The organism is Zavarzinia marina (assembly GCF_021568905.1).
In the GTDB taxonomy this organism is placed as follows: Bacteria; Pseudomonadota; Alphaproteobacteria; order Zavarziniales; family Zavarziniaceae; genus Zavarzinia; species Zavarzinia marina.
Window position 1 is genome coordinate 848,126 of the sequence record NZ_JAKGSB010000001.1, and the last position, 111,803, is coordinate 959,928.

The 111,803-nt window shown below is 67.0% G+C and carries 109 protein-coding genes, 4 tRNA genes and 1 riboswitch (2 of these 114 running past the window's edge); of the genes, 67 read left to right on the plus strand and 46 right to left on the minus strand.

Translation table 11 applies throughout. From position 1 onward, the window contains the following. The 22 genes from nifD to modA all read left to right on the plus strand — a co-directional run. A protein-coding gene (gene nifD, locus L2U69_RS04020; RefSeq protein ID WP_236105268.1) for a nitrogenase molybdenum-iron protein alpha chain crosses the window boundary here: on the plus strand, positions 1-461 show its 3' end. The gene continues 1,012 nt to the left of window position 1, outside the view; 461 of the gene's 1,473 nt are visible here — the last part of the coding sequence; the start codon falls outside the window, past its left edge; the stop codon is at positions 459-461. A 61-nt stretch (positions 462-522) separates the two neighbouring features. After that, complete coding sequence (nifK, locus tag L2U69_RS04025) at positions 523-2,061, plus strand: nitrogenase molybdenum-iron protein subunit beta (protein ID WP_236105269.1); 1,539 nt, start codon at positions 523-525, stop codon at positions 2,059-2,061. 114 nt (positions 2,062-2,175) lie between these two features. After that, positions 2,176-3,609 carry a nitrogenase iron-molybdenum cofactor biosynthesis protein NifE gene (nifE, locus tag L2U69_RS04030; protein ID WP_236105270.1) on the plus strand — a complete coding sequence of 478 codons (1,434 nt, stop codon included), beginning with the start codon at positions 2,176-2,178 and terminating at the stop codon, positions 3,607-3,609. An 11-nt stretch (positions 3,610-3,620) separates the two neighbouring features. Beyond that, positions 3,621-5,006 (plus strand): nitrogenase iron-molybdenum cofactor biosynthesis protein NifN, encoded by a 1,386-nt coding sequence (gene nifN, locus L2U69_RS04035; RefSeq protein WP_236105271.1) that lies wholly within the window; start codon positions 3,621-3,623, stop codon positions 5,004-5,006. Next, positions 4,984-5,463, plus strand: coding sequence for a nitrogen fixation protein NifX (nifX, locus tag L2U69_RS04040; protein ID WP_236105272.1), 480 nt, complete (start codon positions 4,984-4,986; stop codon positions 5,461-5,463). The genes nifN and nifX overlap by 23 nt, the downstream gene beginning before the upstream one ends. Before the next feature lie 2 nt (positions 5,464-5,465). After that, positions 5,466-5,930, plus strand: a complete 465-nt coding sequence (locus L2U69_RS04045; protein WP_236105273.1) for a NifX-associated nitrogen fixation protein — start codon at positions 5,466-5,468, stop codon at positions 5,928-5,930. Positions 5,931-5,941: 11 nt separating this feature from the next. Further along, a complete protein-coding gene (locus L2U69_RS04050; protein ID WP_236105274.1) occupies positions 5,942-6,142 on the plus strand; it encodes a CCE_0567 family metalloprotein in 201 nt (66 codons plus the stop codon). A gap of 13 nt (positions 6,143-6,155) precedes the next feature. Continuing rightward, positions 6,156-6,431, plus strand: a complete 276-nt coding sequence (gene fdxB, locus L2U69_RS04055) for a ferredoxin III, nif-specific (protein WP_236105275.1) — start codon at positions 6,156-6,158, stop codon at positions 6,429-6,431. A gap of 12 nt (positions 6,432-6,443) precedes the next feature. Then, positions 6,444-7,070 carry a nitrogen fixation protein NifQ gene (locus L2U69_RS04060; protein ID WP_236105276.1) on the plus strand — a complete coding sequence of 209 codons (627 nt, stop codon included), beginning with the start codon at positions 6,444-6,446 and terminating at the stop codon, positions 7,068-7,070. Between the two features lie 392 nt (positions 7,071-7,462). Beyond that, the gene (locus L2U69_RS04065; protein ID WP_236105277.1) at positions 7,463-7,783 is read left to right on the plus strand and encodes a HesB/IscA family protein; all 321 of its coding nucleotides are present in this window, start codon (positions 7,463-7,465) and stop codon (positions 7,781-7,783) included. Between the two features lie 14 nt (positions 7,784-7,797). Beyond that, a complete protein-coding gene (nifU, locus tag L2U69_RS04070) occupies positions 7,798-8,724 on the plus strand; it encodes a Fe-S cluster assembly protein NifU (RefSeq protein ID WP_236105278.1) in 927 nt (308 codons plus the stop codon). A 25-nt stretch (positions 8,725-8,749) separates the two neighbouring features. After that, positions 8,750-9,961 (plus strand): cysteine desulfurase NifS, encoded by a 1,212-nt coding sequence (gene nifS / locus L2U69_RS04075; RefSeq protein WP_236105279.1) that lies wholly within the window; start codon positions 8,750-8,752, stop codon positions 9,959-9,961. Between the two features lie 36 nt (positions 9,962-9,997). Then, positions 9,998-11,155 carry a homocitrate synthase gene (gene nifV / locus L2U69_RS04080; RefSeq protein WP_236105280.1) on the plus strand — a complete coding sequence of 386 codons (1,158 nt, stop codon included), beginning with the start codon at positions 9,998-10,000 and terminating at the stop codon, positions 11,153-11,155. Continuing rightward, positions 11,155-11,880, plus strand: coding sequence for a serine O-acetyltransferase (gene cysE / locus L2U69_RS04085; RefSeq protein WP_236105281.1), 726 nt, complete (start codon positions 11,155-11,157; stop codon positions 11,878-11,880). Before nifV ends, cysE begins: the two co-directional genes overlap by 1 nt. Continuing rightward, entirely contained in the window at positions 11,877-12,203 is a 327-nt protein-coding gene (nifW, locus tag L2U69_RS04090) for a nitrogenase stabilizing/protective protein NifW (protein ID WP_236105282.1), read from the plus strand. Before cysE ends, nifW begins: the two co-directional genes overlap by 4 nt. 118 nt (positions 12,204-12,321) lie before the next feature. Then, the gene (locus tag L2U69_RS04095; RefSeq protein ID WP_236105283.1) at positions 12,322-13,176 is read left to right on the plus strand and encodes an electron transfer flavoprotein subunit beta/FixA family protein; all 855 of its coding nucleotides are present in this window, start codon (positions 12,322-12,324) and stop codon (positions 13,174-13,176) included. A 13-nt stretch (positions 13,177-13,189) separates the two neighbouring features. After that, positions 13,190-14,290, plus strand: coding sequence for an electron transfer flavoprotein subunit alpha/FixB family protein (locus tag L2U69_RS04100; protein WP_236105284.1), 1,101 nt, complete (start codon positions 13,190-13,192; stop codon positions 14,288-14,290). A gap of 11 nt (positions 14,291-14,301) precedes the next feature. Continuing rightward, a complete protein-coding gene (locus L2U69_RS04105) occupies positions 14,302-15,609 on the plus strand; it encodes an FAD-dependent oxidoreductase (RefSeq protein WP_236105285.1) in 1,308 nt (435 codons plus the stop codon). Further along, complete coding sequence (locus L2U69_RS04110) at positions 15,606-15,896, plus strand: ferredoxin family protein (protein ID WP_236105286.1); 291 nt, start codon at positions 15,606-15,608, stop codon at positions 15,894-15,896. Before L2U69_RS04105 ends, L2U69_RS04110 begins: the two co-directional genes overlap by 4 nt. Positions 15,897-15,901: 5 nt before the next feature. Then, complete coding sequence (gene modD, locus L2U69_RS04115) at positions 15,902-16,798, plus strand: ModD protein (RefSeq protein WP_236105287.1); 897 nt, start codon at positions 15,902-15,904, stop codon at positions 16,796-16,798. Next, positions 16,779-17,204, plus strand: coding sequence for a TOBE domain-containing protein (locus L2U69_RS04120; RefSeq protein WP_236105288.1), 426 nt, complete (start codon positions 16,779-16,781; stop codon positions 17,202-17,204). The genes modD and L2U69_RS04120 overlap by 20 nt, the downstream gene beginning before the upstream one ends. Before the next feature lie 45 nt (positions 17,205-17,249). Beyond that, positions 17,250-18,056, plus strand: a complete 807-nt coding sequence (modA, locus tag L2U69_RS04125; protein WP_236105289.1) for a molybdate ABC transporter substrate-binding protein — start codon at positions 17,250-17,252, stop codon at positions 18,054-18,056. A 17-nt stretch (positions 18,057-18,073) separates the two neighbouring features. Here modA and L2U69_RS04130 read toward each other — a convergent pair. Both L2U69_RS04130 and L2U69_RS04135 read right to left on the minus strand, forming a co-directional pair. Then, a tRNA-Ile gene (locus L2U69_RS04130) sits at positions 18,074-18,149 on the minus strand. Positions 18,150-18,240: 91 nt separating this feature from the next. Then, a complete protein-coding gene (locus tag L2U69_RS04135) occupies positions 18,241-18,858 on the minus strand; it encodes a carbonic anhydrase (protein WP_236105290.1) in 618 nt (205 codons plus the stop codon). Between L2U69_RS04135 and L2U69_RS04140 the strand changes: the two genes are divergently transcribed. Continuing rightward, positions 18,814-22,374 carry a type ISP restriction/modification enzyme gene (locus tag L2U69_RS04140; RefSeq protein WP_236105291.1) on the plus strand — a complete coding sequence of 1,187 codons (3,561 nt, stop codon included), beginning with the start codon at positions 18,814-18,816 and terminating at the stop codon, positions 22,372-22,374. The genes L2U69_RS04135 and L2U69_RS04140 overlap by 45 nt on opposite strands. 66 nt (positions 22,375-22,440) lie before the next feature. Next, the gene (locus L2U69_RS04145) at positions 22,441-22,716 is read left to right on the plus strand and encodes a hypothetical protein (protein ID WP_236105292.1); all 276 of its coding nucleotides are present in this window, start codon (positions 22,441-22,443) and stop codon (positions 22,714-22,716) included. Between the two features lie 18 nt (positions 22,717-22,734). Here the strand turns inward: L2U69_RS04145 and rpoD are convergent, their stop codons facing one another. Then, positions 22,735-24,702, minus strand: coding sequence for an RNA polymerase sigma factor RpoD (gene rpoD / locus L2U69_RS04150; RefSeq protein WP_236105293.1), 1,968 nt, complete (start codon positions 24,700-24,702; stop codon positions 22,735-22,737). A gap of 67 nt (positions 24,703-24,769) precedes the next feature. Further along, positions 24,770-26,644: a DNA primase gene (gene dnaG, locus L2U69_RS04155; RefSeq protein WP_236105294.1), complete on the minus strand. Its 1,875-nt coding sequence runs from the start codon at positions 26,642-26,644 to the stop codon at positions 24,770-24,772. 175 nt (positions 26,645-26,819) lie between these two features. Between dnaG and L2U69_RS04160 the strand changes: the two genes are divergently transcribed. Then, entirely contained in the window at positions 26,820-27,626 is an 807-nt protein-coding gene (locus tag L2U69_RS04160) for a GDSL-type esterase/lipase family protein (RefSeq protein ID WP_236105295.1), read from the plus strand. On the opposite strand, the gene L2U69_RS04165 is transcribed toward L2U69_RS04160, so the two are convergent. From L2U69_RS04165 to L2U69_RS04190, 6 genes are all read right to left on the minus strand, one after another. Further along, a complete protein-coding gene (locus L2U69_RS04165; protein WP_236105296.1) occupies positions 27,623-28,729 on the minus strand; it encodes an alginate O-acetyltransferase AlgX-related protein in 1,107 nt (368 codons plus the stop codon). The two genes, L2U69_RS04160 and L2U69_RS04165, sit on opposite strands and share 4 nt — an antisense overlap. A 15-nt stretch (positions 28,730-28,744) precedes the next feature. Continuing rightward, on the minus strand, positions 28,745-30,145 hold the full coding sequence (locus L2U69_RS04170) for an MBOAT family O-acyltransferase (protein WP_236105297.1): 1,401 nt from the start codon (positions 30,143-30,145) through the stop codon (positions 28,745-28,747). A 43-nt stretch (positions 30,146-30,188) separates the two neighbouring features. After that, on the minus strand, positions 30,189-30,863 hold the full coding sequence (locus L2U69_RS04175) for an alginate O-acetyltransferase AlgF (protein ID WP_236105298.1): 675 nt from the start codon (positions 30,861-30,863) through the stop codon (positions 30,189-30,191). After that, complete coding sequence (locus L2U69_RS04180) at positions 30,857-31,552, minus strand: SGNH/GDSL hydrolase family protein (RefSeq protein WP_236105299.1); 696 nt, start codon at positions 31,550-31,552, stop codon at positions 30,857-30,859. The genes L2U69_RS04175 and L2U69_RS04180 overlap by 7 nt, the downstream gene beginning before the upstream one ends. Positions 31,553-31,573: 21 nt before the next feature. Next, on the minus strand, positions 31,574-34,138 hold the full coding sequence (locus L2U69_RS04185) for a tetratricopeptide repeat protein (protein ID WP_236105300.1): 2,565 nt from the start codon (positions 34,136-34,138) through the stop codon (positions 31,574-31,576). 209 nt (positions 34,139-34,347) lie between these two features. Next, positions 34,348-34,803, minus strand: coding sequence for a GatB/YqeY domain-containing protein (locus tag L2U69_RS04190; RefSeq protein ID WP_236105301.1), 456 nt, complete (start codon positions 34,801-34,803; stop codon positions 34,348-34,350). A gap of 178 nt (positions 34,804-34,981) precedes the next feature. Between L2U69_RS04190 and carA the strand changes: the two genes are divergently transcribed. From carA to greA, 3 genes are all read left to right on the plus strand, one after another. Then, the gene (carA, locus tag L2U69_RS04195; protein ID WP_236105302.1) at positions 34,982-36,202 is read left to right on the plus strand and encodes a glutamine-hydrolyzing carbamoyl-phosphate synthase small subunit; all 1,221 of its coding nucleotides are present in this window, start codon (positions 34,982-34,984) and stop codon (positions 36,200-36,202) included. Further along, the gene (gene carB, locus L2U69_RS04200; RefSeq protein ID WP_236105303.1) at positions 36,195-39,422 is read left to right on the plus strand and encodes a carbamoyl-phosphate synthase large subunit; all 3,228 of its coding nucleotides are present in this window, start codon (positions 36,195-36,197) and stop codon (positions 39,420-39,422) included. The genes carA and carB overlap by 8 nt, the downstream gene beginning before the upstream one ends. Before the next feature lie 99 nt (positions 39,423-39,521). Continuing rightward, entirely contained in the window at positions 39,522-39,995 is a 474-nt protein-coding gene (greA, locus tag L2U69_RS04205; RefSeq protein ID WP_236105304.1) for a transcription elongation factor GreA, read from the plus strand. A gap of 172 nt (positions 39,996-40,167) precedes the next feature. Here greA and L2U69_RS04210 read toward each other — a convergent pair whose 3' ends face one another. Both L2U69_RS04210 and L2U69_RS04215 read right to left on the minus strand, forming a co-directional pair. Continuing rightward, complete coding sequence (locus L2U69_RS04210) at positions 40,168-42,348, minus strand: phosphocholine-specific phospholipase C (protein WP_236105305.1); 2,181 nt, start codon at positions 42,346-42,348, stop codon at positions 40,168-40,170. A 484-nt stretch (positions 42,349-42,832) separates the two neighbouring features. Then, positions 42,833-43,708 (minus strand): branched-chain amino acid aminotransferase, encoded by an 876-nt coding sequence (locus L2U69_RS04215; protein WP_236105306.1) that lies wholly within the window; start codon positions 43,706-43,708, stop codon positions 42,833-42,835. Positions 43,709-43,880: 172 nt separating this feature from the next. On the opposite strand from L2U69_RS04215, the gene L2U69_RS04220 reads away from it, so the two are divergent. Genes L2U69_RS04220 through L2U69_RS04235 form a run of 4 tightly spaced genes read left to right on the plus strand, consistent with a single transcriptional unit; the run spans position 43,881 to position 47,161 of the window. Then, entirely contained in the window at positions 43,881-44,381 is a 501-nt protein-coding gene (locus L2U69_RS04220) for a MarR family winged helix-turn-helix transcriptional regulator (RefSeq protein WP_236105307.1), read from the plus strand. A gap of 14 nt (positions 44,382-44,395) precedes the next feature. Beyond that, positions 44,396-45,091: a response regulator gene (locus tag L2U69_RS04225; protein WP_236105782.1), complete on the plus strand. Its 696-nt coding sequence runs from the start codon at positions 44,396-44,398 to the stop codon at positions 45,089-45,091. Then, a complete protein-coding gene (locus tag L2U69_RS04230) occupies positions 45,079-46,440 on the plus strand; it encodes an ATP-binding protein (protein WP_236105308.1) in 1,362 nt (453 codons plus the stop codon). The genes L2U69_RS04225 and L2U69_RS04230 overlap by 13 nt, the downstream gene beginning before the upstream one ends. Before the next feature lie 4 nt (positions 46,441-46,444). Further along, entirely contained in the window at positions 46,445-47,161 is a 717-nt protein-coding gene (locus tag L2U69_RS04235) for a hypothetical protein (protein WP_236105309.1), read from the plus strand. 11 nt (positions 47,162-47,172) lie between these two features. Here the strand turns inward: L2U69_RS04235 and L2U69_RS04240 are convergent, their stop codons facing one another. The 6 genes from L2U69_RS04240 to L2U69_RS04265 form a co-directional block, all read right to left on the minus strand. Continuing rightward, positions 47,173-47,535, minus strand: a complete 363-nt coding sequence (locus L2U69_RS04240; protein WP_236105310.1) for a tRNA-binding protein — start codon at positions 47,533-47,535, stop codon at positions 47,173-47,175. A gap of 110 nt (positions 47,536-47,645) precedes the next feature. Beyond that, positions 47,646-48,077: a phasin family protein gene (locus tag L2U69_RS04245; RefSeq protein WP_236105311.1), complete on the minus strand. Its 432-nt coding sequence runs from the start codon at positions 48,075-48,077 to the stop codon at positions 47,646-47,648. Between the two features lie 107 nt (positions 48,078-48,184). Continuing rightward, positions 48,185-48,631: a phasin family protein gene (locus tag L2U69_RS04250; protein ID WP_236105312.1), complete on the minus strand. Its 447-nt coding sequence runs from the start codon at positions 48,629-48,631 to the stop codon at positions 48,185-48,187. Positions 48,632-48,692: 61 nt separating this feature from the next. Further along, the gene (locus tag L2U69_RS04255) at positions 48,693-49,355 is read right to left on the minus strand and encodes a TetR family transcriptional regulator (protein WP_236105313.1); all 663 of its coding nucleotides are present in this window, start codon (positions 49,353-49,355) and stop codon (positions 48,693-48,695) included. Between the two features lie 82 nt (positions 49,356-49,437). Further along, complete coding sequence (proC, locus tag L2U69_RS04260; RefSeq protein ID WP_236105314.1) at positions 49,438-50,262, minus strand: pyrroline-5-carboxylate reductase; 825 nt, start codon at positions 50,260-50,262, stop codon at positions 49,438-49,440. Between the two features lie 44 nt (positions 50,263-50,306). Further along, on the minus strand, positions 50,307-50,804 hold the full coding sequence (locus L2U69_RS04265; RefSeq protein ID WP_236105315.1) for a type III secretion system chaperone family protein: 498 nt from the start codon (positions 50,802-50,804) through the stop codon (positions 50,307-50,309). A gap of 379 nt (positions 50,805-51,183) precedes the next feature. Here L2U69_RS04265 and L2U69_RS04270 point away from each other — a divergent pair. From L2U69_RS04270 to L2U69_RS04280, 3 genes are all read left to right on the plus strand, one after another. After that, a tRNA-Gln gene (locus L2U69_RS04270) sits at positions 51,184-51,258 on the plus strand. Between the two features lie 172 nt (positions 51,259-51,430). Further along, complete coding sequence (locus L2U69_RS04275) at positions 51,431-52,195, plus strand: hypothetical protein (protein WP_236105316.1); 765 nt, start codon at positions 51,431-51,433, stop codon at positions 52,193-52,195. Positions 52,196-52,239: 44 nt separating this feature from the next. Continuing rightward, complete coding sequence (locus L2U69_RS04280; RefSeq protein ID WP_236105317.1) at positions 52,240-53,004, plus strand: sulfotransferase domain-containing protein; 765 nt, start codon at positions 52,240-52,242, stop codon at positions 53,002-53,004. Between the two features lie 297 nt (positions 53,005-53,301). On the opposite strand, the gene L2U69_RS04285 is transcribed toward L2U69_RS04280, so the two are convergent. Both L2U69_RS04285 and L2U69_RS04290 read right to left on the minus strand, forming a co-directional pair. After that, positions 53,302-53,967, minus strand: coding sequence for a gamma-glutamylcyclotransferase (locus L2U69_RS04285; RefSeq protein ID WP_236105318.1), 666 nt, complete (start codon positions 53,965-53,967; stop codon positions 53,302-53,304). Positions 53,968-53,976: 9 nt separating this feature from the next. Beyond that, positions 53,977-54,237, minus strand: coding sequence for an accessory factor UbiK family protein (locus L2U69_RS04290; protein WP_236105319.1), 261 nt, complete (start codon positions 54,235-54,237; stop codon positions 53,977-53,979). Positions 54,238-54,369: 132 nt separating this feature from the next. On the opposite strand from L2U69_RS04290, the gene lgt reads away from it, so the two are divergent. The 11 genes from lgt (at position 54,370) to L2U69_RS04345 (ending at position 67,627) form a co-directional block, all read left to right on the plus strand. Continuing rightward, positions 54,370-55,209: a prolipoprotein diacylglyceryl transferase gene (gene lgt / locus L2U69_RS04295; protein WP_329605362.1), complete on the plus strand. Its 840-nt coding sequence runs from the start codon at positions 54,370-54,372 to the stop codon at positions 55,207-55,209. Then, complete coding sequence (locus tag L2U69_RS04300; RefSeq protein WP_236105320.1) at positions 55,209-56,297, plus strand: class I SAM-dependent methyltransferase; 1,089 nt, start codon at positions 55,209-55,211, stop codon at positions 56,295-56,297. The genes lgt and L2U69_RS04300 overlap by 1 nt, the downstream gene beginning before the upstream one ends. 10 nt (positions 56,298-56,307) lie before the next feature. After that, the gene (gene pgeF, locus L2U69_RS04305) at positions 56,308-57,075 is read left to right on the plus strand and encodes a peptidoglycan editing factor PgeF (RefSeq protein WP_236105321.1); all 768 of its coding nucleotides are present in this window, start codon (positions 56,308-56,310) and stop codon (positions 57,073-57,075) included. 114 nt (positions 57,076-57,189) lie between these two features. After that, entirely contained in the window at positions 57,190-58,080 is an 891-nt protein-coding gene (locus L2U69_RS04310) for a hypothetical protein (protein ID WP_236105322.1), read from the plus strand. A 201-nt stretch (positions 58,081-58,281) separates the two neighbouring features. Further along, positions 58,282-59,217, plus strand: coding sequence for a ribose-phosphate pyrophosphokinase (locus L2U69_RS04315; RefSeq protein WP_236105323.1), 936 nt, complete (start codon positions 58,282-58,284; stop codon positions 59,215-59,217). 139 nt (positions 59,218-59,356) lie between these two features. Continuing rightward, a complete protein-coding gene (locus L2U69_RS04320; RefSeq protein ID WP_236105324.1) occupies positions 59,357-59,563 on the plus strand; it encodes a DUF1127 domain-containing protein in 207 nt (68 codons plus the stop codon). Between the two features lie 47 nt (positions 59,564-59,610). Beyond that, positions 59,611-60,705, plus strand: coding sequence for a glutamine synthetase beta-grasp domain-containing protein (locus L2U69_RS04325; protein WP_236105325.1), 1,095 nt, complete (start codon positions 59,611-59,613; stop codon positions 60,703-60,705). Positions 60,706-60,854: 149 nt separating this feature from the next. Further along, positions 60,855-61,475, plus strand: a complete 621-nt coding sequence (locus L2U69_RS04330) for a 50S ribosomal protein L25/general stress protein Ctc (protein ID WP_236105326.1) — start codon at positions 60,855-60,857, stop codon at positions 61,473-61,475. Between the two features lie 64 nt (positions 61,476-61,539). After that, on the plus strand, positions 61,540-62,157 hold the full coding sequence (pth, locus tag L2U69_RS04335) for an aminoacyl-tRNA hydrolase (RefSeq protein WP_236105327.1): 618 nt from the start codon (positions 61,540-61,542) through the stop codon (positions 62,155-62,157). Positions 62,158-62,159: 2 nt separating this feature from the next. Next, positions 62,160-63,260, plus strand: coding sequence for a redox-regulated ATPase YchF (ychF, locus tag L2U69_RS04340; RefSeq protein WP_236105328.1), 1,101 nt, complete (start codon positions 62,160-62,162; stop codon positions 63,258-63,260). A gap of 152 nt (positions 63,261-63,412) precedes the next feature. Further along, the gene (locus L2U69_RS04345) at positions 63,413-67,627 is read left to right on the plus strand and encodes a hypothetical protein (protein ID WP_236105329.1); all 4,215 of its coding nucleotides are present in this window, start codon (positions 63,413-63,415) and stop codon (positions 67,625-67,627) included. A 49-nt stretch (positions 67,628-67,676) separates the two neighbouring features. Here L2U69_RS04345 and L2U69_RS04350 read toward each other — a convergent pair whose 3' ends face one another. Next, on the minus strand, positions 67,677-68,786 hold the full coding sequence (locus L2U69_RS04350) for a ferritin-like domain-containing protein (RefSeq protein ID WP_236105330.1): 1,110 nt from the start codon (positions 68,784-68,786) through the stop codon (positions 67,677-67,679). A gap of 76 nt (positions 68,787-68,862) precedes the next feature. Next, the gene (locus L2U69_RS04355) at positions 68,863-70,257 is read right to left on the minus strand and encodes a hypothetical protein (RefSeq protein ID WP_236105331.1); all 1,395 of its coding nucleotides are present in this window, start codon (positions 70,255-70,257) and stop codon (positions 68,863-68,865) included. Positions 70,258-70,413: 156 nt separating this feature from the next. On the opposite strand from L2U69_RS04355, the gene L2U69_RS04360 reads away from it, so the two are divergent. Then, entirely contained in the window at positions 70,414-72,141 is a 1,728-nt protein-coding gene (locus L2U69_RS04360) for a cation:proton antiporter domain-containing protein (RefSeq protein ID WP_236105332.1), read from the plus strand. A 45-nt stretch (positions 72,142-72,186) separates the two neighbouring features. On the opposite strand, the gene L2U69_RS04365 is transcribed toward L2U69_RS04360, so the two are convergent. The 8 genes from L2U69_RS04365 to L2U69_RS04405 all read right to left on the minus strand — a co-directional run bounded on the left by L2U69_RS04365 (position 72,187) and on the right by L2U69_RS04405 (position 80,502). Next, complete coding sequence (locus tag L2U69_RS04365) at positions 72,187-72,948, minus strand: MBL fold metallo-hydrolase (RefSeq protein ID WP_236105333.1); 762 nt, start codon at positions 72,946-72,948, stop codon at positions 72,187-72,189. A 5-nt stretch (positions 72,949-72,953) separates the two neighbouring features. Next, positions 72,954-73,751: a TatD family hydrolase gene (locus L2U69_RS04370; protein WP_236105334.1), complete on the minus strand. Its 798-nt coding sequence runs from the start codon at positions 73,749-73,751 to the stop codon at positions 72,954-72,956. 11 nt (positions 73,752-73,762) lie between these two features. Beyond that, positions 73,763-75,310 carry a methionine--tRNA ligase gene (metG, locus tag L2U69_RS04375; RefSeq protein ID WP_236105335.1) on the minus strand — a complete coding sequence of 516 codons (1,548 nt, stop codon included), beginning with the start codon at positions 75,308-75,310 and terminating at the stop codon, positions 73,763-73,765. A 31-nt stretch (positions 75,311-75,341) separates the two neighbouring features. After that, positions 75,342-76,472, minus strand: coding sequence for a DNA polymerase III subunit delta' (locus L2U69_RS04380; RefSeq protein ID WP_236105336.1), 1,131 nt, complete (start codon positions 76,470-76,472; stop codon positions 75,342-75,344). A 4-nt stretch (positions 76,473-76,476) separates the two neighbouring features. After that, positions 76,477-77,112 carry a dTMP kinase gene (gene tmk, locus L2U69_RS04385; RefSeq protein WP_236105337.1) on the minus strand — a complete coding sequence of 212 codons (636 nt, stop codon included), beginning with the start codon at positions 77,110-77,112 and terminating at the stop codon, positions 76,477-76,479. Between the two features lie 30 nt (positions 77,113-77,142). Continuing rightward, positions 77,143-78,297: a D-alanyl-D-alanine carboxypeptidase family protein gene (locus L2U69_RS04390; RefSeq protein WP_236105338.1), complete on the minus strand. Its 1,155-nt coding sequence runs from the start codon at positions 78,295-78,297 to the stop codon at positions 77,143-77,145. 56 nt (positions 78,298-78,353) lie between these two features. Continuing rightward, on the minus strand, positions 78,354-79,283 hold the full coding sequence (locus tag L2U69_RS19225; protein ID WP_329605363.1) for a septal ring lytic transglycosylase RlpA family protein: 930 nt from the start codon (positions 79,281-79,283) through the stop codon (positions 78,354-78,356). A 133-nt stretch (positions 79,284-79,416) separates the two neighbouring features. Continuing rightward, positions 79,417-80,502 (minus strand): lytic murein transglycosylase, encoded by a 1,086-nt coding sequence (locus L2U69_RS04405; RefSeq protein WP_236105339.1) that lies wholly within the window; start codon positions 80,500-80,502, stop codon positions 79,417-79,419. A gap of 65 nt (positions 80,503-80,567) precedes the next feature. Here L2U69_RS04405 and L2U69_RS04410 point away from each other — a divergent pair, with 65 nt between their 5' ends. After that, positions 80,568-81,890 carry an MmgE/PrpD family protein gene (locus L2U69_RS04410; protein WP_236105340.1) on the plus strand — a complete coding sequence of 441 codons (1,323 nt, stop codon included), beginning with the start codon at positions 80,568-80,570 and terminating at the stop codon, positions 81,888-81,890. A gap of 61 nt (positions 81,891-81,951) precedes the next feature. Beyond that, positions 81,952-82,041, plus strand: a tRNA-Ser gene (locus L2U69_RS04415). A 53-nt stretch (positions 82,042-82,094) separates the two neighbouring features. On the opposite strand, the gene L2U69_RS04420 is transcribed toward L2U69_RS04415, so the two are convergent. The 6 genes from L2U69_RS04420 to L2U69_RS04445 all read right to left on the minus strand — a co-directional run bounded on the left by L2U69_RS04420 (position 82,095) and on the right by L2U69_RS04445 (position 85,153). Then, positions 82,095-82,934 carry a hypothetical protein gene (locus tag L2U69_RS04420; RefSeq protein ID WP_236105341.1) on the minus strand — a complete coding sequence of 280 codons (840 nt, stop codon included), beginning with the start codon at positions 82,932-82,934 and terminating at the stop codon, positions 82,095-82,097. A gap of 109 nt (positions 82,935-83,043) precedes the next feature. Further along, a complete protein-coding gene (locus L2U69_RS04425; protein WP_236105342.1) occupies positions 83,044-83,238 on the minus strand; it encodes a hypothetical protein in 195 nt (64 codons plus the stop codon). A 22-nt stretch (positions 83,239-83,260) separates the two neighbouring features. Continuing rightward, the gene (locus L2U69_RS04430; RefSeq protein WP_236105343.1) at positions 83,261-83,431 is read right to left on the minus strand and encodes a hypothetical protein; all 171 of its coding nucleotides are present in this window, start codon (positions 83,429-83,431) and stop codon (positions 83,261-83,263) included. Next, the gene (locus L2U69_RS04435; protein ID WP_236105344.1) at positions 83,431-83,829 is read right to left on the minus strand and encodes a hypothetical protein; all 399 of its coding nucleotides are present in this window, start codon (positions 83,827-83,829) and stop codon (positions 83,431-83,433) included. The genes L2U69_RS04430 and L2U69_RS04435 overlap by 1 nt, the downstream gene beginning before the upstream one ends. After that, entirely contained in the window at positions 83,826-84,077 is a 252-nt protein-coding gene (locus tag L2U69_RS04440) for a hypothetical protein (protein ID WP_236105345.1), read from the minus strand. Before L2U69_RS04440 ends, L2U69_RS04435 begins: the two co-directional genes overlap by 4 nt. A 650-nt stretch (positions 84,078-84,727) precedes the next feature. Beyond that, positions 84,728-85,153, minus strand: a complete 426-nt coding sequence (locus tag L2U69_RS04445) for a helix-turn-helix domain-containing protein (protein WP_236105346.1) — start codon at positions 85,151-85,153, stop codon at positions 84,728-84,730. A 98-nt stretch (positions 85,154-85,251) separates the two neighbouring features. Here L2U69_RS04445 and L2U69_RS04450 point away from each other — a divergent pair, with 98 nt between their 5' ends. After that, complete coding sequence (locus L2U69_RS04450; RefSeq protein ID WP_236105347.1) at positions 85,252-85,686, plus strand: MAPEG family protein; 435 nt, start codon at positions 85,252-85,254, stop codon at positions 85,684-85,686. 21 nt (positions 85,687-85,707) lie between these two features. Next, positions 85,708-85,887 (plus strand): hypothetical protein, encoded by a 180-nt coding sequence (locus L2U69_RS04455; RefSeq protein ID WP_236105348.1) that lies wholly within the window; start codon positions 85,708-85,710, stop codon positions 85,885-85,887. 70 nt (positions 85,888-85,957) lie between these two features. Here the strand turns inward: L2U69_RS04455 and katG are convergent, their stop codons facing one another. Continuing rightward, the gene (gene katG, locus L2U69_RS04460; RefSeq protein WP_236105786.1) at positions 85,958-88,132 is read right to left on the minus strand and encodes a catalase/peroxidase HPI; all 2,175 of its coding nucleotides are present in this window, start codon (positions 88,130-88,132) and stop codon (positions 85,958-85,960) included. Between the two features lie 201 nt (positions 88,133-88,333). On the opposite strand from katG, the gene L2U69_RS04465 reads away from it, so the two are divergent. From L2U69_RS04465 to L2U69_RS04480, 4 genes are all read left to right on the plus strand, one after another. Next, a complete protein-coding gene (locus L2U69_RS04465) occupies positions 88,334-89,227 on the plus strand; it encodes a hydrogen peroxide-inducible genes activator (RefSeq protein WP_236105349.1) in 894 nt (297 codons plus the stop codon). A gap of 202 nt (positions 89,228-89,429) precedes the next feature. After that, positions 89,430-91,073, plus strand: coding sequence for a tetrathionate reductase family octaheme c-type cytochrome (locus tag L2U69_RS04470; protein WP_236105350.1), 1,644 nt, complete (start codon positions 89,430-89,432; stop codon positions 91,071-91,073). Next, a complete protein-coding gene (locus L2U69_RS04475; protein ID WP_236105351.1) occupies positions 91,066-91,719 on the plus strand; it encodes a cytochrome b/b6 domain-containing protein in 654 nt (217 codons plus the stop codon). The genes L2U69_RS04470 and L2U69_RS04475 overlap by 8 nt, the downstream gene beginning before the upstream one ends. Positions 91,720-91,797: 78 nt before the next feature. Next, positions 91,798-92,922: an alpha/beta fold hydrolase gene (locus L2U69_RS04480; protein WP_236105352.1), complete on the plus strand. Its 1,125-nt coding sequence runs from the start codon at positions 91,798-91,800 to the stop codon at positions 92,920-92,922. A gap of 90 nt (positions 92,923-93,012) precedes the next feature. Here L2U69_RS04480 and L2U69_RS04485 read toward each other — a convergent pair whose 3' ends face one another. After that, positions 93,013-94,410 (minus strand): MFS transporter, encoded by a 1,398-nt coding sequence (locus tag L2U69_RS04485; protein WP_236105353.1) that lies wholly within the window; start codon positions 94,408-94,410, stop codon positions 93,013-93,015. Between the two features lie 133 nt (positions 94,411-94,543). Here L2U69_RS04485 and L2U69_RS04490 point away from each other — a divergent pair, with 133 nt between their 5' ends. The 6 genes from L2U69_RS04490 (at position 94,544) to L2U69_RS04515 (ending at position 98,144) form a co-directional block, all read left to right on the plus strand. Then, positions 94,544-95,446, plus strand: a complete 903-nt coding sequence (locus L2U69_RS04490; RefSeq protein ID WP_236105354.1) for a LysR family transcriptional regulator — start codon at positions 94,544-94,546, stop codon at positions 95,444-95,446. A 68-nt stretch (positions 95,447-95,514) separates the two neighbouring features. Further along, a riboswitch (SAM-I-IV-variant riboswitch) is annotated at positions 95,515-95,621 on the plus strand. Between the two features lie 39 nt (positions 95,622-95,660). Then, complete coding sequence (locus tag L2U69_RS04495) at positions 95,661-96,584, plus strand: homoserine O-succinyltransferase (protein ID WP_236105355.1); 924 nt, start codon at positions 95,661-95,663, stop codon at positions 96,582-96,584. Next, positions 96,581-97,012 carry an NUDIX hydrolase gene (locus L2U69_RS04500; RefSeq protein ID WP_236105356.1) on the plus strand — a complete coding sequence of 144 codons (432 nt, stop codon included), beginning with the start codon at positions 96,581-96,583 and terminating at the stop codon, positions 97,010-97,012. The genes L2U69_RS04495 and L2U69_RS04500 overlap by 4 nt, the downstream gene beginning before the upstream one ends. Before the next feature lie 295 nt (positions 97,013-97,307). Next, entirely contained in the window at positions 97,308-97,634 is a 327-nt protein-coding gene (locus L2U69_RS04505; protein ID WP_236105357.1) for a hypothetical protein, read from the plus strand. Positions 97,635-97,639: 5 nt separating this feature from the next. Continuing rightward, positions 97,640-97,942: a hypothetical protein gene (locus L2U69_RS04510; RefSeq protein ID WP_236105358.1), complete on the plus strand. Its 303-nt coding sequence runs from the start codon at positions 97,640-97,642 to the stop codon at positions 97,940-97,942. A 25-nt stretch (positions 97,943-97,967) separates the two neighbouring features. Continuing rightward, complete coding sequence (locus L2U69_RS04515) at positions 97,968-98,144, plus strand: DUF1328 domain-containing protein (RefSeq protein ID WP_236105359.1); 177 nt, start codon at positions 97,968-97,970, stop codon at positions 98,142-98,144. Between the two features lie 69 nt (positions 98,145-98,213). Here L2U69_RS04515 and L2U69_RS04520 read toward each other — a convergent pair whose 3' ends face one another. Continuing rightward, entirely contained in the window at positions 98,214-98,603 is a 390-nt protein-coding gene (locus L2U69_RS04520; RefSeq protein WP_236105360.1) for a nuclear transport factor 2 family protein, read from the minus strand. Positions 98,604-98,745: 142 nt separating this feature from the next. Here L2U69_RS04520 and L2U69_RS04525 point away from each other — a divergent pair, with 142 nt between their 5' ends. Continuing rightward, on the plus strand, positions 98,746-99,438 hold the full coding sequence (locus L2U69_RS04525) for a DUF1826 domain-containing protein (protein WP_236105361.1): 693 nt from the start codon (positions 98,746-98,748) through the stop codon (positions 99,436-99,438). A gap of 288 nt (positions 99,439-99,726) precedes the next feature. Next, positions 99,727-100,719 (plus strand): glutathione S-transferase family protein, encoded by a 993-nt coding sequence (locus L2U69_RS04530; protein ID WP_236105789.1) that lies wholly within the window; start codon positions 99,727-99,729, stop codon positions 100,717-100,719. Here L2U69_RS04530 and L2U69_RS04535 read toward each other — a convergent pair. The 6 genes from L2U69_RS04535 to gyrA form a co-directional block, all read right to left on the minus strand. Beyond that, positions 100,720-100,795, minus strand: a tRNA-Lys gene (locus L2U69_RS04535). 67 nt (positions 100,796-100,862) lie between these two features. Further along, entirely contained in the window at positions 100,863-101,990 is a 1,128-nt protein-coding gene (gene tgt, locus L2U69_RS04540; RefSeq protein WP_236105362.1) for a tRNA guanosine(34) transglycosylase Tgt, read from the minus strand. Then, positions 101,987-103,030, minus strand: a complete 1,044-nt coding sequence (gene queA / locus L2U69_RS04545) for a tRNA preQ1(34) S-adenosylmethionine ribosyltransferase-isomerase QueA (RefSeq protein ID WP_236105363.1) — start codon at positions 103,028-103,030, stop codon at positions 101,987-101,989. The genes tgt and queA overlap by 4 nt, the downstream gene beginning before the upstream one ends. A gap of 73 nt (positions 103,031-103,103) precedes the next feature. Next, on the minus strand, positions 103,104-103,601 hold the full coding sequence (locus L2U69_RS04550; protein WP_236105364.1) for a peptidylprolyl isomerase: 498 nt from the start codon (positions 103,599-103,601) through the stop codon (positions 103,104-103,106). Between the two features lie 82 nt (positions 103,602-103,683). Further along, a complete protein-coding gene (gene coaD, locus L2U69_RS04555; RefSeq protein WP_236105365.1) occupies positions 103,684-104,196 on the minus strand; it encodes a pantetheine-phosphate adenylyltransferase in 513 nt (170 codons plus the stop codon). Then, positions 104,193-106,994 (minus strand): DNA gyrase subunit A, encoded by a 2,802-nt coding sequence (gene gyrA, locus L2U69_RS04560; RefSeq protein WP_268967270.1) that lies wholly within the window; start codon positions 106,992-106,994, stop codon positions 104,193-104,195. The genes coaD and gyrA overlap by 4 nt, the downstream gene beginning before the upstream one ends. 357 nt (positions 106,995-107,351) lie before the next feature. Here gyrA and L2U69_RS04565 point away from each other — a divergent pair, with 357 nt between their 5' ends. The 4 genes from L2U69_RS04565 (at position 107,352) to L2U69_RS04580 (ending at position 110,594) form a co-directional block, all read left to right on the plus strand. After that, entirely contained in the window at positions 107,352-107,984 is a 633-nt protein-coding gene (locus L2U69_RS04565; RefSeq protein WP_236105366.1) for a MarC family protein, read from the plus strand. A gap of 112 nt (positions 107,985-108,096) precedes the next feature. Continuing rightward, positions 108,097-108,915, plus strand: coding sequence for a metal-dependent hydrolase (locus tag L2U69_RS04570; protein WP_236105367.1), 819 nt, complete (start codon positions 108,097-108,099; stop codon positions 108,913-108,915). A gap of 96 nt (positions 108,916-109,011) precedes the next feature. Further along, positions 109,012-109,926, plus strand: coding sequence for a DUF2167 domain-containing protein (locus L2U69_RS04575; protein ID WP_236105368.1), 915 nt, complete (start codon positions 109,012-109,014; stop codon positions 109,924-109,926). Beyond that, on the plus strand, positions 109,923-110,594 hold the full coding sequence (locus tag L2U69_RS04580) for a PrsW family glutamic-type intramembrane protease (RefSeq protein WP_236105369.1): 672 nt from the start codon (positions 109,923-109,925) through the stop codon (positions 110,592-110,594). The genes L2U69_RS04575 and L2U69_RS04580 overlap by 4 nt, the downstream gene beginning before the upstream one ends. A 15-nt stretch (positions 110,595-110,609) precedes the next feature. Here the strand turns inward: L2U69_RS04580 and ggpS are convergent, their stop codons facing one another. After that, positions 110,610-111,803, minus strand: the 3' portion of a protein-coding gene (gene ggpS, locus L2U69_RS04585) for a glucosylglycerol-phosphate synthase (RefSeq protein ID WP_236105370.1). It continues 324 nt past the right edge of the window; the window shows 1,194 of its 1,518 coding nt (coding positions 325-1,518); the start codon falls outside the window, past its right edge; its stop codon occupies positions 110,610-110,612.

Sequence of the window (111,803 nt, forward strand, 5' to 3'; positions counted from 1 at the left end):
ACCAGCCCCTGGTCGATGCCGTGATCGCCAAATACCGCCCGCGCCTCGAAGGCAAGTCGGTGATGCTCTATGTCGGCGGGCTGCGCCCCCGTCACGTCATCACCGCCTATGAGGACCTGGGCATGGAGATCGCCGGCACGGGCTACGAATTCGCCCATGGCGACGACTACAAGCGCACCGGCCACTATGTGAAGAACGGCACGCTGATCTACGACGACGTCACCGGCTACGAGCTCGAGAAGTTCATCGAGAACATCCGCCCCGATCTCGTCGGCTCCGGCATCAAGGAGAAATACCCGGTGCAGAAGATGGGCATCCCGTTCCGTCAGATGCACTCCTGGGATTACTCGGGCCCGTATCACGGCTACGACGGCTTCGCCATCTTCGCCCGCGACATGGACCTCGCCATCAACAACCCGGTCTGGGGCCTGTTCAAGGCACCCTGGACCAAGGCCGCCTGAACCGGACGCGTGGGGCGGCCCAGCGCCGCCCCGCCCCCTCGAGACGACAAGGATAGGAACCATGCCCCAGTCCGCTGATAAGGTGCTCGACCACGCACCGCTGTTCCGCGAACCCGAATATCGGGAAATGCTCGCGAAGAAGAAGGCCCTGTTCGAGGACATGCCGGCGGACGACGTCGTGCAGAAGACTTCGGACTGGACCAAGTCCTGGGACTACCGCGAAAAGAACTTCGCCCGCACCTCGCTGTCGGTGAACCCGGCCAAGGCGTGCCAGCCCTTGGGCGCCGTCTTCGTCGCCGCCGGCTTCGAGAAGACCATGAGCTTCGTCCATGGTTCCCAGGGCTGCGTCGCCTATTACCGCTCGCACCTGTCGCGTCACTTCAAGGAGCCGTGCTCGGCCGTCTCCTCGTCGATGACCGAGGACGCGGCGGTGTTCGGCGGTTTGAACAACATGATCGACGGTCTGGCGAATACCTATTCGCTCTATGATCCGAAGATGATCGCGGTCTCGACCACCTGCATGGCGGAAGTGATCGGCGACGACCTGCACGCCTTCATCCAGAACGCCAAGGCCAAGGGTTCCGTGCCCGAGGATTTCGACGTTCCCTTCGCCCACACCCCCGCCTTCGTCGGCAGCCATGTCACCGGCTACGACAATATGCTGAAGGGCATTCTGGAGCATTTCTGGAAGGGCGCGGAACGCGAGGCCAATGGCTCGATCAACATCGTTCCGGGTTTCGACGGCTTCGCGGTCGGCAACAACCGCGAACTGAAGCGCATGCTGGACCTGATGGGTGTCGAATACAACATCCTGTCCGACGTCGCCGACCAGTTCGATACGCCCTCCGACGGCGAATACCGCATGTATGACGGCGGCACCACGCTCGCGGCCGCCAAGGCGGCGGTCAATGCCAAGGCGACCCTGTCGCTGCAGGAATATTGCAGCCTGAAGTCGCTGGAATATGCCGAGAGCTTCGGCCAGGAGACGGCCGCATTCCATTACCCGATGGGTATCGCGGCGACCGACGAATTCCTGATGAAGGTCTCGGAGATCACGGGCAAGGAGATCCCGGACGAGCTGACCCGCGAGCGCGGCCGCCTGATCGACGCCATGGCCGACAGCCAGGCCTATCTGCACGGCAAGAGCTATGCGATCTATGGCGATCCCGACTTCGTCTACGCCATGGCCCGCTTCATCCTGGAGACCGGCGGCGAGCCGAAGCACTGCCTGGCGACCAACGGCAACAAGGCCTGGGAAGCCCAGATGGCGGATCTCTTCGCCTCCAGCCCTTACGGCGCCGGCTGCAAGGCCTGGGCCGGCAAGGATCTGTGGCACCTGCGCTCGCTGATGGCGACGGAGCCGGTCGATCTGATGGTCGGCAGTTCCTACGCCAAATATCTGGAGCGCGACCTCAATGTGCCGCTGATCCGCCTGACCTTCCCGATCTTCGATCGCCACCACCACCACCGCTTCCCGGTGATCGGTTATCAGGGCGGTCTGCGGGTCCTGGTCACGCTCTTGGACAAGATCTTCGACACGCTCGACAGCGAGACCATCGAGCCCGGGGTCACCGACTACTCCTACGACCTCACGCGCTGATGTCTGCAATGCGTCGTCCCGGCGAAGGCCGGGACCTCGCGATGACGAGGGCGGGGCCGGATCCCACGAGATCCCGGCCTTCGCCTGGATGACGGATCAGGTGGGAGAACGGCAATGAGCGACGCATTGAAGGCCAAGATCGCCGACGTCTTCGACGAACCGGGCTGCGACAAGAACAAGGCCAAGGACGAGAAGGCGAAGAAGAAGGGGTGCTCCAAGCCGCTGACCCCGGGTGCTGCCGCCGGCGGCTGCGCCTTCGACGGCGCCAAGATCGCGCTTCAGCCGATCACCGACGTCGTCCACCTGATCCACGGCCCTCTCGCCTGCGAAGGCAATTCCTGGGACAACCGCAATGCCAACAGTTCCGGGGAGAAGACCTATCGCGTCTCCTTCACGACCGATCTCTCGGAACTCGACATCGTCATGGGCAATGGCGAGAAGCGGCTCTATCGCGCCATCCGCGACGCGATCGAACGCTATGCGCCGCCCGCCCTCTTCGTCTATCAGACCTGCGTGCCGGCCACCATCGGCGACGACATCGAAGGTGTCTGCCGCCACGCCAGCGAGAGGTTCGGCACGCCCTGCGTGCCCGTGAACGCGCCCGGCTTCGCCGGTTCCAAGAACCTCGGCAACAAGCTGGCGGGCGAAGCCCTGCTCGATCATGTGATCGGCACGCGCGAGCCCGAATTCACCACCGATTGCGACATCAACATCATCGGCGAATATAATCTCTCGGGCGAACTCTGGCAGATCAAGCCGCTGTTCGAGGCCCTGGGCATCCGGGTGCTGTCCTGCATGTCGGGCGACGGGCGTTTCGCCGAGATCGCGACGGCGCATCGCGCCCGCCTCAACCTCATGGTCTGTTCGACCGCGCTGATCAACGTCGCGCGGAAGATGGAGGAACGCTGGGGCATCCCCTATTTCGAATGTTCCTTCTATGGCCTTTCCGACATGTCGGCGACGCTGCGCACCACCGCGCGCATGCTGGTGGAACGCGGTGCGCCCGCCGACCTGATCGAGCGCACGGAAGCCCTGATCGCGCGGGAGGAAGCCCACGCCTGGTCGCGCATCGCGCCCTATCGCGACGAACTGCGGGGCAAGCGCGTCATGCTCTACACCGGGGGCGTGAAGTCCTGGTCCATCGTCTCCGCCCTTCAGGAGATCGGCATGGAGATCGTCTATACCTCCGTCCGCAAATCGACGGAGAGCGACAAGGACCGCATCAAGGCCATCATGGAAGACCCCCATATGGTCGAAAGCGTGCCGCCGCGCGAAATGTATGCCCAACTGAAGCGCGGCGACGCCGACATCCTGCTGTCCGGCGGCAAGAGCCAATTCGTCGCCCTGAAGGCCAAGGTGCCCTGGCTCGACATCAACCAGGAACGCCACCACGCCTTCGGTGGCTACGACGGCATGGTCACCCTGGTGCGCGAACTCGCCAAATCGCTGCGCAACCCGATCTGGCAGGACATCCGCCGCCCGGCACCATGGGAAGCGCCCAGTGCCGCCTTCCCCTTCGCCGCCATCGAAACAACCCGCAAGGATTGAGGGAGGAAACCATGGCCGCCGTCCGCGTCGCGAAGAAGAACCTCTCGATCAATCCGCTGAAGTCCTCGGCGCCCATGGGTGCGTCGCTCGCCTATCTCGGCGTCGACGGCGCGGTGCCCCTGCTGCACGGCAGCCAGGGCTGCACGTCATTCGCCCTCACCCTCGCCGTCCGCCACTTCAAGGAGGACATGCCGCTGCAGACCACCGCCATCGACGAGGTGGCGACGGTGCTGGGCGGTGCCGACAATCTGGAAGAGGCGCTGATCAATCTGACCAAGCGCATGAAGCCGAGGTTCGTCGGCATCGCCACCACCGCCCTGGTGGAAACGCGGGGCGAGGATTTCGTCGCCGATCTGAAGAACATCCTGGCCCGGCGCGCGGAACTGGCCGACGTGAAGATCGTCCTCGCCTCCACCCCGGATTTCGCCGGTGCCCTCGAGGACGGCTGGTCCCGGGCGGTGACGGCGATGATCGAAGGCCTGGTGATCCCGGGCGACCGGCGGGGTACGCCGCTGCGCCAGATCAACGTGCTGCCGGGCGTGCATCTGACCGCCGGCGACATCGAGGAACTGCGCGAGATCATCGCCGCCTTCGGCTTCACCGCGATCGTGCTGCCCGACGTCTCGGGCTCCCTCGACGGTCACGTGAACGATGCCTATTCGGGCCCGACCAGCGGCGGCACCAGGCTGGGCGATATCGCCGAGATGGGCCGCGCCATGCATACGATCGCCATCGGCCATCACATGCGCGCCCCGGCCGAAGCCCTTCAGGGCCTGACCGGCGTGCCGACCACCCTCTTCGCCGGCCTGACCGGCCTTGCCCCGGTCGACAGCCTGATCACCCTGCTCTCCCATCTCTCGGGCCAGCCGGTGCCGGCCAGCGTGAAACGGCGCCGGTCGCAATTGCTCGACGTCATGCTGGACGGACATTTCCATTTCGGCGACAGGCGCATCGCCATCGCCGCCGATCCCGACCTCCTCCACACTCTTGCCCTCTTCTTCGGCGGCATGGGGGCGGAGGTCGTGGCCGCCGTCGCCTCGACCGGCAATTCGCCGGCGCTTGCCGACATTCCCTGCGACGAGGTGATCGTCGGCGACCTGGCGGACTTCGAACAGGCCGCCGCCGCCAACGACGCCGAACTGCTGGTCACCCACGCCCATGGCCGGCAGGCGGCGGAACGCCTGGGCCTGCCCCTGTTCCGCGTCGGCTTTCCGATCTTCGACCGCATCGGCGCCCAGCACCGCTGCACCATCGGCTATCGCGGCACCCGCGACCTGATCGCGGAGGTCGCCAATCTCTTCATCGCCGTGCGCCCCGAAAAGCGCCCGGAAGACTTCACCCATGTGCTCGCACCCATGAGGGGGACAGACACCCATGCGACGCCTGCAACTCGTTGAGGCCGAGACGGCCATGCCCGCCGCCGACGCTCCCCAGCTCCGGATCGCCATCGCGACCCAGGACATGAAGGCCCTGAACGCCCATTTCGGCTCCGCCCGGAAATTCGCCGTCTACGACGTAACGCCCGACGACGCGCGTTTCGTCGAGGCGGTCGAATTCGGCGACGTGTCGGATGAATCCGGCAAGCACAAGACCGAGGGCGACGACCGCATCGGACCCAAGGTCGATGCGCTGCGTGGCTGCAACCTGCTGTTCTGCCTCGCCATCGGCGGGCCGTCGGCGGTGAAGGTGGTGAATGCCCGCATCCACCCGGTGAAGCTGTCGGGGCCGGAGCCGATCGAAAGCATCGTCGCCAAGGTGCAGACCATGATGACCGGCAATCCGCCGCCCTGGCTGCGCAAGGTGATGATGGCGCGGCAAGAGCGCTCCATGGACTTTCTGGACGAGGAGGATTGAACATGACCGCGCTTGCCACAAAGGCCCCCGCTGCCTTCGAGACGCCGTTCCTGAGCAGCCTGATCAGCCTGATCCGGGCCGAGGACAGTTACGGCGCCTGGGAGAACCGCAGCGACGCCCGCCTGCTGGAGGACTTCATCGTCACCCGCGCCGAGAAGCGCGAAATGCCGATGATGGCCGACCCCGATCCCGACACGATCGACAGGGTGGAGAAATTCTACAAGGCCGTCGGCCTCGCGATCGAGCGCCAGTCCGGCCTGATGGCCAGCCCGATGATGAAGATCAGCCATGAGGGATTCGGCCGCGTCGTGCTGCTGGTCGGCCGCCTTGTCGCCTTCTCGAAGTCGCTGCGCGATGTCCATCGTTTCGGCTTCGAGGATTTCGACACGCTCGCCGCCGAGGGCATGAAGGCCGTCGATCAGGCGCTGGCCGTGATCGAAAAGTTCCCCGACGTCGCCCGTGCCTGAAGGAGGCCGCCATGATCGACATCGATAGCCTGCGGGCCGAAGTGAAGAAACTCTCCCTGAAGGCGACCAAGGCCAAGATGGACCTCCACGACCTTTCGGAGGAACTGCCCATCGATTGGCAGCGCATTCCCGAAGTCGCGGCCGCCGCGCTCGATGCCTTCGAGAGCCTGGATGCCAAACGGGCGCAGCTTCGCGCCCTCGAATCCGCGTGACGGAGGATCGGCCATGGAAGCCCTGACCCGTGACGGCCGCGCCTGGACGCCGGCATATCTCCTCGCCATCGATGCCGCCGTCTGCATCGGCTGCGGCCGCTGCTACAAGGTCTGCGGCCGGGGCGTGATGACCCTGATGGGCGTCAACGAGGACCATGAGCTGGTCGATCCCGACGACGACGAGGTCGAACGCCAGGTGATGGCGCTGGTCGACGGCGGCGCCTGCATCGGCTGCGGTGCCTGCGCCCGCGTCTGCCCGACCAACTGCCAGACCCACGGTCAGGCCTGAGGGAGAGCGACCATGCAGGCCCCGGACCTCTACGACTGGCTGATGAAGAGCGGCGAGCGCACCGCCTGTGACGCCTTCGATGCCCATGTGGTCGCTTCGATCCTGTCGCTCGCGATCACCGAAGCCCTGGCCGACGGCATCAGCCCGAGCGAGCGGATCGGCCTTGGTACCGAACGCCTGCTCGACCTCGTCGATCACGTCTTTCCGGCGGCACGGCCCCTGTTCGACCGCCTGCCGCTGGCGGAGGTGGCGCCGCCCGACGACGAAGCCTGCCTGCGCGACCTCCTCTATCGCTTCTCGTCCGACGCCAGCGCGATGGATGCGGCATTGGCCACCATGATGGCCCGCCGTGCCCAGCGCCCGAACCACCTGTGGCAGGACCTCGGACTGCGTAACCGGCGTGAATTGTCCTGGCTGATGGAACGCCATTTCGAGCCTTTGGCGCGTAAGAACGCCCAGGATATGAAATGGAAGAAGTTCCTCTATCGCATGATCTGCCGCGACGATGGCTATCGCCTGTGCACCGCGCCGAGTTGCAGCGAATGCGACGACTTCGAGGTCTGCTTCGGCTCTGAAGACGGCGAAAGCCTGATGGCCCGCAGCCGCCGCGAGATGGAGCGCAGCGCCGCCGTCCTCTGAACGCCGCCCAGTGAACGCCGCGGGGTATTAGATCCCCGACCGCCGCGGCCCCCCGGCCCCGCCGCCCACCCGGGCGGGGCCGGGGTTTCATCTTCACCCCCCTCTCGTCGCCCCGGCGAAGGCCGGGGCCTTTACCCGGAAGAGGCGCTTTCTCCTGTGAAAGATCCCGGCCTGCGCCGGGATGACGCTGAAATGGGTGACGCGGTGCCGGATTTTTCTGCCCTCCGTCGCCCGGCCGATGGCAGGCCGTTGTCGCCTTCCTGCCTGTCGGAAACCCGACAAAGCCCGGATCCGACAAAACCGGCGATCTGGAAAACCTATGCATTTCAGTGCTTTGCCGTTTGGCACGGCGCTTGCGAATGACCTCCTCAGGAAACCTGTGGAGTCTCGCCATGATCCATCTGACAGACAATGCCGTGAATGCCGTGCGGACCGCCATCGCCGGTTCGACAGAGCCCGTCGAGGGCCTTCGGGTGATGGTCGAGGCCGGCGGCTGCGCCGGTTTCAAATACATGATGGGTCTCGTCGCCGCGGCCGAGCCGGGCGACACGGTCACCGAACAGGACGGCGTCAAGGTCTTCATCGACGAGAACAGCCGGCCGGTGATCCAGGGCACGACGATCGATTTCGTCGTCTCCCTCGAAGGCTCGGGCTTCACCTTCGACAACCCCCAGGCGGCGTCGCAGTGCTCCTGCGGCAAGTCCTTCGGCTGACGGGAGACAGTGACATGTGGGAATACAGCGAGAAGGTTCAGGAATACTTCTACAACCCGAAGAACGCGGGCGTGATGGAGAACGCCAGCGGCATCGGCGACGTCGGCGCCATTTCCTGCGGGGACGCCCTGCGCCTGATGATCAGGGTCGATCCCGCGACCGACACCATCACCGACGCCAAGTTCCAGACCTTCGGCTGCGGCTCCGCCATCGCCTCCTCCTCGGCCCTGACCGAGCTGATCATCGGCAAGACCATCGATCAGGCGCTCGAACTCAGCAATCAGGACATCGCCGACTTCCTGGGCGGCCTGCCGCCCGAAAAGATGCATTGCTCCGTCATGGGCTACGAGGCGCTGCGCGCCGCCGTCGCCAATTATCGCGGCGAGGCCTGGGAGGACGATCACGAGGAAGGCGCCCTGATCTGCAAATGCTTCGGCGTCGACGAAGGCATGATCGAACGCGCCGTGCGCATGAACGGCCTGACCACCCTGGAACAGGTCACCCATTTCACCAAGGCGGGCGGTTCCTGCGCCACCTGCATCGAAGGGATCGAGGAGGTTCTGGCCAAGACCAATGCCGCCATGGTGGTCGAGGGACTGCTGGACGCATCCGAAGCCTTCGACCCGAACGAGGCCGTGCGCCCGGTGCGCCGCCCCAAGGCCGGCAAATCCCCCCTCGCCGTGACCCTGGAACCCCTGACCAAGCCGAAGCTGACCAACCTGCAGAAGATCCGCCTGATCGAGGAAGCGATCGAGGGGCTGCGCCCCTTCCTGCGCCAGGACGGCGGCGACTGCGAGCTGATCGACGTCGAGGGCGACCGGGTCATGGTGAAACTGTCGGGCGCCTGCGTCGGCTGCCAGATGGCCAGCGTCACCGTGAACGGCGTGCAGGAACGGCTGATCGAAAAGCTCGGCCAGCCGCTGCGCGTCATTCCCGTCTGATCGAACCCCGCGAAAGGAGGCCGCCATGCGTCCCGTCTATCTCGACAACAACGCCACCACGCGGGTCGATCCGGCAGTGGTCGCCGAAATGCTGCCCTTCTTCACCGAGCAGTTCGGCAATGCCTCGTCGATGCATGCCTTCGGGGCTCAGGTCGGCGGCGCGCTGAAGACCGCGCGGCGCCGGCTCCAGGACCTGCTGGGCGCCGAATTCGACCATGAGATCGTCTATACCTCGGGCGGGACCGAGTCCGACAATATGGCGATCCTGTCGGCGCTGGAGACCCAGGGCGCCCGGAACGAGGTGATCACCTCGACGGTCGAACATCCCGCCGTTCTCGCCCTCTGCGACTGGCTGGAAAGGCACCGGGGCGTCACCGTCCACCGCATCCCGGTCGATGCCAAGGGCCGGCTGGACGTCGAAGCCTATCGCAAGGCGCTGGGCCCGAAGACGGCGATCGTCTCGATCATGTGGGCGAACAACGAGACCGGCACCGTGTTTCCGGTGGAACGCCTGGCGGAAATGGCCCATGAGGCCGGCGCCCTGTTCCATACCGATGCGGTGCAGGCCGTCGGCAAGCTGCCCATCGACCTGAAGTCGACCGAGATCGACATGCTCTCCCTCTCCGGTCACAAGCTGCACGGGCCGAAGGGCATCGGCGCGCTCTATGTCCGCAAGGGCGTTCGCCTGCGGCCCATGATCCGGGGCGGCCATCAGGAGCGCGGACGCCGCGCCGGAACCGAGAATGCGCCGGCCATCATCGGCCTCGGCAAGGCGGCGGAACTGGCGCGGCTGCACATGGCCGACGAACAGACCCGGGTGAAGGCGCTGCGCGATCGTCTGGAACAGGGCCTGTTGCAGCGGATCGGCAATTCCTTCGTCACTGGCGACGTCGAGAACCGCCTGCCCAATACCGCCAATGTCGCCTTCGAATTCATCGAGGGCGAGGCGATCCTCCTCCTCCTCAACCGTGCCGGCATCGCCGCCTCGTCGGGTTCCGCCTGCACCTCGGGCTCGCTCGAACCATCGCACGTGCTGCGCGCCATGAAGGTGCCCTATACGGCGGCCCATGGCGCCATCCGCTTCTCCTTCTCGCGCGAGAACGGCGATGCGGATGTCGACCGGGTGCTGGACGCCATGCCGGCGATCATCGCCGACCTGCGCTCCCTCTCGCCGTTCTGGAAGGACAAGCGCCCCGGTGCCGCGACCGACGCCGCCTTCAACCCGACTTACGCCTGAACCGCTTTCGTATCTGACTACGTGAGGAGATTGGCCATGACCCCCGTGCTGCTTCCCGCCGTCGTCGTCAACGACACCACGCTTCGCGATGGCGAACAGGCCCCCGGCGTCGCCTTCAGCATCGAGGAGAAGCTGGCCATCGCCCGCGCCCTCGACGAGGCCGGGGTCGACGAGATCGAGGCCGGCACGCCTGCCATGGGCGGCGCCGAGATCGAGGCCATGGCCGCCGTCGCCGATGTCCTGACCCAGGCCGAAGCCATCGCCTGGTGCCGCATGACCGAGGCGGATCTGGACGCGGCGCGGCGCACCGGGCTTTCCCGCGTGAACCTCTCCGTTCCCCTCTCCGACCTGCAGATCCGGGCGAAATATCACAGCGATCGGGCCGACGTGCTGCGCCGGATCGACCGCGTGGTGCGCCTCGCGCGCGATCTCGGCTTCGAGGTCGCGGTCGGCGGCGAGGATGCCAGCCGGGCCGACCTCGGCTTCGTCTGCCAGGCCATGCAGAAGGCGGAGGACGCGGGCGCAAGGCGCTTTCGCTTCGCCGACACCCTCGGCATCCTCGATCCCTTCGCGACCTATGCCATCACCCGCCGGCTTTGCGCCGAGACCGACATGGAAATCGAATTCCACGGCCACGACGATCTCGGCCTCGCCACCGCCAATACGCTGGCGGCGGTCCAGGGCGGCGCCAATCATGCCTCGGTCTGCGTCCTCGGCCTCGGCGAGCGGGCGGGCAATGCCGCGCTCGAGGAAGTGGTCGCGGCCCTGGCCCAGACCCAGGGCCGGCGCACCAATGTCGACCTGACCCGGCTTCAGGGCCTGGCCGACATGGTCTCCGCCGCCGCCTGCCGGCCGATCCCCATGGCGAAATCAATCGTCGGCGCCGGGGTCTTCACCCATGAATCGGGCATTCACGTCCACGGCCTGCTGCAGGATCCGGCGACCTATGAAGCCCTGTCCCCCGATCGTTTCGGCCGCACGCGGGAAATCGTGCTCGGCAAGCATTCCGGCCTCTCGGCGATCTTCGCGGCGCTGCGCGGCCTCGGCCTCGCCGCCGACGAATGCCGGGCCCGCGCCGTCCTCGCCGAAGTGCGGGAGCGTGCAGGCAGGACCAAGCGGATCGTCGGCAACAACGACCTTCTCGAAATCTACGCCCATTGCGCCCAGCCCGGCACCCTGGTGGGGGCGGAGTGATGGTGGACGTCACGGCCGCCCCCGTGGCCGCGCCCGCCCGCCCCGGCCTTCTCGCGTCGTGGCGCCAGGACCTCGCCTGCGTGAAGGCGCGTGACCCGGCGGCGCGCTCGACTTCCGAGATCCTGCTGACCTATCCGGGCGTCCACGCGGTGATGATCCACCGCGTCTCGCACCGCCTGTGGCGCGCGGGCTGGCGCTTCTCCGCCCGGTTGCTGTCCTGGTTCGGGCGCCACATGACCAATGTGGACATCCATCCGGGCGCCAGCATCGGCCAGCGCCTGTTCATCGATCACGGCGCCGGCGTCGTGATCGGCGAGACGGCGGTGATCGGCGACGACGTCACGATGTATCACGGCGTGACCCTGGGCGGCACGAGCTGGTCGAAGGGCCGGCGCCACCCGACGGTGGAGGACGGCGTGCTGATCGGCGCCGGCGCCAAGATCCTGTCGCCCGTCACCGTCGGCGCCAGGGCGCGCGTCGGCGCCAATGCGGTGGTGATCGAAGACGTGCCGCCGGGCATGACCGTGGTCGGCATCCCCGGCCGCCTGATCCGCCCGATCGAGGAGCGCCGCCGCATCGACGGCCGCATCGATCTCGACCACCACCTGATGCCCGATCCCGTCGGCGCCGCCCTGGGCGCCCTGATCGACCGGATCGATTTTCTCGAAGCCCGCCTCGCCCATTACCAGAACCGCGAGCGCGACACCAAGGAACCCACGCCATGAGCCTGATCGAAACCCTGAAGGGCATGTCCACGGCCGAGGATTTCTTCGATTTCCTGGCCGTCCCCTATGACCAGAGCCTGCTGCGCGTCGCGCGCCTGCACATCCTGCGGCGCATGGGCGACTACCTGCGGCGCGAGGATCTGGAGGCGCTGTCGGATGACGAAATCTATCTCCGCGCCCGCGCCGATCTCGAACGCGCCTATGCCGATTTCCAGGCGTCGACACCGCTCGAACAGCGCGTGTTCAAGGTCCTGAAGGACGCCGTGCGTCCCAAGGGCCGGGGCTTCGTGCCGCTGTCGGCGCTGGAGGTACGAAAGGGGTAACGCTTGTCGCGAAGCCGACAATGGTGTCGTGCCGTAAACTATTGAAATACCTGTATTTTCGAATGGCACGCTCCTTGCGAAGCATGTGATGACCGAAGGTCGGCGACAGGAGGAACGGATGCATATCGTGGTTTGTATCAAGCAGGTGCCGGACAGCGCGCAGATCCGCGTGCATCCCGTGACCAATACGATCATGCGCCAGGGCGTGCCGACGATCATCAACCCCTATGATCTCTTCGCGCTGGAAGCGGCGCTCGCCCTTCGCGACCAATTGGGCGGCAGCGTCACCGTGCTGTGCATGGGCCCGCCCATGGCCGAGGACTCGCTGCGCCGGGCCCTCACCTATGGCGCCGATCGCGCCGTCCTCCTGACCGATCGCTATTTCGCCGGCTCCGACACCCTGGCGACCAGCTTCGCGCTTTCGGCCGCCATCGCCAGGATCGGCGAGACCTTCGGTACCGTCGACATCGTCTTCACCGGCAAGCAGACCATCGACGGCGACACCGCCCAGGTCGGTCCCGGTATCGCCAAGCGTCTCGACCTCAATCAGCTCACCTATGTCTCCCGGATCGCCGGCATCGACGCCGAGGCCCGCGAGGTCACGGTGGAGCGCCGGGCCGAGGGCGGCGTCCAGGTCCTCAAGACCGCCCTGCCCGTCCTGATCACCATGCTGGAAGGCACCAACGAGATCCGCCGCGGTTCCCTCGGCGATGCGCTGCGAGCCGCGCGCGCCGACGTGACGGTCTGGAACGCCGCCGATGCCGGCATCGACGATCTGCTGAAATGCGGCCTGCGTGGCTCGCCGACCGTCGTCAAGAAGGTCTTCGCACCGAGTGCGCGTGCCGAAAAGGCCGAAATGGTCGCGAACGACGGCCAAAGCTCGGCCCAGGATGCCGATGCCCTGATCGCCGCGATCCTGAACCGCAACCCCGCGCTCGATGCCGACCTGCGGCGCCTGTCGGCCGGTTTCTGAGGAGGACGAGAGAATGAGCGACGCCCCCCGCCCCGCCCCGGCCTCCACCGCCGGCCGCGCCGGCATGAAGAAGGAACTGCCAGAGCGGTTCAAATCCTACAAGCACGTCTGGGTCTTCATCGAATATGAGCACGGCCACATCCACCCCGTCTCCCTGGAGCTGCTGGGCGAAGGCCGCAAGCTCGCGGACAAGCTGGACGTCGAACTGGCCGGCGTGCTGATCGGCGGCGATGCCGAGGAACTGGGGGCCGCCGCCGGTGCCTGCTTCGAACATGGCGCCGATCTCGTCTATCGCGTCGCCGATCCGATCCTGACCCATTACCGGAACGAGCCCTATACCAAGGCCCTGACCGACCTGACCAATACCTTCAAGCCCGAGATCGTGCTGCTCGGCGCAACCACGCTCGGCCGGGATCTGGCGGGTTCCGTCGCGACCACCCTGCTGACCGGCCTGACCGCCGACTGCACCGAACTCGCCATCGACGACGAACGCTCGCTGGCGGCGACGCGGCCGACCTTCGGCGGCTCCCTGCTGTGCACCATTCACACCCTGAACTTCCGGCCCCAGATGGCGACCGTGCGCCCGCGCGTGATGGCCATGCCCCTGGCCGCTCCCGGCCGCATGGGCCGGATCGTCGATCACGCGCTCGACATGACCGAGACCGACATCATCACCAAGGTTCTGCAATTCGTGCCCGACCGCGACACCGACAAGGCCCAGCTCGCCTATGCCGATGTCGTCGTCGCGGGCGGCCTGGGCCTGAAGTCGGCCGAGAATTTCCAGCTCGTCAAGGATCTCGCCGCCGTTCTCGGCGCCGAATGGGGCGGTTCGCGGCCCCTGGTGCAGAAGGGCTGGATCACCGCCGACCGACAGATCGGCCAGACCGGCAAGACCATCCGGCCGAAGCTCTATATCGCCGCCGGCATCTCGGGCGCGATCCAGCATCGCGTCGGGGTCGAGGGCGCCGACATGATCGTCGCCATCAATACCGATGCCAAGGCGCCGATCTTCGAATTCGCCCATGTCGGCATCGTCGCCAATGCCGTCGAACTGCTGCCCGCCTTGACGGAAGCCTTCCGCAAGCGCCTGTCCGTCCACCGCCTGGCGAGCTGAGGGAGGTTCCGATGAACGAAGAGAGATTCGATGCCATCGTCGTCGGTGCCGGCCCGTCCGGCAATGCCGCCGCCTATACGATGGCCAAGGCCGGCCTGAAGGTTCTGCAACTGGAACGCGGCGAATATCCCGGTTCCAAGAATGTGCAGGGCGCCATCCTCTATGCCGACGCCCTGGAAAAGGTGATCCCCGATTTCCGCGAGGATGCGCCCCTGGAACGCCATGTCATCGAACAGCGGATCTGGATGCTGGACGACACCTCCTATGTCGGCATGCATCACCGCTCCGAGAATTTCAACGAGGAGCGGCCGAACCGCTACACGATCATCCGCGCCCAGTTCGACAAATGGTTCAGCCGCCGCGTGCGCGAGGCGGGCGCCACCCTGCTGTGCGAAACGACGGTGACCGACCTCGTCCGCGACCTGAAGGGCAAGGTGATCGGCGTCCGCACCGACCGTGGCGGCGCCATCGTCCATGCCGATGTCGTGATCATGGCCGAGGGCGTGAACGGTCTCGTCGGCCAGCGCGCCGGGCTTCGCCCCGAACTGAAGCCCGAGGCGGTGGCGCTGGCGGTCAAGGAAATGCATTTCCTGCCGCAGGAAATGATCGAGCAGCGCTTCAACCTGAAGGGCGATGAAGGCGTGGTGATCGAGATCATGGGCACAGTGACCGACGGCATGACCGGCACCGCCTTCATCTATACCAACAAGGAATCCCTCTCGGTCGGCATCGGCTGCATGGTCTCGGACTTCGCGGAGAATGAGACGACGCCCTATGCCCTGCTCGAGGCCTTCAAGAACCATCCGAGCGTGAAGCCCCTGCTGGAAGGCTCGGAGATCAAGGAATATGCCGCCCATCTGATCCCCGAGGGCGGCTATCGCCATATCCCCGAACTCTTCGGCGACGGCTGGATGATCGTTGGCGATGCCGGGCATTTCGTGAACGCGGTGCACCGCGAGGGTTCCAACCTCGCCATGACCACGGGGCGCGTCGCGGCCGAGACGGTGATCCGCCTGAAGCAGCTCCGTTCCGACTTCTCGAAGGCCGACCTGGCGCTCTACCGGAAGACGCTCGACGAGTCCTTCGTGATCAAGGACATGAAGAAATACAAGGATATCCCCAACTTCCTGCACGGCAATGCCGCCAATGTCTTCGGCACCTATCCGCGCCTGATCAACGAGGCGGCGCAGCGGTGGTTCCGGGTCGATGGCGTCGCGAAACGCGAGAAGGAACGCGAGATCATCGCGTCCTTCCGCAAGGGCCGGGGCCTGCGCGGCCTCATTGGTGATGCATTCAAACTGGCGAGGGCCTGGCGATGACGACGGTCGTGAAAGTTGAAGAGAAACTCTACGTCAACCGCTATCTGGTGGATGCCGGGCGGCCCCACATCAAGGTCCGCCCGCATGAGACGCCGTCGGCGGCGCTGGTCGCCCTGACCCACGTCTGCCCTGCCGGGTGTTACAGCACCAACGACCGCGGTCAGGTCGAAGTGGCGCCGGACGGCTGCATGGAATGCGGCACCTGCCGCGTGCTGACCGCCGATACCGGCGATGTGGAGTGGAACTATCCGCGCGGCGGCTACGGCGTCCTCTTCAAGTTCGGCTGATCACGATGATCGCCGACGCCGATCTCGACCGCCTGATCGCCGAGGATCTGCCCTTCGGCGACCTGACGACCGATGCGCTCGACCTCGGCGACGTGCCGGCGCGGATCACATTTTCCGCCCGGACGGCCCAGACCGCCTGCTGTACCGAGGAGGCGGCCCGCCTCCTCGTCCGGCTGGGCGCGACGGTCAGCGGCCCCGTCCTGAAAAGCGGCACGCCGGCCCCGCCCGGCACCCTGCTGCTCGCCGCCGAAGGGCCGGGCGGTGCCATCCTGGGCGCCTGGAAGATCGCCCAGACCCTGATGGAATGGTCGGCCGGCATCGCCACGGCGACACGCGGCCTGGTGGACGCCGCCAACGCCATCCACCCCGGCATCACCGTCGCCTGTACGCGAAAGACCGTGCCCCTGACGCGGGCCTTTTCGGCGAAAGCGGTGCGCGCGGGCGGCGGCGGTCTTCACCGCCTGGGCCTGTCGGAAACCGTGCTGATGTTCCCCGAACATCGCGCCCTGATGCCTGATCTTTCGGCCGTGGACGCGCTGGCGGTCTTGCGGCACCGCTGTCCCGAGCGCACGCTGGTGATCGAGGTCACCTCGATCGACGACGCCATCGCCGTCGCCCCCGTGGCCGATGTGATCCAGCTCGAGAAATTCTCACCCGCCGCCGTTTCGGCGGTGGTTTCGGCGATCGGACGGCGCGGCGACGGCCGCCCCGTGATCGCCGCCGCCGGCGGCATCAATCAGGGCAATGCCGCCGACTATGCCGCATCGGGCGCCGACGTTCTGGTGACGTCCGCGCCCTATACCGCCCGCCCGGCCGAGGTCCAGGTCCGCATCGCCCCCCTCGCCATGGCCGGCAACCGGAGCTTCAAGGGAAACCAACGACATGAAGACCAGTGCGCGTAACCAGTTCGCCGGCACCGTCCGGGCCCTCACCCTGGGTCCGGTGAACGCCGAGGTCCTGCTCGAAGTGGCCGATGGCGTGACCATCGCCGCCATCATCACAAGGCGCAGCGCCGAAGCCCTCGACCTCGCCGAGGGCAAGCCCGCGACCGCCCTGATCAAGGCGACTTTCGTCATCCTGGCCAAGGAGGGCGAGATCGGGAAGACCTCCGCCCGCAACACCCTCTCCGGCACCATCGTGCGCCGGATCGACGGTGTGGTCTCGACCGAATACGGCCTCGACGTCGGCGGCGGCCTGACCCTGACCGCCGTGGTCACCAAGGGCAGCGCCGAGGGCCTAGTGCTCGACGTCGGCGACCGTGCCGTCGCCCTGGTGAAGGCCCCGCACATCATCATCGCCGTCGAGTGAGTGTTTCAGCCCCGTAATGTGACCCGTAACGTGAAAGGTGCCGTCATGCTGTTCTCCCGCCGCCATCTGTTCGGTCTCGCCGCCGCTCTGGCACTTTCCGCCGGCCTCGCCGCCCCCGCGCCCGTCCGGGCGGAGGACGAGCCCCTGCTGGTCTTCGCCGCCGCCTCCCTGAAGGAAGCCATGACCGAGGCCGCCCAGGATTTCGAGACCGCGAGCGGCAACAAGGTCCAGGTCTCCTTCGCCGCTTCCGGCGCCCTGGCGCGCCAGATCGAGGCCGGCGCCCCGGCCGACGTCTTCGTCTCCGCCAACATCAAGTGGATGACCTATGTCTCGGACATGGGCCTCACCGTGAAGGAGAGCGAGAAGGCCCTGCTCGGCAATGCGCTGGTGCTGATCGCGCCGGCCGACGCCGACACCCCGCCCGTCGCCATCGGCCCCGATTTCGATCTCGCCGGCCTCCTCGGCGAGGGTCATCTGGCGATCGGTGAAATGACCACCGTGCCCGCCGGCGCCTATGGCAAGGCGGCGCTCGAAAAGCTCGGCCTGTTCGACAGCGTGAAGGACCGCCTCGCCCAGGCGAGCAGCGTGCGCGCGGCCCTCGCCCTGGTCGGACGCGGCGAAGCCCCCCTCGGCATCGTCTATGCGACCGACGCGGCGGCGGACGACAAGGTCAAGGTGATCGGCACCTTCCCCGCCGACAGCTATCCCACCATCGTCTATCCCGTCGCCATCCTGAAGGAAGGGAACAACCCGGCCGCCGCCGCTTTCATCGCCTACCTCCAATCCGCCCCGGCGGCCGCCACCTTCACCAAGGCCGGCTTCACAGTAGTGCAGGCGCCGGCGACGAACTGAGGCTGGCGGGAGGTGGTTGGTGGGCCCGGCAGGACTCGAACCTGCAACCAGACCGTTATGAGCGGCCGGCTCTAACCATTGAGCTACAGGCCCCACCGTCGTGTCCCGCGAACGGCGGGGCACGACGTTTAGCAGGACGGGAGATTTCTGCCAACCTTGCCGGTGGCCTCTGGCGCCCTCTTCGTCAGCCAACGCGGTCGAAGGCGCCGGTTTCCTTGTCCAGCCATTCGAGGCGGCCGTCGAAGACGCGGAAGCGCGCGCCTTCGAGGGAGAGCTCCCCGGCGGCCACGGCCTCGGCGACGAAGGGGAAGGTCATCAGCCGTTCGAGGGACATCTTGATCGACTCGCGCTCCAGCATCTCCTTGGCCTCGGGCGCCTCGCGGTCGATGTCGCCGAGCCTGTCGAGGGCCGGTTGGACGAGATCGATCCATTCGTCGAGATAGGTGAAATCCGATTTGTCGATGCCCTTCAGCGCGGCGTAGACGCCGCCGCAATCGGCATGACCCATGATCAGGATCATGCGCACCTTGAGTACGCGGACGGCGAATTCGATGGCGGCAGACGTGCCGTGGTGCCCCTGCCCCAGTTCGGCCGGCGGCACCAGGTTGGCGACGTTGCGCACCACGAACATCTCGCCCGGCTGGGCGTCGAAGATCACGGCGGGATCGACGCGGCTGTCGCAACAGGCGATGACCAGGGTCGGCGGCTTCTGGCCATGGGTGGAAAGTTCACGATAGAGATCGCGATACTCCGGCCAATGTCCGCCCCGGAACCGCCGGTAACCTTCGATGAGCTGCTGCACCGTTCCTCCGCCATCAATTCGTCACGCGGGGCGGACGATGGCGCGCCCGCCCCCACCTGTCCAGATCTTTGCGCGCGCGCCGAACCGAGGTCCCGATTTGCGCGACTAGGATTGCACGAAAGCGCCACCACAGGGCAAAGTTGCCACCGATATCGGGAAAGGGCATCGAGTCCAGTGGACGGCAGTTTCAAAGCGGCGATTTCCGCCTTCGGTGCCGGCGTCAAGGCGAAGCTCGGCAATCCGGCGATCACGGGTGGCCCCGAAGACCAGCTCCGCGCGCCCCTCGAAACCCTGATGCGGGCGCTGGGCGAAGCGATCGGCCTGCCGCCCGACGGCCTCGTCATGGTGGGTGAAACGTCCCTCGGCCATCTGCTGACCCGCCCCGATTTCGCGGTCAGCGTCAATGGCGCCCTGGTCGGCTTCATCGAGGTCAAGGCGCCGGGCAAGGGCTTCGACCCGCGCCGTTTCACCGACCGGCACGACAAGGCGCAATGGGACAGGCTGAAATCCCTGCCCAACCTCCTCTATACGGACGGCAACGGCTTCAGCCTGTGGCGGGATGGACAACTCGCGACGCCTTCGGTCGCTTTCGATGGCGACATCGAGACCGCCGGCGCGCGCCTCTCGGCGCCCGAAACCCTAGGCGCCCTTATCGCCGATTTCCTGACCTGGCAGCCCACACCGCCCACCTCCGCACCTCGGTTGGCCGAAGTCGCGGCGCGCCTGTGCCGGCTGCTGCGCGACGAAGTGGCCGAACAGATGGATCAGGGCAATGCCAGTCTGCTCCACCTGCGGGACGACTGGCGCAAACTCCTCTTTCCCGAAGCCGACAACGCCCAGTTCGCCGATGGTTACGCCCAGGCCGTGACCTTTGGCCTGTTGATCGCCCGCGCCCTGGAAATCCCGCTGGACGACGGTATCGATCTGGCCGCGGTCAAGTTACGCCATTCCAACACGCTGATCGGCACCGCGCTCGGTCTGCTGACGGACGATACGACGAATCAGGAAGCCCTGAAGACCGCCCTCGGTACCTTGCAGCGGGTGCTGAACGCGGTGAACTGGTCCTCCATCAGCAAGGGCAAGCCGGACACTTGGCTGTATTTCTACGAGGAATTCCTCGACGTCTACGACAGCAAGCTGCGCAAGCTGACCGGCTCCTACTACACGCCGCCGGAAGTGGTGCGCGCCATGGTGCGGTTGGTGGACGAAGCCCTGCGCGGCCCCCTGTTCGTGCGCACGGCGGGCCTCGCCGCCAGCGACGTCACCGTCGCCGACCCGGCGGTCGGCACCGGCACCTTCCTGCTGGGCGTCCTGCGCAAGATCGCGGAAACGGTGACGGCGGATCAGGGCGCCGGGGCCGTCCATGGCGCGATCGACGCGGCGGCGCGGCGCCTGTTCGGATTCGAGAAGCAGTTCGGTCCCTTCGCCGTGGCGCAATTGCGCCTGCTGGCCGAACTGCGCGACCTGACGGGCGTCGAGGCAAGGGGCGGCAACGCCCCCGCCGTTCCCAATCTCAATCTCTTCATCACCGACACGCTGGGCAATCCCTATGTCGAGGAAGAGCAATTGCCGCAATTCGTCGAGGCGATCGCGCGCTCGCGGCGCGAGGCGAACCGAGTGAAGAAGGAACAGCCCATCACCGTCGTCATCGGCAACCCGCCCTACAAGGAAAAGGCGGAAGGACGCGGCGGCTGGATCGAGCAAGGCTCGGACGGGCGCCCTGCCCCGCTGGACCGTTGGCGGCCACCACCCGATTGGGGCGTCGGCGCCCATGGCAAGCACCTGAAGAACCTCTATGTCTATTTCTGGCGTTGGGCGACGCTGAAAGTCTTCGGTGCCGGCCTGCACGACGCTACCGCCCTGCCCGAGACGGACGAGGAAGGCCTGATCTGCTTCATCACCGTGGCGGGCTTCCTGAACGGCCCCGGCTTCCAGAAGATGCGCGCCGACCTGCGCCGGACCTGCACCGCGATCTGGGTCATCGACTGCTCCCCCGAAGGCCATCAGCCTCCCGTTCAAAGCCGCATTTTCCAGGGCGTTCAGCACCCGGTCTGTATCGTGCTGGCGGCAAGGCGCCATGGCACGGCAGCCGAGACGCCGGCGACGGTCTGGTTCCACGCCCTCTCCAAGGGCCGACGAGAGGAAAAATTCGCGGCCCTCGAAACGCTCTCCCTGACGGACAATTGCTGGGAAGAATGTCCACGCGATGATCGTGCGCCCTTTCTGCCGAGAGCACGGGGGCTATGGGGAAATTTCGCGCCGCTGACCGCACTATTTGACTTCGCGGGACCGGGTGTGATGCCAGGTCGAACTTGGGTCGTCGCTCCTGATCGACAAAGCCTTCAACGTCGATGGGCAGCGCTACAACAGGAAACCGATGAACAGCGAAAGGAAAACCTGTTCCATCCACAGCTCAGACAGGGAAAAGTCGCGAGTAGGCATATTGGCAAAATAGTCCACCAAAATCTCGGCTCTATCCCAACTCGTCCCGTAAGTATCAAGGACGATACGGGATCATGCCCGACACCGTTACGTTATGCCTTTCGGTCATTCGACCGTCAGTGGCTGATCGGTGATCCACGTTTGCTGAATGACCCGCGCCCGCGCCTTTGGTCTGCATGGTCTGAAGGGCAGGTGTTTTTGACAGCTCTGGACGCGCACTCCCCAACATCTGGCCCGCCAGTTACATTAGCAGGCCTCGTCCCGGACCAGCACCACTACAAGGGGTCCTTCGGTGGCCGTGTTTTTCCCCTCTGGGCGGACGCCGCCGCGACCCGGCCCAACCTGCAGTCGGGTTTTCTCACGCTGCTGGCGGAGATTCATGGGCACGCGGTTTCGGCCGAAGATGCGCTGGCCTACATCGCGGCTGTGATGGCGCATCCGGCCTTCACCGCGCGTTTCGCCGAGGATCTGGTGCGGCCGGGGCTGCGCCTGCCGGTGACCGCCGATGCCGCGCTGTTTGCCGAGGCGGTCTCGATCGGCCGAGAGGTGATCTGGCTGCACTGCCATGGCGAACGTTTCTCTGATGCCGACGCAGGGCGGCCACGGGGCGCGCCGCGCCTGCCGGCGGAGCAGGCGCCGCGCATTCCGGCTGATGGCGCCATTCCGGGGGCCCCGGCGCCGCTGCCCGACACCATGACCTATGACGCCGGCCGGCGCCGCTTGCACGTCGGACAGGGCTTCGTCGACAATGTGACGCCCGCGATGTGGGCCTATGAGATTTCGGGCAAGCCGGTGGTGTGGCAATGGTTCGGCTATCGTCGGCTGGACCGCTCGAAACCGATCATCGGGGACCGGCGCCCGCCGTCGAAGCTCGACCAGATCCAGCCCGACGGCTGGCTTCACGAATACACCAGCGATCTTCTCGACCTGCTCCACATCCTTGGCCGGCTGGTGGCGCTGGAGCCGACGCAGGCCGGGCTTCTGGCACGGATCTGCGACACCCCCCTCGTCGCCCTCGACCGCCTGCGGGACGCCGGCCTCGACATCCCGAACGAGGCGGCGGAAGAGGATTGAGGTCCCTCTCGTCTTCAAGCGCCGGCTTTGCGAGACTATGGTCGAAGCAAAATCGAGAATCGCCGGATGAAACAGATCGACCTCTTCGCGCCCGAGACGCCGCCTCATGCGGACGAGCCTGCCGCAAAAACCGTCTTCACCGCCGACCCCGAAAAAGTGCGCGGCAAGCTGCACGATGTGCTCGACCGGCTGCACACGGCCGAAACCCTGCCTTTCGACGAGACGGAATTGCGCTATCAGCGCACCGTCTTCCCGCAGATGAGCCGCTGGCTGCCCGAAGCCGAGGCCGCCGATCTCTGCGCGCGCTTCGAGACCGAAATCAGGCGGCTCGCCGCCGCCTGACCTTCGGGACCGCCCCGATCAATTGTCCAGGAAGCTGCGGAGCTTGCGGCTGCGGCTGGGGTGTTTCAGTTTGCGCAGCGCCTTCGCCTCGATCTGGCGGATGCGTTCGCGGGTGACCGAGAACTGCTGGCCCACTTCTTCCAGGGTGTGGTCGGTGTTCATGCCGATGCCGAAGCGCATGCGCAGCACCCGCTCCTCGCGCGGGGTGAGGCTGGCGAGGACACGCGTGGTCGTTTCGCGCAGGTTCGACTGGATGGCGGCGTCGAGGGGCAGGACCGCGTTCTTGTCCTCGATGAAGTCGCCCAGATGGCTGTCTTCCTCGTCGCCGATCGGGGTTTCGAGGGAGATCGGCTCCTTGGCGATCTTCAGGACCTTGCGGACCTTCTCGAGCGGCATGCCGAGCTTGTCCGCCAGTTCCTCCGGCGTCGGCTCGCGGCCGATCTCGTGCAGCATCTGGCGCGAGGTGCGGACCAGCTTGTTGATGGTCTCGATCATATGCACCGGAATGCGGATGGTGCGCGCCTGATCGGCGATCGAACGGGTGATCGCCTGGCGGATCCACCAGGTGGCATAGGTCGAGAACTTGTAACCGCGCCGGTACTCGAACTTGTCGACCGCCTTCATCAGGCCGATGTTGCCCTCCTGGATCAGGTCCAGGAATTGCAGGCCGCGGTTGGTGTATTTCTTGGCGATCGAAATGACGAGGCGCAGGTTCGCCTCCACCATTTCCTTCTTGGCCTGACGGGCCTCGCGCTCGCCCTTCTGGACCGTCGTCACGATGCGGCGGAATTCGGGGATGGTCAGGCCGAATTCGGTCGCCACCCGGGCGATCTCGCCGCGCAGTTCCTCGATCTGGGGCTGCTGCTCGCGCACGAAATCCTTCCAGCCGCGCCCCGGCAGGGCACCCACGACCTCGGTCCAATTGGGGATCAGCTCGTGGGTGATGTAATGCTCGAGGAAGCTTTCGCGGCTGACCTTGTATTTCTCGGCCAGGCGCAGCAGGCGGCCTTCGAGGCCGATCAGGCGGCGGTTGGTGCCATAGAGCTGGTCGACCAGCGCCTCGATCCTTCCGTTGTGCAGATGGACCGACTTCATCAGCTCGACCAGTTCGGCCTTCAGCTTCTGGAAGCGCTTCTCGGCGGCGGCGCCCTGCGGCTCCTCCGCCTCGCCGGTGGCGGCGGCCAGACGGCTCTCCTGGAGCTTGGCGTATTTCTTGTGCGCGGTGGCGATCCTGTCGAAGATTTCGAGCACGATGGGCTGGAGCGCCTGTTCCATCGCCGCGAGCGAGATGCCGCCCTCGTCGTCGTCCTCGTCGTCGTCGAGCCCTTCCTCGGTCTCGGCGTCCTCTTCCTCCTGGTTCTCGCCGTTGGCCTCGGCGCCGTCACCGCTGCCATTGCCCTCGGCCTCGCCGGGGCCGGCGCCATAGGTGGCGTCGAGATCGATGATGTCGCGCAGCAGGACCTTGCCGGCCAGCAGCTCGTCGCGCCAGCCGATCATGGCCTGGAAGGTCAGCGGGCTTTCGCACAGCCCGTCGATCATGGTCTCGCGGCCGGCCTCGATGCGCTTGGCGATGGCGATTTCGCCCTCGCGCGAGAGGAGTTCGACCGAGCCCATCTCGCGCAGATACATGCGCACGGGGTCGTCGGTGCGGTCCAGCTCCTCGCCGCTCGTCGTGGTGAAGCCGCCGCCCTCGCCCTCTTCCTCTTCCTTGGCCGCGCCGGCGCGCTCCGGATCCTCGGCTTCCTCGCCGTCGATCACGTTGATGCCCATCTCCGACAGCATGGCCATGATGTCCTCGATCTGTTCCGAGGACACCTGCTCCTGCGGCAGGACGGCGTTGATTTCGTCATAGGTTACGTAGCCGCGCTCCTTGGCGCGGGCGATCATGCGCTTGACCGCCTGCCCCGCCGTATCCAGCAGGGGGCCGTCCGCGGACTCCTCGCGCGCTTCTTCGTTGCCGGTCGCCTCAGCGTTCTTGCTTGCCATGCTCAGCCCCTTGGACCGGACCGCCGATCGGCGGTCGTACCCGTCACGTCATGCCGAAAACCCGCCATCAGTCCCGGTTCCTCGAACCTTGGGACTCGATGCGGGTCAATTCTTCCCTGATCGCCTGGATCCGCCGGACGTTGGATTCCGTCGGCGCTGCGTCATATGTCGCCTGCGCTTCGCTCAACTCCGCCCGAAGGATCCGTCTGAAGTGGAGTGCCAAGGCATGCCGCCATTCCTCTTCGACCAGGTCGATGGTCAAATCGTCCCGGATGCCTGCATGCATCGCGAGGAACGGATCATTTTCGAGGCGGGCAATCGTCTCGGCCAAACCAACATCCGCTAAGTGGCCCTTGACCCTGTCGCTGTCAAGGTCCGGCGCGTCAAAAGGAATGCTTAAGAGTTCGGATCGCAGCCTGTCAAGGGCCGGCACCTCGAATCCGACGCGGATCAAGTCTTCCTCCACCTGAGGCAGCAGTGCCGGGTAGCGAATCAAAAGCAGGAGGAGCAGCGCCTCGTTCGAATCGCCGCCGATGTTCTCGCCCCGCGCCAATCGGCTGGCCCGAAGCGACGGCGACGCGCCGAGCGGCACCGGCGGTCCGCCGAATCGCCCGCCGCCCCGTCCCATGCCGCCCCCATAGCCGTAGCCGGGCTGGCGTTGCGGGCGCTGGGGCCGCTGCCGGGCGAGCAACGCGCGCACCCGGCCGCGCAATTCCTCCCGGTAATGGATCTGGAGACGGGTGTCGGCGATTTCGAACACGCGGCGTCCGATCCGCTGTTCGAAGGCGGCGCGGCGCTCGGGCGTGGTCAGGTCCGCCGTCGCCAGTTCCGCCGCCCAGAGGTAGTCGACCAGGGGCACCGCCTTGTCGATCGCGATGCGCATGGCGGCGACGCCGTCGCGCCGGATCAATTCATCCGGGTCGAGATTGTCGGGCAGGGTCAGGAAGCGTAGCGAATGGCCCGGTTTCAGCAGGGGCAGCGCCCGGTCGAGGGCACGATGGGCGGCGCGCTGGCCCGCCTTGTCGCCGTCGAAACAGAGCACCGGCTCGGGCGCGAGGCGCCACAGCGCCGCCAGCTGGTTCTCGGTCAGCGCGGTGCCCAGGGGCGCCACGGCCTCCGCGATACCGGCCTGATCGAGGGCGATCACATCCATATAGCCTTCGCAGACGAGGACGCGGCCGCACTTCAAGGCGGCCTCCCGCGCCAGGTTCAGGTTGAACAGCGTATCGCCCTTGTGGAAGAGCGGCGTCTCCGGCGAGTTCAGATATTTGGGCTCGCCGTCGCCGAGGGTGCGGGCGCCGAAGGCGATGACGCGGCCGCGCGCGTCGCGGATCGGGAAGGTCACGCGGTCGCGGAAATAGTCATAGGGCGGACGGCCGTCGTCGGGCTGGCGCAGCAACCCGGCCTCGACCAGAAGGGCGGGCGCGAAGCCGCGCGCGATCATGGCGTCCTTCAAAGCGGTGCTCCCGGGCGGCGCGAAGCCCAGGCGAAAGCGGGCCACGGTCGCCGGCGTCAGGCCGCGCTTGGCGAAATAGTCCCGTCCCGCCTGCCCGGCCCCGGTCTTCAGTTGCGCCTCGTACCAGGCGCAGGCCGCCTCCAGGACCTCGTGCAGGGTCTGGCGCCGTTCCGCCTGCTGCTTCGCTTCCGGGTTCTGTTCCGGCAGGGTGACCCCGGCCTCCGCCGCCAGCCGTTCCAGCGCCTCGCGGAAACCGAGGTTCTCGGTCTTCTGGACGAAGGTGAAGACGTCGCCCTTCTCGCCGCAGCCGAAGCAGTAATAGGTGCCCTTGTCGTCCATGACATGGAACGATGGCGTCTTCTCGCCATGGAACGGGCACAGCGCCATGAAGTCGTTGCGGCCCTTGCGCACGAGCTTGGTGCGCCGGCCGACCACGGTCGACAGCGACAGGCGCGCCTTGATCTCACTCGTGACGTCGTCGGACATGGAACCTTCCCGCTGGCGCGTCAAACTAGGTGCAGCCCGGCACGACCGCAAGGCGGCCGGCGCGGGACTCGGGCCATGCAACCAGATCGGCGCGCGGCAATTATCACTGGAAAGCACCGTCGCCGACGCTGAAAATATGCCGGACGGCCCCGACGCCACAGGATCGAGGAACATAGTGACCGATTTCACCGAGACGCCGCCCGTCCTCAGCCGCCGCCTGATCCTCGCCGGCATCCTCGCCGGCCTCGCCGCCAGCCTCGCGATGCCGGCCTTGGCGACGGCGGCACCCTATGCCCAGGAGCGCATGGAACCCTGGTGGCAGGAGCGCCACCAAAAGAAGTTGCAGGAGATCCGCCAGGGCAAGGTCGACCTGATCTTCATCGGCGATTCGATCACCCATGACTACGAATTGCCGAGCACGGCGCCGCAGTATGATTTCCTGGGGCTGTGGAACCGCTTCTACGGCGGCCGGCGGGCGGTCAATCTGGGCTTCAATGGCGACAATACGGCGAATGTCCTGTGGCGCCTGCAGAACGGCGAGATCGCGGGCATTTCCCCCAAGGTCGCGGTCGTCCTGATCGGCACCAACGACACGATCCAGGGCCGCGGCGCCGAGGAGACCAAGGCTGGCATCGACGCCGTCGTCGCCCATCTGAAGACGCGCCTGCCGCGCACCCGGATCCTGTTGCTCGGCATCCTGCCCAGTGCCGTCAGCCCGACCAAGACCGCCGTCGATCAGGCGGTCAATACCGCGCTCGCCAATGCCTATGCCAAGGACGGGCGGGTGATCTTCATGGATGTCGGCTATCGCTTCCTGAAGGACGGCACGACCGACGTCGGCCTCTACATGGATCCGCGCAACGACCCGCCGCAGCCGGCCCTGCACCCCGATGCCGCCGCCCAGGCGCGGATGGCCGAGGCGATCGAGCCGACCCTGTCGAAACTGCTGGGCGACCGGAGCCGGATCGCCCAGAATCCCTAGAGTCTGCCGGCAGAGAGGTCGGCCGCCCAGGCTTCTTCATCCGGGGTGATGGCGCTGTCCAGCACCCGTTCGGGAATTTCCCAGACGATCACTTGGGGCGGCGTTTCGATGAAGGCGGGATTGTCGAAATAGGGCATGGCGGCGCCGGCGAAGGCACCGCCGTCGCGCGCCATGTCGGCGATGGGGGCGGAAAGCGCCGCCGCCAGGAAGCCGATGAAATTGCCGTTCCGCGAATAGGAACTGCCGATCACCGCGACCGGCGGCCCGACCATGTCGCCCAGAAGATCGTCGGCCTCGACCACCGGCAGGGTGATCTCGCTCTCCGCCACCATGTCGCCATCGGGACGGAAGGGCGCGGCGACACCGTCGAGGCCGGCGAGACGGATCAGATCCCCCACCCGCTCTCGCGGCTCCCCCGTTACGACCGGCACCGGCGGGCCCGCCTCGGGCGCCAGATGGGCGGTGGCGAGATGATCCGCGATCGCCTTGGCGGCGGCCCCCGCCCCCGCCTCGTTCCAATGGGTGTCGGTCTTGTAATAGGGCCGGTCGATGGCGGCGATGGCGGGACGCAGGTCGAAACCGTCGACGCCATGCCCGGCGAGCGCCGCGAAGAAACCGTCGATCCGCCCGGCGGAGGCGGCGGAACGGCGCAGCCCGCAGAGTTCGCCCGTCATCATCCGGCTCTTGTCCGGAGTCACCACGACGGTCAGGTGGATGCCCTGCGCCGCCAGCAGGCGCGAAACCTCCCCCGCCATGGCCGCGCGCCGCGCGATCGCCGCCGCGCCACCGGGCTGGACGTCGAATTCCTCGCGCAGGAACAGATAGCCGTCGCAGCCGAGACGGACCTGGGTGCCGAGATCGCCGAGCGCCACCCAGTCGATGGCATGAGCCGTCTCGGCCAGGACATCGCCGCCCAGGAGATCGTCGTTGAGGGTCTTCGCCAACCTGTCGGTGGCGGTGCCGTCCGCGACCTCGGCCAGGGTGAAGGACGTCAACAGTGCCCGCCCCTGCTCCGAGCCGAGGGTGAGCACGCTCGACACCAGGCCGAAGATGAGGACGGCGGCAAGGACGACCCCGGCGAGACGATTGCCATCATGTTCCATCCCGTGCCTCCCCGCCTAGAACTGGAAATAGAGGAAAGGCACGGTTTCCCGCCCTTCCAGCACGGCCAGCGCATAGAGGAAGGCGAGCACCGGCCAGACGCCCTGCCACCACGCCGGCACCATCGCGAGCAATGCCCGCCCACGCGCCGCCAGCACCGGCCAGACGACAACGAGAGAGCCCGCCGCCAGCCAGAAGATCACGGTCGGATGCAGGGCGGCCGCGACCTCGTCGCCCAGGGCAATGCCGTTCAGGCCGAACTGGCCCGCCAGCATGGTCTGGGCCATGCCCCAGCTCGTCGCCCGGAACAGGGTCCAGGCGATCATGACGGTGAAGAGGGTCGCCGGCCAGGCCAGCACCAGGGGCAGCGTCACCCCCATGCGCCGCACCGCCCGTTCGATCGCCAGGGCGAAACCATGGATCAGGCCCCAGGCCATGAAGGTCCAGGCGGCACCATGCCAGAGGCCGCCGATCGCCATGGTCAGGATCAGGTTCACATAGGTGCGGATCGTGCCGCCGCGATTGCCGCCCAGCGCGATATAGAGATAGTCGCGCAGCCAACTGGACAGGGAGATATGCCAGCGGCGCCAGAATTCCTGGATCGAGGTCGAGAGATAGGGATCCTCGAAATTCTCCGGAAAATGGAAGCCGAGAATGAGGCCGAGGCCGATCGCCATGGCGCTGTAGCCGGCGAAATCGAAATAGAGTTGGAGCGTATAGGCGAGCGAGCCGATCCAGGCATCCGCGAGGCTGGGCGCCGAAAGGCCGAAGACGTGATCGACCGTCGGCGCCAGACTGTCGGCGATCAGCACCTTCATGCAGAAGCCGATCATGAAGCGCCGCCCGCCCCGGCAGAAATTGTCGAAGCGCAATTCGCGCGACGCCAGTTCCTTGTCGACCCAGGAATAGCGGATGACCGGCCCCGCGACCAATTGGGTGAAGAAGGAGATATAGACGGCATAGGCGAGGAAACTCTTCTCCGCCCGCACCACGCCGCGCCTGATGTCGTAGTGATAGGAGATCGACTGCAGGATGTAGAAGGAAACGCCGATCGGCAGGATCACGTCGTCCCAGACGAAACCGCCGATATGGAACAGGGCGAGACCCTGGTTCGCGGTATCGACCAGCAGATTGGCGTATTTGAACCAGCCGAGGCAGAGCAGCATCGCCGCCGCGCCGAAGGCCAGCAGGCGTTGCTTTCCCCTGTCGTCCCGTGCCGCCTCGATCGCGAGGCCGATGAAATAGCCGGTGACGATGACGCCGAGCAGCAGGAACAGGAAGATCGGCTTCCACCAGCCGTAGAACACCCAGCTCGCCAGCAGCAGCACGAGGTTCCGGCCCCGGCGCGGCACCACGAAATAGGCGAGGAAGAACAGCGGCAGGAAGAGGGTCAGGAACTCGACCGAGGCGAAGACCATATTCGTGTTATCCCGGGCGTCGCCCCGTCAGTCCGATTCGGCGTCAGTCGTATTTGGCCCGTTCGTCCCGGCCGCCGATCAGACGGTGACCGCCTGCCCGGTCCGGGATGACGACGATGCTGTAGCGCCCGCCCGCCGCCAGCGTGCCGAGATCGACGACGCCCTCAACCGGGGTCTCGCCGCAGGCGGCTTCGATCACGGCGGCGACCGGATTGACCTGACGCCGCGCCATGGCGCCGGGCGCCACATCCTTGAACACCACGGTCTTCTTGGCGCCGGCCCGCATCACCGCGCCCGCGCAGGCCGGATCGGCGTTCAGGAAGGTGATGTCGGCCTTCAGCGCGTTGAAGTCCTGTGGCGTATCCCGGATGACCAGGGTCTTTCCGCCGTCGAGCACGGCGATGGTGATGAATTCCTCGGGCGCCGCCTCGATGGTCACGCTCCCCTTCGCGTCTGCAACCGCGACGTCGGCGCTCTGCTCGCTCTCGGCGGGCACGGCCTGGAAGCGGCCGATGCGCCCCTCGTCGGTGGCGGGCAACGCCAGGCCGGCACCGCCGGCCGAAACCGCCACGTCGCCGGAGGCCGCGTTCAGGAAGCGCACGTAACCCGAGACGACATCCGGCCCGGTGTCATAGAGCTGGACCTCGGCGAAGGCCGTGCCGGCGACGAAACCGGCGAGCGCCAGGGCGGCGAGGCCCGCGAGGCCGTCCCTCACCATGGCGCATCATCCGAAGCCGCGCCGGCGGCGGGGGCGGCCGGCGCCGGATTGGCCTGCTGCGCCTCGATCGACTTCACGATGGCGGCGGTCCAGGCCTTGTAACCAGCCTGATCCAGATGCTGGCCGTCGATGCTCTTCCAGGCGCCGGGAGCGGCGAACGCGGTCGAATTCACGTAGTGGCAGGGGCTGACGATCTGCGCCAGATAGTCCGAGAGTTCCTGCACGCGGCCGGTGGTCTTGCCGAAGGCCGGATTGTCGGTGCCCCAGGGCGGACCGATCCAGTCGCACGACAGGGACGACGAACGGATCTCGCCGGTCAGCGCCGTCACCTGATCCCAGACCCAGGCCTTGGGGAAGACCGGCGTCTTATAGGCCCCCATGGTGTCGCCCATGACGACGACGATCAGGTCGGGCTTGGTCTTGGCGATCAGATCGCGCGCGTTCCACACCGCCAGCCCCATGCCGGTCTCGCGGGTCACGGCGCCGGTGCCGGCCCGCGCCGTCCGCCCGCAGTCCGTGGTCTTGGGGGTCAGATAATCGGTCGGGGTGGCACCGCAGGCGCCATAGGCATAGACGGTCGCGCCCTCGGCGGCGAGTTGGTCGGGCAGAAGGTCGATCAGACCGCCCTGGTGGACCATGTGGCTGTCGCCGAGAATGAGGACGACGAGACCGGCAAGGATGGAATTCATGACTTCTCCCGATCGATGCGGTTAGTCGAGCGCCGGCGGTGGATAGAGTCCGGCGCTCGCCGATGGCGGGCCCAGCGTGGTGGCACCGACCCCCAGTTCCTGGGCGCGCAGTTCCTTGGCCTTCTCGAGCGCGCGGATGGCGGCACCATTCCAGCCTTCGGCCCGCAGCACCAGTCCATTGGCATAATACAATTGCGACGACGGCGTTCCCTGCTCCAGCAGGGGATCGAGCAATTGCCGGGCGCGGTCATAGTCGCTCTGGCCGATCGCGACCCAGACCGCCTGCATCGCCAGATCCTCGTCTCCCGGGGCCCGCGCCAGCAGCCGGTCGTAGATGCCGGCGGCCTGATCGTAATTGCCCGACGCGGCATAGACCCGCGCCAGCGCGCCGAGCAGGGTCGCGTTCTCGGGATCGCGGCCGAGCGGCGGCATCAGCAGGTCATAGGCCGCGCGATAGCGCTCCTGCTCGCGCAGTGCGTCGGCGCGGCCGGCGACGAGACCGGCCTCTAGATCGGCGAACTGCCGGATTTCCTCCGCCGTCCGGGCCTTGGGCTTCAGGCGCGCGACCAGGGCCTCGGTCTCGCTCTGGCTGCCGTAGCGCGCCATGACCGCGACCAGGGCCGAATAATTGGAGAGCGAGGCCCCGGCCGGCACCGGCTTCGCCAATTCGCGGCGGGCAATGGCGACGGCCTGATTCACCTCGCCCATGTCGGCCATGGTCGACGCCACCTCGCCCCAGAGCGCGGGCGTCAGATCCTTCCGCGCGGCAAGCGTATTGAGGGCCGAAAGGGCGCGGCTCTTCTCCCCCGCCGCGGCGGCCTGACGGGCTTCGCGCAGCGTCGTCTTCAGCACGATCTCCTGCGACAGCGTCACGATCTCCGCGCTGCGCTTCGGGCCGGGAATGGCGTTGATCAGGGCGCCCGCTTCCTGCAGGCGATTGCGGTCGAGGGCGAAGAGCGCGCCGGCGTGCAGCGCCTCGGCGCTCGGCTGCGGCTTGTCGAGGACGGCCTGCATCACCGCCTCCGCATCCGCCGCCCGGCCCTGTTCCCGCAGCAGGCGGGCATAGGCGAGACGGGCCCAGGGATCGTCCGGCGCCTTCCCGATCGCCTCGCGATAGGCGGCCATGGCGCCGGGCATGTCGCCGGCGCGGGCCCGTGCCTCGGCCGCCGAGACGGCCTTGGCCGCTTCCGCCCGGGCCATGTCGCCGGCGACGTCGGCGCGGATGTCCGACGGCACCCGATCCGCGAGGGCATTGGCTTCCGCCAGCTTGCCCCGCGCCACCAGCACCCGGTAGAGGCCGGTGATGACGTTCTTGTCGCGCGGCCGCAGCCGCAGGGCCTGGCGATAATAGGTCTCGGCCTCGGCGTATTTCTTCTGGCTGGCCAGCACGCTGGCGAGGAGTGCCACCGCGATCGAGCGTTCCTTGGCCTTGCCCGCCACCAGGGGCCGCAGCAGGCGTTCGGCCTGGGAATAGCGCCCGCGCTTGGCCGCACCCGATGCCGCGTAATAATCATTCATGAAGCGCGCGGCGTCGTAGAGGTCGTGATACTCGGTGCGCAGGGTCGGCTCGATCTCGATCGCCCGGTTCATGTATTTCAGCGCCTCCGCCGCCCGGCCGGACTGCATGCGCAGGCCCGCCATGCCGGTCAGGGCGTTGACGTTGTCCGGATCGAAATCCAGCGCCTTCAGGAAGAGCTTCTCGGCCTCGGCATATTTGCGGTCGGCGACGGCGGCATAGGCGAGCGTGACCGCATGTTCCGCCGTGTCGGGCTTCATCGGCTCGATCACCTTGGCCCAGCGGGACGCCACTTCGCCGTCGTCCGGATGGGCGGCGATATAGGCGTCGTATAGCGCCTGATCGGCCTTCGACGCATCGAGCCAGGTGAGCGCATCGCGCCACGAACGATCCGCCTCGACCGAAGACGGCGCCAGCCGGGCGAGGATGCCGATCCCTTCGCGCCGCGTCACCTCGCGATAGGTCAGGATGCGGCCATAGGCGAGCTGGATGCGGAGATCGCCGGGGTTTTCCTTCGCCATGGTCCCGAGGCGGCGGCGGGCTTCCTCCCACCCTTCCTCCGTGCCGGCCATGGCGACGTAATATTCGAAGGCATATTCGAGGGGCGGCGGCAGCCCGGCGAAGGCATCGCGGTAGATCTTCACCGCGCCGGCCGAATCGCCGGCCTTGGCGGCGGCGCGCGCCTGTTCGATCAGTTCGGGCGAGATCTGGCCCCGGGCCATGGCCATCTTCAGCCGCTCGACCCGGACATTGCCCGGATGCGCCGCCGCGAGCCGCGCGAGATAGGCTTCCGCTTCCTCGGTCTCGCCTTCGTCGATGGCGACGAGGCCGGCCTGGAACAGAGCGTCGGGATTGTCCGGCTCGATCTTCAGGACCTGAACCAGCAGCGATTTGGCGAGATCGGGCCGCCCCTGCTGGCGCCAATAGGAGGCGCGCTGCAAGAGATCCTCGACCGAGACTTCGGGCTTCGCTTCGGTGGGCGCGATCGGCGCCACCTTCACAGCGTCCTCATTCGGCAGCAGCACGTCTTCGGCCGATGCGGACATGGTGCCGAGGACGGCGAACAGCATGGCGGCCGGGAACGCCGCCCACGGGAACGCCGCCCACCGGCGCCGCGCCGAAGCGGGGCACCGGGAAGAAAGCGACGCTGTCAGATCTGCCATGCCTCGTTCCGGAAGAAGCGGTCGGGCCACGCGGGCCGAATCCATTCCTCCCATTTTGGAACGTCTAGGTTAATTTTTCACCATTTTCGATGGCGTCGCCGTGCCGCGACGCGGGATCAGGACAGCGCGGCCTTCACCAAAGGGCTGGCCTTGCCGAAATCCATGGTGCCGCCGTGACGTTCGCGCAGCATGGCCATCACCTTGCCCATGTCCTTCATGCCGGCGGCGCCGGTATCGGCGACGGCGGCGGCGATGGCCGATTTCATCTCGTCCTCGGACATCTGCTGGGGCAGATAATCCTCGATCACCGCGATCTCGGCGCGCTCCTTCTCCGCCAGTTCGGGGCGGCCGCCCTTCTCATAGGCTTCGATCGAGTCGCGGCGCTGCTTGACCAGTTTCTGCAGCACGTTGACCAGTTCCGCCTCGCCCACGCCGCCGTCCGGGCCTTCCGTGCGCGCGGCGATGTCGCGATCCTTGAAGGCCGCGAGGATCATGCGGATCGTGGTCACACGCGTCATGTCCTTGGCGCGCATGGCGTCCTTCATGGCCCCGTTCAGGCGATCGCGCAGCATTTCGGTGTCTCCCATCGTCAAGAGTTTGCGCGCACATTAACGCACCTCGCCAAGCCTAGCCATAAGCCGTTGACGAGCATGGCAAATTCCGCAGGGCGGCATGACTTGACTGCACATGCGGGCCCCATTATGGTCCGCCCGATTTGACCGGCGGGCACCCCCGCCGTGGAGTTTCCCGATGACGACGCCCGCTTCCGTGCCCCCGCTTTCCCCGCGGGGCGGCATTCCTGACGACGCGCGCCAAACCGCCGATGCGGTCGCCGGCGCCAAGCCCACCGGCGTTCTGGTTCTCGCCGACGGCACCATCCTCTATGGCCGAGGACTGGGCGCCGAGGGCGACGCGGTCGGCGAGGTGTGCTTCAACACGTCGATGACCGGCTATCAGGAGATCCTGACCGATCCTTCCTATTGCGGCCAGATCATCACCTTCACCTTCCCCCATGTCGGCAACGTCGGCACGAATTTCGAGGATATCGAGAGCCAGGGCCCGGCCGCGCGCGGCCTGGTGCTGCGCGCCGACATCACCGAGCCGTCGTCGTGGCGCGCCGCCAGCCATCTGGACGCCTGGTGCCGCCAGCGCGGCCTGGTCGGCATCGCGGGCGTCGACACGCGGCGCCTGACCCGGCTGATCCGGGCCGGCGCACCGAACGGCGTCATCGCCCACAGCCCGACCGGCACCTTCGATCTCGACGCCCTGAAGGCCAAGGCCGCCGCCTTCCCCGGCCTCGAAGGTCTCGACCTCGCCAGGGAAGTCTCCTGCCGCCAGACCTATGCCTGGGACGAGACCCTGTGGAATCTCGGTGCAGGCTATGGCCGGCAGGAGAATGCGCAGTTCCACATCGTCGCCATCGATTATGGCGTGAAGCGGAACATCCTGCGCTGCCTCGCCAATACCGGCGCGCGTGTGACCGTCGTCCCCGGCGACACCTCGGCGGCGGACGTGCTGGCGCTGTCGCCCGACGGTGTCTTCCTGTCGAACGGGCCCGGTGATCCGGCGGCGACCGGCGAATATGCCGTCCCGGTGATCAAGGCCCTGATCGACAGCGGCAAGCCGGTGTTCGGCATCTGCCTCGGCCATCAGATGCTGGCCTTGGCGCTCGGCGCCAGGACCGCGAAGATGAAGCAGGGCCACCGGGGCGCCAATCACCCGGTGAAGGACAAGACCACCGGCAAGGTGGAGATCACCAGCCAGAACCACGGCTTCGTCGTCCTGCCCGAAACCCTGCCGGCGAATGCCGAGGAGACCCATGTCTCCCTCTTCGACGGCACCAACGAGGGGCTGCGCATGCTCGACCGCCCGGTCTTCTCCGTCCAGTACCACCCGGAAGCCTCCCCAGGGCCGGAGGACAGCCATTACCTCTTCGACCGTTTCATCGATCTGGTGAAGTCCCATGCCTAAGCGTACCGACATCACCTCGATCATGATCATCGGGGCCGGGCCGATCGTCATCGGCCAGGCCTGCGAGTTCGATTATTCCGGCACCCAGGCCTGCAAGGCGCTGAAGGACGAAGGTTACCGGGTCATCCTGGTGAATTCGAACCCGGCGACCATCATGACCGACCCGGGTCTCGCCGATGCGACCTATGTCGAGCCGATCACGCCCGAGATCGTCGCCAAGATCATCGAGAAGGAACGGCCCGACGCCCTGCTGCCCACCATGGGCGGGCAGACCGCGCTGAACACCGCGATGGCGCTGGCCGACGACGGCACGCTGGCGAAATTCGGCGTCGACCTGATCGGCGCCAACCGCGAAGCCATCGAAAAAGCCGAGGATCGCCTGCGCTTCCGCGAGGCGATGGACGTCCTCGGCCTCGAAAGCCCGAAATCCCGCGTCGCCCATACGATGGCCGAGGCGATGGAGGCTTTCGCCGAGATCGGCCTGCCCTCCGTCATCCGCCCCTCCTTCACCCTGGGCGGTACCGGCGGTGGCATCGCCTATACCCGGGACGAATTCGAGCGGATCGTCGCCTCGGGCCTCGACGCCTCCCCCACCACCGAAGTACTGATCGAGGAATCGGTCGCCGGGTGGAAGGAGTACGAGATGGAGGTCGTCCGCGACAAGGCGGACAATGCCATCATCATCTGCTCGATCGAGAACGTGGATCCCATGGGCATCCACACCGGTGACTCGATCACCGTGGCGCCGGCGCTGACCCTGACCGACAAGGAATATCAGATCATGCGCAACGCCTCGATCGCGGTCCTGCGCGAGATCGGGGTGGAGACCGGCGGGTCCAACGTCCAGTTCGCGATCAACCCCGCGAACGGCCGCATGGTCGTGATCGAGATGAATCCGCGCGTCTCGCGCTCGTCGGCACTGGCATCGAAGGCGACCGGCTTCCCGATCGCCAAGGTCGCCGCCAAGCTCGCGGTCGGTTACACGCTCGACGAGCTGATGAACGACATCACCGGCGTTACGCCGGCCTCGTTCGAGCCGACCATCGACTACGTCGTCACCAAGATGCCGCGCTTCACCTTCGAGAAGTTCAAGGGCTCCGAAGCGCTGCTGACCACCGCCATGAAGTCGGTCGGCGAAGCCATGTCGATCGGCCGCACCTTCAAGGAATCGGTGCAGAAGGCCTTGCGTTCCATGGAGACGGGCCTGACCGGCTTCGACCCCGTGGAGCGCCTGCACGGCGACCGCGACCTGATCGAGGTCGAACTCGGCAAGCCGGTGCCCGACCGCCTGGTGGTCGTCGCCGACGGTTTCCGCGCCGGCCTGACACTCAGTGAGATCGCCGCCATCACCAAGATGGACCCCTGGTTCCTGCGCGAGATCGAGGAGATCGTCGCGGAGGAGGCGCGGGTGATCGCCACCGGCCTGCCCGAGACCGCCGCCGGCTGGCGCCGTCTGAAGGCCATGGGCTTTTCCGACAAGCGCCTCGCCATCCTCGGCAATACGACCGAACAGGCCGTGCGCCGGGCGCGCCGCGCCGCCGGCGTGCGCCCGGTGTTCAAGCGCATCGATACCTGCGCCGCCGAATTCGACAGCCGCACGCCCTATATGTATTCGACCTATGAATCGGCCGAATTCGGCGCGCCCGAATGCGAGGCGCAGCCGAGCGACGCCAGGAAGGTCGTCATCCTGGGCGGCGGGCCGAACCGCATCGGCCAGGGCATCGAATTCGACTATTGCTGCGTCCATGCCTGCTACGCCCTGACCGAGGCGGGCTATGAGACCATCATGGTCAACTGCAATCCCGAGACCGTCTCGACCGACTACGACACGTCGGACCGGCTCTATTTCGAGCCCCTGACCGCCGAGGACGTGCTGGAGCTGATCGAGACCGAGAAGCAGAACGGCACCGTCCACGGCGTCATCGTCCAGTTCGGCGGCCAGACCCCGCTGAAACTCTCGAAGGCGCTGGAGGATGCGGGCATCCCCATCCTCGGCACCTCGCCCGACGCGATCGACGTCGCCGAGGACCGGGAGCGGTTTCAGGATCTCCTCAACCGGCTCGGCCTGCGCCAACCCCAGAACGGCATCGCCACCTCGATCGAGGAAGCGCGCGCCGTGGTGGAGCGCATCGGCTTTCCCGTCGTCATCCGCCCCTCCTATGTGCTGGGCGGAAGGGCGATGGAGATCGTGCGCGACGTCGCCGGCCTCAACCGCTACATGACCGAGGCGGTCGTGGTCTCGGGCGACAATCCTGTGCTGATCGACGGCTATCTGAACCAGGCGACCGAGGTCGACGTCGACGCGCTGGCCGACGGCGAGACGGTCTATGTCGCCGGCATCATGGAGCATATCGAGGAGGCGGGTATCCATTCGGGCGACAGCGCCTGCTCCCTGCCCCCCTATACGCTCTCGGAAGAGACCGTGACCGAGTTGAAGCGCCAGACCGAACTGATGGCCAAGGCGCTCGGCGTGGTCGGCCTGATGAACGTGCAGTTCGCGATCCAGGGCGAGGATATCTACGTTCTCGAGGTGAACCCGCGCGCGTCGCGCACCGTGCCCTTCGTCGCCAAGGCAATCGGCGAGCCGGTGGCGAAGATCGCGGCCCGCGTCATGGCCGGCGAGAAGCTGGCGGGCTTCGGCCTCGTCTGGAAGAAGCTCGACCATGTCGCGGTCAAGGAATCGGTCTTCCCCTTCGCCCGCTTCCCCGGCGTCGACATCCTGCTCGGCCCCGAGATGAAGTCGACGGGCGAGGTCATGGGCCTCGACCGCACCTTCGAACTGGCTTTCGCCAAGTCGCAGATGGCGTCCGGCACGCAGTTGCCCCAGGGCGGCCTGGTCTTCATCTCGGTGCGCAATTCCGACAAGCAGGAGATGCTGGAGCCGGCTCGCCAGCTCGTCGCCCTGGGCTTCGAGATCGTCGCGACCAAGGGCACGGCCGCCTTCCTGGCGGAGAACGACGTGCCCGCCAAGCGGATCAACAAGGTGCTGGAAGGGCGGCCCCATATCGTCGATTCGATGAAGAACGGCGAAATCGCGCTGATGTTCAACACCACCGAGGGTTCGAAGTCGATCGCCGACAGCTATGAGATCCGGCGCACGGCGCTGACCCTCAAGATCCCCTATTACACCACCACGGCGGGGGCCGAGGCGGCGGTGAAGGCGATCGCGGCGCTTCGTCTCGGGCGCCTTGAAGTTGCTCCGCTGCAATCCTACACTTGACGACCGTGCATGCCCGATCGGCTCTTCCGGCCGGTCGGGCATCCGCAACTCGGGCCGCCTGTTCCGGGCCGGCCCCGTAGACTTACAGGTAGAGGGGCGATGGAAAAAGTGCCCATGACGGCGGGGGGCTACGAAGCCCTCGAAGCCGAACTGAAGCGATTGAAGACCGTGGATCGCCCGTCGGTGATCCAGGCGATCTCGGCCGCGCGCGAGCACGGCGATCTTTCGGAGAACGCCGAATATCACGCCGCCAAGGAGCGGCAGAGCTTCATCGAGACCCGCGTCCTCGAACTCGAGGACAAGATCTCGCGCGCCCAGGTCATCGACGTCTCGAAACTCTCGGGCGAAGTGGTGAAATTCGGCGCCACCATCACCCTGGTGGACGCCGACACGGACGAGGAAGTGGTCTATCAGATCGTCGGCGTCGACGAAGCCGACGTGAAGGCCGGCCGCCTCTCCGTCTCTTCCCCGGTTGCCCGCGCCATGATCGGCAAGACCGTCGGCGACGAGATCGAGGTCACCACCCCCGGCGGCCATAAATCCTACGAGATCCTGAAGGTGAAATTCGGCTGAATCGCCCCGTGCCGATCGCCGGCACGCGCGGACAGCGGATCCGAACGGCATGAATGCCCCCGGCCGTCGCCGGGGGCATTCCGTTTGTGGCGATCAGTTGTAACGATCGACCAGTCGCGGCGGCCGGATCGAACCCGGCCGCCTGACCTTTCGATGCCGGATCAGACCCGGATCAGACCTGGCCGAAGGCCGGGTCGGAAACGCTCGGCTGGCCGTTTTCCATGCGGCCGGCATAGCGCCGGGTGAACACCGATTGCTCGGTCTCGCCCGCCGTATAGTCATAGATGGTGTAGTCGTACCAGTTGCTGCTGTCCTTCAGGTCGCGACGCACGACGATGCGCTCGCCCGGGCTCAGGTGCTGGTTCGAGGCATAGGTCTCATAGGCATTGGCCACGATGCGAAGGTGGCAGCTGCGCTTGCCGTTGTTGGTCAGCACGATGTTCACGTGCTGGCTGTCGCGGTCGAAGCGGAAGTCGACCTCGGGGATCGCGAGACCCGCCTTGCCGGCTTCATTGACGTCGCCGACGAAGTGACGGTGATAGCCGTTCGGCCCCAGGAGCCAGAGGTCGTAACGGCCGTCGTCGCCCGTGATGTCCCATTCGCCGAACAGATGCTTGCCGGCCTCGACCGAATAGCGGCGCGGCACCCGGTCGAGATGCAGCTTGTCGTAGACGTGGAACACGGCGCCCGCCGTGCCCAGATTGCGGAAGCGCAGCCGGATCGAGTCCGCGTCGGTCGTCGCATCGACGTCGAGATCGTAGGGCAGCGGCCGCGAAAGCCGCAGGCCCTGGGCCTGGACCGGGATCGCCTGGTCGGCCTCGGCCGGCACGGGCACCTGGGCACGCATTTCCTGCTCGGCGCGGATCGCGTCGGCGGCGGTCTTGGTGCGGGACGGCAGCTCCGGCACCTCGGCGTTCGGGTTGACGAAGTCGAAGGCCGACATCAGGTCACCGCAGAAGGCCTTGCGGTAGGGGCTGACGTTGGTCTCGGCGACGCCGAAGCGGGTTTCCAGGAACCGCAGGACCGAGGTGTGGTCGAAGGTTTCCGAATTGACCCAGCCGCCGCGGCTCCAGGGCGAGACGATGTAGCAGGGAACGCGCGGGCCCGGACCGTAGACGCGGCCGTCCGGCGACGGCTGGCCCCTGGTGCCTTCCGGCTTCGGGTGAACGAAGCGTTCGACCGTCAGTTCGCTCTCCTTGATGGTCGAGGCGCCGGCCGGCGTGCCGTCCTCGTTCATCGAATAGACGCAGGGCGGCGGCATGTGGTCGAAGAAGCCGTCGTTCTCGTCGAAATTGACGATGAGGACGGTCTTCGACCAGACCTCCGGATAGGCGACCAGCGAGGCCAGCACCTTCTGGGTATACCAGGCACCCTGCACCGGGCTGGACGGGCCCGGATGTTCGCTGTAGGTGCGCGGCGCGACAATCCAGCTCACCTGCGGCAGATGGCCGATACGGACGTCGCCGGCGAATTCCTGGAGCAGGCCGCCCTTCGGCATGGTGTTGCCGCAGCCCTTGTAGAGCGGATTCACCCGCTCCAGCTTCTGGCGGTATTCGGTATAGGGCGAACCGTTCGAATTGTTGCCGACGTCCTCGTTGGCCTTGCGATAGGTGCGGAAGCCGTGCAGCGAGTTGTCGGTATAGTTGTCCGGCATGTTCTGATAGACCTTCCAGGTCACGCCGGCGTCCTGCAGGCGCTCCGGATAGGTCTTCCAGGTGAAGCCTTCGGAGGACGGGCCGAGGTCGTCCCATTCGTTGACGACCTGGGCGACGCCCGCGCCGGTCGGGCCGTTGGTCCCGGTCCACAGGAACATGCGGTTCGGATTGGTGCCGCCGTGCAGCGCGCAGTGATAAGCGTCGCAGACGGTGAAGGCATTGGCCAGCGCGTACTGGAATTCCAGTTCGGCTTCCTCGTAATGGCCCATCGAATGGTCGCGCTTGTAGAGCGGCCATTGGGCCATGCGGCCGTGATCCCAGGCATTCTGGGCATCGCTCCAGGAGTGCGGCGTGCCGCTGACGCGCTGGGCGTTGCCCTGGGTCGCGTCGAGGTGGTACGGCGTGACGATACGGGTGCCGTTCGACTGCTGGAAGGCGTTGCGGCCGTCCGGCAGCGGCATCGCCAGCCGGTCGCCGAAGCCGCGCACGCCCGACATGGTGCCGAAGTAATGGTCGAACGAACGGTTCTCCTGCATCAGGATGACCACATGTTCGACGTCCATGATGGATTTGGTGGCGTTGTTGGCCTCGATCGCCAGCGCCTGCCGGATGACCGGCGGAAACGCCGACATCGCGGTCGCCATGCCGGCCAGCGCGCCGGCATTCTTCAAGAAATCTCGCCTGTTCTTATCGGTCATGTTGAACTCCCTCAACCCTACGCAAGACGGGGACGCACGGACCCGTCAGCCGGAATTCGCCGGCTGGCGCAGCCTTACAGTCGTGTCGGCATCGTGGGATGATGCTGATTACGCCCCCTGACGGGGCGTAGCGGAGGCGGCCGGTCGCGTATCGTGGGAAGACGTCCCCCCGCCTTCTCCGCCTCGATCCGCACCGCTCCGGATTCGCGAGGGGGATGGTGAAACCGCTTCGTTACCGAGCGATGTCAGAATGGAATCCGTTTTAGTAACAATCCGAGACACGGGCGGGCCGCCGCCGCGCCAGGCGCGGCAATCCGCCGCTTTCGGCCGGCTTGCGCTTTTCGCATGAGCCCATGCGCCGTGTCTCGACGGCGCCGGATTGACGCGCGACGACTCGGACGCGGACGCGATCAGTTACAAATTTTTCGAAGAATGGGCCGCTTCCCCACCCGTCCGGGGGGAAGCGGCGAAAGGCGCTCCGGCCTCAGCGGCCCCGCACCAGATCGTCATAGGCCGTCATCAGGCCCTTGGTGATCTCGCCGACCTCGAAGCTGTAGGGGCCGATTTCGGACAGCGGCGTCACTTCGGCCGCGGTGCCGGTCAGGAAGGCCTGTTCGAAACCTTCCATCTCTTCCGGCATGATGGTGCGCTCGATCACCTCGATGCCCTTCCGGCGGGCGAGGTCGATCACGGTGCGGCGCGTGATGCCGTCGAGGAAACAGTCGGGGGTCGGGGTGTGGAGCTTGCCGTCCTTCACGAAGAAGATATTGGCGCCCGTCGCCTCCGCGACCCGGCCGCGATAGTCGAACATCAGGGCGTCGTCGAAGCCCGCCGCCTCGGCCTTGTGCTTCGAGAGGGTGCAGATCATGTAGAGGCCGGCGGCCTTGGAGGCGGTGGGCGCGGTATCGGGCGCCGGGCGCTTCCAGTCGGCGATGGTGAGGCGCAGGCCCTTCAGGCGCGCTTCCGGCGAGAAATAGGACGGCCACAGCCAGCAGGCGATGGCGACATGGATGGTGTTGGCCTGGGCCGAGACGCCCATCATCTCCGACCCGCGCCAGGCGAGCGGGCGGACATAGCCGTCGACGATGCCGTTTCTGGCGACCACATCGCGGGTGGCTTCGTCGATCGCCTCCACCGTCATCGGCACGTCGAAGCCGAGGATGCGGCCCGAATCGATCAGGCGCTGGGAATGTTCAGTCAGCTTGAAGACCTTGCCGCCATAGACGCGCTCGCCCTCGAAGACGCAGCTCGCGTAATGCAGCGCATGAGTCAGGACGTGGCAGCGCGCATCCCGCCAGGGCACCATGACGCCGTCATACCAGATGAAACCGTCGCGGTCGTCGAATGCCGGGCCAGCCATGGGGTTCGCTCCTGAGTGCCAGTTTGTCTTGCGGGTCGTTTTGGCGGCAGACTAGAGCGAAGCGGCCCTCAATACTACGTCAATATCGCTGACGTAATTGCCGCGCCATCTTGCAGAATCCCTATAACAAGGCAGGATGCCAGTCGCCCCTTCGCCGAGATAGCCGCCGATCATGAACAGTCTGCCCCAGGGGTCACGCCCCAATCCGCTCTTCCTGCGCGACGAGGAAATCAGGCAGGGCATCGAGTTGCTGTTCTTCGCCTATCGCGACTTCACGTCCGATGCCGACGCGGTACTGGCGCGTCACGGCATGGGCCGCGCCCATCACCGCGCCATCCACTTCATCGGCCGGCGCCCGGGCATGACCGTCAACGAATTGCTGTCGATACTGCGCATCACCAAGCAGAGCCTGTCGCGTGTCCTCTCCCAGCTCGTCACGGAGGGGCTGGTGGCCCAGACCCAGGGCACGCGGGACCGCCGCCAGCGCCTGCTCTCCCTGACCGACGACGGCAAGGAGCTGGAACGCCAATTGTCGGGCCTGCAGCGCGCCCGGGTCACCCGCGCCTATCGCGAGGCCGGCGCCGAGGCGGTGGCGGGTTTTCGCGCCGTTCTCATCGGCCTCATAGACGAAACCGACCGCGAGACGGTGCTCGCCACCGTCGACAAGGATTGAAGGTGGCGCCGGCGATGGAGGACAGCGCGCCGCCCCCGCACCTGCTGATCGTCGACGACGACGCGCGACTGCGCGGTCTTCTCGGCAAATATCTGGCCGATCAGGGCTTTCGCGTCTCGACCGCCGGCGACGCGGCCGAGGCCGAACGCCAGATCGACGCCATCGCCTTCGATCTCCTGGTCCTCGACGTCATGATGCCCGGAGAGGACGGCATCGCCTTCACCCGCCGCCTCAAGGCGGACGACATGCCGCCGATCCTGCTGCTGACCGCGCGCGGCGGGCCGGACGACCGCATCGCCGGGCTTGAGGCCGGCGCCGACGACTATCTGCCGAAACCCTTCGAACCGCGCGAACTGGTGCTGCGCATCCGCACCATCCTGCGTCGCCAGTCCGCCGCGCCCGCCCAGGCGGCGGCGGAGAACGCGGTGCAATTGGGCGCCTGGCGTCTCGATCTCAACCGGGGCGAATTGCGCCGGGGCGGCGAGGTGGTGCGCCTGACTTCCGGCGAATTGACCCTGATGCGCCTCCTGGCGGAGCGCGCGGGCGAACCCATCAGCCGCGAGGAACTGGCGCAGGCGACCGGCCAGGCCCAGGAGCGCACGATCGACGTCCAGGTCACGCGGCTGCGCCGCAAGATCGAGGACGATCCCCGCGCCCCCCACCACCTGCAGACCGTGCGCGGCAAGGGCTATGTCCTGTGGCTGAGCTGAACGCGCCGCCCGCCGCCGATCCCATCGAACGCCTGTCCCGCGCGATCCGTCGGGCGATGCCGAAGAACCTCTTCGCCCGCGCCCTCATCATCATCGTCGCCCCCGTCTTCATCTCCCAGGCGATCCTCTCCTTCATCTTCATCGACCGGCATTGGGAACTGGTCACGCGGCGCCTGTGCAATTCGCTGGCGGGCGACATCGCCTATGTCGTCGCCCAGATGGACGAGACGCCGGGGGCCGACAATGCCCGCATCTTCCACCTGGCGCGGGCGACCATGCAGCTCGGCCTCGAGCAGGATGCGCGGGCCGATCTGCCCCCGGTGGCGAGCGGGCGTTTCCCGATCCTCGAACGGGTGCTCCGGGGCGAACTGACCAGCGTCGTCGGTCTGCCCTACACGATCGACACCACCTCCGATCCCGACGTGATCGGCATGACCTTCGACCTGGGCGACAGCCTGCTGCGGGTCAGCGTGCCCCTGAAGCGCATCACCACGTCGACCAACGAATTGCTGTTCTTCTGGATGGTCGGCCTCTCGGTCCTGCTCCTGACCGTGGCCATTCTGTTCCTGCGCAACCAGATCCGCCCCATCGTGCGCCTGACCGAGGCGGCGGAAGCCTTCGGCAAGGGCCAGGCGGCCGGCGACTTCAAGCCGTCCGGCGCGCGCGAGGTGCGGCGCGCCGCCGCCGCCTTCATCGCCATGCGCGAACGGATCGAGCGCCACCTGCGCCAGCGCACCGAAATGCTGGCCGGCATCAGCCACGACCTGCGCTCCCCCCTCACCCGCATGAAATTGCGCCTCGCCATGATGGGCGGCGGCGAGGATCAGGCGGAACTGACCCGCGACGTCACCGAGGTCGAGCGCATGATCGAGGAATTCCTCGCCTTCGCGCGCGGCCAGGAAGGCGAGCAGCCGGCCGAGACCGATCTCGCCGCCCTGATCGAGGAAGTGGTGGAGGACGCCAACGCCGGCCCGCGCGACGTGCCGGTCGAAGCCCCCGACCTCGTGTCCCTGGTGGTCACGCTGCGCCGTCACGCCCTGAAACGCTGCCTCGTCAATCTGGTCGACAATGCCCAGCGCCATGCCCGCCATGTCCGGGTGCGCCTCTCCTCGTCCAGCCGCTGGGTCGAGATCGCCGTCGACGACGACGGCCCGGGGATTCCGGAGGACCGGCGGGACGATGCCTTCCGCCCCTTCGTCCGCCTCGACGTCGCGCGCAATCCGGAGGATGCCGGCGTCGGCCTCGGCCTTGCCATCGCGCGGGACGTGGCGCGCAGCCACGGCGGCGACATCTTCCTGGAGCGAAGCGCCATGGGCGGGTTGCGCGCCCGCATCCGCCTGCCGGCCTGACGCCATGATCCGCCGGACCGGCCCCGCCCTGCTCGCCCTGCTCGCTCTCATCCCGATCGCGGCCGCGGCGGAAGACGACTACAGCGACCTCGACGACTGGTTCGGCGCCGCGGTCGAGGAGGAAGGCGCGACGCCCTGGACCGTCGCCTGCGCCGCCACCTCCGTCATCGCCGACGGCAGACTGTCACGTGCCGGGGCCTGCAACGCCGCCTTCGCGGGCGCGGACGGTGCCGTACTGCGGCTCTGGACCGAGGCGCGGGATGCCGACGGCGTGCCGCGCCGGCCCGCCGCCGTGACCGTCGAATTCGCCGTGCCGGCGGACAAGCTGCAGGCGCTGCAGGCGCGCTTCGCCGGCAATGCCGCGCTGCTGGCCTCGGCCGCCGTGCTGCGCCTGACCTTCAATCACAAGCCGATGGAGACGCGGCGCTGCGACACGCTGGTCGCGACCGCGCCGGCCACCGCCGCCACCGCCGCCGGTCCGCGCGCCTTGCGGCTCGAACGGATCGGCTGTTTTCTCGAGGATGCCGAGGGTCTGCTGCACCAGGACCTGCTGGCCACCGGCAGTTTCGCCGCCGCCCTCACCCTGAACGACGTCCATCTGACAGGGGGCTTCGCCCTGCCCTCGGGCGGCGACGCGGCCTTCGGGCGGGCACTGGCCCGGCTCGACGGCCGGCCCGAGGCGCCGGAAGCCGCGCCGCCGCTGCCCCGGACACGCGACTAGCCCGAACGCGACTAGAACAGGCGTCCGCCGTCGGGCACGGATTGGCCGGGGCCGATCAGGACGACGGCGCCATTCTCGTCCGGCACGCCCAGCACCAGGACTTCCGACATGAAGGGACCGATCTGGCGCGGCGGGAAATTGACCACGGCCAGCACCTGACGGCCGATCAGGCCTTCGGGCTGGTAGTGGACGGTGATCTGGGCCGAGGAACGGCGCCGCCCGATCGCGCCCCCGAAATCGACCGTCAGCTTGTAGGCGGGCTTGCGCGCCTTCGGGAACGGCTCCGCCTCGACGATGGTGCCGACACGGATGTCGAGCTTCAGGAAATCGTCGAATGTGACGGGACCCGGGGCCCCGGTGTCATCGCCCGCCATGATCATCTCCCTGACAATGACTGGATTGATCGAAAAATTGCCTGACCCGAAACGAGAACGGGCGGCGGGAGACCCGCCGCCCGTTCGAACGCGAAAACCCGCGATCGGGATTATTCGCCCTTGGCCTTGGCGGTCAGGGCCTTCACTTCCTCGATCGATTCCGTGACCCGCTTCTGGATCACGTCGAAGGCTTCGGAATTGGCCTTGGAGGTCATTTCGGCCAGTTCGCGCATGTTGGCGAGTGCCGCCTCGAAGGCCTTCTTCAGGACTTCGGGGGCGACCTTCGCTTCGCTCGGGCTGGTGGTCATGCTCCTCAGCACGCTCGCCGCCTCGGTCATGGTCTCGCGCATGATCTCGACCTGACGCTTGGCGACCGCCTGGAAGCCTTCGAAGGCGATGCGGTTGGCCTGGGTCAGGGCTTCGATGTTCTTCCGCGACGACGAGACGATGGCGTCCATGTCGACATTGGGCATCTTCATGTCGCCGACGAACTTCTTCACGTCGAAGCTGAAAAACGGAAACTCAGGCTTGTCGGAGGCCATAACGAATCCTTTCGTCGAAAGCAGCCCCGCCCTTTGTTGGGGAGGTTGACAGGGCTTTCCCGCTTACTGCCGACGGCGATTTCCGACGGCAGTGCACAATGTAGCACCTACTCTTTCTTTTCGCTCATAGACTTGAGTTCGCTGACGGTGGCCTTCATGCGCTCGTTGATCATCGAGACCGCTTCGCCATTGGCCTTGGCGGTCGCCTCGGCGAGGTCCTTCATGTTCTGGATCGCCATGTTCAGGGCCATCTTGGCGATGTCGGTCGGCGACGGGCCTTCGCCACCTTCGCCGCCTTCGCCCTTCTTCATCTCGCGCCGCGCCTTGATGGCGGCCTGGGCCATTTCCATCGTGTTCTGGAAGATCTCGACCTGGCGCTTGGCGAGGCTGGCATAGCCGTCGGTCACCGACCGCTGGGCCGCGATCAATGCATCCATGTTCTTGCGATTGGTGTCGATCAATTGCCCGACGTCGATCGTCGGCAGGCGGAAGCCGCCCAAGAGCTTGCCGACGTCGAAACCGAAGAGATTGGCGGAATTCTTGTCGTCGCTCATGGCGTTCTTCCTCGTTGCGGGACTCGATTCGGATGTTCCATCAGGAGAATATATCGAAGCACTACGACACGTCGATTGCAGAGCCGCGCCGCAACATTGACGCCGGCAATGACCGCATCAGCCGATCGCCGCGGGCAATCTGGCGGTCGAGGGCGGCCATGGTCCGCCCCAGATCCTCGCTCTCGTCCTCGAGAAAGACCGGCAGCACCGCAAGGAAGACCGCGGCCGCACCGCGCCGCCGGATGAAGCCGGCGATGCCGCCGCCGTCCAGTCCCGCCGCCGCGACCATCCAGTCCATGGAGCGCAGGAAATCCGGCAGCCGGGCCAGCACGCCGAGGGGATCGCGGCGGTCGGTTGCGACAATGGAACGCAGTGCCGCGCGATGGGGCGCCAGCGCCTCGAAGCGGCGCATCAGAACGTCGAACAGGCGATCGCGCGGCGGCTCCGCCATCAGGGACGGATCGTCGCCCGCCAGCACGGCACGGTCGATGCGGCGCCCGAAGGCGCGCAGGATGGAGGCGGAATCGAGATGGCGGGGATAGCATTCGGCGAGCGGCACGCCGGCACGGGCGGCGATCGCGGCCAGGGTCACCCGCGACCAGGGCATTTCCGCCGCCAGGGCCAGGGCGGCATCGATCAGGACGTCCTCGTCCTCACGCCCGCCTTTCTCTCGCCCGTCTTTCTCACGATCATCGCGGTTCGGATTTTCGCCTCGCGCTGCCATCGCCGATCTTTCGCGCCTTGCCCTGTTGGAGCAGCATGAATCGGATCGGCGGCGATGGCCAGCAGGCTTTCGCCCCCGGTCCTCAGCCCGCCAGTTCGCGGGAGCGGGCGGCGGCGGCGGCGATCGCCCGGTCGAACAGGGGCTGCAGCCCGTCGTCCGCCATCAGGACGTTCAGGGCCCGCTCGGTGGTGCCCGCCGGGCTCGTCACGTTGCGGCGCAACTGATCGGCCGGTTCGGACGAAAGCCGCGCCAGTTCGCCGGCCCCCGTCACCGTCTCCCGGGCGAGGCGCATGGCGAGATCCGGGTCGAGGCCGGCGGCGGCGCCTGCCTTGGCCATGACTTCGATCAGCAGGAAGACATAGGCGGGACCACCGCCCGAGAGCGCGGTCACCGCGTCGATCTGGCCCTCGTCCTCGACCCAGCCGACGGCGCCGACGGCGGCGCAGAGCCGCTCCGCCAGGGCCTTGTCGGCGGGGCCGGCGGCCCGCCCCCCGACCAGCACGGTCATGCCCCGGCCGACGGCGGCCGGCGTATTGGGCATGGCGCGCACCACCGGCACGCCCGCGCCGAGGGCCGTCTCGAACAGGGCGATGCGCTTGCCGGCGGCGATCGAGAGCACGAGGCTCCGCGCCGACACCAGGGGCTTCAGGGCCGGCAGCACCTTGTCCATGGTCTGGGGCTTCACCGCGACGACGACGGCGCCGGGATCGAGATCCGCCGGCACCGCCGACAGATCCCCATGGACCCGGACGCCGCGCGCCGCGAGATCGGGTGCCCCCGCCGGCTCGACCACATGGGCGAGCTCGGGGGCGAGGCCGTCGCGCAGCCAGCCGTCCAGCATGGCGCCCCCCATCTTCCCGCAACCGACCAGCAGCATCGGCCGGTCCAGAATGGTTTCGGTGGTCATGGGGGACTCCTTCGGGCGATCAGGGCCGGGCGATCAGGTGCCCGTCACGCCTCCCCGACGGTTTCGATCAGGGAGGCGGCCAAGGCTTCGATCGCGCTCTTACCGCCCCAGAGGACGAATTGGAAGGCCGGATAGAAGCGCTCGCAGGTCGAAATGGCGATGTCGATCAATTCCTCGCACACGCTCATCGAAACGCTGTCGCCCATCAGGCTGGCGTGGCGGAACAGGATCACCCCGTCTTCCGACCAGAGGTCGAAATGGCCGAGCCAGAGCTGTTCGTTGATCAGGCCGAGCAATTCGTAGATCTGGGCCTGACGCGCCGGCGGCACGCGCATGTCGAAGGCGAGCGTGAGCTGCAGGGCCCGTTCCGGCTCGCGCCAGGAGAAGCCGAAGTGATAGTCGCACCAGCTCCCGTTCACCGCGACCGACAATTCGCCGTCCCCCGCCCGGTCCGAAGGCCAGTCGTTGGCCGCGACGATCTGCTCGATGAGATCGATCGGATCCAAGACCGTGGTCTCGCGCTCGGTATACAGCATTGCCATGATCCTACTCCTCATGCTTTGCGGCCGGCCGCCGAAACGGCGAGGCCGCGGGTGAGACCCGGGATGGGGCGAGAGGGAACGAAGGTATCCGAGGGTGGTGCATCGTGCCGGCCGGGACCGCCATCGACTCGAAACCCGGTGCCGCCCGCCTGGGCAGTACAGATCCGGGCAGCGCAGATCTTGGGGGTCGAAGGCATCGCATCCACCATGGCTAAACGGTCGCAAAGCATTCGATTCGGAGCAAGGCCCACAACCCGCCTTTCGGGGAAACTTTCGTGAAGCAGGGGCAATTTCGGAGGCCCCCCGGCTTCGACTTGCGGAAGCCCCGGCTTGTCCTTATGTTCCCGCCACTCGAAGCGCGGTCAGGCCGCCGCGCCGTTGGGGCGTAGCCAAGTGGTAAGGCAGCGGTTTTTGGTACCGCCATTCCCTGGTTCGAATCCAGGCGCCCCAGCCAGACCGCCCTTCCCTGTTCGGCGACGCGTTTCCACTGTCTCGCTTAGACGTGAAATCGGGCCCGAATCCAGGGCTTTCCCGCCGGCGGCCCGCTTGACCATCGCCTTCTCGGTCGTCAAGGGGGTATGCTGGCACGCTGAACCCCTGTCCGGTGCCCGAACAGAGAGAGCTTCATGCTGGTTATCAGTTACGGTATTACCAAGTCTGGCAGCACATTGGCGTTCGAACTCGCCAAGGCCGTTCTTTCGTTTTCCGGATTTCCCCAGGACCGGCTGGCCGAACATCTGCTTACCCCCGGCCACAATATCAATTTCACGACCGAACCGAACCTCGAGACCATCGACGCCATCCTCGGATCCCTGGCGCCCGGACAGCGCATCGTCCTGAAGACCCACCGCGCGCCCCCCGCGGAAGAGCGTCCCCGACTGGAAGCCTTGTGCCGTGAAGGGCTGCTCAAGATCCAGGTCGCCGTGCGCGACCCGCGCGACATATGCCTGTCCCTGGTCGACGCCGGCGAAACCGCCCGGCGAAACGGCCATACCGCCTTTTCCCGCATCGAGACCCTCGATACCGCGCTGCGGACGGTTCGGCGGCAGATACCCAATTTCCGTTTCTGGGCGAGCCTCAAAGACGCGCTCCTTCTCCCTTATGAACAATGCGCTTTCGAGACCGAGACCGCGGTCGCCCGAATTTCGGCCCAGCTGGGGGTCGTCGCCCCCATCGACAAGGTTCGTCGCCACGTCTTCGACTGCGCCTTCACCCAGTTCAACAAGGGCGTGCCGAACAGGCACGCGGCCGAAATGACCGAAGCGGACGACGAGAAAGTGCGCGACCAACTCGCGGATTTCTTTCGGGACTTCGTCGACGTCGGCGAGGCCGGCGCCGCCCCCGGTTTGGCGGAAGCCCCGAGTGCCCGGCTCTCCCTATCCGAACGGTGAATCGGGAAACCTTCCCCCGATAGGGCCTGGACAGAGGTAGAAGCATGCTGGTCATCAGTTTCGGCATACCCAAATCGGGCAGCACGTTGGCGTTCGAACTGGCGAAGGCGGCGCTGACCTTCGCGGGCTATCCGCAGCACCGCCTGCCCGACGATCTGGTCCTGCCGGAGTCCAGCGTCAATTTCATGAACAAGCCGGACATCGAGCATGTCGAAGCCGTGCTTCGGTTCATGACTCCGGACCGGCGCCTGATCGTCAAGACCCACAACCGGCCGCCGCCCCGGGAACTACCGCATTTCGAAGCCCTCGTCAGGGCCGGCCGGATCAAGATCCAACTGCCGGTCCGCGACCCCCGCGACACCTGCCTCTCCCTGGTCGATGCCGGCGACAAGGCCCGCGCAACGGGTCAGGCGGGATTCGCGCATATCCACACGCTCGAAGATGCGCGGGCGGTGGTGGGGCGCCATATCCGCAAGTTCCAGATCTGGGCCGCCCTCAGCGACGCGCTTCTTCTGCCCTACGATCAATGCGCCTTCGACACGGAGACGGCGATCCGCAGGATCTGCGCGCATTTAGGCATCGATGCGCCCGTGCCGGAGGTGCGGGACCACGTGATGAATCACGCCTTCACCCAATTCAACAAGGGTGTGGCCGATCGCCATGTGACGGAAATGCAGCCCGTGGACAGCGAGAGCATCCGGGCGGAATTCGCGCCCTTCTTCAGGGATTTCATCGAAGCGGACGGCAGCGACAGTGTCTGGGTCCGGCAATTCCGCAAGCGCCACATTCCGGAACCCGACGCCGCCTGACCGGAACGCCCGACTTGCCGGGACACCCCGCATGAGAAAGACCCGCCGAGATTGCCGGCTCGGCGGGTCCAGTCACTCGAGTGGATGATGTCCAAGTCGAAACCGTAGACCTTTTGGCTCCGGACCATCGAAGCACGCGCACTTGCGTTTGGGTCTACAGTCAGAAAGTTGGCGTGAATCCCACGGCGTCGCAAGCGGGCTTACGCCGAAACGGGGCAAAAGGACCGGGATTCACCACCAGATCAGAGACCACTCGGGCCTGGGCCCGGGGCGGGATCACCGGAATCGCCACCGTCACTACCCGTTCGGGTGGATCGACACGAGATGCTGCAGCCGGTGCAGGTGGCGATCGCGGATACCGTGGGCGGCCAGCGCCCGAATCGATTCCTCGAGATAGGCCCGGCAGGTGCCGAGGAAGCCTTCGGCGGTGGCGATGGTCGCCGCCGTCTCGAATTCGCACATGCGCCCGGCATAGCGCGGCCCCGCGCGGTTGATGACGAAGGTGACGGCACGCACCGGGCCATCCGCCGTATCGAGGTTAACCCAGCGCGGGACATAGCCGCCGGTCAGCATCTCGCGCCGCCAGACGAGGCGCAATTCATGCTCCGCCGCGGCGCGGGGGATCCGGAAGGCCATGCCCTTGCAGGCACCGCCGCGCTCGAGACCGAGGACGAGACCCGGCCTCTCGACCGTGCCCCGGCCCAGCGGCGTCCACAGGCAGAAGCGCCGGTGCCACCCGCGCAACAGGCACAGCGCCTGTTCCTCGTGATGGATCGCCGGATTCCACATCAGGGACCCATAGCCGAAGAGCCAGACGTCACCCTCCGGCGCCTCGTCGAGCGTTGCCCGAAGGGAGTCGTCACGCTGTTGCGGGGTCAGGAAGGTCATGTAGCCGGGCGGCAGCAGTTCGAGGATTCGCGCCTCGAACGCGTCGGATGCCAGATCGTCCCGGCGCAGGGACATCCCGCGCGCTCAGCCCTGCCCCTGCTGCGCCAGCTTCGCCTCGAGGGCGGCCAGGCGTTCGGCCAGGGCTTCATTCTCGGCGCGGGCCTTGGCGGCCATTGCCTTCACGGCCTCGAATTCCTCGCGCGGGACGAGCTGCATGTCGGCCACGAAGCGTTCCACCAACTGGCGGACGACGCCGTCCGCCTCCTGGCGCACACCCTGGAGGGCGCCCATGGCGCCGGTCGCGAGGCGGGCGATATCGTCGAGCAAGCGATTGTCGGTCTGCATGATGGGGACAGTCTGCCTCGCCCACTTTCGCGTTGCAACGACGGCTTTGCCTTTCCGCGTCGCCCGCCCCACGGCCTTGACAGCGGAGCGGCCCCGGCCGACAACCCGGACGCCGCCTAGGGAGCCCCGCCCATGTTCACCATGCTTCCCACCATCGCCTTTCCCGTGATCGACCCGATCGCCTTTCAGATCGGCCCCCTGGCCATCCGCTGGTATGCGCTCGCCTATGTCGCGGGGATCGTGCTCGGCTGGCGCCTCGCCATGCGCCTCGCCGCCCGCGGGAGCAGCCCGGTGCGGCCGGCGGAAGTGGACGATCTCGTCGTCTGGGTCACCCTCGGCATCATCCTGGGCGGGCGCATCGGCTACATCCTGTTCTACAATTTTCCGGTCTACATGGAGGAACCGCTGGCGGCGCTCCGCATCTGGGAGGGCGGCATGTCGTTCCACGGCGGCCTGATCGGCGTCGTCCTCGCGGTCGTGCTGTTCGCCCGCAATCGTCGGATTCCACTGTTCGGCCTCGGCGACGTCGTGGCGATGGTGGTGCCCATCGGTCTGTTCTTCGGCCGGATCGCCAATTTCATCAACGGCGAACTATGGGGCCGCGCGACCGATGTTTCCTGGGCCATGGTCTTCCCGAGCGACGAGCTTCACCTGCCGCGCCACCCGAGCCAGCTCTATGAAGCCTTCCTCGAAGGCATCGTGCTCTTCATCCTCCTGATGCTGATGGAACGCCGGGGTATCCGACGCAACATGGGCGCCATGAGCGGCATTTTCCTGATCGGCTACGGCATCGCCCGCATCGCCAGCGAATTCTTCCGCCAGCCGGATCCGCAGCTCGATTTCCTCGTCTTCGGCACCACCATGGGTCAGCTCCTGTCGGTCCCGATGATCCTGATCGGTATCTGGATGGCGGCCACGTCGGGCCGCCGCCCCGCCCCCGACCGGTCGAAAGAGGATGCGGTCGCGGCCTGATGGCGGGTGACGGCGCAGGCCCCTCTCCACTCGCCCGCCTGCTGGCGGAGCGGATCGCGCTGGACGGTCCCCTGCCCGTCGCGACCGTGATGTGGGAGGCGCTGTCGAACCCGGTTCACGGCTACTACATGACGCGGGAGCCCTTCGGCGCGGCGGGCGATTTCACCACGGCGCCGGAGATCAGCCAGATGTTCGGCGAGATGCTGGGGTTGTGGCTGGGCGCGGCCTGGGCCGACATGGGCGCGCCGCCGCGCGTGGTGCTGGCGGAACTGGGCCCGGGGCGCGGCACGCTGATGGCGGATGCGCGCCGGAGTCTCGCCCGCGTGCCTGGCTTTCCCGTCGATCTCCCCGTGCATCTGGTCGAAACCTCGCCCCGTCTTCGCCGGCTCCAGGCCGAGACCATCGGCGCCGCCGTCGTCCATCACGACCGGCCGGAGGATCTGCCGGGCGATGCCCCCCTGCTGCTCCTCGCCAATGAATTCTTCGACGCCCTGCCGATCCGGCAGTTCGTCTTCACCGGCGCGGGGTTCAACGAACGGGTGGTCGGCCTCGACGCGGACGGCGGTCTCGCCTTCGGCCTGGCGCCCGAGACGGCACCGGCGCATGTGCTGCCACCCCATGAAGCGCCGACACCCGGCGCCGTCCTCGAAGTCTCGCCCCTCGCCGTCGAGATCGCGGCCGGCCTCGGCGGGCGGCTGGCGCGGCAGGGCGGCGCTGCGCTGATCGTCGACTACGGCGCCGCCCATCGGGGTTTCGCCGATACGCTGCAGGCGGTCGCCGGGCACCGCCATGCCGACGTGCTCTCGACCCTGGGCACGGCCGACCTGACGGCCCACGTCAATTTCGCCCATCTGGCCGCCGCCGCGACCGGCGCCGGCGCCCGCGCCCACGGCCCGCGCGACCAGGGCGCGCTGCTGACCGATCTCGGTATCGGCGTGCGCGCCGGGCGGCTGGCATCGGCCAATCCGGCGCGCGCCGCCGATGTCGTCGCCGCCCACGCCCGGTTGACCGCGCCGGAGCAGATGGGCAGCCTGTTCAAGGCGCTGGCCCTGACGGGGCCGGGCCAACCCGTTCCGCCTGCTTTCTGAAGGCTCGCCGATGTCCCGTCCGCCGTGCCATCTCAGCCCCGCCCTCGGCGCCCTGCCCCATGGCTTCTTCGGAAGGCGCGGCGGCGTTTCCGGCGGCATCTATGATTCGCTGAACTGCGGCTTCGGCTCGCGCGACGAGCGCCAGGCGGTGGACGAGAACCGGGCCCGTGTGGCCGGGGCCGTCGGCGCCGGCACGCTCGTCTCCCTGCACCAGATCCACAGCACCCGCGTCGCCACCGTGGAGACGCCGTGGCAGCCCGGCCAGGGCCCGGAAGCCGACGGCATGGTGACCCGGGCACGCGGCATCGCGCTGGGCGTGCTGTCGGCCGATTGCGCCCCGATCCTCTTCGCCGATGCCGAGGCCGGAGTGATCGGCGCCGCCCATGCCGGCTGGAAGGGCGCCATCGGGGGCGTCGCCGAGGCGACGGTCGCGGCCATGATCGACCTCGGCGCCAAGCCGTCGCGCATCGCCGCCGCCGTCGGCCCCTGCATCGGCCCTGCCTCCTACGAGGTCGGCCCGGAATTCGAAGCCCGTTTCGTCGAGCAGGACGGACCGGCGGCCCGGCGCTTCTTCCATGTGCCCGATGCCGGCACCCGTGCCCATTTCGACCTCCCCGCCTATGTCGCCGACCGGCTGGCGCGGGCCGGGATCGGCACCGTCGACGTCCTCGGCCTCGACACGGCGGCGGACGAAGGGCAATTCTTCTCCTACCGGCGGGCGACCCATCGGGGCGAGGCGGACTATGGCCGCGAGGTCGCCGCCATCATGCTGGATTGACCCGGAAGCGAATGATCCGGGAGACCGTAATCCGGGGAAACCGACGGCGAAAGGCCCCCATGCCGCACCTAATGATGTTCACCGCCATCCTCCTTCTCGGCCTGCTGGCGAGCTGTGTCCTTCTCTAGAAAGACAACGCGGGCGCTCGCGCTCCTTCTCGTCGCCGTGCTGGCGGCGGGCTGTCACGGCACGGCCAAGACCCGCCTCGGCCGTCTTCTCGGCCGCGCGCCCCAGGCGAAGACCCTGGTGCCGCCGCCCCCCGCCGAGGGTGCCGACCGCCTGCTGACCGGCCTCCCCGTTCTCGTCGCGCCGACCATCGGCCTCTCGACCGACGTGGACGGCCGGCCCGGCCTGCTCGCCGCCGCCGTCGCCCGGAACCTGATCGCCGCCGACGTGCTGGCGACCACCCGCGCCGCCGCCAGCCAGAGCTATGTGCTGACCACCTGGGTCGTGGGCCAGGACCTGCTGGCCGATCTCCGCCGGCCCGACGGCATTCCGGCCGGACAATGGCGTATTCCCCTCGGGGCCGAGACGTCGGCGATCACCGGCCCCGCGCTCGACGCGCTGGCCCTGCGCATCGCGCGGACGATCACCGGAAACACCGGTGTGCCCGCGCCGGCGCCGGTCGCCGCGGCGCCCCGGGCCTCCCGCATCTCGGTCGTCGTCGGCGGTGTCGAAGGGGCGCCGGGCGACGGCAACCACGCGCTTGCCGACGCCATGCGACGCGCCCTCGCGATCGCCGGCGTAAGAGTGCCGACGGAGCCGGAGGAAGGTGCCCTGGTCGTAACGGGCGACGTCTCGGTCCGGCCGCTGACGCCGATGCTGGAACATGTCGTGCTGGCCTGGGAGGTCCGCAATCCGGCGGGCGAGGTGATCGCCACCATCGCCCAGGAAAACGACGTGCCGGCCGGCAGCCTGAACCAGTCCTGGGGCCCGATCGCAGGGGCCGCCGCCCAGGGCGGCGCGGACGGCGTGCTGCAACTGCTCGATTCGCTGCGCCGTTGAGAGGGCCGCTGCCCTGCGCCGCCATCGCGACAGATTTGCGACGAAGCGGGGCCAAGGCGCGTTTACAGCCCTGTGACGGCTTGATACAAAGCCGGCGACTTCGCGGGGCCCCTGGGGTCACGTGTTCCCCCACTCACCCCTTCGGGGCCGGATCGTGTTGCGCGGTTCGACCGGAACGGGAAGCAATTCGCGGGTGCGCAAATGAAGGTGCTGGCCGGCAACAGCAACCGACCGCTGGCGGAGGCGATCGCCGCCTACCTCAACCTCCCCCTGACCAAGGCCAGCGTCCGGCGCTTCTCGGACCAGGAATGCTTCGTCGAGATCCACGAGAACGTCCGCGGCGAGGACGTCTTCGTCATCCAGTCGACGTCCTTTCCGGCGAACGACAACCTGATGGAACTGCTGGTCTGCATCGATGCGCTGCGCCGCGCCTCGGCCAAGCGGATCACCGCCGTCATCCCCTATTTCGGCTATGCCCGCCAGGACCGGAAGCCCGGCCCGCGCACGCCGATCTCGGCCAAGCTGGTCGCCAATCTGATCACCACGGCCGGCGCCAACCGCGTCCTGACCCTCGACCTGCACGCGGGCCAGATCCAGGGCTTCTTCGACATCCCGACCGACAATCTGTTCGCCGCCCCCGTCTTCGTGCAGGACATCAAGGAACAGTTCGGCACCGAGGAACGGCTGATGATCGTCTCGCCGGACGTCGGCGGCGTGGTCCGGGCACGTGCCATCGCCAAGCGGATCGATGCCGATCTCGCCATCGTCGACAAGCGCCGCGAGCGCGCCGGTGAATCCGAGGTCATGAACATCATCGGTGATGTCGCCGGCCGGCGCTGCATCCTGGTCGACGACATCGTCGATTCGGCCGGCACGCTGTGCAATGCCGCCGCCGCCCTGATGGACAAGGGCGCCCTCAGCGTCTCCGCCTATGTCAGCCACGGCGTGCTGTCGGGCGGCGCGGTCGCGCGCGTCTCCGCCTCGAAGCTCGAATCCCTGGTGATCTCGGACTCGATCCTGGCGACCGAGGCGGTGCGCCTGTGCCGCAACATCCGCCGCGTCCCCATCGCCCCCCTGATCGCCGAAGCGATGCGCCGCATCACGGACGAGACCTCGGTCTCCTCCCTCTTCGACTGACCTCTCGAACAACGCCGCCGTTCGGCCGCCGCCCCCGCCGGGGCGGCGGCTTTTTTTCGTGCTGTCACGGCGGGGACAGAACGGGCGGCCGCGACGTGGGATCCAAGGCGGGCAGTCGACAACCTAAGGAGACCTGCCCATGCAACCGATCACCACCACCGTCTTCGCGCCCACACGGCCGAACGGCGTCACCCGGCACCTGCGCCGCATCGCCGACCACATGGCCGAGCGCCGCCGCCGGCGCCAGACCTACGCCTTGCTGGCCAATCTCGAGGACCGCATCCTCGACGACATCGGCATTTCCCGGGCGGAGGTCGAGGCCGGCCTGCGTCGCGGCTTCCTCTGAGGCCCGGCGCGGCTCGCCCCCCAAGAAACAAGAAAACAGGAAGCATCATGAAGACCATCGGTTTTGCTGAATACATCTGGCTGGACGGCACGCGCCCGACCCAGCAGATCCGCTCCAAGGCCCGCATCGTCCATGTGCCGGAAACGCCCGTTGCCGCTGATTTCCCGGCGTGGAGCTTCGACGGCTCCTCCACCGGCCAGGCGAGCGGCGAAGACTCGGACTGCCTTCTGACCCCGGTCCGCGTCGTCCGGGATCCGCGCCGCGGCGAGGGCTGCCATCTCGTCCTCTGCGAGGTGCTGAACACCGACGAGACGCCCCACGCGACCAACCACCGGGCCCATCTGCGCCGCGTTCTCGACGCCGCCGGCGCGGAAGCCGATCCCTGGACAGGCTTCGAGCAGGAATACACCATCCTGCGCGCCGGCCGTCCCCTCGGCTTTCCCGAGTCCGGCTTTCCGGCGCCTCAGGGCCCCTATTATTGCTCGGTCGGGGCCGATGTCGCCTTCGGCCGTGACCTGGCGGATGCCCATGCGGCTGCCTGTCTCGACGCCGGCCTGATGATCTATGGCATCAACGCCGAGGTCATGCCGGGCCAGTGGGAGTTCCAGATCGGCTATCGCGGCATCGAGGGCGAGGCGGCCGACGCGCTGGCCATGGCCGATCATCTGTGGCTGGCACGTTTCCTCCTCCAGCGCGAGGCGGAGCGCTTCGGCTATGCCGTCTCCTTCGCCAACAAGCCCGTGCCGGGCGACTGGAACGGCGCCGGGATGCACACCAACTTCTCGACCGCCGCCATCCGCGCGCCGCAAACCGGGCGTCTGGCGATCGATGCCGCCGTCGAACGCCTGTCCCGCCATCACGCCCGCCACATCGCGGACTATGGCGACGGTCTGGCGGCGCGCCTGACCGGCCTGCACGAGACCTGCAGTATCGAGGAATTCCGTGCGGGCGTCGCCCATCGCGGCGCCTCGATCCGCATCCCGCAGCCGGTCGCGCAGAAAGGCCACGGCTATTTCGAGGACCGCCGCCCCGGCGCCAATGCCGATCCCTATCGCGTGGCGGCATGCCTCGTCGAGACCGTGCTCCTGAGCGACGAACAGCGGGCCCGTCTGAACCCGGCGGCGACCCGGGCGGCCGCCTGACGGCCCGCGCCGCACCGGTCCCCCGGGGCCGGTGCGGACGCGACGAATCTCCCGGGCTTTTGGTTGCCATCGCCGGGCATTTGCGCTATCAACCCGCGTTCACAAGCGCCCGCACCCCTGGAGGCGGGCGTTCTCTATTGGAGAAAGACATGAGCAAGATTGTTTCGCTCGCCGTCGAGGCGCGCGACCGGGTCGGTAAGGGGTCCGCCCGGGGCGCCCGTCGCGAAGGCCGAGTCCCCGCCGTGATCTACGGCAACAAGGAAGCGCCGGAAGGCATCACCATCTCCTGGAAGGAACTGGAGAAGGAGTTGAACTCCGGTCGTTTCCTGTCCACCGTCTTCGACCTGAAGATCGGTGAGCGTTCCGAGCGTGTGCTGCCGCGCGACGTGCAGTTCCACCCGGTGACCGACCGTGCCCTGCACGTCGACTTCCTGCGCATCCCCGCCGACGGTCTCGTCACCGTGACGGTGCCGGTGATCATCACCGACCATGCCGCCTCCCCCGGCCTGAAGCTGGGCGGCGTGCTGAACGTGGTGCGCCATGAAGTCGAACTGATGTGCCCGGCCGATGCCGTGCCCGAGCAGATCACCATCTCGCTCGCCGGCATGAACTTCGGCGAATCCCTGCACATCAGCAAGGTTGCGCTGCCGGAAGGCGCGAAGCCGGTCATCGACCGCGACTTCACCATCTTCACCATCGTCCCGCCGAAGGGCGGCGTCGAGACCGCGGCGCCGGCCGAAGCGGCGCCGGCGAAGAAGGCCAAGAAGTAATCACGATCCGACGGCCCGGCGTTTCCGCGTCGGGCCGTCCATCGCTTTCCGAGGGGCGTTCCCGATGATCCTCCTCGTCGGCCTCGGCAATCCGGGCGGCGAATACGCCGGCAATCGCCACAACATCGGTTTCATGGCGCTGGACGCCATTCACGACCGATACGCATTCTCCCCCTGGAAGCGCGGCTATCAGGGCATGGTGGCCGACGGCAAGTTCGGTGCCGGCGGCGACAAGATCCTGCTCTTGAAGCCCCTCACCTACATGAACGAGAGCGGCCGTTCCGTCGGCGAGGCGATGCGCTTCTTCAAGCTCGTGCCCGGCGATGTCGTCGTCTTTCACGACGAGTTGGATCTCGCGCCCGGCAAGGTCCGGGTCAAGACCGGCGGCGGCCATGCCGGCCACAACGGCCTGCGTTCCATCGACGCCCATCTCGGCAAGGACTACCGGCGGGTGCGACTCGGCATCGGCCATCCGGGCGACAAGGCGCTGGTGCTGCGCTACGTCCTCGGCGATTTCGCGAAATCCGATCAGGCCTGGCTCGATCCGCTGGTCGATGCGGTGGTGGATGCCGCCCCCCTTCTGGCCAAGGGCGACGACGCCGGCTTCCAGACACGGGTGGCCCTGTTGACGGCGCCGCCCAAACCGGCGAAACAGCCGCCGCGTACTTCATCAGGAGAGTGAGCATGGGCTTCAAATGCGGCATCGTCGGTCTGCCCAACGTTGGCAAGTCGACCCTGTTCAACGCCCTGACCCAGACCGCCGCCGCGGCGGCGGCCAATTATCCCTTCTGCACGATCGAGCCGAACGTCGGCAATGTGCCGGTGCCGGATCCGCGCCTCGACACGATCGCCCGGATCGGCGGCTCGGCCCAGATCATCCCGACCCAGATCACCTTCGTCGACATCGCCGGTCTGGTGCGCGGCGCCTCCAAGGGTGAGGGCCTCGGCAACCAGTTCCTGTCCCACATCCGCGAGGTGGACGCCGTCTGCCATGTGCTCCGCTGTTTCGAGGATGGCGACATCACCCATGTCGAGGGCCGCGTCGATCCCCTCGGCGATGCCGACATCATCGAGACCGAACTGATGCTGGCCGATCTCGACAGTCTCGAGAAGCGCGTGCCCGCGCTGCAGAAGAAGTCGAAGGGCGGCGCGGACGAGGAGACCAAGCTCCGCCTCGCCCTGATGGAACGCGCCCTCGAGGTACTGCGCGAGGGCAAGCCGGCCCGCGCGGTCGAGGTCGCGGCGGACGAGCAGGCGATCTTCGCCACCCTCGATCTCATCACCTCGAAGCCGGTGCTCTACGTCTGCAACGTCGAGGAAGCCTCGGCCGCGACCGGCAACCGCTTCTCCGACATGGTGGTCGAACGCGCCAAGGCCGAAGGTGCCGCCTACGTCGTCATCTCGGCCGCGATCGAGGCGGAGGTCGCCCAGCTCGACGCCGAGGAACGCAGCGCGTTCCTGGCCGACCTCGGCCTCGAGGAAACCGGCCTCTCGCGCCTGATCCGCGCCGGCTATGGCCTGCTCGGCCTGATCACCTATTTCACCGTGGGCCCCAAGGAGGCACGCGCCTGGACCATCGTGAAGGGCACCAAGGGCCCGGGCGCCGCCGGCGTGATCCATTCCGACTTCGAGCGCGGCTTCATCCGCGCCGAGACCATGGCCTTCGACGACTATGTGAAGTTCAACGGCGAACAGGGCTGCAAGGACAATGGTCGCCTGCGCCAGGAAGGCAAGGACTACACCGTCGCCGACGGCGATATCCTGCACTTCAAGTTCAACGTCTGAGCCCCTGCCTACGCGGCGAAGGGCCGTCCTTCGCCGCCTTCGACCATTTGCCACCAATTTTCACGGGCCACCACATTCTCCCAACGATATAATAATGATGTTAATATCGCGCGAAACGCGAAACAAAACTGACATCATCAGGGCGGCGGCAGATGGCAACGATAAACGATATCACCTTCGGCGAAGCATCCGTCGATCCCGACTCGGTCGAACCCGTATCGGTTTCACCGAACGGCATGTACGGCAACTCCGGCAGCTTCCAGCCCGCGATCTCCGCCGACGGACGCTTTGTCGCCTTCGCGAGCAACGCCAGCAATCTAGTCCCGGGCGACACCAACGGCATCACGGACATTTTCGTGCACGACCGCCTTGCCGGAACAATCGACCGCGTGTCCGTATCCTCGACAGGCCACCAGGCCACCAGTGGGCCGACAATATTTGACACGGAGAGTGCCGATCCCTCGATATCGGCGGATGGGCGCTTCGTAGTCTTCTCGAGCGCCTCGCCCAACCTGGTCGTTCAGGACACGAATGGCGCTTCGGACATCTTCATCCGCGACAGGCTGACCGGAACCACCACTCTGGTCTCCCTGACCGACGGGAACGCTCAGGCCGATTCCTCCAGCATTCGGCCATCCATTTCCGCCGACGGGCGATATGTTGCTTTTGTGAGCTATGCGAGCGACCTCGTCGCGGGCGACACCAATAACGTCGCGGACATCTTCGTCCGCGACCTGGAGACCGGCGACACAAGGCGGGTTTCGGTGGCCACCGACGGGAGCCAAGCGGACAATCTCAGCTTCGAGGTCTCCATCTCAGCGGACGGGCGATATGTCGCCTTCCAGAGCCACGCTTCCAATCTTGTAGCGGGCGACACCAATGGCATAGCCGACATCTTCGTCCACGACCTCGTGACCGGCGAGACCGAGCGCGTCTCCGTCGCCACGGACGGGGGCCAGGCGACAGGCGCCAGCGATAACGAGGCGCCGGCGATATCGGCGGATGGCCGCTATGTCGCCTTCCACTCCGGCGCCGCGGATCTCGTCGCTGACGATACCAACAACCAGAGTGACGTCTTCCTGCGCGACCGCCAGACCGGCACGACCACGCGGGTCTCGGTTTCCGGCGACGGCTCGCAGGCCGGCACCGGCGGCGCCCTTCCGTCGCTCTCGGCCGATGGACGTTATGTCGCCTTCGTCAGCAGTGCATCGAATCTTGCAGGCGGCGACACGAACGGCGTCGCCGACGTTTTCGTTCATGACACGGTCGCCGGCACCACCGTGCGTGTGTCGACCGACGCCGATGGCGCGCAGTGGCTTCATGCCAGCACGATGCCATCGATTTCGGGCGATGGATCCCTGGTCGCCTTTCGTCACATTTCCCAGGACTCGGCGATCTATTACACGATGGTCGGCAACGACATCTTTGTCGCCGACAAGGGATTGCTCCAGTCCACCATCGGGCACCCGTACAACAGATCCTTCACCGTGAAGGTCGAGGTGCAGGAGGCCGAAACGGTCACCTTCGATTGGGGCGACGGCTTTCAGACGACGACACTGCCGGCCGACGGTGTCGCGTCGTCGAGCCATGGCTACAACAAGGACGGCATTTTCGAGCTACAGATCGATGCCCATGCCGAGGGAGGCGGCACTACGGCGGGTACGACACTGACCGTCGTCGCCGCGACGGAAGTGAGCGGATTCACCCGCACGGCGGCGGGCGACTTCTACGCGGCCACGACCGCGCCCGCTTCACTGTCGGCGGACGGCCGATATATCGCGTTCAACAGCTACTACGCCGCCCCCGGCGTCCAGACCGTGGTTCAAGCATTCGTCCAGGATCTCGAAACCGGCGATGTCACCATGATTTCGGCTGCGCCTGATGGGACGCCAGACAGCCGGTCCAGCAGCGGCACATCCCTCTCGGACAACGGCCGCTATGTCGCCTTCGCCAGTGAGGCCCGCAACATCGTTTTCGGCGACACCAACGGCGGCAGCGATATCTTCGTCCGCGACATGGTTGCTGGGACGACGACGCGCGTCTCGATGGCCAGTGACGGCTCGGAAGGCAACGCCCACAGCACGGCGCCATCGATTTCGGGCAATGGGCGCTATATCGCCTTCAACAGCGCCGCGTCCAATCTGGTCGACGGCGATGCCAACAATGTCTCGGACATTTTCGTTCACGACCGGATACGCGGTACCACGGAACGGGTCTCCATATCTTCGAACGGAACGGAAGCGAACCAGGCCAGCTTCCAGGCACCATCAATTTCGAACGACGGGCGCTATGTCGCTTTCAGAAGCAGTGCGACCAACCTCGTTTCCGATGATACCAACGGGCGCCCGGACATCTTCGTCCACGACCGTGAAACCGGAGATACCGTCCGCGTTTCCGTCAGCAGCTCAGGAACACAATCCAACGACTACAGCACTGCCGCGGCCATCTCAGGCAACGGCCGATATGTCGCCTTCGAAAGCGGCGCCTCCAATCTCGTGGCGGGCGACACCAATCGCAAGGTCGACATCTTCGTCCATGATCTCGATACCGGCGCTACCACGCGGGTGTCGGTGTCGAGCGACGGCAAGCAAGCCAATGGCGACAGCAATGGTGCGACCATTTCGGACGACGGGCGTTTCATCGTCTTTACCAGCGATGCGACCAACCTCGTGGAAGGTGACACCAATAAGGTCTCCGACATCTTTCGTTACGACATGGTGATGGGAACGATCGAGCGTGTTTCCGCGATCGGCGAGACGACGGAAGCCCGCGAACCGTCCCGTTCGGCCGTCATTTCGTCCGATGGTCGGAACGTTGCCTTCTATACGGCCGATGATTTCCTCGATGGCCCCGGACACGACGATATCGCCGACATTGTCGTCTGGCACGAAACGCCGACCACCACACAGACCATTACCGGCACGACGGCGGGGGACGATGTCGTCCTCGGCAGCGCCCTTCCCGACGAAGTCTCGCTTGGCGATGGCGACGATTATGCCAGGACCTGGTTCGGAAACGACGTTCTGGACGGCGGCGCAGGTAACGACGTGCTCGACGGCGGTGCGGGCGCCGACGCCATGAGCGGCGGCATCGGCGACGACGCCTATTACGTCGACGACGCCGGCGATACGGTCACGGAGGTGGCCGAAGGCGGCTATGACACGGTCTACGCGACCGTGAGCATCGAGCGTCTCGCCGCCCGCGTCGAAGCGCTGATTCTCCAGGGGGTCGGCGATCTCGATGCCAATGGCAACAATGTCGCCAACAGCATCACGGGTACGGCTGGGAACAATCGGATCGACGGCCTCGGCGGCGACGACCTGCTGAGCGGCAGAGCCGGCGACGATATCCTCATCGGCGGCCTGCGGCACGACACGCTGATCGGTGGCGGCGGAGCAGACGACATGTCGGGCGGCGACGGCGACGACCGCTACCACGTCGACGGCCGCCACGACGTCGTCCGCGAAGCGGAGGGCGGCGGCAACGACACGGTTCTGACGCCGCTGTCCGGCCATGCCCTCGCCGCCAACGTCGAGAACCTCGTACTGACGGGGACCGGCGCCCTGACCGGCACGGGCAATGCGCTCGACAACATGATCTACGGCAGCGGCGGCGCCGACACGAACATCCTCCACGGGCTGGGCGGCGACGACACCCTGCTCGGCCGGGATCAGGCGGATATCCTGAACGGCGGCGCGGACGGCGACATTCTCAAGGGTTATGGCGGCAACGACCTGCTGCGCGGCGGCACCGGAGCCGACATCATGATCGGCGGCGCCGGGGACGATCACTATTATGTCGACGATGCCGGCGACCAGGTGACTGAACGGGCGGACGGTGGTCGGGACCACGTCCATGCCTCGGTCTCCTACACGCTGTCTGACGAAGTCGAGAACCTGACGCTGGAGGGCACGTCGACGCGGGGCACCGGGAACGACGGCGCCAACCGGATCACCGGAAATACGGCAGCCAACGTGCTTTCGGGCGGCGGCGGGACCGACACGCTGTCCGGCGAGGACGGCGACGACATCTTGATCGGCGGCGCCGGGCCGGACCATCTGACCGGCGGTACCGGGAACGACATCTTCGTCCTCGATGCTCCGGGGGATGGTATCGATTACATCATGGATTGGTCCGACGGTGACCTGATGCAGATCGACCGTGCGGCCTTCGGCCTGGACGCTTCATCCCCGGTGGCGGTGGGGAATGGTACCGCGACGAACGGACTGACCGGTGACATGTTCTTCTATCAGACGAACATGGGCCGTCTCTATTGGCATGATGCCGACACGGGCCAACTGACCTATCTCGCCAGCCTCGAGACCATGCCGGCCGCTCTCGACCTGACGGATTTCGTTTTCGTCTAGCGGAAGACGGCGCCCCGGCCCGCGCCGGGGCGCCCCATCGTTCAGGCGCTTATTCCGCCGCCAGGAAATTGCCCTTCACGGGCAGCGGTTCGTCGAGTTTCTGCCAGTCGATCAGGATGTCGCCGGCCGCGTCCTCATATTGCAGCGCGCCGATCGCCTCGTATTTCGGGCGGACCTTCTCGGTCAGCAGGCCGACGCGCTTGAAGTTGGGGATCAGGCGCTCGAACAGCAGGTGCTGGAACATGGCCGTCACCTGGCTCTTCAGGATGTGCTCCCGTGCCGCTTCGACGTCGAAGCCGTACTCCCGGGCGACGTCCATGCCGAACAGGCGGTCGCGCATGATCAGGCTGGCCTGATAGGCGAATTCGGCGCGGTCCTCGATCTCGTCCTCGGGCAGGGTCCTGATCCAGTCCTCGAGATAGTTGACGCCGAAGGCGACGTGACGGCCCTCGTCCCGCATCACCAGTTCGACCACCTGCTTCAGCAGATTGTCGCGGGTGGTCTGGGTCATGGTGCCGAAGGCGGCCAGCGCCAGACCCTCGATGATCAGCTGCATCCCGATGAACTTCAGGTCCCAGCGCCTGTCCTCCAGGACCTTGTCGATCAGGGCCTTCAGGTTCGGGTTGATGCGGTAGAGTTCGCCGCAGTGCTTGCGCAGATACATGTTGAAGGCCTCGACGTGGCGCGCCTCGTCGAAGGTCTGGCTGGCGGCATAGAGCTTGGCGTCGGCCGTCGGCGCGCAGGAGACGAGCTGGGAGGCGACCAGCATGGCGCCCTGTTCGCCGTGCAGGAACTGGGCGACGGTCTGGGCATGGGCCTTCCACGAGAAGCGGATCTTCTCCGCCTCCGACAGCGCCTCATATTCCGGATAGCCGTTGAAGGGATTGGTCGCCGGCTCCATCGGGTAGTCGTCGAAATCGACCGGCATGTCCCAGTCGACATCCAGGGTGGCGTTCCAATTGTGCCGCTTGCCGAGCTCGTAGAGCCGGCGGATCTTGGCATTGGCGCTGTCGTAGTCCCAATTGTAGGAGCCGGTCAGCGGCGTGTTGAAGATTTCGCGAATGGTCTCGACGTCGCTGCCGTCGAGCTTGTCGGTCAGATCATGGTCCTGAAAGACCCTGGTTTCCTGGGGTGGCTGTTCCACGAGACGGACGCGCATCTTTTCCTCCGCTTATTGGCCGGGATCGGCTGCATCGAAGGAAACGCGAACGAGGCTCACATTGCATTGAGCCAGGTCAATCGGACTGATTTTTTGTCAGTTCAGGGCGGCGCGTCAGGGCGACGGCGGAAACCCCGGCCGACAGCAGGGCGAGCCAGACCAGGCGGTTCTGATAGCGGTCGTGCGGGTTGGAGAGAATGCCGCAGATCGCGGCATTGCCGAGCAGCGCGACCAGCACGAAGGCCGCCAGCCGTCCCGGCCCCGACGCCCGCCGCCCCCACAGGAAGACGGCGACCGAGACCGGCAACAGGCCGATCGCCAGAAAGCCGAGCGGTACATGGACGATGTTCATGACGCCGAAGGGGATGTCCTCGCCGCGCTGTTCGGCCGCCATATAGGCGGGCAGATCGTCGGGCCGGTATTTCTCGAAGACATATTGGGTGTGCCAGTGATGTTCGTTCAGGCCGTCGCCCGTGCCGATCAGGCCGAGTTGCCGGACGAAGCTGCGCCAGGCGGCGGCGGCATGCATCGCGGGATATTCGACCAGACTTTCGCGGGTGATGCGGGCGAGCTCCGGCCCCGCCTCGTCCCAGCCGCCGATCTCGTAGAGGGGGCTGCCGCCCCACCACAGGAAGCTGTCGTTGCTGCGCTGTGTGCCGTCGTCCTCGAATAGTTCGGCCTGATGGTCGCAGAGCTTCAGGCTGGGATCCGGGCAATGATCGGCCAGATAGCGGCTGGCGATACCGTCCTGCACCAGCCGGCCGAACAGGAAGACGTCACCGCCCGGCGTGAAGCGGAACTGGCCATAGGTCGCGAGATTGGCCATGGGCACGGCAAGCACGCCGAGCGCAAGCGCCAGCCCGCCGATGCCGAGGCGGAGGCTGGCGCGCCGGCGCCACTGGCGCAGCGGCTCGTGCAGGCGCGCGACGACCATCAGCAGGCCCTTGAACAGCAGAAGGCCGAGCACCAGCGCCATGGTCCCGGTGTGGCTGGCGGCACCGAAGGCGACCACTAGGGCGAGGCCGGCCCAGGCGGCGAGCCCGCGCCCTTCCCGCCCCTCGATCATCAGGATCAGGGCGAGGACGGCGGCGGAGGCCCAGATGTCGGGCATCAGCTGCGCGGCATACCAGGCAAGGCCGCTGACCAGGGACAGCCCGACCCCCATGGCCCCTGCGAAGAGCGCCAGCGCCCGGCCCCGAAGGCCGAGGAAGGCACGCCCCGTCTCGACCAGCAGGGCGACCACCATGGCGCATTGAACCACGATCGCGGGCCAGAAGGCGGCGCCGCCGTGCAGCGCCTCGAGGAACAGGCCGTAGACGGTCGAGCGGCCGTTGCCCGGCGCATCGATATAGGGTGCCGCGAAATACCCGCCGGTGTCGTGGAAGGAAATGGGAAAGCCGTTCCAGAGGGCCGGTGCCAACAGGGCGATCAGGGCGGCAACCGGGGCGAGAACGGCGAGGACGATGGGCATTGGCGGCTGGGTTCCGGGGCGAAAGATGGGCGGTTCGCCCAAAAAGCAACACGCAAGGCCCCGGCCTGTTCCTCAACTGCGTGGTGAAGGGCCCGGCGCTTTGTCAAACTGCAGCGATGAAAGAGACGAATCGACCGCCAAGGAGACAGAAGGGCCATGCATGACGGCGGGCCCGACGTATCCAGCGTCCTGATCCTCCTGGCGGCCGCCGTCCTGGCGGCGACCTTCCTGGGGCGCCTGCGGGTGCCGCCGCTCCTTGCCTATGTCGTCACCGGCATCGCCATCGGCCCGTCGGTGCTCGGACTCGTCTCGGATCCGGCCTCGCTGTCGGGACTCGCGGAACTCGGCGTCGTGTTCCTGCTCTTCGCCATCGGCCTCGACCTGCCGCTGCATCGGCTCAGCGCCATGCGGGTCTTCATCTTCGGCCTCGGCACGTCGCAGGTCGTGCTGACCCTGCTGGCGGTCTCCGTCATCCTGATGATCCCGGCGCTGTTCGGGGCGGACCTGCCGGACCCGGCGCTGATCATCGCCATCGGCGGCGGTCTCGCCCTGTCGTCGACCGCGACCGTGGTGCGCATCCTGTCCGAACGGCACGAGATGGTGGCGCGCTTCGGTCGCGCCACGGTCGCCGTCCTTCTGCTGCAGGATCTGGCGGTGGTGCCGCTGCTGACCCTGATCGGGGTGATGGCGGGGCCTGACGACGGCTTCAGCCTGCTCGCCGTCGGCCTCGGCCTCGCCAAGGGCGTCGGGGCGATCGCGGTCATCCTGCTGGGCGGGCGCTTCGTGCTGCGCCCGCTGTTCCATCTGGTCGCCGATTCCAATACGCCCGAACTCTTCACCGGGTTGTCGCTGCTCGTCGCCCTCGGCCTCGGCGCGGTCGCGGAATTCGCCGGCATGTCCATGGCGCTGGGCGCCTTCCTGGCCGGCCTGGCCCTGGCCGACACGCCCTATCGCCATCAGGTCGACGCCGATCTCGCGCCGTTCCGCGGACTGCTGCTCGGCCTGTTCTTCGTCACGGTGGGCATGAACCTGGATCTTCAGCCCCTGTTCAACCACCCGATCCTGGTGCTGGGCCTGACCGTTCTGCTCATCGCCCTGAAGGCGTCGATCGCCGGCGGTCTCGGCCTTGCCTTCGGGCTGGAGCCGGGGCCGGCCATCCGCCTCGGCACCCTGGTCGCCCAGGCCGGCGAATTCACCTTCGTCGCCGCCAATCTCGCCATCGGCCACGGTCTGATGGACAGCGGCACGGCTTCGGTCCTGTCGATCGTCGCCGCCCTCAGCCTCGCGGCGACGCCGATGGTGGTCGCCGGCGGCGCCGTCCTGGCGCGCTTCGTCGAGGACCGTACGCGCGATCCCAGCCTGACCCGGCGCCCGGGCGAGGAGGATCCGCTCGAAAGCGGCAATCACGTGCTGATCGCCGGCTTCGGCCGGGTCGGGCGCATGATCGCCCAGATCCTGAAATCGGCCGACATCCCCTATCTCGCCCTCGATGCCTCGACCCATGCGGTCGCCCAGGCCCGGGCGGAAGGCTATGCCGCCTTCTATGGCGACAGCCGCCTGCCCGCCGTGCTGCGCTCGGTCGAGATCAACCGCACCAGCCTCGTCATCGTCGCGCTGGACAATGTGCCGGCCGCCCTTGCAACATTGGAGGCCGTGCGCCAGCTCGTGCCCGACATGCCGGTGATCGTCCGCGCCCGTGATCTCGCCGCCGCCCGCGACCTTCGCCGCGCCGGCGCCACCGACGTGGTGCCCGAGGCGATCGAGGCCAGCCTGCAGCTCGCGGGGGGCGCGCTGCGGCTTCAGGGCTTCGATGCGGAGGATGTGGAAGAAAAACTGGCTGGATTTCGCCGCAAGGCCGAAGCGTCTTCCGAGAAACCGAATTAGGAAAACACTACAAGAGTATGAAAATGAAGGAAAATTAACCTTCGTTCATACCTTGGGAAACGTGATTTCCATACCATCATAAGCGGGCTCCACCCCTGTGGGTAACTCCCTGCATAGGGTGTCGTAGTCCATTTCCCAGGTCATATGGGTGAGGATGGCGCGCTTCGGCCTCACCCGCTCGATCCAGCCCAGCGTCTTCTCCAGATGGGCGTGACTGGGATGTGGCGTCCGGCGCAGCGCATCGACGATCCACACCTCCACCCCCTCGAGGGCGGCGAAGCTCGCCTCCGGCAATTCGTTCAGGTCGGTCGAATAGGCGATGGGGCCGAAACGAAAGCCGAGGGATTCGATGTCGCCGTGGATCTGGCGAAAGGGCGTCACCGCGAGGTCGCCGACCGTGAAGTCGCCGTCGATGGTGATCGCGTCGCAGATCGCCGGATAGCCGCCCCGTCCCTCGAAGATATAGGCGAAACGGCGGGTCACGGTCGACAGGGTCTTGAGGTCGGCATGGACCGGCACGCGCCGTCGCATCACCCCGGCGATGCCGCGCAGATCGTCGATGCCGTGGCAATGGTCGGCATGGTCATGGGTCAGCAGCACGGCGTCGAGCCGCTGCACCCCGGCCGAGATGCATTGCTCGCGAAAATCGGGGGAAACGTCGACCACCAGGCTGGTCTCGCCCTTTTCGACCAGGATCGAGACCCGGCGGCGCCGGTTCTTCGGGTTGGCGGGATCGCAGCGTCCCCAATTGCCGGTGATCGACGGCACCCCGCCCGAGGTGCCGCAGCCCATGACGGTGACGCGCATCCCGCTCAGGCCGCCGCCAGCGCCGCCGGCACGTCGGCCTTGGTGAACAGGCGGGTGAAATTGGCCGTGGTCAGATCCGCCAGCTCGGCCTCGCCGATGCCCTGGGCCGCCGCGACGACGCGGGCGGTATCGGCGACGAAGGCGGGCTCGTTACGCTTGCCGCGATGGGGCACGGGCGCCAGATAGGGCGCGTCGGTCTCGACCAGCAGACGGTCCGCCGGCACCTTTGCCGCGATCTGGCGAAGACTCTCGGTCGCCTTGAAGGTGACGATCCCCGAGAAGGAGATGTAGAGGCCGAGTTCGACCGCCAGTTCCGCCAGGGCCGGGCCCGAGGTGAAGCAATGGATCAGGCCGGGGAACGGCCCCTTCGCCATCTCGTCCCGCAGGATCGCCGCCGTGTCGTCGTCGGCGTCGCGGGTGTGGATGATGATGGGCAGGCCGGTCTCCCGCGCGGCCTGGATATGGGCGCGGAAATTCACCGTCTGGGCCGCGCGCGGCGCGTGCTCGTAGAAATAGTCGAGTCCCGTCTCGCCGATGCCGATCACCTTGGGATGACGGCTCATCTCGATCAGGGTGCGGGCCTGGACGTCGTGCTCCGCCTCGGCCTCATGCGGGTGGATGCCGACCGAGGCCCAGACATAGGGAAAGCGCTCGGCCACCGCGATCACCTGGGCCGATTTGGCCAGCGTGGTGCCGATGGTCAGCATGGCGCCGACCCCGGCCTGCCGCGCCCGCGCCACCACGGCGTCGAGATCCTTGGTGAAATGCGGGAAGTCGAGATGGCAATGGCTGTCGATCAGCATGGCATCGCTCCTTACGCTTCGCTTTCGACATGGCGGGGGAAGACGCCCTGGGGCGCCGGCAGGGCAGTGCCGGAGACCAGCCGGCCGCCGGTGCCCAGTGCCGAGAAATCGCGCGCATCGACCGGCACCGCCAATTGGTCGAGCAGGCGGCCGCAGGAGGCCGGCATGACCGGCTGCGCCAGAATGGCGACCTGACGGATCACCTCGGCCGTGACGTAGAGCACGGTTTCCATGCGCGCCGGATCGGTCTTCTTCAGGCCCCAGGGCGCCTCGCCCGCGAAATAGCGGTTGGCGTCGGCGACGCAGGCCCAGATGGCGGCCAGCGCGGCATGGATCTCCTGGCGCGACATGGCGGCCCGCGCCGCCTCGTAGAGCCCGTCGGCCTGGGCCAGGATCGCCGCGTCACTGTCCGAGAGATCGCCGCAGGCCGGCACCCTGCCTTCAACGTTCTTCGCGATCATGGAGAGCGAACGCTGCGCCAGATTGCCGAGGTCGTTGGCGAGATCGGCGTTGATGCGGTTGACGATCGCCTCGTGGCTGTAGTTGCCGTCCTGGCCGAAGGGCACTTCGCGCAGGAAGAAATAGCGCACCTGATCCAGGCCATAGGCTTCGACCAGGGAGAACGGGTCGATGACGTTGCCGACCGACTTCGACATCTTCTCGCCCCTGTTGAACAGGAAGCCATGGGCGAAGACGCGCTTCGGCAGGGCGATGCCGGCGGACATCAGGAAGGCGGGCCAATAGACGGCATGAAAGCGCACGATGTCCTTGCCGATGACATGGAGATCGGCGGGCCAATATTGCCACAGCGGCGAGGATTCGTCGGGAAAGCCGACACCGGTCAGATAATTGGTCAGGGCGTCGACCCAGACATACATCACATGCTTCTCGTCGCCCGGCACCGGCACGCCCCAGTCGAAAGTGGTGCGCGAGACCGAGAGATCGTTCAGCCCGCGCTTCACGAAGCTGACCACCTCGTTGCGCCGCTCCTTCGGGCCGATGAAGTCCGGGTTGGCCTCGTAATGGGCGAGCAGCGGCTCCTGATATTTCGACAGGCGGAAGAAATAGCTTTCCTCCTCCACCCATTCGACCGGGGTACCCTGGGGGCCGTAGCGCAGCCCGTCGGGCCTGACCTCGGTCTCGTCCTCGGCGTAATAGGCTTCGTCGCGCACGGAATACCAGCCGGCATAGACGTTCTTGTAGATGTCGCCGGCCTCGACCATGCGGCGCCAGACCTCCTGAACGCTCCTGTGGTGGCGGCGCTGGCTGGTGCGGATGAAATCGTCGTTGGAACAGCCGAGAACCTGGACCATCTCCTCGAAACGCGCCGAATTGCGGTCCGCCAGTTCCTGAACCTTCATGTCCTCGCGCCGCGCCGTCTGCAGCATCTTCTGGCCGTGTTCGTCGGTCCCGGTCAGGAAGAACACCGGGCGGCCGTCCAGGCGCTCGAAACGCGCCAGCGTATCGGTCGCGATCGCTTCATAGGCGTGACCGATATGCGGCACGCCGTTCGGATAGGAAATCGCCGTCGTGATGTAGAACGGTTCGGTCGAGGCCATTCGAAACTCCAGAAGACCCGCCGCGCCATCCTCAGGCAGCGGAAGCCCGGGCGCAGCGTTCGATCGTGCCGAGCGCCGCGACGAGGACTTGCCTGCGGTCGAGATTGACCGCCTCGGCGCGGGCGGCCAAGGCGTTGATCTTCTCCCATACCTCGCCCCAGCGTTCAAGCCGTGCGGACCCCGCCAGCGCCCGCATCCCCGCCCCCTCGCCGGTCATCGCCTCGTCGATCGAGCCGGTGGCGGCGAGGCGCAGCATGCGCACCAGATAGAGGCCGATCAGTTCGAAGGTCAGGCGGAACAGGTCGCCGCCCTCGCGCCCGGCGAAGCGGTCCGCCAGCGCATTGACCGCCTTCAGATCGAGGCCCTGGCGCCGGGCCAGCGGCGCCAGCATGTCGGCCAGCGCCCGATACTGGTTCAGCCCGCCGGCGGCGGCGAGCGCCAGCGCCCGCCCCGGGCTGCCGTCCGCCAGCCGGCACAGGCCGCGCACGTCCCCTGCCGGCACCTCGGGCGCGAGGCGGGTGACGATGGCGGCGACATCCGCCTCCGCCAGCGGGCGGAGCGCGAGGCGCCGGCAGCGCGAGCGGATGGTGGGCAGCAGCCGCCCCGGTGCATGGGCGACCAGCAGGATCACGCTGCGCGGCGGCGGTTCCTCCAGCAGCTTCAGGAGGGCGTTGGCGGCATTGCGGTTCATCTCGTCGACCGCGTCGATGACGGCGATGCGAAAGCCGCCCTCGGCCGGGGTCATGGCGAAGAAACCGGCGAGGTCACGCACCTGATCGACCACGATCTCGTCGCGCAGCGCCTTGGTGCGGGGGTTCTCCTCGCGTTCCAGCACCAGAAGGTCGGGATGGCCGCCGGCGGCGATGCGCCGGAACAGCGGATCCTCGGGCGACATGGCCATGTCGCGCGATCCGCCGAACATGTCGGCGGCCCCCGCTTCCAGGCCATGGGCGAAGAGATGGCGCGCGAAGCGATAGGCCAGGGTCGCCTTGCCGATGCCGCGCGGGCCGGTGATCAGCCAGGCGTGATGCAGCTTGCCGCCCGCGATCGCGTCGAGGATCGCCGTCTCCGCCTCGCCATGGCCGATCAGATCCGCGCTCTCGCGCGGCGGCGGCGCGGCGATGGACGGCGTATCCCCCTTCGCCCCATTTCCCTTGGCCATGATCTCAGCCCAACAGGTCGAGGACGGCAGCCAGCGCCGCCGCCTGCACGGCATCGGCCGCCTGCCCGGCGTCGATCACCCGGGCGAAACGCCCGGCGCGCCCCGCCTGATCGAGGAAGGATTGCCTGACACGGCGATGGAATTCGAGGTCGAGACCTTCGAAGCGGCCCTCGTCCACCCCCTGGCCCTGCAGGCGGGCGCGGCTCCGGGCGAGGCCGGTCTCGGGCGCCACGTCGAGATAGAGGGAGAGATCCGGCCAGAAGTCGTGCAGCAGGCGGGCATGTACTTCGAGGATCAGATCGACGTCGAGCCCCCGCCCCGCCCCCTGATAGGCGATGGTGGAGCCGACATAGCGATCGCTGATCACGATCTCGCCCCGCGCCAGCGCCGGCCGCACCACCCGCTCGACATGCTGCACGCGATCCGCCGTCATCAAGAGGAGTTCGGCCTCCGCCGTCCAGGCATGGCCCTTGTCCGACAGCAGCAGGCGACGCAGCGCCGCCCCTTCGGGCGTGCCGCCGGGCTCGCGCGTGGCGGTCACGGCATGACCGCGCGCGCGCAGCGCCTCGGCGAGGAAGGCGATTGTGCCGGTCTTGCCCGAGCCCTCGCCGCCCTCGAGAACGATGAAGCGGCCGCTCATCCCCGTGGTCCGGTCGATCCGGTCACGGGATCAACCGGCCTCGCCCGAGACGAGATAGCGCAGCGAGGTGATGATGCGCCCGAACACACCCTGACGCTCGACCGAGGCGGCGGCGACCAGCGGCACGGTGATCATGGGCATGTCCGGGGCCGAGATTTCGAGATGGGCGATCGGATCGCCCGCCGCGATCGGCGCCGGCACCGGCCCGTCGTAGACCGCCTTCACCACCATGCGCGCGCGATCGACCCGGCGCAGGGTGACGTCGGCGTCGGCGGCCACGGTCAGGGGCACGGTCTCTTCCTCGCCCTGCCAGACGCTGGCCTCGGCCAGGACGTCGCCCTTCTTGGCCATGGTGTAGGTCTGGAACTCGCGGAAGCCCCATTCGATGATGCGGGCGGATTCATGGGCCCGTTCCTGGGTCGAGGTCAGGCCGTTGATGACCAGCAGCAGGCGCCGTCCGTCGCGGATGGCGGAGCCGACGAGGCCATAGCCGCCCTCGTCCGTATGACCGGTCTTCAGCCCGTCCGCGCCCGGCACCACGCCCAGCAGGGGATCGCGATTGGCCTGGGTGATGTCGGAATAGGTGAAGCTGGTTTCGGCGAAGAGCGGGTAATACTGCGGGAATTCCTTGATGATCCGCTCCGCCAGGGTGGCGAGATCGCGCGCCGTCATGCGGTGCTGCGGGTCCGGCCAGCCGCTGGCATTGCGGAAGGTGCTGCTCTTCAGGCCGATTTCCTTGCCCTTCACGGTCATCTGGGCGGCGAAGGCTTCCTCGGTCGAGGCCAGGCCCTCGGCGACGACGATGCAGGCATCGTTGCCGGACTGGACGATGATGCCGCGCAGCAGGTCCGAGACCGAGACCCGGCTGCCGACATGGACGAACATCTTGGACCCGCCCATGCGCCAGGCCTTTTCCGAGACCGGCAGCGTGTCCTCCATCGAGATGGCGCCCTTGGCCAGCTTCTCGAACAGGATATAGAGCGTCATCAGCTTGGTCATCGACGACGGCACCATCAGTTCGTCGGCGTTCTTCTCGAACAGGATGGTGTCGGTCGAGAGATCGACCAGGATCACCTCCCGGCCCGGCGTCTCCAGGGCCTCGGCGCGCGCGGGGCCGGCGGGACCGGCCAGCAGGGCGGCGCAGAAGGCGGCGAGCAGAAGCAGGCGGGCGGAAAGGCGCGACATGGGTCGGTTCTCCGTTGATCTGGTCCGGCGAGTTGGATCACCCGACACGGACTGGGTTACTCGACGAGGATTCGGGCGCCGGTCTCGCCCGAGGCGATGATCTGATCGAGGACGATGTCGGCCTCGTTCACGTCGCGCAGCGGACCGACCCGCACACGATAGAACAATTGGCCGTCCACCGTCGCCCTGGTGATGAAGCTGCGGCCGTAGCGCGACAGTTTCGCCCGCAGCCGTTCCGCATAGGCGACGTTCAGGAAGGCGCCGGCCTGGATATAGATCGCCGTCGGCCGGGCCGCGCCCTGGGTGACCACGGCGGGCGGCGGCGTGCTCGGCACGGTGTGGACAGGGGTCGGCGCCGGCGTCGGCTTCGGGGCAGCCGGCACGCCGCCGGTGCCGCGCGCGCCCGGCGGCGGCTCCAGCGGCCGGGCCGTGACCTCGCCCACGGGGGCGGCGGCGGCGGCGGTCCTCTCCTCCGGCGTGGTGGTCGGCACCGGCAGGGTGCTGACGCCCGGCCGGCCCTGATCGTCGACCACCTGGACGCGGACGCGCGCGGTGCCCTGGTTCTGGAAGCCCAGCAATTGGGCGGCCCGGCGCGACAGGTCGATGATGCGGCCGTTGACGAAGGGCCCGCGGTCGTTCACCCGCACCATGATGGAGCGGCCGTTCTCGAGATTGGTCACCTTCACGTCGACCGGCAGTTGCAGCGTCTTATGGGCCGCCGTCATCTCGTTCATGTCGTAGATTTCGCCGATCGCGGTCTTGCGGCCGTGGAACGGCTCGCCGTACCAGGACGCGATGCCGGTCTCGTCATAGGACCAGTCGATGCGCGGATAATACCAGACGCCCTTGATCTGATAGGGCCGCAGGGTCGCCTCGACCACGCCGGGCCGGGTGGTCTGCTCCTGCTCCTTCGTCCGGGCGCAGGCACCAAGGGTGAGCGCGAGCGCCAAGACCAGCATGATCGGGCGAAGGGGCACGGCGGACATCAGATGGGCGCTCCGGCTGGCGGCGGGGAGATTCGGGACATCGAAGGACAGATACGCTCCCTGCCTACCGCATTTGGCGTCTCTTGTGCAGACCCCCTCAACATCTTCGCGAATTCGCCCTCTCGCTTTCGGCTCAGGGTCCGATCGAATCCGCCAGCGACAGCACCGACATGGCGAAATAGGTCGAGCGGTTCCAGCGCATGATGACGCGGAAATTCTCGTAGACCAGCCAATAGCGCCCCTCGTCCCCCGGATTGATCAGGGAGGCGGTCATATCCACAGCCGGCAGATCGCCGCCGTCGGCCCGGCGCACCCCCAGCGCCTGCCATTCGGCGAGGCTGCGGCGGGTATCGAGGGTGACGAGGTCGCGCGGCAGGCCGGCGGGAATGGCGACCGGCCGGCCCCAATGCTCGCCCGCCACCCAGCCGTTCTGCTTCAGGTAGTTGGCGGCTGAGGCGAAGACGTCGGCCCTGGTCGACCAGATGTCGCGGTGGCCGTCGCCGTCGAAATCGACCGCCCATTTCAGATAGGAGGACGGCATGAACTGGCTCTGCCCCATGGCCCCGGCCCAGGAGCCGATCATCTTCTCCGCGCTGAAGCCCTCGCGCTCCATGATCAGCAGGGCGTTGGTCAGCTCGCCCCGGAAGAATTCGGCGCGCCGTCCCTCATAGGCCAGCGTCGCCAGGGAGCGGATGACGGAAAAACCGCCCTGATTGGCGCCGAAACTGGTCTCGATGCCCCAGAGCGCCACGACGACCTTGGCCGGCACGCCATAGGTCGCGGCGACCGAGGCCAGCACCCCGGCATTGTCCGCCATGAGCTGGCGGCCCTTGGTGATGCGGCCGCTGGTCACCGTGTTCTGGAAATAGCGACTGAAGGTGACGCGGCCTTCCGGCTGGCGCCGGTCCAGTTCGACCACCCGGGGATGGGGCGTCACACCGGCGAAGGCACGGTCCAGGGTCGCCTGGGAGATGCCCTTGGTCAGCGCCTCCGCCTTATAGGCCGCGAGCCAGATGGCGAAGCCCGCCGCGTCCAGGTCGGGGGCGGCGGGCGGTGCGGCCGGTTTCGGGCTCGGCATCGGCACATCGGCGCCCGGCACGGTGGCGGTCCGGGCCGGCGCGGTCGACGGCGCGCCGGCGCAGGCGCCCAGCGCCAGGACGAGGGAAAGCACAAGGGTGCGGCGGTTGTGCCGCCAAAGGCCGGTCACGGTCTTCATCATCTCGCTCGAATCGCTGCAACATCCTGTTTGCCACGAAAGGGCCGACAGGGCCATGGTGACACCCGATGACGACGCCCGCTTCTCCACGCCCTTCCCTCACCCGCGACCTCGACACGCTGTTGCGCGCCAAGCCGATCACGGCGGCGGACCGCGCGGCGGCGGCGCTCTTCGTCCTCGACGCGCTCGCCAATGCGCTCGCCGGGCGAACGACCGAGGCGGGCGCCGTGCTGACCGACTGGGCGGGGGCGGAGACGCGCGATACCGGCGGCCGCGCCTTCGTCTTCGGCGCGCTCACCCATATTCTCGAAGTCGACGACCTGCACCGCGCCTCCGTGGTCCATCCCGGCTGCGTGGTGGTGCCGGCGGCGCTGGCGCTCGCGACCCGGCTGGAGGTCTCGGGCCACGCCTTTCTCGATGCCGTGCTCTGGGGCTTCGAGGCCGCCTGCCGGATCGGCGCGGCGGTCGGCCCGGCGCATTACCGGATCTGGCACAATACCGCGACCTGCGGGCCCTTCGGCGCGGCGGCGGCCTGCGCCCGCCTGCTCGGCCTGAACGGCGACCAGATGGTCGATGCCCTCGGCAATGCCGGCAGCCAGTCGTCCGGCCTCTGGCAGTTTCTCGAGACCGGCGCCATGACCAAGCATCTCCATGCCGGCCATGCCGCCGCCGCCGGCGTCCTCGCCGCCGATCTCGCGGCGCGCGGCTTCTCGGGCCCGCCCCGCATCCTCGAAGGCGAGAAGGGCTTCTTCGCCGCCGCCTGCCCGGACGCCGATCCCGCCGCCGTGCTGGCCGGGCCCGAGGCCCCCTGGGCCCTGCACCAGACCTCGATCAAGCCCTGGCCCTCGTGCCGCCACACCCACCCCGCGATCGACGCCGCCCTCGAACTGGCGCCCAAAATCGCGGGCCGGGACATCGCCGCCATCACCGTCGCCGCCTATCCCGCCGCAATCGACGTCTGCGACCGCCCGGCGCCGGCAACGCCCTATGAGGCGAAATTCTCCCTCCAGCACTGCGTCTCGGCGGCGCTTCTCGACGGCAGGATCGATTTCGAGAGTTTCGAAGCGCCGGCGCGCGAACGCCACTCCACGCTTCGCCCCCGAGTCATCCTGCGCGCCGGCAACCGCGAGACGGCCGCCTATCCGACCGCCTGGGGCAGCACGGTCACGGTGACGCTCGCCGACGGCACCGACCTTTCGGCCGCCCGCGAACACGCTCTCGGCGATCCGGAAAACCCCCTGAGCCGCGACGCCCTGATCGAAAAGGCCCAGATGCTGCTCGCCAAGGCCGGCTTCGGCCGCGCGCTCGCCAAGGGCCTCACCGCCGGCATCCTCGCCTTCGCCGCCGACGGCCCCCTCCCCGACTTCGCCCCCCTGGTCGGCCTTGCGTAGGATCGACGCCGCCACAGCCTCCTTGCGAAGCCCGCGCCCCCGAGGCTACAAGAACGCCCACGGTTGGGTGGCCGAGCGGTTTAAGGCTCTAGTCTTGAAAACTAGCGACGGGGCAACCCGTCCGTGGGTTCGAATCCCACCCCAACCGCCAGCCTTTTGATAGTGATGGGCATATGTAAGCGGCGGCCAAGTTGCAAATAGGCGCTAGCCCGGTGTGCGGCTTTTGTCAGCAGGAGGGTAGGCCCGAGTAGGCGCATCGGGATCAATTACGCCCCACCTACTCTTTTCATAGTCAAGCAATGGCCTCCCCAATAAAGAAATTACGCCACTTTCTTTATTTGGCCAATAGACGCCAACCGGAACAGCATTTGCGTGTTCATAGATCTTAACAATTTGAACAGGTCCGCCAACGCTCTGGTATTTTTTACATCTTATTATATCCCTTAGAATTTCAAATGGTTCCATATCAAATGAACCGGAAGTCAATTTTCCATTTTTCCTTAATAAGGAAATAATCATATCATTGGCAACATTTCGAACATCCTTATCGCCTATTATTGATATAAATTTATGAGAATTTCCCCCCTGACCTCTTTTCCATTCATGTATTGGTCGAAATGTGAATTTATCAATAGTTTGGTTGTAGTGAAGCTTCCAAGCTCTAAAATTTTTATCCCTCCAAGAATACCCACTTAGCATAAATTCGACTTCCGGCTTATCCGGTAATTTTTGCCCCCGAGGAAGACCTGTTATAAATTTTCTAGAATGATTAAAAATTCTAAGCAAATGACCCTTCAATTCAGCAAGATCAAGGACTCTATTTTCTGCCGGCTCGTACATTTTAATAGAATTATAAGCCTGCAATATTAACGGATATGCATCGGATGTGCTTCCCGCAAATGATATTACGGCGTCTGTCCTCGGCAATAGTATAATTTTTGGGTTCGAATCCCAATATTGCCCGCCAGATAGACGACTATCAGATGCAATAATTAACTCCCGTATCCCGCCGACGGCCCGTACCCACACCATTCCAAGTGTCATGCGTCACCACATTTGCATCATGGCAAAGAGTATCGATGTCTAAAAGTTGCAACGCAATAGCCCCTTACACCATGCGCGATGGCCGTGCGCTGCGATGACATTTAGAAGCTCAGCCGTGCCACACCCCATTAATCTCCCATCCCCTCAGAGCGTTGACCACAGCGGCCATGTCGCGCTGGTCCAGCTTGCAGGCATCGATGTCGATCTGCACATGGGCGGCAAAGGCATCGAAGCTGCCATAGGCCAGCACGATGAGCGATGCTGGCGAGCTTGTCTGTTCAAGCCGGCGCACCTTCAAGGCCATGGCCCTGACGCCTGCCATGTAATCAGCCCTTGCTCGATCGTTTCAAGGCAGGGCCAACAACCTCTACTGCGAGGGTCAGGTTCAGGGCGGTCATCCGGCGCCGCTCTTCCCTCACCTCGAAGTGGCGTTCGACCAGCCGTGCCCGCTCTTGAGGGGTCAGCGGGTTTGGAGGCGTCGGGTTGTTTTCGTTCATTATGCACTCCTGATGCCGGCGACCGGCTTTAGGTTGGCCAGGAGTCGCGCCGCCTTGAGCCTGACCGAAGAGTCCGGGCAGTCGCGAATGACGTCCAAGCAGGTAGCCACAATCAAGGCGTGGTCATCGGCGCCAGCCTCATAGGCCGTAATCGGCAGCAAGGTGGCCGTGCTTTGAAGGCGTATGTCGCCGCCCCAATCGCCGTTCGCCCGGTCCTGCTGCTCCATGAGTTCGAGCGCCAGTTCGCGGGCTCGGGCCATGCTCTCTTTCAGCGTGCCCAAGTGGACGTCGTAAGCCTTGCCGCCGCTGAGCAGGATCCTGACAGCCACGGCGCCGGGCCTAGCCGGCAGCACATACAGGCGATTCATGCGATCCATCCCGGTCCACCACTGTGTCATGGCGCTTTCTCCTCCAGCGCGGTAATGCGCTGTTCCAGAATCTCGACGGCCCGCACGGCGCTGAGCGAGCCAATGGCCTCGATGATCGACCTCCCCGCGTGGGGGGCGACCTTGCCCTCAGCCATCGCCGCGAGCACCTGTTCGACCTGTTGGGCAGCCGGGGCCGTGGCGTCGAAATCGAACTCAACCCGTTCCATCTGCGAACGCAGCGCCGAGGCCACCGGGTCGAGTTGGGCAAGCGGCGTCATCGCGGTTCATCCCCGCGCCTGCGGGGAACACTGGAGCCTCAGATGGTCGTGCGCCAATCACGACGGTTCATTCCCGCGCCTGCGGCCCCCCCCCCACCCGGCGTGCGGAAAATCGTGATCGGTTCATCCCCGCGCTTGCGGGGAACACACCATTTATAAACTATTGCCGGAAAAGGAAATTTACGATGGCAAAGAGCGTACCGGCATTCTTGCGGCATCCAGCCCCCTTGATCTCGTCCGATCGGGGCGGGCTGGAGGGCCGTCGGCGGGCGGATCCGAAATCGTCGCGACCGACGGCGCCGTGGTGACGATCCGCTGATCCGGCGACATGAGGCCGGGGACGCGTTGATCGTCACGGTTTCATGGCGCGTCCCGGAGAAGCCTATCACGCGGGCAGCTCGGCCGGGACCATGACCTGGACATCGGCCTTGCCCGCATCCCGGCCGATGGCGTAATTGCGCTGCGGGCCGACGCCCCACCTCCCCGCGCCCGGCCGACCCGAGGGCATATCCCACCTTGTACGGATCGAGACGCCCGAAGACGACATGGAGGTCGGGGTCGGTGGGGGCGCGGGCATTGCGAACGATTGCGCGACATAGGGCCGCCAAAAAACATCATGGCGGGTATCGAAGACGGAAGATCACCCGCCCTCAATCAATCGCGCTGCCCCGGTAGAGCCGACGCAGGGCGGCGATCATGTCTTCGAAGCCGCGGTCGAAGGCGGCGCAGGCCGCCTCGGTCGGGGCGAGATAGACGGATTTGCCCCGGCGCTCGCGGCGCAGGAAGCCGGCGGCGACCAGACCGCCGGTCTTCCGGTGCAGGGTGGCGATCGGCAGGTCCAGCGCGGCGGCCAGCGCGCTCAGGTCATAGGGCCGGTTCTGCAGCCGGCCCTGGACCACGGTCCGCACGATCAGGGCATCGACCGGCTTGCCCCACATGGCGCTTTCGAGGGCGTGGAAGCGGTTGAGGCATTCGATGATCTGGTCCTGGACCTCGGCGCGGACACGCCGGCGGAGATCCGCCGTCATGCCATCCTCCATGGCCGCCACGGGCCCGCCGTCATCCAACTTGGTCATCCCCCTCACCTTTCCACTTCGGAAAGTTCGCCGCTGGGCCGGATGGTGGCGGCTGGGTCATTACTGTCGGCACCATCGACCGCAATCAAGGGCTCGCGATGACCGTCCCCGTCCTGACCATCCCCGTCCTGGCCGTTCTGGGCTTTGCCGTCTGGACCCTGTTGATCCTGTTCGGCACCGTCGGTGTCTATCGCTGGCGCCGCATCCTGACCGGGCGAACCCGCATCGGCCAATGGACCGCCGACCCGGACGGCGGCACGGGGGTCTATCCCAGGGCGATGCGGGCGCATATGAATTGCATCGAGAACCTGCCGGTCTTTCTCGCCATCGTCTTCGCGGTCGATCGCGCGGGGCTGGCGGCACCGGCCCTCGATACGCTTGCCCTCACCGTCCTCGGCGCCCGCATGGCTCAGAGCACCGTCCACATCGCCCTCGCGCCGAGCGACGGCGCGGCCTATGCCCGTTTCGGCTTCTATTTCGTGCAGATCCTGGCCATGTTCGCGATGGTCGCGATCCTGATCGCCGCCCTTTGACGCCAAGGACGAGGTGATCCCATGCGTCCATGGTCGGAGCTTTCGGACAAGGAACAGATCGCGCTTCGCGAGGATTATGCGAAGGATCCCTTCTGCCTGACCGGTACCTGTTCCCTCGAGGCCAAGACGGAGGATTTCACCCGCTGGCTGGCGGCGCGCGGCGTGCTGTTCCGTGTCGAGGATCTGCATCCCGGCAAATAGGCCCGAACGGCGAGCCTTTCGCCGGAACCGGCCTCCCCCCGCACCCATCGGGGGGGAGGCCGGCGCCTTGTCACGCCACGTCGAAACGGTCGGCGTTCATGACCTTGGTCCAGGCGGCGACGAAGTCCTTCACGAACTTCTCGCCGGCGTCGTCCTGGGCGTAGACCTCGGCATAGGCGCGCAGGATGGCGTTGGAGCCGAACACGAGGTCGACGCGGGTGGCGGTCCATTTCGCCGCGCCGGTCTTGCGGTCGACGATGTCGTAGGTACCGTCGCCCTTGGGCTTCCAGGCATTCCCCATGTCGGTCAGGTTGACGAAGAAGTCGTTCGTCAGGGCCCCTTCCCGATCGGTGAACACGCCGTGCCTGGTGCCGCCCGCATTGGTGCCGAGGACCCGCATGCCGCCGACCAGGGCGGTCATTTCCGGCGCGGTCAGGCCCATGAGCTGGGTGCGGTCCAGCATCAGCTCTTCGGGCTTCACCACATAGTCCTTCTTCAGCCAGTTGCGGTAGCCGTCGTGGATCGGCTCCAGCGGCGCGAAGCTGTCGCCATCGGTCGTCTCGTCGGTGGCGTCGCCCCGACCCGGTGCGAAGGGCACGGCGACGTCGAAGTCGGCGGCCTTGATCGCCTGTTCCAGGCCGACATTGCCCGCCAGCACGATGACGTCGGCGACGGAGACGCCGGTCTCGGCCGCGATCGGCTCCAGCACCGACAGCACCTTGGCGAGGCGCGCCGGCTCGTTGCCTTCCCAATCCTTCTGCGGGGCCAGACGCAGGCGGGCACCATTGGCGCCGCCGCGCATGTCGGAGCCGCGGAAGGTCCGGGCGCTGTCCCAGGCGGTGGCGACCATCTCGGCGACGGAAAGACCGCTCGCCGCGATCCTGGCCTTCACCGCGCCGACGTCATAGTCGGTCCTGCCGGCGGGCACCGGATCCTGCCAGATCAGATCCTCGGCCGGCACGTCCGGGCCGAAGTAGCGCGCCTTCGGGCCCATGTCGCGGTGGGTCAGCTTGAACCAGGCGCGGGCGAACGTATCCGAGAAGTATTCCTGGTCCTTCATGAAGCGGAGCGAGATTTCGCGATAGATCGGGTCCACCTTCATGGCCATGTCGGCGTCGGTCATCATGGGGTTGTGACGGATCGAGAAATCCTCCACGTCGACCGGGCGGTCTTCCTCCTTGATGTCCACCGGTTCCCACTGGTGAGCGCCGGCCGGGCTCTTGCGCAGTTCCCATTCATGGTTGAACAGCATCTCGAAGAAGCCGCCGTCCCATTTGGTCGGATGGGTGGTCCAGGCGCCCTCGAGGCCGGAGGTGACGGCCCAGCGGCCCTTGCCGGTCTGGTTCGGGTTGGCCCAGCCGAAGCCCTGTTCCTCGACGTCCGCCGCCTCGGGCGCGGGGCCCAGCAGGGCGGCATCGCCGTTGCCGTGGGTCTTGCCGACGGTGTGGCCGCCGGCGGTCAGCGCCACCGTCTCCTCGTCGTTCATGGCCATGCGGGCGAAGGTCTCGCGCACCTGGGCCGCGGTCTTCATCGGGTCCGGCACGCCGTTCACCCCTTCGGGGTTCACGTAGATCAGGCCCATCTGCACCGCCGCCAGCGGATTTTCCATGGTCGTCGGATCGTCGAGGTTGCCGTAGCGGCCGTCGCTGGGCGCCAGCCATTCCTTCTCGCTGCCCCAATAGGTGTCCTTCTCGGGGTGCCAGATGTCCTCGCGGCCGAAGGCGAAGCCGAAGGTCTTCAGACCCATGGATTCATAGGCGATTGTGCCGGCCAGGATGATCAGGTCGGCCCAGCTCACGGCATTGCCGTATTTCTTCTTGATCGGCCACAGCAGGCGCCGCGCCTTGTCGAGGCTGACGTTGTCGGGCCAGGAATTCAGGGGCGCGAAGCGCTGGTTGCCGGTGCCGCCGCCGCCACGGCCGTCGGCGATGCGATAGGAACCCGCCGCGTGCCAGGCCATGCGGATCATCAGGCCGCCGTAGTGACCCCAGTCGGCCGGCCACCAGTCCTGGCTGTCGGTCATGAGGGCATGGAGATCCTTCTTCAGGCCTTCCACATCGAGGGACTTCAGCGCCTCGCGGTAATCGAAATCCTTGCCCAGCGGATTGGTCTTGGTGTCGTGCTGGTGCAGGATGTCCAGGTTCAGGGCGTTGGGCCACCAGTCCATCACCGACTGGCCGACATGGGTCGTCGCGCCGTGCATCACCGGGCATTTGCCGGCCGACTTCAGATCATTTCCATCCATCATACCCTCCGTATCCTTGGCCGCTCTTCCCTCTTGGCGCGTACAATCGACCGTCTCGTTGCGCGCCGGTCCGCCGAGGCAGCCACCGGTTGTCACCGGCCTACCTGCGACTTACGATCATTCAGATATCACCTAAAACTAATAATGAAAATTTGCCTTTCCAAATGAGAACGATATGCTGGGCTTATGATAAATATCTCCATGAAACATCTGCGTTATTTCGAAGCGCTGGCACAGCACGGCCATTTCGGGCGCGCGGCGGAAGCCTGCGCGATCTCCCAGCCGGCGCTGTCCCTGCAGGTGAAGGAACTGGAGGAGATCCTGGGCGCGCCCCTGGTCGAACGCGGCGGCAAGCAGATCCGCCTGACCAGTCTCGGCGAAGCCTTCGCCGATCATGTCCGCGGCATCCTTCAGGCCGTCGACGAATTGGGCGACCTGGCGCGGGCCTCGAACAGTCCGCTGGCCGGACGGCTGCGCATCGGCGTCATCCCCACCGTGGCGCCCTATCTGCTGCCCCGGGTGATCAAGGACCTGATGGCGCAATATCCCGGTGTCGACCTGCACCCGCGCGAGGCGGTGACCCAGAAGCTGATCGAGGATCTGACGGCTGGGCGGCTCGACACCGCCATCGTCGCCCTGCCGATCTCCGAACCGTCTCTTCATGAAATGCCCCTGTTCGACGAGGAATTCCTGCTGGTCCGGCCGGCGGAGGACGCCGGGCGGCCGGTGCCGGGCCCCGACAAGCTACGCGAAATGCGCCTTCTCCTCCTTGAGGAGGGTCATTGCTTCCGCGACCAGGCGATTTCATTCTGCAAGATCTCGCCGTCGCGCTCCCGCGACCTGATGGAGGGGAGCTGCCTGACCACCCTCGTGCAGATGGTCGGCGCCGGCATCGGCATCACCCTGATCCCCGAAATGGCGGTGACGATCGAGACCCGCTCCGCCGCCGTCTCGGTCGTCCCCCTGTCGCAGCCGCGCCCGGCGCGGACCATCGGCATGGTCTGGCGGAAGACCAATCCCCTGGCGGAACAATTCGAGGAAATCGCCGGGATCGTCCGCCATGCCGGGCGCCCCAACGGCTTCGGCGCGCACTGAGGATTCCGCTGGCGGCCGGCGGCGACCGGGCCATGGCGCGCTTCAAACTGCCGCAGCCGGCGATTGGGACCAATTTTCCTAAAATCTCATGTTATTAATGTTCCAACCGCGACAGGCCGAACGCAATGGGCCGAACGTGAGCGCGGAGCAACCGTAGGAGCCCGATTCCAGGCGGAATCGCCGCCTCCGGCGGGAGGAAGACATGAGACGAGCGATGACGAAGCGCCTCGGCTTCTTCATGGGCGTTCTGCTGCTGGGGTCGTTCCCCGCCCTCGCCCAACCAGCCGACGGCACCACCGCCGCGCCGGGTACGAGCACGGCCGACCATTCCCTGTTCGAGATCCTGCAACAGGATTTCAAGTCGGGGCCAGAGGTGACGGCGGCCTGCCTGACCTGCCATACCGAAGCCGCCGACCATGTGATGGATTCGATCCACTACACCTGGGAATTCCCGCATCCCACGACCGGGCAATTGCTCGGCAAGCGGCACGTCATCAACGCCTTCTGCGGCAATGTCGTCGGTAACGAACCGCGTTGCACGTCGTGCCACGCCGGCTATGGCTGGACCGACATGCATCGGCCGCCGCCGCGCCAGTCGACGGCCGTCGACTGCCTGGTCTGCCACGACCGTTCCGGCGCCTATGCCAAGCTCTCCACCGGCGCGGGCCATCCCCCGATGTCGACCAGGGGCGAGACCATCACCGGCGCCCCGGCGAAGCCCGTCGACCTGAGAACGGCGGCGCTCGGGGTCGGCCTGCCGGGGCGCGACAATTGCGGCCAGTGCCATTTCTACGGCGGCGGCGGCGACAATGTGAAACATGGCGACCTGTCGTCGGTGCTGGTGGAACCGACACGCGCCGTCGACGTCCACATGGACGCGGACGGGTTGAACTTCGCCTGCAGCGTCTGCCACGTGACGCGTTCCCACAAGTGGGCCGGCTCGCGCTATGCCATGCGGGCCAGCGACCCGGAAGGCACGGGCCTGCCCGGCCAGCGCCGCGACGTCGCGACCTGCGAAAGCTGCCACGGCGCAGCCCCCCACCCCGCCGACCTGACCCCTTCCGGCCTGATCGGCGTCAAGATGAACGACCACGCCGGGACCGTGGCCTGCCAGACCTGCCACATCCCGACATTCGCGCGCGGCGGCGTCGCCACCAAGATGAAGTGGGACTGGTCCACCGCCGGCCGCCTCGAGGACGGCAAGCCGATCTCGACCGAGGACTATACCCAGGGCGACGGCCAGCACCGTCACACCTATCTCTCGACCAAGGGCGATTTCGAATGGGGCGAGGACGTGGTGCCCCATTACGCCTGGTTCGACGGCCAGATGATCTTCACCACCGGCGACCAGACCATCGACCCGGCCCAGGTGGTCGAGGTCAACAGCTTCGAGGGCGCGCGCGACGACGGCGTCAGCCGCATCTGGCCCTTCAAGCGCATGGACGGGCGCCAATCCTATGACGCCGGCTATTCGAAGCTCGCCTACAGCCACGTCTGGGGCCCGACCACCGACACCGCCTATTGGACCAATTTCGACTGGGGCAAGGCGATCGAGGCCGGGATGAAGGCGGCCGGCATGCCCTATTCCGGCGAATACGGCTTCGTCGACACCCATTACTACTGGCCCATCACCCATATGGTGGCACCGGCCGAAGCGGCGCTGGCCTGCGACGCCTGCCATGCCGAGGGCGGGCGTCTCGACGGGCTTCCCGGCGTCTATGTGCCGGGCACCAGGCCCCTCGGCCTGCCCGTCGTGCTCGGCCTGCTGCTGTTCGCCGGCACGCTCGCCGGCGTGATGCTTCATGTCGCCCTGCGCCTGCTGACCGGGAGGGCCCACCATGACTGAACGTGTCGTCCGGATCTATTCGCGCTTCGAACGCTTCTGGCACTGGAGCCAGATGGCGCTGATCTTCGTCCTGCTGTTTTCCGGACTTCGGGTCAGCGGGGTGCATCGATTGTCGTCGTTCGAGACGGCGGTGACGGTCCATACCGGCGCCGCGCTCGTCCTGATCGTGCTGTGGCTGTTCGCCATCTTCTGGCATCTGACCACCGGCACCTGGCGCCATTACGTGCCCACCTCGCGCGGGCTCTTCGCCGTCGCCCGCTTTTATGCCTTCGGCATCTTCAAGGGCGAGCATCATCCCTATCGCAAGGCCTATTGGCGCAAGCACAATCCCCTTCAGGCGCTGACCTATCTCGCCCTGAAGCTCGTGCTGTTCCCGGCGATCTGGCTCAGCGGCCTCGCCTATCTCCTCTACGGGCTCTGGGACGGCGTGCCCGAGGCATCGGACTATCTGGCGATCGTCGCCGGCATCCACGTCTTCACCGCCTTCGTGATCGCGGCTTTCATCGTCGCCCATGTCTATCTGCTGACCGTCGGCCATTCCTTCCGCGAGCACGTGGCACCGATGATCACCGGCTTCGACACGATCGACCTGACGCCCGAGGAAGAGGCCTATCTCGAAGCCGACAAGCCCTGCAGCCTGAAATAGGCGCCCCTTCCTTCCGGGGGTTGGCCGCGCGGCCAACCCGGCGTAGTCCTTGACCCTCGTCAGCAAAGAGGTGGGAACATGGCGGACGGGACGGCCGCAGGGCAGCCAGGCGAAGGCGGCGACACCGCCCCGGTCTTCGCCACGACGCCGGGGAACAGTCCCCTCGCCCCCATGCCCGCGGATTATTGTCCGCCGGGAACGGGCCGCTGGTACGTCCTGCCGTCGGGCAAGGACCGCGGCAAGAAGCTGTTCTTCTGGGACGCCACCTTCGGCGAGGGGACGCCAAGGGCGACCTTCCTCTTCGTCCACGGCAATCCCGAATCCTCGCTGACCTATGGCCCGACCATCGCGACCATGCGCGCGGCCGCGACCGGCGCCTTCCGTGTCGTCGCGGTCGACCACATCGGCTTCGGCCTGTCGGACCAGGCGGATTTCGAGATGGTCGACATGCATCACGCCGACAATCTGGCGCGACTGGTGACGGCGCTCGATCTCCGCGACGTCACCCTGGTCATCCACGATTGGGGCGGGCCCATCGGCACCGGCGCCTTCCTCGACCAGCCGGAGCGCGTGACCGGCCTCGCGCTGATGAACACGACGATCTTCCCGATGCCGGCGACCGGCCCGGTCTATACAAGCTTTCCGGTGCCCGTATTGCTGCCCTGGACCTATCTCGGCCATGTCGTGCCGGACCGCCTGTGGCGCTTCGTGCCGCCCATGGTCATGTTCTCGCCCGGCAATCCCTTCGATTTCGTCTGCCGCCACGTGCCGAATTTCGCCTGGCGGGCGATGACCGGCCGCCTGACCCCGGAAGAGACGCTCTACAAGCGCGCCTTCTCGCCCAAGGCCAACGCGCGGGCATCACGCCGCCACGTCAAGCAGACGCGGGTCTGGGGCCACGGCTATCGCTATCGCGACCCGCGCCACGGCATGCAGGACAACCATGATTTCTACCGGCGGCTCCAGAACGATCTGGTCCCCGAATGGCGCGACCGCGCCATCGACGCCGTCGCCTTCTTCGGCCTGTGGGACCCCTGCGGCAAGGCCGAGGTTCAGCTTCAATGGCTGGAAGCCCTGCCCCGGCTGAACGGCCACATCCATCGTTTTCCCGGCGTCGGCCATTTCGTCGAGGAACATCGCTTCGATGTCATCGGCCGCGAGATCCTGCGGCTGAAGGGCCTGCTCGCCGACGATCGCGGCTGACCGGGCTCGAAGCGGCGGCCGACGTGGCGGGTCTCCCGCCGATTGGTCCCGGCGGGCGTGCCCTCCCCCAGCCCCGCGCCCGACGCCCCCCTAGCCACCGTGCCCGCGCCGGATGCGGAGAGCCGGCACCAGCGCCAGGGCGATCAGCCCGGCCGCGATCAGAAAGGTGACGCGCATCCCGAAAGCGACGGCATCGGGCTCGGCCGTCGCCATCTCGCCGGTGCCGGCCGCCAGGGCGAAGACCGCGCCCATGGCCGATGCCCCGCTGACCAGTCCGAGGTTGCGCGACAGGCTGAGCACGCCCGAGATCACGCCGCGCAGGCCGCCCTCGGCCCCGGCCATGACCGCCGTATTGTTGGCGGCCTGGAACAATTGGTACCCCGGCGTCAGGATGGCGACCGCCCCGACATAGCCGGCGACACCGAACATGCCGGGCAGGAGCGCCAGACCGGCGGCACCGCACGCCATCAGCCCGAGGCCGAGAACGATCACGCGCGTCGCGCCAAGGCGATCGACCAATCGCCCGGACGGCACGCCGCTGAAGGCCGAGAGCACGGGACCGACCGACATGACGAGACCGACCGTGGCCGCCCCCAGCCCCAGGCCGCGGGCGAGATAGAAGGGGCCGACCACCAGGGTCGCCATCATCACCGTGGCGACCAGTGCATTCGCGGCGAGGCTGGCGCCGAGGCGCCGATCGCGCCACACGGCGGGAGGGATCAGCGCCGCCGCCGCCCGCATCTCGACCCGATGGAACAGGAGGGCGAAGATCGCGGCCGCCAGAAGCAGAGCCGCTATCGTGACGAACCGGCCGGTCCCGGCGGTCATGGCGAGCGCATAGGCGGCCAGCGCCGCGCCGAGCAGCACGGTGCCCAGGCCGTCGAAACCCGGCCGCTCGACCCGGCCGCCGCCGGCCGGCAGGTAACGCCGCGCGAGGAAGACGTTGGCCGCCCCCATCGGCACCATGACGAGAAAGATTGCCCGCCAGCCGGGCCCCGCCAGCAGCAGACCGCCGAGGGAGGGCCCGAGCGCCGTGCCGATGGCCGACATGGTGCCGAGCAAGCCCATGGCGCTGCCGGTCCTGGACGCCGGCACGGCTTCGCGCACCAGGGCGACGGTCAGCGCCATCAGGACCGCCGCGCCGAGCCCCTGCGCCACACGCGCCGCGACCAGCAGCCAGAGGCTGGGCGCCACGGCGCAGAATGCCGACGCCGCCGTGAACAGCAGCAGGCCCGCCGAAAGCACCCGCCCGTGCCCCAGGGCATCCCCAAGGCGCCCTGCCGCGACGATCATCACGGTGACCGTCAGCAGATAGCCGAGAACGACCCATTGCACGGCCTGCAACGGCACCGAAAACGCCGTGCTCAAGGCCGGCAGCGCGACATTCGCGATGCTGACGCCCAGGGACGCCAGCAACATCGAAAGAGCCAGGCTGGCAAGCGCCCAGCGCGCCGACCCCTGCACGTCCTTTCCAACGACCGCCTTCACGTCGACCTCCGTCCATCGATGGCATCACCGAAAACCTAGGTCGCCGTTTGGAGGGGCGGAATACGCATGATTTTCACTCTAATAGTGCATCAAACGCCATGTCTGATGTCGCCGGCTGCGCTATGATCGCGCCATGCCGACACCGGATCTGAATCTTCTCGTCACCCTCGACGTGCTCCTGACCGAAGGCAATGTCGCGCGGGCGGCGCGGCGCCTCGGGCTCAGCCCTTCGGCGATGAGCCGGGCTTTGGCGCGCCTGCGCGCGGCGACGGGCGATCCCCTGCTGGTGCGCGCCGGGCGCGGCCTGGTGCCGACGCCGCGCGCGCTGGAACTCCAGCACAGCGTCGCTCCCCTGGTCGAAGATGCGAAGGCCGTGCTCAGCCCGGCGGAAGCGCCGGATCTGAAGCATCTGTCCCGCACCTTCACCTTCCGCACGCGCGACGGTTTCGTCGAGAATTTCGGCTTGGACCTCCTTGCCCGTGTCGCCGTGGAGGCGCCGGGCGTGCGCCTGCACTTTCGCGAGAAGCCGGACAAGGAGAGCGCGCCGCTGCGCGATGGCGGCGTCGACCTGGAGACGGGCGTGCTGGGCCCTTCGGCCGGTCCCGAAATCCGCCTGCAGGCGCTGTTCCGCGATCGCTTCGTCGGCGTCGTGCGCGCGGACCACCCCTTGAGCCGGGGCGGGATCAGCCCCGCGCGCTTCGCCGCCGGACGCCATATTGCCGTCTCTCGCCGGGGCCGCGACCGCGGGCCCGTCGACGCCGCGCTGGAGACGCTGGGGCTGACGCGCGACGTCGCGACCGTGGTCGGCGGCTTCTCGACCGCGATCGCGCTCGCCCGGGACTCCGATCTGATCGCCGTCGTGCCCGAACGCTACACCGGAAGGCTTCGCGCCGGCCTGTACAGCTTCGACCTGCCCGTCGCCGTGCCGGGTTTCACCGTTTCCCTGTTCTGGCACCCGAGACTCGACGCCGATCCCGTCCATCGCTGGCTGCGCGGCCGGGTGCGCGACGTCTGCGCCGGACCGGCGGTACCATAGGCCGGTGCGCCCCGACGCGGCCCTGCCATGCACCCTCTTGCCAAGGCACCGGGAAACCCCTAGATATCGGCCCACATCGAGAGTTGGGGTGACGCCCAACGCCAACCTGCCGTCCGGGCAAGGTGGCGCTTCCTTCGGGAAGGATGTGGCCGCTCCGGCAACCAAACGGAAACAGGCCACGCGTCTCCCCGGCTGCATGAGGAAAGACGCGAAGATGCCGATCAAGATCCCCGACGACCTGCCCGCCAGCCGTGTGCTGGAGCAAGAGGGCGTCATGGTCATGCGGGAGACCGACGCGGTCCGCCAGGACATCCGCCCGCTGAAGATCGGCCTTCTCAACCTGATGCCGAACAAGATCAACACCGAGACCCAGCTCGCCCGCCTGACCGGCGCGACGCCGCTGCAGGTCGAACTGACCCTGGTGCGGATCAGCAACCATATTCCGCGCAACACGTCGGCCGATCACATGGCGACCTTCTACCGCCCGTGGGAGGAGGTGCGCACGGAACGCTTCGACGGCTTCATCATCACCGGCGCCCCGGTCGAGAAACTGGCGTTCGAGGACGTGACCTATTGGGACGAGTTGCGCCGCGTGTTCGACTGGACCCATACCCACGTCCATCGCAGCTTCAACATCTGCTGGGCGGCGCAGGCGGCGGTTCATCATTTCCACGGCATGGGCAAATACGAACTGCCGGAAAAATTGTTCGGCATCTTCCGCCACCGCAATCTCGCCCCGGCCTCGCCCTTCATGCGCGGCTTCTCGGACGATATCGCCATCCCGGTGTCGCGCTGGACCGAGGTGCGGCGCGAAGACATCCCGGCCGACAGCGGGCTGGAGATCCTGGCGGACAGCCGGGAGGCCGGGCTGTGCCTGCTGCACGACCATCGCCACCGGGCGCTGCAGATGTTCAATCACCTGGAATACGACACCGGCACCCTGGCCGACGAATATCTGCGCGACGCGGCGACGCCCGAGGGCAGCCGCCTGCCGCGCAATTACTTCCCGGGCGACGATCCGAAACAGCGGCCGGTGAACATCTGGCGCAGCCACGCCCACCTGCTGTTCGGCAATTGGATCAACGAGATGTATCAGACCACGCCGTTCGAGATGGGCCGAATCGGCCGTCATTCATGACCGTCGCCGCCCGGCCCGTGGTCGCCGCGCTGGCGGTGGTGATCAGGAAGGGTGCCGTGCTTCTGGTCCGGCGGCGCAATCCGCCGGATGCCGGGCTCTGGGGCTTTCCGGGCGGCAAGGTCGAATTCGGCGAGACGGTGGAACAGGCGGCGATCCGCGAACTCGCCGAGGAAACCACGGTGGCGGCGGTCCCCGGCCGCGCCTTCGCCGCCGTCGACGCCTTCGACCATGACGAGGCCGGCATCCTGAAGCGCCAATTCGTCCTGATCGCCGTCCGCTGCCGCTGGCTGTCGGGCGAGCCGGTCGCCGGCGACGACGCGATGGAAGCCGCCTGGTTTCCCCTTTCGGCACTTTCCGACGGCACCCTCGAAACCAGCCTCGGCGTGGCCGAGGTCGCCGCCCGCGCGACGGCCGAAGACGCCGGCTGAGGCCGCGCCGCCCCCGCCCCGGGGGGAACAATCGCCGCGCCGCGGCATTCCTTGCCCATGACCCGCGCCACCCGATGGGGGGCGCGGGTCCCGCCCCGGCCCTCGATGCCGGCTCGCGGATATCGGGCGCCCTCCGCCGTGCTCCGGCACCGGCGGCCCGCGCCAAGAAGAACGAACGGCCCTTTCGCAGACGACGGATGCCCCGCATCCGGGCGACGGGTCCGCTCACCCCCGGCACGGGCTTCGGCTCGCCGTTGCCCTGCCGGATGGCAACCAGTGGAGAAGGAGTTCGACCATGGCAACCCATGCCTCGACCAATGGCCATGCCGAGACCAAGACGAAACACCCCGAGGGCTCGGAAAGCGTGGAGACCCTGCGCGCCGACATCGACGCCCTGCGGTCCGGCCTGTCCGAATTGACCCGCAGCCTGCGCCAGACCGGCCGCGACGGCGCCGGCATCGCCGCGGCCGAAGCGAAAGCCGCGGCCGGCAAGGCGCGCGAGGCAATCCAGGCCGGCAGCGCCCGCGTCGGCGAGGCGGTGAAGGCACGGCCGGCGCTGGCCTGCGGCGTCGCCATCGGCGTCGGCGCCCTGCTGGGCGCGGCCATCGCCAGGCGCCGGTGAGCGCCATGTTGCGGCTCGTCGTGACGGCGCTCGCCGTCGCCTGTCTCGTGGTCGCGGGAGTCGGCTTCGCCGGCTTCGGGATCTACGAGGCTCTGGCGCCTCAATTGGGCGTGCCCCTGGCGGGCATGGTGACGGGGGCGCTTGCGTTCGTCGCCGCCGTCCTGCTGACCCTGCCCGCCCCGCGCCCGGCGCGGAAGCCGGCGGATGAGTCGGAGCTCGAGGAGCTGACCTCGCTCGCCGGACAGCACCCGCTGACCGCCGTCGTCCTGGCCACCCTGGTGGGGGCCGGCACCGGCGCCCGGCGCTGACCCCGTTCACAAAGGAGACAGAGACATGCTTGGATGGGTCATCACCTTTCTCGTCATCGCCCTGATCGCGGCCGTGCTCGGCTTCGGCGGCATTGCCGGCACCGCGGTCGGCATCGCGAAGCTGATCTTCTTCATCGCGATCGTGCTGTTCCTGATCAGTGCCCTGGTCGGCGCCCTGCGCGGCCGCCGGCCGCCGCTCTGACCGGAACGCAAGAGGACTTCGGACCGGGCCCCGGCGGCCCGGTCCGGCGCCTCGCTTCCCGATCCGGGGTCAGGCCGCCGCCATCAGCGCGTCGCGCATCAGGCCATGGACCAGGTTGATCGCCTTCAGCGGCCGGATCATCACCTTGAAGCTGTCGATCCTGCCCTCGGCATTCCAGGTGATCATGTCGATGCCGTTGATCGCGATGCCATCGACCGTGACCTCGAATTCCAGCACCGCCGAGGTCTCGTTCCACCACAGGTTCGTATAGGTGAAACTGTCGTTGCCCAGCACCTTATGGGCGGTCGACAGATATTTCGCCGTGATCCGCTTACCCTCCTGGGGCGTGTGCACCACCGGCGACATGAAGATCGCGTCCTCTGCCAGGATCGTGTCGAGACCCGACATGTCCCCGCTTTCGAACAGGGCGAGCCATTGTTTCAGGGTTTCCGGCTGCATGCTCTCCTCCTCTTTTCGCGAAGCCTAGCACGGCGGCGCCATGTCGGAACGCCCATCCTTCGGTGGGGCGGATCGCTGCTTTCTTCCGCCACGGAAACGTGATGTTATAACATTACGAACCGATGCCCGCGGAACCGAAGCCATGAACCACCTCGCCCCTTCCCTGCCGCCACCGGAAACGTCGCGGGTCATCATCGGCCGTGATGCGGACGTGCTGGGGCGGCTGCAGACCCGGGAGGTCGCGCTGGCGATCTGGCCCCGACGTCTGCCTGCCCCTCTCGCCGACTGGCTCGACGCGCTGGCCGCGGGGCTCTTTCCCGATTTCAGGATTCAGGTCGACGTGGCGGATCTGCCGGCCGCCCTGGAGGCCATGATCGCCGCCTCGCCCCTGCCGGCGGGGCCGGAACGCCAGATGCTGGTCGACGATGTCTTCACCCTGGCCTGGCGCTTCGCCGCGACCCTCGACCTTGCGGCGGTCGACGTCCGGCTGGAGCCGATCGGCGGCGACGCCTGCTGGAAATTCCATCGCGACCATGTGCCGGCGCGCCTGGTGACGACCTATGCCGGCCCGGGAACGGAATGGGTGCCCCCAAGCTTCGCCAGCCGGGCGATCGAGGACCAGAAGGATTACGCCGGCCCGCTGGAACGGCTTTCGGCGGGCGACGTCGCCCTGTTCCGGGGCTGCGCCGGCCATCACGGCCATGGCCATGGCGACGACCACGCGCACGGCATCGTGCACCGCTCCCCGCCCGTCGCGGGCACGGGTGTCACGCGGCTTCTGCTGTGCCTGAACCCGCCCTCCCTCGCCTCGCCGCCGGCTTGGCGGAAGGGTTGAGACGGCGGCCGTTCACCGCCAGATCCCTGCCCTTCGATCGACGACGGCCCCGTCGCGCCGACCGGCGTGCCGTCGGCGCCGTCCGCGCGGCGAGGGGCCTCGTCTCCTCGGACCGGAAATCCCCACTGGGAATAGCCGCCTTGACACGCGGTCATCAGGATTGATATTGATCACATGTGTTCATTTATGAACTACATTGTATATGCCAATGGCGCCAACGGTGAGCCACGCGCAAGACACGCACGGCGTCGCGGCCCGCGCCGGAAACCTCGGGAGAAGCGCGTGAGCATGTGGCTGGCAGCGGTCCTGATCCTGATGGCCGGGGCTGCCTTCGCTTTCGTGCGGGAGAAGCGGCGGCGGCGCACCCATCCGGTCGCCGGCGGCCTGAGGGCCGACGTCACCCTGCCCCACGACCAGGAATTCGAGCTCTACGGCAACGCCTTCTCCCATTGCTCGCGGAAGGCCCGGCTGGTGCTGGCGGAATTGGGCATCCCCTATCGCCATCGCCACGTCGACCTGATCGAGACCGGCAGCTATGGCACCATCGCCCCCGAGTATCTGCGGATCAATCCGGCGGGTCTGATCCCGGTCCTGCTGCACGGGGGCCATCCGGTCTATGAATCCGACGAGATCCTGGCCTATGCCGCGCGCGTGGCCGGCCCCGACGCCCCGCCGCTCACGCCGCGCGAGGACGCGGGACGGGCCGAAATGGCGTGGTGGATCGACTATTGCAGCCTGTCGAGCAGCGACCCCATGGGTGGCGCGGCCGAGCGCCTGGGGGCCTGCATCCCCGGCCTGACGCTGCCCCTCTTCGCCGCCATGATCCGCCATGTCCCGGCGCATCGGATCGCGGTCGGCCTCCTGTTCCATTTCGACCGCAAGCGCCCCGCCTTCTTCCTTCTGGCGCGGCTGCTGGGCATGCGCCTGGTCATGCGCCTGCCTCCGATCGCCGCCTTGATCGAGGCCGGCCGGGCCCCCATGCGCGGCCATCTGGAAAGGGTGGAGGCGACGCTCCGTGACAATGCCGGTCCCTGGCTGCTGGGCGCGCAATTCACCCTGGCCGATATTTCGCTGGCCTGTGCCCTGCTGCGCCTGGAAGAGACCGGCTGGCTCGCCCGCTTCGCCGCTGGCGGCGGGCTCGATGCGACACTCGCCTATTACGGCCGCGTCCGGGCACGCCCGTCCTGGCGGGCGGCGATCGAGGACATGCGCCACCCCCTGGTCGAGCGCGGCGTCGCGGACCTGCGCGCGAGCGCGCTTATCGTGGCGGAAAAGGGATAGTGGTGAGCCGGGTGGGAATCGAACCCACGACCACATGATTAAAAGTCACGTGCTCTACCGACTGAGCTACCGGCTCACGCAATCGGGGCCCGGATTCGCCCGGGCCCGAGGGGGCGCACCATAGAGGCGGGGCGCGGGGAAGGTCAATAGTCGGCCTCGCCCCTGCCGTGGGCCTCTACGAAGGCGTCGAGACGGCCCCGGCGGATGGCGCTGCGCAGGCCCGCCATCAGGTCCTGATAGTGCTGGAGATTGTGGGCGGTCATCAGCATGGCGCCCAGGATCTCCTGTGATTTCACCAGGTGGTGGATATAGGCGCGGGAATAGTCGCGGCAGGCCGGGCAATGGCAGCGGGTGTCGAGCGGCGCCGGATCCTCGGCGAAGCGCGCGTTCCTGATGTTGATCGCGCCCTGGCGGGTGAAGGCCTGGCCGTTCCGGCCCGAGCGGGTGGGCATCACGCAGTCGAACATGTCGATGCCGCGCGCCACCGCGCCGACGAGGTCCGAGGGCTTGCCGACACCCATCAGGTAACGCGGGCGATCGGCCGGCAGATGGGGCGTCGTCGCGGCGATGGTCTCGAACATGACGTCCTGCGGTTCCCCGACCGCGAGACCGCCCAGCGCATAGCCCGGAAAATCGATCGCCACCAGACCTTCGGCCGAGGCCCGGCGGAGGTCGAATTCGGTGCCGCCCTGGACGATGCCGAAGATCGCGCGCCCCGGCGGCGGTTCGGACTTCAGGAAGGCGTCCTTGGAGCGTTTGGCCCAGCGCAGCGACAATTCCATGGCGCGCGCCGTCTCGTCCCGGCTGGCGGGCAGCGCCACGCATTCGTCGAGCTGCATGGCGATGTCGCTGTCCAGCAGGCGCTGGATCTCGATCGAGCGTTCGGGCGACATGGCGTGCTTCGAGCCGTCGATATGGGACTGGAAGCTGACCCCCTCCTCCGTGATCTTGCGAAGGGCCGCGAGCGACATGACCTGGAAGCCGCCGCTGTCGGTCAGGATCGGGTGGGGCCAGTTCATGAAGTGGTGCAACCCGCCGAGGCGCGCCACCCGCTCCGCCCCCGGGCGCAGCATCAGGTGATAGGTATTGCCGAGGATGATGTCGGCGCCGGCCTTGCGCACGACCTCGGGCATGCAGGCCTTCACCGTCGCCGCCGTGCCCACGGGCATGAAGGCGGGCGTGCGGATGACGCCGCGCGCGGTCCGGACATGGCCGGCGCGGGCCATGCCGTCGCGCGCCTCGACGAAGAAGCCGAAGTCGAGAGCGGTCATGGCGCATCCTCCAGGCGGTCGATCAGGCAGGCGTCGCCATAGGAGAAGAAGCGGTATTCCGCCTCGATCGCATGGGCATAGGCGGCCTTCATGCGCCTGGTGCCGGCCAGCGCCGATACCAGCATGAAGAGGGTCGATTTCGGCAGGTGGAAATTGGTCATGAGCGTGTCGACGGTGCGGAAGCGATAGCCGGGGGTGATGAAGATGTCGGTCCAGTCGGCGAATTCGGCGACGCTGCCGTCCGCGCGGGCCGCACTCTCGATCAGGCGGAGCGCGGTGGTGCCGACGGCGATCACGCGCCGCCCCTCGGCCCGGGCCCGGTTGATGGCGCCGACGGCCTTTGTGCGCACTTCGCCCCATTCGGCGTGCATGCGGTGATCGCGGGTATCTTCCGCCTTCACGGGGAGGAAGGTGCCGGCGCCGACATGCAGCGTGACCATGGCACGTTCCACGCCCATGGCATCGAAGGCGGCGAGCATGCCGGGCGTCAGATGCAGACTGGCGGTGGGCGCGGCGACGGCGCCGGTCTTGGCCGCGAAGACGGGCTGATAATCGGTCCGGTCCTGGGCGTCGGGTGCCCGCAGCTTGGCGATATAGGGCGGCAGCGGCATGGTGCCGACACGGTCCAGCGCCGCCATCAGATCGGTCCCGGCGCGGTCGAAGGCCAGGGTGATCGGGCCTTCCGGATCCTTGGCGGTCACGGTCGCCGTCAGGCCGTCGGCGAATTGAACCAGGGCCCCCGGCTTGAACTTCCGGCCCGGTTTGGCCAGGCAATCCCAGGTGGAATCGTCGAGGGCGCGGATCAGGTTCAATTCCACCCGCGCCTCGCCGATCGCGCCTTCGAGACGGGCCGGGATCACCTTGGTGTCGTTCAGGACCAGGAGATCGCCCGGGCGGAACAGGGCCGGCAGGTCGGCGACGGTGAAATCGGCCAGGCCATCGTCGGTGATGCGCAGCAGGCGTGCCGCCTCGCGCGGGACGGCCGGACGAACCGCGATCCGCTCCGGCGGCAGGTCGAAATCGAAATCGGCGACTTTCATCTTCGCGCGCGCCCCTTCAAACGACGATGGCCGGGAATCTCCCGGCCATCGCAATCAATCGTGACGGCAATTATTATTGCACGTCGGCCTGGACCTTCATCGAGATGATCTTGTCCTTGGGATCGGGCACCGAGCCGGACTGGCCGACGCCGCGCTTGATCTTGTCGACGAATTCCATGCCCGAGGTCACGCGGCCGACCACGGTGTACTGGCCGTCGAGGAAGCGGGCGGGCTGGAAGCAGATGAAGAACTGGCTGTCGGCGCTGTTCGGGTTCTGCGCGCGGGCCATGCCCATGGTGCCGCGCAGGAACGGCTCGTTGGTGAATTCGGCCTTCAGGTTCTTGCCCGAACCGCCCATGCCGGTGCCGGTCGGGTCGCCGGTCTGGGCCATGAAGCCCTCGATCACGCGGTGAAAGACGATGCCGTCATAGAAGCCTTCGCGCGTCAGTTCCTTGATGCGGGCGACATGGACGGGCGCCAGGTCCGGGCGCAGCTCGACGACGACGGTGCCGTCCTTCAATTCGAGCAGAAGGGTGTTTTCGGGATCGGCGGCGGCCGCGGCAGTGGTCATGGCAAACATCGCTATCAGAATGGCAAACAGGCGCTTCATACCCCAACTCCTTCCAAAGGTCTTGGGTTAAAGGTCAAAAAAATCAGGCGGATTTGAGGCTTTCGAGCTTCGTCTTCAGGCGCGCGGCGACGACCGGCGGCACGAAGGCGGCATAATCGCCGCCCAGCTTGGCGACATCCTTCACGAGGCTGGAAGCGATCGCCTGATGCGCCAGATCGGCCATCAGGAACACGGTCTCGACCTCCGGCGCCATGGTCGCGTTCATGCCGGTCATCTGGAATTCATAGTCGAAATCCGTGCCCGAGCGCAGCCCGCGCAGGAGGACGATGGCGTCGTGGGCGCGGGCGAAATCGACCACCAGTCCCTTGAAGGGCACCACCAGGATCTCGGCATTGCCCGGCTTGCCCGCCAGATCGGCGACAAGTTCCTTCATCATGTCGAGCCGTTCCTCGAAGTCGAACATCGGCGACTTGCCGGAATTGACCCCGATGCCGAGCACGAGCCGGTCGACCAGCCGCGCGCCGCGCCGGATGATGTCGAAATGACCCAGCGTCGGCGGATCGAAGGTGCCGGGATAGACGCCGACCCGCATCATTCGGCGCCCTCCCCATCCGGCGACTCGGGACCTTCGGCCTCGGCGCCGTTTTCGGCCTCGGCTTCGAGATCGTCCTCGTCCTCTTCCTCGAGCCAGGTGACGGAGACCACGCTCTCGTCCTCGGCCGTGCGGAACAGGGTGACGCCCTGGGTGTTGCGGCCGGCCTTGCGGATGTCGTCGACCGGGCAGCGGATGACCTGACCGCCGTCCGTCACCAGCATGACCTGATCACGGTCGGACACCGGGAAGGCCGCCACCAGGGCACCGTTTCGGGCATTGGTCGAGATCGCCGTGATGCCCTTGCCGCCGCGCCGCGTCAGCCGGTACTCATAGGCCGAGGAGCGCTTGCCATAGCCGTTCTCGGTGACGGTCAGGAGATATTGCTCCCGCGCTTCCAGGTCGGCGAAACGCTCGTCGCTCAGGGCCACCTCGGCCCCCTCCTCGCCCTCGTCCTCGTCGTCGGGGGCGACGGCGTCCACCGCCTCCTCCTCGCCGTTGGCGGCCTTGCGCTGGGCCTTCAGATAGGCGCGCAATTCCGCCGGCGTCGCCTCGACATGGTCGATCAGGGCCATGTCCACGACCCTGTCGCCGTCGTCGAGGCGGATGCCGCGCACGCCGGTCGAATGGCGGCTGGCGAATTCGCGCACCTCATTGACCGGGAAGCGGATGGCACGGCCGCTGTTCACCGCCAGCAGGATGTCGTGGCGCTCGACGTCGCAAGGCGCCACGGCGATCAATTCGTCGTCCGCGTCCTCGCCCTCGAACTTCATGGCGATCTTGCCGTTGGCGCGCACGTCGACGAAATCCGACAGGGCGTTCCGCCTGATGTTGCCCTTCTTGGTGGCGAAGACGACGTGCAGCTTCTCCCAGGTCTCCTCGTCCTCCGGCATGGGCATGACGGCGGCGATGCGCTCGCCCGCGGTCAGCGGCAGGAGATTGACCAGCGCCTTGCCCCGCGATTGCGGCAGGCCTTCGGGCAGGCGCCAGACCTTCATCTGATAGGCGATGCCGCGCGAGGAGAAGAACAGCACCGGCGTATGGGTGTTGGCGACGAAGACGCGGGAGACGAAATCCTCGTCCCGTGTCGCCATGCCGGTCCGGCCCTTGCCGCCCCGGCGCTGGGCGCGATAGGCGGTCAGCGGCACGCGCTTGATGTAGCCGCCGTGGGACACGGTCACCACCATGTCCTCGCGGGCGATCAGATCCTCGTCCTCCAGCTCGCCCGAATAGGCGACCACTTCGGTTCGGCGCGGGTTGGCGAATTCCTCCTTCACCGCCATCAGTTCGTCGCGCATGACGCCGAACAGGATTTCGCGGCTGCGCAGGATCGACAGCAGATAGGTGATGCGCTCGCCCAATTGCTTCAGCTCGTCGCCGATCTCGTCCCGGCCGAGCGCGGTCAGGCGCTGCAGGCGAAGATCGAGGATGGCGCGGGCCTGGACCTCGGTCAGGCGGTAGGTGCCGTCGACGGCACCCGGCTGCCCCGTCTCCTCGACGAGACGCAGCAGGGCGTCGACGTCGGCCACCGGCCAGTCGCGGCTCATCAGCGCTTCGCGCGCGCTCGCCGGATCGGGCGATGTGCGGATGACCCTGATCACCTCGTCGATATTGGCGACGGCGACCGCGAGGCCGGCCAGGATATGGGCCCGGTCGCGTGCCTTGTTCAATTCGAAGCGGGTACGCCTGGTGATCACGTCCTCGCGGAATTCCACGAAGGCCTGGATCAGCTGCTTCAGGGTCATGGTCTGCGGGCGGCCGTGGTCGATCGCCAGCATCTGGATGCCGAAGCTCTGCTGTAAGGGCGTGTGCTTAAACAGTTGATTCAGAACGACATCGGCGATGGCGTCGCGCTTCAGCTCGACCACCACGCGGACACCGTCGCGGTCCGACTCGTCGCGGATCTCGGCGATGCCGTCGATCCGCTTGGAGCGCATCTCGTCGCCGATCTTCTCGAGAAGATTGGCCTTGTTGACCTGATAGGGGATCTCGGTCGCGATGATGGCGAAGCGGTCCTTGCGGATCTCCTCGACATGGGTCTTGGCCCGCATCAGGACCGAGCCGCGCCCGGTGAGATAGGCCTGGCGCGCGCCGCCGGCGCCGATGATCAGGCCGCCGGTCGGGAAGTCCGGCGCCTGCACGATCTCGATCAGGCGCTCGATCGGGACATGGGGATTGTCCATATAGGCGAGACAGGCATCGACCACGTCGCCCAGGTTATGGGGCGGGATGTTGGTCGCCATGCCGACGGCGATGCCGCCCGCGCCATTGACCAGGAGATTGGGGAAGCGCGCCGGCAGGACCACCGGTTCGCTGGCGCTGTCGTCGTAATTGGGCTGGAAATCGACCGTATCCTTGTCGATGTCCTCCAGCAGGGCATGGGCCGGCTTGCCCATGCGGATTTCGGTGTAACGCATGGCGGCGGGCATGTCGCCGTCCATGGAACCGTAGTTGCCCTGGCCGTCCAGCAGCGGCAGGCGCATCGAGAACGGCTGCACCAGCCGCACCATGGCCATGTAGATCGCGCTGTCGCCATGGGGGTGATATTTACCCATGACGTCGCCGACGATGCGCGCCGACTTGCGGTAGGGCTTGTTCCAGTCGTAGCCGCTCTCGTTCATCGCATGGAGGATGCGGCGGTGAACCGGTTTCAGACCGTCACGGGCGTCCGGCAGCGCGCGCGAGACGATCACGCTCATGGCATAGGACAGATAGGACTGCCGCATCTCCTCTTCGATGGAGATCGGGGCGATGTCGGAACCCGGGGGAACGGCGCCGCCGGCTGTGCCGTCGGGCGGCAAACCGCCGCCGTTCGGCGGGCCCGCGTCCTGCGGTTCCGGCTGGTCTGCGGTATTGGGGTCGGTCAAATGATGCGCTTGCGGTTTGCGCCGGTGATCGGCGTCTCGGAAGCAGGGCCAGGCGCCTCGTCCGTAACCGGAATGTAGCAACTCGGACGGCGCCATTGCCAGAGCGAAAAAACGCCCTACAACCCATTGATATCAAAAGTAAAATAAGCCCCCGAACCGCCTCCCCCCGCGACGCCCCCGGCACCGCGCCGAAGAATCGCCCGATCGGCGCCCTCGAGGGCCGGAGTCGCGTGCCCGACCGTGACAAGACGGGCCGCCGAAGGCCATAATCGGCGTCTGACCGGGGGCCGCATGATCGAGACGTTTCTGATTTCCTTCACCACCTTCTTCGCCACCATCGGCCCGGCCGACGTCGCCGTCCTGTTCGCCGCCCTGACCGGCAACAACACGCCGGCGGAACGGCGCGGCATCGCCCTCAAGGGAACATTGTTCGCGGGCGGCATCATGGTGATCTTCGGCCTGATCGGCGATCCGCTGCTCCGCATGTTCGGGATCTCCCTGCCGGCGCTTCGGGTCGCGGGCGGCATCCTTCTCCTGCTGATCTCCCTCGACATGGTGTTCGTGCGCCATTCGGGCGGCAATTCGACCACCGACGAGGAAGAGGCGGAGGCGATGGACCGGCCGGACATTTCCGTGGTGCCGCTGGCCACCCCCCTGCTGGCCGGGCCGGGCGCCATCGGCTCCATCATCCTGCTGACCTCGGCGACCGACGATCCCCTGCGCGAAACGATGGTCTTCCTCGGCCTCGCCGCGGTGCTGGCGGTCGGTTACCTGATGATGCTGGCGGCGACGGGGGTACAGCGGGTGCTGGGCGTCACCGGCGTCCACGTCATCAGCCGCATTTTCGGCGTTCTGCTGGCCGCCCTTGCCGTGCAGTTCGTCTTCGACGGCCTGAAGACCAGCGGCCTGTTCAATATCGGCTGAGACGCGAGAAAGCGGGTTGACACCGCGCCCCCTTCGCCCAATCTACAACTATGTAAATATAAGGCGCCGGTGCCGCGGGCACATGGGCGCCAGGGACCGAAGGACGCGACCCATGGCCAGCCTGACCCCGATCACGCCCCGGAACATCACCTTCAAGGTCGATGGCACCAGGACGCTCTGGTGCGACGATGACGCCGCCCGCACCGCTTTCTTCGACGGCCTGTCGATCATGTTCCCGGAGGGCGAGCGCTTCTTCATGGAAGCGGTGCGCGACAATGCGGCCGGCATCACCGATCCCGCCCTGAAGCGTGACATCCAGGGCTTCACCACCCAGGAGGCGATCCACAGCCGCGAGCACATGCGCTACAACCGCATGCTGACCGAGCGCGTGGGCGAGGTCGTCACCCGCCTGGAAGACGCGGAAAAGAAGCGGATCGAGTTCGCGAAGCGGGTGATGGGCCCGCAACAGCGCCTGGCGATGACCATCGCGCTCGAGCATTTCACGGCGATCATGGCGGACCACCTGCTCCGCTTCCCCCACATGCTCGATGGCGCGGATCCGGAAATGGCGCGCCTGTGGCGCTGGCACGCGATCGAGGAGAGCGAGCACAAGGCCGTCGCCTTCGACGTCTACAGGGCGGTCTATCCCGGCCTCGGCGGCTATCTGCGGCGCATCTGGCTGATGCTCGTCACCACCACCACCTTCACCTTCTTCATGTCGGTCCATATCAACGCCATCATGAAGGCGGACGGGCGCGCCACCTGGGGCAACCGCTGGCGGCTGGTGAAACTGTTCTGGGGCCGCAACGGGGTGATCACCCGGACCCTGCCGTCCTGGCTCGCCTATTTCCGGCCGGGCTTCCATCCCTGGATGCACGACAACCGCGGCCTGGTGGACAGCCACCGCGCGCGCCTGGACGCGACCGCCTGACTCACCGGTCGGCGCCCGCCGCCACCGATGATTCACTTGGAAAATCCGAGTTAAACCCTAGGATGCATGGATCGCTATTCCAGGCGGAGTTGATCCATGCGCCGATCGTTCACGCTGATACTGCCCCTGCTCGCCCTGCTGACGTTCCTCGGCGCGGCCCGCGCGCAGCAGCCGGAAATGAGCGACGCCGAATTCGAGCGCCTGTTCACCAGCCTGCGTTTCATCGAAGGCGACATCACACTGCGGGACGATCTGGCGAATGTTTCGCTGACGCCGGATTTCCAATTCCTCGGAAGCGGTGACGCCCAGACTTTCCTGACCAAATTCTGGGGCAATCCCCCTGAAGCCAGTCGGGGCGTGCTGGGCTTGATCATGCCGGCGGAACCCCACCCCCTGTCACCCGATGCCTGGGCCGTCGTGATTTCATACGAGGCTGCCGGCTACATCAGCGACGGCGATGCCGCCGACATCGATTACGACGACCTCCTGCGCGACCTGCAGGAGGCGACGGAAGACGGCAATCCGGCACGCGAGAAACAGGGCTACGAGGCGATCCATCTGCTCGGCTGGGCCCGCGCGCCGCATTACGACCCCGCCACCAAGAAACTGCATTGGGCCAAGCGCCTGCGTTTCGGCGACGCCCCGGAAGAAACCCTGAACTACGAGATCCGGATTCTCGGGCGTCGAGGCTATCTGGACCTCAACATCGTCGGCGCCATGGCGCAGTTCGAGGCGATCGACAGCCAGACCGATACGATCCTGTCCATGGTGCAATTCAACCAGGGCCATACGTATGCCGAGTTCGACCCGGAGGTGGACGAGACCGCGGCCTATGGCATCGCCGGCCTGATCGCCGGCGGCGTCCTGGCCAAGGCCGGCTTCTTCAAGGGCCTGATCGCCCTGGTCATCGCCTTCAAGAAGGTCTTCATCATCGGCGCCGTGGCGCTTTTCGCCGGGGGTTGGCAGATCTTCAAGCGTGTGTTCCGCCGCGGCGGGGAGACCGGCGTTTGAGCCAGCCCCTGCCCGACTGGACGGGCGCGGCCCTGGCGGGCTTTCTGCTGCCGGGCGGCATGATCTGGTTCCTGTGCCATCATTACGGCATCGACGCCAAGGCCAAGGCTCTGGCCGGCGCCTTCGCCACGGGCGCCGCCGGCACCGTGCTCAGCCTCATCGCCGAAGAGATGCTGTGGCCCGTGCTGGCGGATCGCTTCGACCCGCCCTGGGGCGGGCTGTTCCGGGCGTTCGTCCTGATCGCCCTGACCGAGGAGACGATCAAGCTCTCCCTCATCACCGCACGCGGCGGCGATGGCAAGGACGCCAGCTACGGCGCCTTCGTCATGGCCGCGGCGGCGATCGGCGCGGGTTTCGCGGGTGTCGAGAATGGGCTCTATGTCGGGCGTTACGGGACGGAAGTGCTGGGCATCCGGCTGCTGACCGCAACCCCCTTCCACATCTTCAACGCCGTGCTCGCGGCCTGGGCCATCGCCCGCTACCTGGTCGGCGGCCGCATCGAATGGCTGGCCGCCGCCCTGACCCTGTCGGTCGCGCTCCACGGTCTCTACGACTATCTGCTGGACGACTCGCCGTTCGGCAACATGCTGTTCCTGATCGCCCTCGCCATGACCAGCCTGCCGGCCGTCGCCGTGCTGCGCCGTCTTCGTCCGGCGCCCGTGCCCTGAGATCCGAAACCGCCCCTATTCGGAGGCGGCAAGCGGGCGGGGCATCGGGCGGCGGAGGCGGGCGAATTCGCGCAGGATCTGTTCGCGCCAGTGGTTCACGTCGGCGTCGTGGATCACCTTGTTCATCTTGACCATGCGCTCCCGCGCCTCATCGACCGACATGTCGAGGGCGCGGTCGAGCGCCTTGTCCATGGAACGGTGCGAGTTCGGGTTGATCAGCAGGGCATCCGGCAGTTCGACCGCGCAGCCGGCGAATTCCGACAGCACCAGGACACCGGTGCGGCCGAAATTGGCGGCGATATATTCCTTGGCGACGAGGTTCAGCCCGTCGCGCAGCGGCGTCGTCAGGCAGATGTCGGCGACGCGGTAGTGGGCCAGCAGTTGCTCGAAGGGAATCGCCTGGGAGAACAGCACCACGGGCGTCCACTCGAAGCGCGAGAAGCGGCCGTTGATGCGCCCGACCAGCGCCTCGATCTCGCGCTGGGTGGTCTCGTAGACCGTCATGGTCGAGGCCGCCCGGACCGAGGTGACCAGCAGCTTGATCTCGCCGATCAATTCGGGCCGACGCTCCAGGAGACGCTCGAAGGCCAGCAGGCTTTCGATCATGCCCTTGGTGTAGTCGGTACGCCCGACCGCGACCATCAGCCGGCGCCCGCCCATCTCCTCGACCAGGCGGCGTTGCAGATCCTCGCTCTCCGGCGTCTCGAGGACGCGCTGGATGCCGTTCGGGTCGGTCCCGACCGGCGCCGTCGACAGATGCACCTGATGCCCGCCGTGATCGAGCCGCGTCGGCACTTCAGGCTCGGACAGGGCCTGGCCGATCGGCGACAGCGCCTCCGAGACCCGCGCCGTCTGGTCGATCATCGCGCCGCACAGCGCCTGCGCCGCCTCGGCGAAATTCTTGGTGTAGCGCGGGATGTGGAAACCGACCTGGTCGCAGGCCAGCAGGCTTTCCATGATCTCCTTGCGCCACGGCAGGATGTTGAAGACATCGGCCGCCGGGAACGGGGTGTGATGGAAGAAGGCGATGCGCGCGTCGGGCTTCAGTTCGCGCAGGAAGCCGGGCACCAGCCACAGGTTATAATCGTGGATCCAGGCGACGCCGTCGTCCGCCAGTTGTTCCGCCGTCGCCTCGGCGAAGAGGCGGTTGACCTCGCGGAAGGTCTCCCAGTCGACATTGTCGTATTGGAACGCCTGGGGGAACGAATG

Excerpts from the sequence above, each read along its gene's own strand:
- L2U69_RS04245 (WP_236105311.1), bottom strand. The coding sequence starts at position 48,077 with ATGGCCTCCGACAAGCCTGAGTTTCCGTTTTTCAGCTTCGACGTGAAG.
- L2U69_RS04280 (WP_236105317.1), top strand. The coding sequence starts at position 52,240 with ATGCTGGTCATCAGTTTCGGCATACCCAAATCGGGCAGCACGTTGGCG.
- L2U69_RS04210 (WP_236105305.1), bottom strand. The coding sequence starts at position 42,348 with ATGACCGATAAGAACAGGCGAGATTTCTTGAAGAATGCCGGCGCGCTG.
- modA (WP_236105289.1), top strand. The coding sequence starts at position 17,250 with ATGCTGTTCTCCCGCCGCCATCTGTTCGGTCTCGCCGCCGCTCTGGCA.
- nifX (WP_236105272.1), top strand. The coding sequence starts at position 4,984 with ATGCGACGCCTGCAACTCGTTGAGGCCGAGACGGCCATGCCCGCCGCC.
- L2U69_RS04500 (WP_236105356.1), top strand. The coding sequence starts at position 96,581 with ATGACCGTCGCCGCCCGGCCCGTGGTCGCCGCGCTGGCGGTGGTGATC.
- nifE (WP_236105270.1), top strand. The coding sequence starts at position 2,176 with ATGAGCGACGCATTGAAGGCCAAGATCGCCGACGTCTTCGACGAACCG.
- L2U69_RS04325 (WP_236105325.1), top strand. The coding sequence starts at position 59,611 with ATGAAGACCATCGGTTTTGCTGAATACATCTGGCTGGACGGCACGCGC.
- L2U69_RS04240 (WP_236105310.1), bottom strand. The coding sequence starts at position 47,535 with ATGGCGGGCGATGACACCGGGGCCCCGGGTCCCGTCACATTCGACGAT.
- nifV (WP_236105280.1), top strand. The coding sequence starts at position 9,998 with ATGACCCCCGTGCTGCTTCCCGCCGTCGTCGTCAACGACACCACGCTT.
- L2U69_RS04390 (WP_236105338.1), bottom strand. The coding sequence starts at position 78,297 with ATGTCGCGCCTTTCCGCCCGCCTGCTTCTGCTCGCCGCCTTCTGCGCC.
- coaD (WP_236105365.1), bottom strand. The coding sequence starts at position 104,196 with ATGATGCGGGTCGGCGTCTATCCCGGCACCTTCGATCCGCCGACGCTG.
- L2U69_RS04265 (WP_236105315.1), bottom strand. The coding sequence starts at position 50,804 with ATGGCAATGCTGTATACCGAGCGCGAGACCACGGTCTTGGATCCGATC.
- L2U69_RS04250 (WP_236105312.1), bottom strand. The coding sequence starts at position 48,631 with ATGAGCGACGACAAGAATTCCGCCAATCTCTTCGGTTTCGACGTCGGC.
- L2U69_RS04370 (WP_236105334.1), bottom strand. The coding sequence starts at position 73,751 with ATGCTGATCGACAGCCATTGCCATCTCGACTTCCCGCATTTCACCAAG.
- L2U69_RS04165 (WP_236105296.1), bottom strand. The coding sequence starts at position 28,729 with ATGGAACATGATGGCAATCGTCTCGCCGGGGTCGTCCTTGCCGCCGTC.
- L2U69_RS04045 (WP_236105273.1), top strand. The coding sequence starts at position 5,466 with ATGACCGCGCTTGCCACAAAGGCCCCCGCTGCCTTCGAGACGCCGTTC.
- nifS (WP_236105279.1), top strand. The coding sequence starts at position 8,750 with ATGCGTCCCGTCTATCTCGACAACAACGCCACCACGCGGGTCGATCCG.
- L2U69_RS04100 (WP_236105284.1), top strand. The coding sequence starts at position 13,190 with ATGAGCGACGCCCCCCGCCCCGCCCCGGCCTCCACCGCCGGCCGCGCC.
- nifK (WP_236105269.1), top strand. The coding sequence starts at position 523 with ATGCCCCAGTCCGCTGATAAGGTGCTCGACCACGCACCGCTGTTCCGC.
- L2U69_RS04570 (WP_236105367.1), top strand. The coding sequence starts at position 108,097 with ATGGCCAGCCTGACCCCGATCACGCCCCGGAACATCACCTTCAAGGTC.
- L2U69_RS04550 (WP_236105364.1), bottom strand. The coding sequence starts at position 103,601 with ATGACCACTGCCGCGGCCGCCGCCGATCCCGAAAACACCCTTCTGCTC.
- cysE (WP_236105281.1), top strand. The coding sequence starts at position 11,155 with ATGGTGGACGTCACGGCCGCCCCCGTGGCCGCGCCCGCCCGCCCCGGC.
- L2U69_RS04190 (WP_236105301.1), bottom strand. The coding sequence starts at position 34,803 with ATGCTGCGCGATCGCCTGAACGGGGCCATGAAGGACGCCATGCGCGCC.
- L2U69_RS04350 (WP_236105330.1), bottom strand. The coding sequence starts at position 68,786 with ATGCGCGTCCGTCTCGTGGAACAGCCACCCCAGGAAACCAGGGTCTTT.
- proC (WP_236105314.1), bottom strand. The coding sequence starts at position 50,262 with ATGACCACCGAAACCATTCTGGACCGGCCGATGCTGCTGGTCGGTTGC.
- L2U69_RS04315 (WP_236105323.1), top strand. The coding sequence starts at position 58,282 with ATGAAGGTGCTGGCCGGCAACAGCAACCGACCGCTGGCGGAGGCGATC.
- L2U69_RS04445 (WP_236105346.1), bottom strand. The coding sequence starts at position 85,153 with ATGACCAAGTTGGATGACGGCGGGCCCGTGGCGGCCATGGAGGATGGC.
- L2U69_RS04065 (WP_236105277.1), top strand. The coding sequence starts at position 7,463 with ATGATCCATCTGACAGACAATGCCGTGAATGCCGTGCGGACCGCCATC.
- L2U69_RS04525 (WP_236105361.1), top strand. The coding sequence starts at position 98,746 with ATGAACCACCTCGCCCCTTCCCTGCCGCCACCGGAAACGTCGCGGGTC.
- L2U69_RS04360 (WP_236105332.1), top strand. The coding sequence starts at position 70,414 with ATGCATGACGGCGGGCCCGACGTATCCAGCGTCCTGATCCTCCTGGCG.
- L2U69_RS04465 (WP_236105349.1), top strand. The coding sequence starts at position 88,334 with ATGAAACATCTGCGTTATTTCGAAGCGCTGGCACAGCACGGCCATTTC.
- tmk (WP_236105337.1), bottom strand. The coding sequence starts at position 77,112 with ATGAGCGGCCGCTTCATCGTTCTCGAGGGCGGCGAGGGCTCGGGCAAG.
- fdxB (WP_236105275.1), top strand. The coding sequence starts at position 6,156 with ATGGAAGCCCTGACCCGTGACGGCCGCGCCTGGACGCCGGCATATCTC.
- L2U69_RS04290 (WP_236105319.1), bottom strand. The coding sequence starts at position 54,237 with ATGCAGACCGACAATCGCTTGCTCGACGATATCGCCCGCCTCGCGACC.
- L2U69_RS04455 (WP_236105348.1), top strand. The coding sequence starts at position 85,708 with ATGCGTCCATGGTCGGAGCTTTCGGACAAGGAACAGATCGCGCTTCGC.
- nifN (WP_236105271.1), top strand. The coding sequence starts at position 3,621 with ATGGCCGCCGTCCGCGTCGCGAAGAAGAACCTCTCGATCAATCCGCTG.
- L2U69_RS04480 (WP_236105352.1), top strand. The coding sequence starts at position 91,798 with ATGGCGGACGGGACGGCCGCAGGGCAGCCAGGCGAAGGCGGCGACACC.
- L2U69_RS04175 (WP_236105298.1), bottom strand. The coding sequence starts at position 30,863 with ATGGTGAGGGACGGCCTCGCGGGCCTCGCCGCCCTGGCGCTCGCCGGT.
- L2U69_RS19225 (WP_329605363.1), bottom strand. The coding sequence starts at position 79,283 with ATGTCCGCCGTGCCCCTTCGCCCGATCATGCTGGTCTTGGCGCTCGCG.
- pth (WP_236105327.1), top strand. The coding sequence starts at position 61,540 with ATGATCCTCCTCGTCGGCCTCGGCAATCCGGGCGGCGAATACGCCGGC.
- L2U69_RS04300 (WP_236105320.1), top strand. The coding sequence starts at position 55,209 with ATGGCGGGTGACGGCGCAGGCCCCTCTCCACTCGCCCGCCTGCTGGCG.
- L2U69_RS04565 (WP_236105366.1), top strand. The coding sequence starts at position 107,352 with ATGATCGAGACGTTTCTGATTTCCTTCACCACCTTCTTCGCCACCATC.
- L2U69_RS04110 (WP_236105286.1), top strand. The coding sequence starts at position 15,606 with ATGACGACGGTCGTGAAAGTTGAAGAGAAACTCTACGTCAACCGCTAT.
- queA (WP_236105363.1), bottom strand. The coding sequence starts at position 103,030 with ATGAAAGTCGCCGATTTCGATTTCGACCTGCCGCCGGAGCGGATCGCG.
- L2U69_RS04440 (WP_236105345.1), bottom strand. The coding sequence starts at position 84,077 with ATGACGCCGCTTGCCCAACTCGACCCGGTGGCCTCGGCGCTGCGTTCG.
- L2U69_RS04575 (WP_236105368.1), top strand. The coding sequence starts at position 109,012 with ATGCGCCGATCGTTCACGCTGATACTGCCCCTGCTCGCCCTGCTGACG.
- L2U69_RS04410 (WP_236105340.1), top strand. The coding sequence starts at position 80,568 with ATGACGACGCCCGCTTCTCCACGCCCTTCCCTCACCCGCGACCTCGAC.
- L2U69_RS04495 (WP_236105355.1), top strand. The coding sequence starts at position 95,661 with ATGCCGATCAAGATCCCCGACGACCTGCCCGCCAGCCGTGTGCTGGAG.
- L2U69_RS04435 (WP_236105344.1), bottom strand. The coding sequence starts at position 83,829 with ATGACACAGTGGTGGACCGGGATGGATCGCATGAATCGCCTGTATGTG.
- L2U69_RS04235 (WP_236105309.1), top strand. The coding sequence starts at position 46,445 with ATGATCCGCCGGACCGGCCCCGCCCTGCTCGCCCTGCTCGCTCTCATC.
- nifW (WP_236105282.1), top strand. The coding sequence starts at position 11,877 with ATGAGCCTGATCGAAACCCTGAAGGGCATGTCCACGGCCGAGGATTTC.
- L2U69_RS04345 (WP_236105329.1), top strand. The coding sequence starts at position 63,413 with ATGGCAACGATAAACGATATCACCTTCGGCGAAGCATCCGTCGATCCC.
- L2U69_RS04320 (WP_236105324.1), top strand. The coding sequence starts at position 59,357 with ATGCAACCGATCACCACCACCGTCTTCGCGCCCACACGGCCGAACGGC.
- pgeF (WP_236105321.1), top strand. The coding sequence starts at position 56,308 with ATGTCCCGTCCGCCGTGCCATCTCAGCCCCGCCCTCGGCGCCCTGCCC.
- L2U69_RS04470 (WP_236105350.1), top strand. The coding sequence starts at position 89,430 with ATGAGACGAGCGATGACGAAGCGCCTCGGCTTCTTCATGGGCGTTCTG.
- L2U69_RS04425 (WP_236105342.1), bottom strand. The coding sequence starts at position 83,238 with ATGGCCTTGAAGGTGCGCCGGCTTGAACAGACAAGCTCGCCAGCATCG.
- L2U69_RS04225 (WP_236105782.1), top strand. The coding sequence starts at position 44,396 with ATGGAGGACAGCGCGCCGCCCCCGCACCTGCTGATCGTCGACGACGAC.
- rpoD (WP_236105293.1), bottom strand. The coding sequence starts at position 24,702 with ATGGCAAGCAAGAACGCTGAGGCGACCGGCAACGAAGAAGCGCGCGAG.
- ychF (WP_236105328.1), top strand. The coding sequence starts at position 62,160 with ATGGGCTTCAAATGCGGCATCGTCGGTCTGCCCAACGTTGGCAAGTCG.
- L2U69_RS04510 (WP_236105358.1), top strand. The coding sequence starts at position 97,640 with ATGTTGCGGCTCGTCGTGACGGCGCTCGCCGTCGCCTGTCTCGTGGTC.
- lgt (WP_329605362.1), top strand. The coding sequence starts at position 54,370 with ATGTTCACCATGCTTCCCACCATCGCCTTTCCCGTGATCGACCCGATC.
- carB (WP_236105303.1), top strand. The coding sequence starts at position 36,195 with ATGCCTAAGCGTACCGACATCACCTCGATCATGATCATCGGGGCCGGG.
- L2U69_RS04185 (WP_236105300.1), bottom strand. The coding sequence starts at position 34,138 with ATGCTGTTCGCCGTCCTCGGCACCATGTCCGCATCGGCCGAAGACGTG.
- katG (WP_236105786.1), bottom strand. The coding sequence starts at position 88,132 with ATGGATGGAAATGATCTGAAGTCGGCCGGCAAATGCCCGGTGATGCAC.
- L2U69_RS04530 (WP_236105789.1), top strand. The coding sequence starts at position 99,727 with ATGTGGCTGGCAGCGGTCCTGATCCTGATGGCCGGGGCTGCCTTCGCT.
- L2U69_RS04475 (WP_236105351.1), top strand. The coding sequence starts at position 91,066 with ATGACTGAACGTGTCGTCCGGATCTATTCGCGCTTCGAACGCTTCTGG.
- L2U69_RS04255 (WP_236105313.1), bottom strand. The coding sequence starts at position 49,355 with ATGGCAGCGCGAGGCGAAAATCCGAACCGCGATGATCGTGAGAAAGAC.
- L2U69_RS04275 (WP_236105316.1), top strand. The coding sequence starts at position 51,431 with ATGCTGGTTATCAGTTACGGTATTACCAAGTCTGGCAGCACATTGGCG.
- L2U69_RS04355 (WP_236105331.1), bottom strand. The coding sequence starts at position 70,257 with ATGCCCATCGTCCTCGCCGTTCTCGCCCCGGTTGCCGCCCTGATCGCC.
- L2U69_RS04180 (WP_236105299.1), bottom strand. The coding sequence starts at position 31,552 with ATGAATTCCATCCTTGCCGGTCTCGTCGTCCTCATTCTCGGCGACAGC.
- L2U69_RS04170 (WP_236105297.1), bottom strand. The coding sequence starts at position 30,145 with ATGGTCTTCGCCTCGGTCGAGTTCCTGACCCTCTTCCTGCCGCTGTTC.
- modD (WP_236105287.1), top strand. The coding sequence starts at position 15,902 with ATGATCGCCGACGCCGATCTCGACCGCCTGATCGCCGAGGATCTGCCC.
- L2U69_RS04450 (WP_236105347.1), top strand. The coding sequence starts at position 85,252 with ATGACCGTCCCCGTCCTGACCATCCCCGTCCTGGCCGTTCTGGGCTTT.
- dnaG (WP_236105294.1), bottom strand. The coding sequence starts at position 26,644 with ATGTCCGACGACGTCACGAGTGAGATCAAGGCGCGCCTGTCGCTGTCG.
- L2U69_RS04060 (WP_236105276.1), top strand. The coding sequence starts at position 6,444 with ATGCAGGCCCCGGACCTCTACGACTGGCTGATGAAGAGCGGCGAGCGC.
- metG (WP_236105335.1), bottom strand. The coding sequence starts at position 75,310 with ATGGCCTCGACCGAACCGTTCTACATCACGACGGCGATTTCCTATCCG.
- L2U69_RS04220 (WP_236105307.1), top strand. The coding sequence starts at position 43,881 with ATGAACAGTCTGCCCCAGGGGTCACGCCCCAATCCGCTCTTCCTGCGC.
- L2U69_RS04145 (WP_236105292.1), top strand. The coding sequence starts at position 22,441 with ATGAAACAGATCGACCTCTTCGCGCCCGAGACGCCGCCTCATGCGGAC.
- nifU (WP_236105278.1), top strand. The coding sequence starts at position 7,798 with ATGTGGGAATACAGCGAGAAGGTTCAGGAATACTTCTACAACCCGAAG.
- L2U69_RS04095 (WP_236105283.1), top strand. The coding sequence starts at position 12,322 with ATGCATATCGTGGTTTGTATCAAGCAGGTGCCGGACAGCGCGCAGATC.
- L2U69_RS04515 (WP_236105359.1), top strand. The coding sequence starts at position 97,968 with ATGCTTGGATGGGTCATCACCTTTCTCGTCATCGCCCTGATCGCGGCC.
- L2U69_RS04215 (WP_236105306.1), bottom strand. The coding sequence starts at position 43,708 with ATGGCTGGCCCGGCATTCGACGACCGCGACGGTTTCATCTGGTATGAC.
- L2U69_RS04405 (WP_236105339.1), bottom strand. The coding sequence starts at position 80,502 with ATGATGAAGACCGTGACCGGCCTTTGGCGGCACAACCGCCGCACCCTT.
- L2U69_RS04430 (WP_236105343.1), bottom strand. The coding sequence starts at position 83,431 with ATGAACGAAAACAACCCGACGCCTCCAAACCCGCTGACCCCTCAAGAG.
- L2U69_RS04505 (WP_236105357.1), top strand. The coding sequence starts at position 97,308 with ATGGCAACCCATGCCTCGACCAATGGCCATGCCGAGACCAAGACGAAA.
- L2U69_RS04490 (WP_236105354.1), top strand. The coding sequence starts at position 94,544 with ATGCCGACACCGGATCTGAATCTTCTCGTCACCCTCGACGTGCTCCTG.
- L2U69_RS04520 (WP_236105360.1), bottom strand. The coding sequence starts at position 98,603 with ATGCAGCCGGAAACCCTGAAACAATGGCTCGCCCTGTTCGAAAGCGGG.
- L2U69_RS04050 (WP_236105274.1), top strand. The coding sequence starts at position 5,942 with ATGATCGACATCGATAGCCTGCGGGCCGAAGTGAAGAAACTCTCCCTG.
- carA (WP_236105302.1), top strand. The coding sequence starts at position 34,982 with ATGACGACGCCCGCTTCCGTGCCCCCGCTTTCCCCGCGGGGCGGCATT.
- L2U69_RS04420 (WP_236105341.1), bottom strand. The coding sequence starts at position 82,934 with ATGACACTTGGAATGGTGTGGGTACGGGCCGTCGGCGGGATACGGGAG.
- L2U69_RS04140 (WP_236105291.1), top strand. The coding sequence starts at position 18,814 with ATGTCCGCCCCGGAACCGCCGGTAACCTTCGATGAGCTGCTGCACCGT.
- L2U69_RS04380 (WP_236105336.1), bottom strand. The coding sequence starts at position 76,472 with ATGGCCAAGGGAAATGGGGCGAAGGGGGATACGCCGTCCATCGCCGCG.
- greA (WP_236105304.1), top strand. The coding sequence starts at position 39,522 with ATGGAAAAAGTGCCCATGACGGCGGGGGGCTACGAAGCCCTCGAAGCC.
- L2U69_RS04365 (WP_236105333.1), bottom strand. The coding sequence starts at position 72,948 with ATGCGCGTCACCGTCATGGGCTGCGGCACCTCGGGCGGGGTGCCGTCG.
- L2U69_RS04120 (WP_236105288.1), top strand. The coding sequence starts at position 16,779 with ATGAAGACCAGTGCGCGTAACCAGTTCGCCGGCACCGTCCGGGCCCTC.
- L2U69_RS04330 (WP_236105326.1), top strand. The coding sequence starts at position 60,855 with ATGAGCAAGATTGTTTCGCTCGCCGTCGAGGCGCGCGACCGGGTCGGT.
- L2U69_RS04105 (WP_236105285.1), top strand. The coding sequence starts at position 14,302 with ATGAACGAAGAGAGATTCGATGCCATCGTCGTCGGTGCCGGCCCGTCC.
- tgt (WP_236105362.1), bottom strand. The coding sequence starts at position 101,990 with ATGACCGCTCTCGACTTCGGCTTCTTCGTCGAGGCGCGCGACGGCATG.
- L2U69_RS04285 (WP_236105318.1), bottom strand. The coding sequence starts at position 53,967 with ATGTCCCTGCGCCGGGACGATCTGGCATCCGACGCGTTCGAGGCGCGA.